101 protein-coding genes and 6 pseudogenes (1 of these 107 running past the window's edge) are annotated in these 114482 nt (G+C 67.8%); 55 read left to right on the plus strand and 52 right to left on the minus strand.

Annotation, left to right across the window (positions count from 1 at the left end):
• A pseudogene (locus tag ACZ54P_RS13440) lies at positions 1–243 on the plus strand (hypothetical protein); the annotation flags it as partial.
• A gap of 311 nt (positions 244–554) precedes the next feature.
• Here ACZ54P_RS13440 and ACZ54P_RS13445 read toward each other — a convergent pair.
• The gene (locus tag ACZ54P_RS13445; protein WP_465461803.1) at positions 555–1571 is read right to left on the minus strand and encodes an endo-1,4-beta-xylanase; all 1017 of its coding nucleotides are present in this window, start codon (positions 1569–1571) and stop codon (positions 555–557) included.
• A 38-nt stretch (positions 1572–1609) separates the two neighbouring features.
• Here ACZ54P_RS13445 and ACZ54P_RS13450 point away from each other — a divergent pair, with 38 nt between their 5' ends.
• Entirely contained in the window at positions 1610–2659 is a 1050-nt protein-coding gene (locus tag ACZ54P_RS13450) for a LacI family DNA-binding transcriptional regulator (RefSeq protein ID WP_465461804.1), read from the plus strand.
• Here ACZ54P_RS13450 and ACZ54P_RS13455 read toward each other — a convergent pair.
• From ACZ54P_RS13455 to ACZ54P_RS13470, 4 genes are read right to left on the minus strand one after another with little or no spacing between them, the layout of a single operon-like run.
• Complete coding sequence (locus ACZ54P_RS13455) at positions 2620–5637, minus strand: glycosyl hydrolase 115 family protein (protein WP_465461805.1); 3018 nt, start codon at positions 5635–5637, stop codon at positions 2620–2622. The two genes, ACZ54P_RS13450 and ACZ54P_RS13455, sit on opposite strands and share 40 nt — an antisense overlap.
• A gap of 17 nt (positions 5638–5654) precedes the next feature.
• On the minus strand, positions 5655–6473 hold the full coding sequence (locus ACZ54P_RS13460; RefSeq protein ID WP_465461806.1) for a carbohydrate ABC transporter permease: 819 nt from the start codon (positions 6471–6473) through the stop codon (positions 5655–5657).
• A complete protein-coding gene (locus ACZ54P_RS13465; protein WP_465461807.1) occupies positions 6473–7438 on the minus strand; it encodes a carbohydrate ABC transporter permease in 966 nt (321 codons plus the stop codon). Before ACZ54P_RS13465 ends, ACZ54P_RS13460 begins: the two co-directional genes overlap by 1 nt.
• On the minus strand, positions 7435–8727 hold the full coding sequence (locus ACZ54P_RS13470) for an ABC transporter substrate-binding protein (protein WP_465461808.1): 1293 nt from the start codon (positions 8725–8727) through the stop codon (positions 7435–7437). Before ACZ54P_RS13470 ends, ACZ54P_RS13465 begins: the two co-directional genes overlap by 4 nt.
• Before the next feature lie 133 nt (positions 8728–8860).
• Here ACZ54P_RS13470 and ACZ54P_RS13475 point away from each other — a divergent pair, with 133 nt between their 5' ends.
• The 3 genes from ACZ54P_RS13475 to ACZ54P_RS13485 are packed head-to-tail and all read left to right on the plus strand — an operon-like array spanning position 8861 to position 13427.
• On the plus strand, positions 8861–9895 hold the full coding sequence (locus tag ACZ54P_RS13475) for a LacI family DNA-binding transcriptional regulator (protein ID WP_465461809.1): 1035 nt from the start codon (positions 8861–8863) through the stop codon (positions 9893–9895).
• Entirely contained in the window at positions 9892–12186 is a 2295-nt protein-coding gene (locus ACZ54P_RS13480; protein WP_465461810.1) for a beta-xylosidase/alpha-l-arabinosidase, read from the plus strand. Before ACZ54P_RS13475 ends, ACZ54P_RS13480 begins: the two co-directional genes overlap by 4 nt.
• Positions 12183–13427 (plus strand): SGNH/GDSL hydrolase family protein, encoded by a 1245-nt coding sequence (locus ACZ54P_RS13485; RefSeq protein ID WP_465461811.1) that lies wholly within the window; start codon positions 12183–12185, stop codon positions 13425–13427. The genes ACZ54P_RS13480 and ACZ54P_RS13485 overlap by 4 nt, the downstream gene beginning before the upstream one ends.
• Here ACZ54P_RS13485 and rraA read toward each other — a convergent pair.
• Entirely contained in the window at positions 13417–13902 is a 486-nt protein-coding gene (gene rraA, locus ACZ54P_RS13490) for a ribonuclease E activity regulator RraA (protein ID WP_465461812.1), read from the minus strand. The genes ACZ54P_RS13485 and rraA overlap by 11 nt on opposite strands.
• Positions 13899–14504: a TetR/AcrR family transcriptional regulator gene (locus tag ACZ54P_RS13495; RefSeq protein ID WP_465461813.1), complete on the minus strand. Its 606-nt coding sequence runs from the start codon at positions 14502–14504 to the stop codon at positions 13899–13901. Before ACZ54P_RS13495 ends, rraA begins: the two co-directional genes overlap by 4 nt.
• 61 nt (positions 14505–14565) lie before the next feature.
• On the opposite strand from ACZ54P_RS13495, the gene ACZ54P_RS13500 reads away from it, so the two are divergent.
• A complete protein-coding gene (locus tag ACZ54P_RS13500) occupies positions 14566–14814 on the plus strand; it encodes a hypothetical protein (RefSeq protein ID WP_465461814.1) in 249 nt (82 codons plus the stop codon).
• Between the two features lies 1 nt (position 14815).
• Here ACZ54P_RS13500 and ACZ54P_RS13505 read toward each other — a convergent pair whose 3' ends face one another.
• Both ACZ54P_RS13505 and ACZ54P_RS13510 read right to left on the minus strand, forming a co-directional pair.
• Positions 14816–15352 (minus strand): hypothetical protein, encoded by a 537-nt coding sequence (locus tag ACZ54P_RS13505; protein ID WP_465461815.1) that lies wholly within the window; start codon positions 15350–15352, stop codon positions 14816–14818.
• Between the two features lie 129 nt (positions 15353–15481).
• Positions 15482–16384, minus strand: a complete 903-nt coding sequence (locus ACZ54P_RS13510; RefSeq protein WP_465461816.1) for an EamA family transporter — start codon at positions 16382–16384, stop codon at positions 15482–15484.
• A gap of 78 nt (positions 16385–16462) precedes the next feature.
• Between ACZ54P_RS13510 and ACZ54P_RS13515 the strand changes: the two genes are divergently transcribed.
• The gene (locus ACZ54P_RS13515) at positions 16463–17347 is read left to right on the plus strand and encodes a LysR family transcriptional regulator (RefSeq protein WP_465461817.1); all 885 of its coding nucleotides are present in this window, start codon (positions 16463–16465) and stop codon (positions 17345–17347) included.
• A 30-nt stretch (positions 17348–17377) separates the two neighbouring features.
• Here ACZ54P_RS13515 and ACZ54P_RS13520 read toward each other — a convergent pair whose 3' ends face one another.
• Together ACZ54P_RS13520 and ACZ54P_RS13525 are read right to left on the minus strand one after the other, a co-directional pair.
• A complete protein-coding gene (locus ACZ54P_RS13520) occupies positions 17378–18232 on the minus strand; it encodes an NAD(P)-dependent oxidoreductase (protein ID WP_465461818.1) in 855 nt (284 codons plus the stop codon).
• 11 nt (positions 18233–18243) lie between these two features.
• Positions 18244–19119: an NAD(P)-dependent oxidoreductase gene (locus ACZ54P_RS13525; protein ID WP_465461819.1), complete on the minus strand. Its 876-nt coding sequence runs from the start codon at positions 19117–19119 to the stop codon at positions 18244–18246.
• Positions 19120–19212: 93 nt separating this feature from the next.
• On the opposite strand from ACZ54P_RS13525, the gene ACZ54P_RS13530 reads away from it, so the two are divergent.
• The 4 genes from ACZ54P_RS13530 to ACZ54P_RS13545 all read left to right on the plus strand — a co-directional run bounded on the left by ACZ54P_RS13530 (position 19213) and on the right by ACZ54P_RS13545 (position 26469).
• Positions 19213–22461, plus strand: a complete 3249-nt coding sequence (locus ACZ54P_RS13530) for a BTAD domain-containing putative transcriptional regulator (protein WP_465461820.1) — start codon at positions 19213–19215, stop codon at positions 22459–22461.
• An 87-nt stretch (positions 22462–22548) separates the two neighbouring features.
• Positions 22549–25122, plus strand: a complete 2574-nt coding sequence (locus ACZ54P_RS13535) for an ABC transporter permease (RefSeq protein ID WP_465461821.1) — start codon at positions 22549–22551, stop codon at positions 25120–25122.
• Positions 25115–25807, plus strand: a complete 693-nt coding sequence (locus tag ACZ54P_RS13540; RefSeq protein WP_465461822.1) for an ABC transporter ATP-binding protein — start codon at positions 25115–25117, stop codon at positions 25805–25807. Before ACZ54P_RS13535 ends, ACZ54P_RS13540 begins: the two co-directional genes overlap by 8 nt.
• Positions 25804–26469, plus strand: a complete 666-nt coding sequence (locus ACZ54P_RS13545) for an ABC transporter ATP-binding protein (RefSeq protein ID WP_465461823.1) — start codon at positions 25804–25806, stop codon at positions 26467–26469. The genes ACZ54P_RS13540 and ACZ54P_RS13545 overlap by 4 nt, the downstream gene beginning before the upstream one ends.
• A gap of 80 nt (positions 26470–26549) precedes the next feature.
• On the opposite strand, the gene ACZ54P_RS13550 is transcribed toward ACZ54P_RS13545, so the two are convergent.
• A complete protein-coding gene (locus tag ACZ54P_RS13550) occupies positions 26550–28193 on the minus strand; it encodes a tannase/feruloyl esterase family alpha/beta hydrolase (protein ID WP_465461824.1) in 1644 nt (547 codons plus the stop codon).
• Between the two features lie 200 nt (positions 28194–28393).
• Here ACZ54P_RS13550 and ACZ54P_RS13555 point away from each other — a divergent pair, with 200 nt between their 5' ends.
• Positions 28394–32686 (plus strand): GH92 family glycosyl hydrolase, encoded by a 4293-nt coding sequence (locus ACZ54P_RS13555; protein WP_465461825.1) that lies wholly within the window; start codon positions 28394–28396, stop codon positions 32684–32686.
• 621 nt (positions 32687–33307) lie between these two features.
• Here the strand turns inward: ACZ54P_RS13555 and ACZ54P_RS13560 are convergent.
• The gene (locus ACZ54P_RS13560; RefSeq protein ID WP_465461826.1) at positions 33308–34747 is read right to left on the minus strand and encodes an MFS transporter; all 1440 of its coding nucleotides are present in this window, start codon (positions 34745–34747) and stop codon (positions 33308–33310) included.
• Between the two features lie 195 nt (positions 34748–34942).
• Between ACZ54P_RS13560 and ACZ54P_RS13565 the strand changes: the two genes are divergently transcribed.
• A complete protein-coding gene (locus ACZ54P_RS13565; RefSeq protein ID WP_465461827.1) occupies positions 34943–38038 on the plus strand; it encodes a GH92 family glycosyl hydrolase in 3096 nt (1031 codons plus the stop codon).
• Positions 38035–40122, plus strand: a complete 2088-nt coding sequence (locus tag ACZ54P_RS13570) for an FUSC family protein (RefSeq protein ID WP_465461828.1) — start codon at positions 38035–38037, stop codon at positions 40120–40122. The genes ACZ54P_RS13565 and ACZ54P_RS13570 overlap by 4 nt, the downstream gene beginning before the upstream one ends.
• A gap of 45 nt (positions 40123–40167) precedes the next feature.
• Here ACZ54P_RS13570 and ACZ54P_RS13575 read toward each other — a convergent pair whose 3' ends face one another.
• A complete protein-coding gene (locus ACZ54P_RS13575; RefSeq protein ID WP_465461829.1) occupies positions 40168–40812 on the minus strand; it encodes a DUF4360 domain-containing protein in 645 nt (214 codons plus the stop codon).
• Positions 40813–41084: 272 nt separating this feature from the next.
• Positions 41085–41725: pseudogene (locus tag ACZ54P_RS13580) on the minus strand (DUF4360 domain-containing protein).
• A 440-nt stretch (positions 41726–42165) separates the two neighbouring features.
• Here ACZ54P_RS13580 and ACZ54P_RS13585 point away from each other — a divergent pair.
• Both ACZ54P_RS13585 and ACZ54P_RS13590 read left to right on the plus strand, forming a co-directional pair.
• Positions 42166–42654: a MarR family winged helix-turn-helix transcriptional regulator gene (locus ACZ54P_RS13585; RefSeq protein ID WP_465461830.1), complete on the plus strand. Its 489-nt coding sequence runs from the start codon at positions 42166–42168 to the stop codon at positions 42652–42654.
• Positions 42655–42698: 44 nt separating this feature from the next.
• A complete protein-coding gene (locus ACZ54P_RS13590; RefSeq protein ID WP_465461831.1) occupies positions 42699–43688 on the plus strand; it encodes a malate dehydrogenase in 990 nt (329 codons plus the stop codon).
• A gap of 57 nt (positions 43689–43745) precedes the next feature.
• On the opposite strand, the gene ACZ54P_RS13595 is transcribed toward ACZ54P_RS13590, so the two are convergent.
• Positions 43746–44093: a MerR family transcriptional regulator gene (locus ACZ54P_RS13595; protein WP_465461832.1), complete on the minus strand. Its 348-nt coding sequence runs from the start codon at positions 44091–44093 to the stop codon at positions 43746–43748.
• Between the two features lie 52 nt (positions 44094–44145).
• Between ACZ54P_RS13595 and ACZ54P_RS13600 the strand changes: the two genes are divergently transcribed.
• Positions 44146–44982 carry an NAD(P)-dependent oxidoreductase gene (locus ACZ54P_RS13600; RefSeq protein ID WP_465461833.1) on the plus strand — a complete coding sequence of 279 codons (837 nt, stop codon included), beginning with the start codon at positions 44146–44148 and terminating at the stop codon, positions 44980–44982.
• Positions 44983–45090: 108 nt separating this feature from the next.
• On the plus strand, positions 45091–45903 hold the full coding sequence (locus tag ACZ54P_RS13605; RefSeq protein ID WP_465461834.1) for a hypothetical protein: 813 nt from the start codon (positions 45091–45093) through the stop codon (positions 45901–45903).
• Between the two features lie 97 nt (positions 45904–46000).
• On the opposite strand, the gene ACZ54P_RS13610 is transcribed toward ACZ54P_RS13605, so the two are convergent.
• Complete coding sequence (locus ACZ54P_RS13610; protein WP_465461835.1) at positions 46001–46891, minus strand: TetR/AcrR family transcriptional regulator; 891 nt, start codon at positions 46889–46891, stop codon at positions 46001–46003.
• Positions 46892–46957: 66 nt separating this feature from the next.
• On the opposite strand from ACZ54P_RS13610, the gene ACZ54P_RS13615 reads away from it, so the two are divergent.
• Positions 46958–48757: a right-handed parallel beta-helix repeat-containing protein gene (locus ACZ54P_RS13615; RefSeq protein WP_465461836.1), complete on the plus strand. Its 1800-nt coding sequence runs from the start codon at positions 46958–46960 to the stop codon at positions 48755–48757.
• 354 nt (positions 48758–49111) lie between these two features.
• Here ACZ54P_RS13615 and ACZ54P_RS13620 read toward each other — a convergent pair whose 3' ends face one another.
• From ACZ54P_RS13620 to ACZ54P_RS13635, 4 genes are all read right to left on the minus strand, one after another.
• Positions 49112–51154, minus strand: a complete 2043-nt coding sequence (locus tag ACZ54P_RS13620) for a M3 family metallopeptidase (RefSeq protein WP_465461837.1) — start codon at positions 51152–51154, stop codon at positions 49112–49114.
• 103 nt (positions 51155–51257) lie between these two features.
• A complete protein-coding gene (locus ACZ54P_RS13625) occupies positions 51258–51968 on the minus strand; it encodes a histidine phosphatase family protein (protein WP_465461838.1) in 711 nt (236 codons plus the stop codon).
• A 105-nt stretch (positions 51969–52073) separates the two neighbouring features.
• Positions 52074–52913 carry an undecaprenyl-diphosphate phosphatase gene (locus tag ACZ54P_RS13630; RefSeq protein ID WP_465461839.1) on the minus strand — a complete coding sequence of 280 codons (840 nt, stop codon included), beginning with the start codon at positions 52911–52913 and terminating at the stop codon, positions 52074–52076.
• Positions 52913–53959 carry an LLM class F420-dependent oxidoreductase gene (locus ACZ54P_RS13635; protein WP_465461840.1) on the minus strand — a complete coding sequence of 349 codons (1047 nt, stop codon included), beginning with the start codon at positions 53957–53959 and terminating at the stop codon, positions 52913–52915. Before ACZ54P_RS13635 ends, ACZ54P_RS13630 begins: the two co-directional genes overlap by 1 nt.
• Positions 53960–54096: 137 nt before the next feature.
• On the opposite strand from ACZ54P_RS13635, the gene ACZ54P_RS13640 reads away from it, so the two are divergent.
• The 3 genes from ACZ54P_RS13640 (at position 54097) to ACZ54P_RS13650 (ending at position 56407) form a co-directional block, all read left to right on the plus strand.
• Positions 54097–55062, plus strand: a complete 966-nt coding sequence (locus ACZ54P_RS13640) for an aldo/keto reductase (protein ID WP_465461841.1) — start codon at positions 54097–54099, stop codon at positions 55060–55062.
• 113 nt (positions 55063–55175) lie between these two features.
• Positions 55176–56189 carry a YncE family protein gene (locus ACZ54P_RS13645; RefSeq protein WP_465461842.1) on the plus strand — a complete coding sequence of 338 codons (1014 nt, stop codon included), beginning with the start codon at positions 55176–55178 and terminating at the stop codon, positions 56187–56189.
• Entirely contained in the window at positions 56186–56407 is a 222-nt protein-coding gene (locus tag ACZ54P_RS13650) for a DUF5703 family protein (RefSeq protein ID WP_037311913.1), read from the plus strand. Before ACZ54P_RS13645 ends, ACZ54P_RS13650 begins: the two co-directional genes overlap by 4 nt.
• Here the strand turns inward: ACZ54P_RS13650 and ACZ54P_RS13655 are convergent.
• Genes ACZ54P_RS13655 through ACZ54P_RS13670 form a run of 4 tightly spaced genes read right to left on the minus strand, consistent with a single transcriptional unit; the run spans position 56400 to position 59981 of the window.
• Positions 56400–57143: an SRPBCC family protein gene (locus ACZ54P_RS13655; protein ID WP_465461843.1), complete on the minus strand. Its 744-nt coding sequence runs from the start codon at positions 57141–57143 to the stop codon at positions 56400–56402. The two genes, ACZ54P_RS13650 and ACZ54P_RS13655, sit on opposite strands and share 8 nt — an antisense overlap.
• On the minus strand, positions 57144–57740 hold the full coding sequence (locus tag ACZ54P_RS13660; RefSeq protein ID WP_465461844.1) for a winged helix-turn-helix domain-containing protein: 597 nt from the start codon (positions 57738–57740) through the stop codon (positions 57144–57146). It lies immediately after the preceding gene.
• A 40-nt stretch (positions 57741–57780) separates the two neighbouring features.
• On the minus strand, positions 57781–58659 hold the full coding sequence (locus tag ACZ54P_RS13665) for an alpha/beta fold hydrolase (protein WP_465461845.1): 879 nt from the start codon (positions 58657–58659) through the stop codon (positions 57781–57783).
• Entirely contained in the window at positions 58659–59981 is a 1323-nt protein-coding gene (locus ACZ54P_RS13670) for a M20/M25/M40 family metallo-hydrolase (RefSeq protein WP_465461846.1), read from the minus strand. Before ACZ54P_RS13670 ends, ACZ54P_RS13665 begins: the two co-directional genes overlap by 1 nt.
• 49 nt (positions 59982–60030) lie before the next feature.
• Here ACZ54P_RS13670 and ACZ54P_RS13675 point away from each other — a divergent pair, with 49 nt between their 5' ends.
• Positions 60031–60459 (plus strand): hypothetical protein, encoded by a 429-nt coding sequence (locus ACZ54P_RS13675; protein WP_465461847.1) that lies wholly within the window; start codon positions 60031–60033, stop codon positions 60457–60459.
• A gap of 486 nt (positions 60460–60945) precedes the next feature.
• On the opposite strand, the pseudogene ligD reads toward ACZ54P_RS13675, so the two are convergent.
• The 3 genes and pseudogenes from ligD to ACZ54P_RS13690 all read right to left on the minus strand — a co-directional run.
• Positions 60946–61818 (minus strand): annotated as a pseudogene (gene ligD / locus ACZ54P_RS13680) (non-homologous end-joining DNA ligase); the annotation flags it as partial.
• A gap of 167 nt (positions 61819–61985) precedes the next feature.
• Positions 61986–62246: pseudogene (locus ACZ54P_RS13685) on the minus strand (IS5-like element ISMt1 family transposase); the annotation flags it as partial.
• Between the two features lie 123 nt (positions 62247–62369).
• A complete protein-coding gene (locus ACZ54P_RS13690; protein ID WP_465461848.1) occupies positions 62370–62903 on the minus strand; it encodes a hypothetical protein in 534 nt (177 codons plus the stop codon).
• Between the two features lie 476 nt (positions 62904–63379).
• Here ACZ54P_RS13690 and ACZ54P_RS13695 point away from each other — a divergent pair, with 476 nt between their 5' ends.
• A complete protein-coding gene (locus ACZ54P_RS13695; RefSeq protein WP_465461849.1) occupies positions 63380–63646 on the plus strand; it encodes a hypothetical protein in 267 nt (88 codons plus the stop codon).
• A gap of 518 nt (positions 63647–64164) precedes the next feature.
• Here ACZ54P_RS13695 and ACZ54P_RS13700 read toward each other — a convergent pair.
• From ACZ54P_RS13700 to ACZ54P_RS13710, 3 genes and pseudogenes are all read right to left on the minus strand, one after another.
• Positions 64165–64347 (minus strand): annotated as a pseudogene (locus tag ACZ54P_RS13700) (IS256 family transposase); the annotation flags it as partial.
• Positions 64348–64567: 220 nt separating this feature from the next.
• Positions 64568–66700 (minus strand): RNA polymerase sigma factor, encoded by a 2133-nt coding sequence (locus ACZ54P_RS13705; protein WP_465461850.1) that lies wholly within the window; start codon positions 66698–66700, stop codon positions 64568–64570.
• A gap of 77 nt (positions 66701–66777) precedes the next feature.
• On the minus strand, positions 66778–67728 hold the full coding sequence (locus tag ACZ54P_RS13710; RefSeq protein WP_465461851.1) for an RICIN domain-containing protein: 951 nt from the start codon (positions 67726–67728) through the stop codon (positions 66778–66780).
• Positions 67729–67848: 120 nt separating this feature from the next.
• Between ACZ54P_RS13710 and ACZ54P_RS13715 the strand changes: the two genes are divergently transcribed.
• Entirely contained in the window at positions 67849–68124 is a 276-nt protein-coding gene (locus tag ACZ54P_RS13715) for a hypothetical protein (RefSeq protein WP_465461852.1), read from the plus strand.
• 268 nt (positions 68125–68392) lie between these two features.
• Here the strand turns inward: ACZ54P_RS13715 and ACZ54P_RS13720 are convergent, their stop codons facing one another.
• Positions 68393–68704, minus strand: coding sequence for a DUF6355 family natural product biosynthesis protein (locus tag ACZ54P_RS13720; protein WP_465461853.1), 312 nt, complete (start codon positions 68702–68704; stop codon positions 68393–68395).
• A gap of 473 nt (positions 68705–69177) precedes the next feature.
• Here ACZ54P_RS13720 and ACZ54P_RS13725 point away from each other — a divergent pair, with 473 nt between their 5' ends.
• Together ACZ54P_RS13725 and ACZ54P_RS13730 are read left to right on the plus strand one after the other, a co-directional pair.
• A complete protein-coding gene (locus tag ACZ54P_RS13725; RefSeq protein WP_465461854.1) occupies positions 69178–70077 on the plus strand; it encodes an AraC family transcriptional regulator in 900 nt (299 codons plus the stop codon).
• 139 nt (positions 70078–70216) lie between these two features.
• Positions 70217–70699: a transcriptional regulator, IclR family protein gene (locus ACZ54P_RS13730; RefSeq protein WP_465461855.1), complete on the plus strand. Its 483-nt coding sequence runs from the start codon at positions 70217–70219 to the stop codon at positions 70697–70699.
• 412 nt (positions 70700–71111) lie between these two features.
• On the opposite strand, the gene ACZ54P_RS13735 is transcribed toward ACZ54P_RS13730, so the two are convergent.
• Positions 71112–72056, minus strand: coding sequence for an EamA family transporter (locus ACZ54P_RS13735; RefSeq protein WP_465461856.1), 945 nt, complete (start codon positions 72054–72056; stop codon positions 71112–71114).
• Between the two features lie 68 nt (positions 72057–72124).
• Between ACZ54P_RS13735 and ACZ54P_RS13740 the strand changes: the two genes are divergently transcribed.
• From ACZ54P_RS13740 to ACZ54P_RS13755, 4 genes are all read left to right on the plus strand, one after another.
• The gene (locus ACZ54P_RS13740; protein WP_465461857.1) at positions 72125–72985 is read left to right on the plus strand and encodes a LysR family transcriptional regulator; all 861 of its coding nucleotides are present in this window, start codon (positions 72125–72127) and stop codon (positions 72983–72985) included.
• Positions 72986–73461: 476 nt separating this feature from the next.
• Entirely contained in the window at positions 73462–74085 is a 624-nt protein-coding gene (locus tag ACZ54P_RS13745) for an EF-hand domain-containing protein (RefSeq protein WP_465461858.1), read from the plus strand.
• 352 nt (positions 74086–74437) lie between these two features.
• Positions 74438–75238 (plus strand): molybdopterin dinucleotide binding domain-containing protein, encoded by an 801-nt coding sequence (locus ACZ54P_RS13750; RefSeq protein ID WP_465461859.1) that lies wholly within the window; start codon positions 74438–74440, stop codon positions 75236–75238.
• Positions 75239–75262: 24 nt separating this feature from the next.
• Entirely contained in the window at positions 75263–75637 is a 375-nt protein-coding gene (locus tag ACZ54P_RS13755) for a hypothetical protein (RefSeq protein ID WP_465461860.1), read from the plus strand.
• A 170-nt stretch (positions 75638–75807) separates the two neighbouring features.
• Here ACZ54P_RS13755 and ACZ54P_RS13760 read toward each other — a convergent pair whose 3' ends face one another.
• Positions 75808–76848: a GNAT family N-acetyltransferase gene (locus tag ACZ54P_RS13760; RefSeq protein ID WP_465461861.1), complete on the minus strand. Its 1041-nt coding sequence runs from the start codon at positions 76846–76848 to the stop codon at positions 75808–75810.
• Between the two features lie 362 nt (positions 76849–77210).
• Here ACZ54P_RS13760 and ACZ54P_RS13765 point away from each other — a divergent pair, with 362 nt between their 5' ends.
• The 6 genes from ACZ54P_RS13765 to ACZ54P_RS13790 all read left to right on the plus strand — a co-directional run bounded on the left by ACZ54P_RS13765 (position 77211) and on the right by ACZ54P_RS13790 (position 80427).
• Positions 77211–77606, plus strand: a complete 396-nt coding sequence (locus ACZ54P_RS13765; protein WP_465461862.1) for a hypothetical protein — start codon at positions 77211–77213, stop codon at positions 77604–77606.
• Positions 77607–77650: 44 nt separating this feature from the next.
• Entirely contained in the window at positions 77651–77851 is a 201-nt protein-coding gene (locus ACZ54P_RS13770; RefSeq protein ID WP_465461863.1) for a hypothetical protein, read from the plus strand.
• 239 nt (positions 77852–78090) lie between these two features.
• Positions 78091–78807: a transglycosylase SLT domain-containing protein gene (locus ACZ54P_RS13775; protein ID WP_465461864.1), complete on the plus strand. Its 717-nt coding sequence runs from the start codon at positions 78091–78093 to the stop codon at positions 78805–78807.
• Positions 78808–78824: 17 nt separating this feature from the next.
• The gene (locus ACZ54P_RS13780) at positions 78825–79862 is read left to right on the plus strand and encodes a CHAP domain-containing protein (protein WP_465461865.1); all 1038 of its coding nucleotides are present in this window, start codon (positions 78825–78827) and stop codon (positions 79860–79862) included.
• Positions 79859–80125: a YbaB/EbfC family DNA-binding protein gene (locus ACZ54P_RS13785; RefSeq protein WP_465461866.1), complete on the plus strand. Its 267-nt coding sequence runs from the start codon at positions 79859–79861 to the stop codon at positions 80123–80125. Before ACZ54P_RS13780 ends, ACZ54P_RS13785 begins: the two co-directional genes overlap by 4 nt.
• Entirely contained in the window at positions 80122–80427 is a 306-nt protein-coding gene (locus ACZ54P_RS13790) for a hypothetical protein (RefSeq protein ID WP_465461867.1), read from the plus strand. Before ACZ54P_RS13785 ends, ACZ54P_RS13790 begins: the two co-directional genes overlap by 4 nt.
• On the opposite strand, the gene ACZ54P_RS13795 is transcribed toward ACZ54P_RS13790, so the two are convergent.
• Positions 80422–81192 carry an ESX secretion-associated protein EspG gene (locus ACZ54P_RS13795; protein WP_465461868.1) on the minus strand — a complete coding sequence of 257 codons (771 nt, stop codon included), beginning with the start codon at positions 81190–81192 and terminating at the stop codon, positions 80422–80424. The genes ACZ54P_RS13790 and ACZ54P_RS13795 overlap by 6 nt on opposite strands.
• 95 nt (positions 81193–81287) lie before the next feature.
• On the opposite strand from ACZ54P_RS13795, the gene ACZ54P_RS13800 reads away from it, so the two are divergent.
• A complete protein-coding gene (locus ACZ54P_RS13800; RefSeq protein ID WP_465461869.1) occupies positions 81288–82097 on the plus strand; it encodes a helix-turn-helix transcriptional regulator in 810 nt (269 codons plus the stop codon).
• Here ACZ54P_RS13800 and ACZ54P_RS13805 read toward each other — a convergent pair.
• From ACZ54P_RS13805 to ACZ54P_RS13830, 6 genes are read right to left on the minus strand one after another with little or no spacing between them, the layout of a single operon-like run.
• Positions 82072–82623 (minus strand): hypothetical protein, encoded by a 552-nt coding sequence (locus ACZ54P_RS13805; protein WP_465461870.1) that lies wholly within the window; start codon positions 82621–82623, stop codon positions 82072–82074. The two genes, ACZ54P_RS13800 and ACZ54P_RS13805, sit on opposite strands and share 26 nt — an antisense overlap.
• Positions 82620–83354, minus strand: coding sequence for a hypothetical protein (locus ACZ54P_RS13810; RefSeq protein ID WP_465461871.1), 735 nt, complete (start codon positions 83352–83354; stop codon positions 82620–82622). Before ACZ54P_RS13810 ends, ACZ54P_RS13805 begins: the two co-directional genes overlap by 4 nt.
• Positions 83354–83653 carry a hypothetical protein gene (locus ACZ54P_RS13815; protein WP_465461872.1) on the minus strand — a complete coding sequence of 100 codons (300 nt, stop codon included), beginning with the start codon at positions 83651–83653 and terminating at the stop codon, positions 83354–83356. Before ACZ54P_RS13815 ends, ACZ54P_RS13810 begins: the two co-directional genes overlap by 1 nt.
• Positions 83650–84846 (minus strand): WXG100 family type VII secretion target, encoded by a 1197-nt coding sequence (locus ACZ54P_RS13820; RefSeq protein ID WP_465461873.1) that lies wholly within the window; start codon positions 84844–84846, stop codon positions 83650–83652. The genes ACZ54P_RS13815 and ACZ54P_RS13820 overlap by 4 nt, the downstream gene beginning before the upstream one ends.
• Positions 84836–85315 (minus strand): hypothetical protein, encoded by a 480-nt coding sequence (locus ACZ54P_RS13825; protein ID WP_465461874.1) that lies wholly within the window; start codon positions 85313–85315, stop codon positions 84836–84838. Before ACZ54P_RS13825 ends, ACZ54P_RS13820 begins: the two co-directional genes overlap by 11 nt.
• A gap of 30 nt (positions 85316–85345) precedes the next feature.
• The gene (locus ACZ54P_RS13830; RefSeq protein ID WP_465461875.1) at positions 85346–85762 is read right to left on the minus strand and encodes a hypothetical protein; all 417 of its coding nucleotides are present in this window, start codon (positions 85760–85762) and stop codon (positions 85346–85348) included.
• Between the two features lie 108 nt (positions 85763–85870).
• Here ACZ54P_RS13830 and ACZ54P_RS13835 point away from each other — a divergent pair, with 108 nt between their 5' ends.
• On the plus strand, positions 85871–86068 hold the full coding sequence (locus tag ACZ54P_RS13835) for a hypothetical protein (protein WP_465461876.1): 198 nt from the start codon (positions 85871–85873) through the stop codon (positions 86066–86068).
• Between the two features lie 767 nt (positions 86069–86835).
• Here the strand turns inward: ACZ54P_RS13835 and ACZ54P_RS13840 are convergent.
• The gene (locus ACZ54P_RS13840) at positions 86836–87279 is read right to left on the minus strand and encodes a histone-like nucleoid-structuring protein Lsr2 (RefSeq protein ID WP_465461877.1); all 444 of its coding nucleotides are present in this window, start codon (positions 87277–87279) and stop codon (positions 86836–86838) included.
• Positions 87280–87457: 178 nt separating this feature from the next.
• Here ACZ54P_RS13840 and cutA point away from each other — a divergent pair.
• The 3 genes and pseudogenes from cutA to ACZ54P_RS13855 form a co-directional block, all read left to right on the plus strand.
• Positions 87458–87718: pseudogene (cutA, locus tag ACZ54P_RS13845) on the plus strand (divalent-cation tolerance protein CutA); the annotation flags it as partial.
• Positions 87719–88523: 805 nt separating this feature from the next.
• On the plus strand, positions 88524–89168 hold the full coding sequence (locus ACZ54P_RS13850; RefSeq protein WP_465461878.1) for a hypothetical protein: 645 nt from the start codon (positions 88524–88526) through the stop codon (positions 89166–89168).
• A gap of 4 nt (positions 89169–89172) precedes the next feature.
• Positions 89173–89514 carry a hypothetical protein gene (locus ACZ54P_RS13855; protein ID WP_465461879.1) on the plus strand — a complete coding sequence of 114 codons (342 nt, stop codon included), beginning with the start codon at positions 89173–89175 and terminating at the stop codon, positions 89512–89514.
• 512 nt (positions 89515–90026) lie between these two features.
• Here ACZ54P_RS13855 and ACZ54P_RS13860 read toward each other — a convergent pair.
• Both ACZ54P_RS13860 and ACZ54P_RS13865 read right to left on the minus strand, forming a co-directional pair.
• The gene (locus tag ACZ54P_RS13860; protein ID WP_465461880.1) at positions 90027–90974 is read right to left on the minus strand and encodes a cold-shock protein; all 948 of its coding nucleotides are present in this window, start codon (positions 90972–90974) and stop codon (positions 90027–90029) included.
• A gap of 343 nt (positions 90975–91317) precedes the next feature.
• Positions 91318–91524, minus strand: a complete 207-nt coding sequence (locus ACZ54P_RS13865) for a hypothetical protein (RefSeq protein WP_465461881.1) — start codon at positions 91522–91524, stop codon at positions 91318–91320.
• Positions 91525–91637: 113 nt separating this feature from the next.
• Between ACZ54P_RS13865 and ACZ54P_RS13870 the strand changes: the two genes are divergently transcribed.
• Both ACZ54P_RS13870 and ACZ54P_RS13875 read left to right on the plus strand, forming a co-directional pair.
• A complete protein-coding gene (locus ACZ54P_RS13870) occupies positions 91638–91766 on the plus strand; it encodes a hypothetical protein (protein ID WP_465461882.1) in 129 nt (42 codons plus the stop codon).
• A 72-nt stretch (positions 91767–91838) separates the two neighbouring features.
• Complete coding sequence (locus tag ACZ54P_RS13875) at positions 91839–92075, plus strand: hypothetical protein (protein WP_465461883.1); 237 nt, start codon at positions 91839–91841, stop codon at positions 92073–92075.
• A 179-nt stretch (positions 92076–92254) separates the two neighbouring features.
• Here the strand turns inward: ACZ54P_RS13875 and ACZ54P_RS13880 are convergent, their stop codons facing one another.
• The 3 genes from ACZ54P_RS13880 to ACZ54P_RS13890 all read right to left on the minus strand — a co-directional run bounded on the left by ACZ54P_RS13880 (position 92255) and on the right by ACZ54P_RS13890 (position 96988).
• Positions 92255–93580 (minus strand): hypothetical protein, encoded by a 1326-nt coding sequence (locus ACZ54P_RS13880; protein ID WP_465461884.1) that lies wholly within the window; start codon positions 93578–93580, stop codon positions 92255–92257.
• Positions 93581–94850: 1270 nt separating this feature from the next.
• The gene (locus tag ACZ54P_RS13885) at positions 94851–96074 is read right to left on the minus strand and encodes a NucA/NucB deoxyribonuclease domain-containing protein (protein ID WP_465461885.1); all 1224 of its coding nucleotides are present in this window, start codon (positions 96072–96074) and stop codon (positions 94851–94853) included.
• Positions 96071–96988: a hypothetical protein gene (locus ACZ54P_RS13890; protein ID WP_465461886.1), complete on the minus strand. Its 918-nt coding sequence runs from the start codon at positions 96986–96988 to the stop codon at positions 96071–96073. Before ACZ54P_RS13890 ends, ACZ54P_RS13885 begins: the two co-directional genes overlap by 4 nt.
• A gap of 509 nt (positions 96989–97497) precedes the next feature.
• On the opposite strand from ACZ54P_RS13890, the gene ACZ54P_RS13895 reads away from it, so the two are divergent.
• Entirely contained in the window at positions 97498–98481 is a 984-nt protein-coding gene (locus ACZ54P_RS13895; protein ID WP_465461887.1) for a helix-turn-helix domain-containing protein, read from the plus strand.
• A 290-nt stretch (positions 98482–98771) separates the two neighbouring features.
• Here ACZ54P_RS13895 and ACZ54P_RS13900 read toward each other — a convergent pair whose 3' ends face one another.
• Positions 98772–99548 carry a hypothetical protein gene (locus ACZ54P_RS13900; RefSeq protein ID WP_465461888.1) on the minus strand — a complete coding sequence of 259 codons (777 nt, stop codon included), beginning with the start codon at positions 99546–99548 and terminating at the stop codon, positions 98772–98774.
• Between the two features lie 273 nt (positions 99549–99821).
• Complete coding sequence (locus tag ACZ54P_RS13905; protein WP_465461889.1) at positions 99822–100946, minus strand: sugar ABC transporter substrate-binding protein; 1125 nt, start codon at positions 100944–100946, stop codon at positions 99822–99824.
• Positions 100947–101662: 716 nt separating this feature from the next.
• Here ACZ54P_RS13905 and ACZ54P_RS13910 point away from each other — a divergent pair.
• Both ACZ54P_RS13910 and ACZ54P_RS13915 read left to right on the plus strand, forming a co-directional pair.
• Entirely contained in the window at positions 101663–102010 is a 348-nt protein-coding gene (locus ACZ54P_RS13910) for a hypothetical protein (RefSeq protein ID WP_465461890.1), read from the plus strand.
• Positions 102011–102389: 379 nt separating this feature from the next.
• Positions 102390–102764, plus strand: coding sequence for a peptidase inhibitor family I36 protein (locus ACZ54P_RS13915; RefSeq protein WP_465461891.1), 375 nt, complete (start codon positions 102390–102392; stop codon positions 102762–102764).
• Between the two features lie 459 nt (positions 102765–103223).
• Here ACZ54P_RS13915 and ACZ54P_RS13920 read toward each other — a convergent pair whose 3' ends face one another.
• Positions 103224–104042, minus strand: a complete 819-nt coding sequence (locus ACZ54P_RS13920; protein WP_465461892.1) for an NAD(P)H-binding protein — start codon at positions 104040–104042, stop codon at positions 103224–103226.
• 81 nt (positions 104043–104123) lie between these two features.
• On the opposite strand from ACZ54P_RS13920, the gene ACZ54P_RS13925 reads away from it, so the two are divergent.
• Both ACZ54P_RS13925 and ACZ54P_RS13930 read left to right on the plus strand, forming a co-directional pair.
• Positions 104124–105044, plus strand: coding sequence for an AraC family transcriptional regulator (locus ACZ54P_RS13925; RefSeq protein WP_465461893.1), 921 nt, complete (start codon positions 104124–104126; stop codon positions 105042–105044).
• 713 nt (positions 105045–105757) lie between these two features.
• Positions 105758–108616 (plus strand): NACHT and WD repeat domain-containing protein, encoded by a 2859-nt coding sequence (locus tag ACZ54P_RS13930; protein ID WP_465461894.1) that lies wholly within the window; start codon positions 105758–105760, stop codon positions 108614–108616.
• Between the two features lie 52 nt (positions 108617–108668).
• On the opposite strand, the gene ACZ54P_RS13935 is transcribed toward ACZ54P_RS13930, so the two are convergent.
• Complete coding sequence (locus tag ACZ54P_RS13935; RefSeq protein WP_465461895.1) at positions 108669–108905, minus strand: hypothetical protein; 237 nt, start codon at positions 108903–108905, stop codon at positions 108669–108671.
• Between the two features lie 514 nt (positions 108906–109419).
• On the opposite strand from ACZ54P_RS13935, the gene ACZ54P_RS13940 reads away from it, so the two are divergent.
• Complete coding sequence (locus ACZ54P_RS13940; protein ID WP_465461896.1) at positions 109420–110049, plus strand: QsdR family transcriptional regulator; 630 nt, start codon at positions 109420–109422, stop codon at positions 110047–110049.
• A 94-nt stretch (positions 110050–110143) separates the two neighbouring features.
• Positions 110144–112699, plus strand: coding sequence for an alpha/beta hydrolase domain-containing protein (locus tag ACZ54P_RS13945; RefSeq protein WP_465461897.1), 2556 nt, complete (start codon positions 110144–110146; stop codon positions 112697–112699).
• A gap of 81 nt (positions 112700–112780) precedes the next feature.
• Here ACZ54P_RS13945 and ACZ54P_RS13950 read toward each other — a convergent pair whose 3' ends face one another.
• Positions 112781–113206, minus strand: a complete 426-nt coding sequence (locus ACZ54P_RS13950; RefSeq protein ID WP_465461898.1) for a VOC family protein — start codon at positions 113204–113206, stop codon at positions 112781–112783.
• A gap of 315 nt (positions 113207–113521) precedes the next feature.
• On the opposite strand from ACZ54P_RS13950, the gene ACZ54P_RS13955 reads away from it, so the two are divergent.
• The 4 genes from ACZ54P_RS13955 to ACZ54P_RS13970 form a co-directional block, all read left to right on the plus strand.
• Positions 113522–113761 (plus strand): glutaredoxin family protein, encoded by a 240-nt coding sequence (locus ACZ54P_RS13955; RefSeq protein WP_465461899.1) that lies wholly within the window; start codon positions 113522–113524, stop codon positions 113759–113761.
• Positions 113758–113961 (plus strand): putative acetyltransferase, encoded by a 204-nt coding sequence (locus tag ACZ54P_RS13960; protein WP_465461900.1) that lies wholly within the window; start codon positions 113758–113760, stop codon positions 113959–113961. Before ACZ54P_RS13955 ends, ACZ54P_RS13960 begins: the two co-directional genes overlap by 4 nt.
• A 92-nt stretch (positions 113962–114053) precedes the next feature.
• Positions 114054–114275 (plus strand): hypothetical protein, encoded by a 222-nt coding sequence (locus ACZ54P_RS13965; RefSeq protein ID WP_465461901.1) that lies wholly within the window; start codon positions 114054–114056, stop codon positions 114273–114275.
• Positions 114276–114334: 59 nt separating this feature from the next.
• On the plus strand, positions 114335–114482 hold the 5' end (the start) of the coding sequence (locus tag ACZ54P_RS13970) for a YihY/virulence factor BrkB family protein (protein WP_465461902.1). 842 nt of this gene lie beyond the right edge of the window; the window shows 148 of its 990 coding nt (coding positions 1–148); the start codon lies at positions 114335–114337; its stop codon lies off the right edge, out of view.

Here is a 114482-nt window from a genome sequence, read left to right on the forward strand (position 1 = left end):
TGGTTCTTGGTCGTTCCACGCATCTACCAGGAGCTTCGCCATACCCAGCTCACCAACACACCCCTACCAACCCAAAACAGGTTGGAAAAGGCTCAATGGCTCACCGAGAAGATCACCGTGCCGATGGCGGGCGAGCACTTCCTTCGCCGTCCGGCTGAGATGATCGGCGCACTGGGCCTGACCATCGAGAACCGGGAACGGTTCAAACTCGGGCTGGTGGAACGCCTCGTCGCCCGCAAGTGAACGGCTGTCATCGGAAGTTCATCCGCACCGCCGATCCTGGTGAGGTGACTTACCCCCAGCAGTCGCCCATCTGGCAGCAGTACCCCGTCACGCCGCCGAAGAAATCGCCGAACACGGCTTTGCTCTTCGGCATCGCGGCCGCCACGCCCCGTTCTCCGCGCAAGCCGGAGACTGCATCTCGGCGGACGAAGATGCCGGGAGCAACGGGAAGTTCAGCGCGAGCGTGCCGGTGAGAGGTGGGCTGGGTTGGTCGTGAGTGGCGATTCGGGTTCTAACCCGAATCGCCACTCACGACCGCCACGTGGGCACGCTCAGGGGTTGATGCGGGTGTAGGCCGGTTTCGGCCGCAGGTTCGTGTCGAACAGGCACGCCGCGCCCTGGCCGGGGAACGTGTCCGGCACCCACGAGTGGCGGTCGGTGAAGCCCCAGGTCGTGAACTCCACGCACCGCGCCACGGCGTGGCAGCCGTCCCACAGTTGCTTGAAGTAGCTCGCCTGCGTGTTCAGCTTGGTGCTGTCGGCGGGCATCGGGATGCGGACGTCCGCCTCGGTGATGGCGACGTCGACACCCAGCGCGGCGAACCGGGCGAGGTTCGCCTGGTAGCCGCCCGGGAAGCCGTACTGAGTGGCCAGATGCGCCTGGAAGCCGACGCCGTCGATCGGCACGCCTTGCTGCTTCAACGTCCGTACCAGGTTGTACAGGGCGTCGCTCTTCGCGTTGAGCCCTTCGGTGTTGTAGTCGTTGATGTACAGCTTGGCCGACGGATCCGCCGCGCGGGCCCAGCGGAACGCGTCGGCGACGTAGCCGTCACCGAGTTTCTGCTGGAACACCGACGTCCGGCGGGTGCCGTCGTCGTTGAACATCTCGTTGACCACGTCCCAGGCGCGGATTTTTCCCTTGTACCGGCCCATTTCCGTGGTGATGTGCCGCTGCACCACCGACCGCAGCTCACCGGCGCCGAGGTTGTTCACCCAGCCGGGCAGCTGACTGTGCCAGACGAGGGTGTGCCCGCGGACCGATTTGCCGTTCCGCTGGGCGTAGTCGACGATCGCGTCGGCGCCGGACCAGTTGTACTGGCCCCGGTTCGCCTCGACGACACCCCATTTCATCTCGTTTTCGGGGGTGACGTTGTCGAATTCGCGGGTGAGCACGGACCGGTAATCGGCTTCATTGGCGAGGTGATTCGCCGCGACGGCGCTGCCGACGTAGCGATTCGTGATGTCCTTCAACGGACCGGCGGCCGAAGCCGGGGCCGAGTTGCACACCGAAATACCCGCGACGGCGACCAAAAGAGCGACCGCTCGTCTTGCCGATATCGTGTTCTTCATGGGTCTCCTTTTCGTTGATCGGACGTAGAATCACTGACATGTCAACGGAACCTCGGATCACCATCAGCCGGATAGCCGCCGAAGCCGGGGTGTCCGCGCCGACCGTTTCCAAGGTCGTCAACGGCCACTCCGACGTCGCCGACGAAACCAGGGCGAGGGTGGAGGAATTGATCCGGAAATACGGCTATCAGCGACGTGCCGACCAAAGATCGCAGCGGTCACGTCTGCTGGAACTGATGTTCCACGAAATCGAAAGCACGTGGGCACTGGAAATCATCCGGGGAGTGGAGAACGTCGCCCGCGAGAACGGGATGTCGGTCGTCCTCGCGGAATCTTCCGGTCGCCACACGCCCGCGCACGACTGGCTGGAAAGCGTGCTCACCCGCCGCCCGGTCGGCATCGTCTCGGTCTGTTCCGACCTCACCGCCGGTCAGCTGGCGAAACTGCGCTCCCGTGACATCCCGCTGGTGGTGATCGACCCCGCCGGGGAACCCGGGCCGGAGACGCCGTCGGTCGGCACGACCAACCGGCAGGGTGGGCTGGCCGCCACCCGGCATCTGCTCGACCTCGGACATCGGCGGATCGCGGTGATCGGTGGTCCGGACGGCGTGCTGTGCGGTCGCGCCAGGATCGACGGTTACCGTGCCGCGCTGGAGGCCGCCGGGCAGTCCTTTGATCCGGCTCTGGTGCGCCGCGGCGACTTCCATCCGCGTTCCGGTTACCGGCAGCTGACCTCATTGCTCGCCCTGCCCGACCGGCCGACGGCGGTGTTCGCCGGCAGCGACCTGCAGGCGCTCGGCGTCTACGAGGCCGCGCGTGACGCCGGCCTGCGCATCCCGCACGACCTGAGCGTCATCGGCTTCGACGACCTGCCGCTCGCCTGCTGGCTGACCCCGGAACTGACCACGATCCGCCAGCCGTTGCGGCAGATGGCGGCCGCCGGAGCACGGCTCGCCATCTCGCTGGCCAGGGGCCGGGTACCGGAGAGCCACCGCATCGAACTCGCCACCAGCCTCGTCGTCCGCGACAGCACCGCGCCTCCGGCCGGTCATGTGCCCAGCCGGAGGCTTTCGGGCGGCCCGAGGTAACTGTGCCGTAGCCCGCCGGTGTCGACCACCAGCTTCTGCACCACGACCGTCGGGTCCACCATCCAGAACTTCAGCACATGCGGCCCCGGCGAGCCGATCACGTGCCGCGTCGAGGTCAGGTTCACGTTGTCCGAAGTGGTCCATTCCCACTGCCGGTTCATGGTCATGTCGTCGGCGCCGGTCGCCTTGGTGATGTTCACGACCTGCGGTTCCGCGGCGTCGAACGATACCGCGTACCGAAGTCCGTCCCCGGAGAGCACGTTGCTTCGCGGCGACAGGAAGGCCCAGACGGTGACGGTCCCGGGGGTGAACAGGGTCATCCGGTAATCAAGACGTGGACCCGCGCCAGGCGTTCGGCTCGGTGCCGTCACCGGGAACGGGGTCATCCCGCCGCCGGTACGGCCGATGTCCGGGACGTGCCGCCACGACACTCCGGCCGTCCCGATGTTCGCCGTGTGGTGCTCGGCTTCCATCGACACGTATCCCCCGGCCTCGATGAACCCGCGTCGCCACGAGCCGGGCAGTTCCGGTTTACGGACGACCGCTTCGACACGCACCTGCCGTCCCGCACCGGACACGGTGAGCGGCACCGTGGTGGTCCCTCGGGGCGCACGGGTCCAGTCGACGCTCACGGCGATCCGGAGTTCCTTGTCCACGCGGCCTCCGTGCGGTTCGGTCCGCACCCAGGGGACGTCGCTGCTCACCGTGCAGCGGAACGGCGTCCGCCCACGGTTGAACACGTCGATGTATTGGCCCGGCGCGCTCTGGAATGGGCTGAACTCAGGCAGCCGCGGGGTGCCGGACGCGGCTGGCCACCACTGTTCGGAGCCGTCGACGGCGACACCGAGTTCGGCGGCCTCCGGCAGGTCGATCCGCCGCACGGCGGGGAAGATCTCGTCCGGCAGGGCGACGTTGTTCTTTTCGGGCTGCTGCCAGGGCGCGTTCGGGCCGTAGCGGGCGATGTCGCCGTAACCGATATGCGGCTGGGTCTGGAAGCCGCGCCATTTTCCGCCCGCGATGCCGGTGTTGAACCTCTCCGCCAGCGCCAGGTCGTCGGCGAACCGGGCTTCGGTGACCGCCGCGAGGTCATTGGCCGATGCTCTCCCCTGTGCCGCGTACAGCAGATTGGTGAACTCGGCCCGCCGCAGCGCATAGAGGTTGGCCGACGCCTTTACCGCGTAAAGCACGAGTTCGTAGTAGGCGTCTCGGTAGGCGGCGGGCAGCCGGGTCGAGACCTTCTCGGCCTTCGCGCTGAGCTTCTGCCATTCGTCGGTGACGATGTCCAGCTCGCGGTAGTTCACCAGGCTGAACGGCGTGGCTTGGTCGTCGTACACGATCGGCGTTCCCGGCGTGATCCGGCGGTTGAGCAATTCGGGTTTGCGCCGGGACTGCAGCCGCCCGTAGGTGTGCAGGACCTCGGCGATCGCCGCCGCCGTGCCCTTGCCGAAGTTCGCCTCGGCGAACCCGTGCTCCCAAATGGACAGTCGTGCCAAGGGCAAGGCCTGAGGATCCCAGGCGTAGTCGAGGAAGAACTGCAGTGGCAGCTCGTTGCCCTTCAAGTCCCCGGCGTTGACCACCCACAACCGGTCGGTCCCGTACGCGACGGCCTGGTTCAGTTGCTCCCAGACGTTCGGCAAGAGGTTCGTGTCAACCCATTTGTAGTTGCGGCCGCCGCCGACGTAGTCGAAATGGTAGTAGAGCCCGTATCCGCCGGGATGCCGTGGCAGCGCCTGGTCGGGGTGTTTGCGGATGTTGCCCCAGTTGTCGTCGGTGAACACGACGATGACGTCGTCCGGCGGCCGCAGGCCCTTCTCCCAGTACCGCTGGACCTCCTTGTAAAGCGTCCACACCTGCGGCACCGTCGTCAGGTCCCGGCCGGTTTCGCGGGCGAGGATCTCTCGTTCGGTGGCCAGGATCTCTTGCATCAGCTCCATCCCGTCGCCGTCGGGGAGGCTGACATCGCCGTTGCCGCGCATCCCGAGCGTGACCACGCCTTCGAAGTCCTCGCGGACCATGCGCCGGATCCCGTCGGCCCAGTAGGCCTTGACCGCCTCGGCGTTACGACGGAAGCTCCACTCCCCCGTGCCGCCGTACGGGTCATGACCCGGGGACGCGTGCCGGTTCCATTCCTCGATCCCGCGCATCATCGGCGCCTCGTGCGAGGTGCCCATGACCACGCCGTACTCCTTGGCCGTGGCGTGGTTGAGCGGATCGTCCTCGGCGAAGGCGCGTCCCCATACCGCCGGCCACAGGTAGTTCCCCTTGAGCCGTAGCAAGGTCTCGAACACCTTCGCATAGAAGGCGCTGTTGAACCCGTTGGGGAAGCCGGGCGCATGACCCGGCCCGAAGTAAGACGGCGCCCACGTGCCGAGGGCGGGGTTCTCGTCGTTGATGAAGAACCCGCGGTACTTCACGTGCGGCGTCCCGAGGCTGAACCGCGCCCCGGACACGAACAGCTCGTCGGACTGTGCCACCGGCACGTCGTCCCACCAGTACCAGGGCGAGACACCGATTCGCCGGGACACCTCGTAGACGCCGTAGATGACGCCGCGCTGGTCGCTGCCGGTGAGGACGAGCCTGCCGTCGACGACCTGGCTGAGCGACGTCTCCCACTTGCCCGTGATCCCGGCGACGTCCAGCTTCCGCGCGGCTACGAGGTCGTCGATCAGCGGACTGTGCCCGAGCGTGCCGATCAGTACGACCGGCCCGGAATCCGGTGGCCGGTCGAACTCCAGCGTCGGGCGGATCCCGGTGACCCGCTCGATGTCGTCCCGCAGGTCACCGGCCACGCGGCGAACTCCCGGTCTGTCGCGGGAGCTCACCACCAGTGTCGCGGCCTTGCCCCGCGCGACCAGCGGGAATCCGCCCTTAGCGGGTGCCGCCTCGGCGACTCCCGGCGTGAACGCGGTACCTGCGCCCAGCACGGCGAGCAGCCGCAGGAAATCCCTGCGGCGCACGGCTTGCTCGTCGGACGTCATCTTCGACCTCCTGGAAACTAGCCCTTCACGGATCCGGTCAGTCCGCCGACGATGCGGCGTTCGGCGAGCACGAAGAACGCGAGTGCGGGGATCATCGACAGCGCGGTGAACGCGAGCACGCGTGCGGTGTCTTGCGAGTACTGGGATTGGAACGTCGCCACGCCGAGCGGCAGGGTGAAGTTCGCGGAGTCGTTGAACACCAGCAACGGCAGCAGGTAGAAATTCCAGCTGGTCACGAACGCGAGGACGGCGACGGTGGTCAGCGCGGGCGCGGACAACGGCAGCAGGATCCGCCAGAAGAAGCCGAGTCTGCTCGCTCCGTCGAGCACAGCGGCGTCCTCGATCTCCCCGGGGATCGCCCGCATGAACGGCCGCAGGATCACGATGGTGACCGGCAGCGAGAACGCCGCTTCGGGGATCGCCACGCCCCAGAAACTCTCCAGCATCCCCAGCTGACGCAGCCACAGGTACAGCGGCAGGGTCGCCACTCCGAGCGGGAACAGCAGGCCGAGGGTGAACAACGTGTAGAAACTCTCGCGGCCCTTGAAGTCGTACCGCGACAACGCGTACCCGGCCATCGAGCCGAACACGACCGTCAACGTCGTCGCGATCACCGCGATCAGCGCACTGTTGCCCAGGAACGTCCAGAACGCCGACGAACCGAGGATCGCCGCGTAGTTGTCCCACACCCACGGCCCTGGCAAGCCCGCGGGCGAGGCGTTGATCTGCGCGGTGGTGCGGAATCCGCCGAGCACCACGAACAGCAGCGGCACCACGGTGATCCCGAGGACGGCGATCGCGGCGACGTAGCCGATCGGCGTCCCGGCGCGGCGCATCAGCCCACCATCCTGGTCAGCGCGCCGTCGGTGTCGCGGCGCAGGGCGAAACGCTGATACAGCAACGCGAAGAGGAAGCAGACCACGAACAGGATCACCGCGACGGCGCTGCCGAACCCGAACTCGTACCGTTTGAACCCGTGATCGACCAGATAGGTCGCCATCGTCGCCGACGAGTTCGCCGGACCGCCGAGGGTCATGATCCACACCAGGTCGAACAGCTGCAGCGAACCGATCACCGACAGGAACACCCAGATCCGGATGGTCGGCCCGAGCAGCGGCAGCACCACGTGCCGGGTGGTCTGCCAGGCCGACGCGCCGTCGAGCGCGGCCGCTTCCCGCAGTTCGGCCGGCACTCCCTGGAGGCCTGCCAGCAGCAGGATGATGCCGAAGCCGATGTACTTCCAGGTGATCACCGCGAACAGGGTGTAGAGGACGATCTTCGGGTCGGCGAGCCAGTGCTGGACCAGCCCGCCGAGGCCCACTCCGCGCAACATCTGGTCCACGAAGCCGTCCGGCTGCAGCATCAGCAACCAGATGACCGCGGTGATCGCCTCCGACAGCACGTACGGCGCGAACACGAGAGCGCGGAGGACGGCGCGGCCGCGCAGTTTGCGGTTGAGCAGCAGCGCGAGCGCGATGGACAAGGGCAGCTGGACCACAAGGGACAGTCCCGCGATGATCAGGTTGTGCCCGATGGCGCCCTGGAACACCGAGCCGGACAGGGCGTCGGTGTAGTTGTCGAGCCCGACGAAGTCGTCGAGCGGACCGAAACCGTTCCACTCGTAGAGGCTGTAGAACGCCGCGATCCCGATCGGGACCAGCACGAATCCGACGAACAGGACCAGCGCGGGCCCGAGCAGGAACGCCAGTTCCAGCTTCTTGCGCAGCCCCGGTCTCCGGACCCGGACCGCGGGTGCGGAGGGCCGCGCCGCCGCCCGCACCCGCGTGTCCGTCGCCGTCACTTGTCGCCCGCCGCGGCCTTGTTCACCGCGTCGACGATGCCTTCCGGGGTGCCCTGTCCGGCGAAGAAGTTCGCGACGGCGTCGTTGAGCGCGGCACCCACCGCGGTCGGGAACGCCTTGTCGAAGTACATCTGCAGATACGGCGCCTTCTGTCCGTAGTCGAAGACGGTCTTCAGTGACTCGGTCTTGAGCGACTTCGCCGCCGACGCGGTCATCGGCAGTCCGGCGCCCTTCGCCGCGAGCTGGTTCTGCACCGGTTCGCTGCCGAGGTACTGCAGGAAGTCCGCGCACGCCTTGGCCGCGCGGGTGGTACAGGAGAAGCCGTCGCCGCCGCCGAGCACCGCGGCGGGATCGCCGGCTCCGCCCGGTACCGAGGGGAACGGGAACCAGCCCACCTTGGAGTCGAGGTCCTTGTCCTCGGTGAGCGAGGACATCGTGCCGGGCTCCCAGTCGCCCTGCAGTTCCATCGCCGCCTTGCCGTTGGCCACCAGTCCCGCCGAACTGCCGGCGCCCTGCTGGGCGGGCGTGCCGGTGAACCCGGGCTGGAACGGCTGGGTGGCCAGGAACGCCTGGAGGTCGCGTCCGGCCTTGGTCCAGCACGGATCCTCGAGTTTCACCGCCTTGACCGACTGCTTCAGCGTGTCGGCAGAGCAGGCCCGCAGCGCGAAGTAGTTCCAGTAGAAGGCGTCCGGCCAGCGATCCTTGCCGCCGACCGCGATCGGCGTGATGCCCGCTTGCTTGAGCTTGGCGACGGCGGTGTTGAGTTCGTCCATGGTGGACGGCGGGGCGGTGACCCCGGCTTGGGCGAAAAGGTCCTTGCGATACCAGAATCCGACGAAGTGCTGCTCCCACGGGATGCCGTACTGCTTGCCGTCGACCTGCCAGCTCTCGGCGAGTTTGCCCACCGAGCCGAGCCAGCCTTTCGCCGCGTCGGTCAGATCCGCGACCTTGCCCGAGGTGGCCTGTGAGGCCAGTTCGCCGCCGCCCCAGGACTGGTAGACATCGGGCGGCTCGTTCGACTGCAGGGCGAGCGGGACCTTGGTGGTGAACTCCTCGTTCTGCAGCGGCTGCCCCTTGATCGTCACCTCGGGATGCGCCTTCTGATAGTCGGCGACGACCTGGGCCCAGATCGATTTGATCGGGTCGGTGGTGCCGTTGTGCCACCAGGTGAGGGTGACCGGTCCGCTGGGTTCGGCCGCGGTGTCGGTGCCCCCAGAGCAGCCGGCGAGCGCGAGCGGAACGGCCGCCGCGAGCGCGGCGGCGGCGGGAATTCGGCGGTTCGAAAACATGGTGAGTCCACTCCTGACGACTTCGGCCGAGTAGGACGGGGCGTGACTGCGCCCGGACTGGCGATGAGTTTGCGCGCCTGAAATTCCTATGTCAATCGTTGTCGATAACGTTTTACATGGCTAGTCTGAGCGCATGCAGCCCAGTTCGAGGGTCACGATCCGTGACGTCGCGGCCCGCGCCGGCGTCTCCGTGGCCACGGTGTCCAAAGTGATCAACGACCGCTACGGCGTCGCCGCCGCGACCCTGGCCAAGGTCCGCGCGGTGATCGACGAACTCGGCTACGAGGCGAGCCTGGTCGCCCAAAGCCTGCGCAACCACAAGACGAACGTGATCGGGATCCTGGTCGCCGACCTCGAACCCTTCTCCACCGAATTGCTCAAGGGCGCGGCGGACGCCATCCGGGGCACCGGCTACGAACTCGTCGTGTACTCGGCCGGCGGCCGCACCGGTGATCTGTCGGGCTGGGAAAAGCGTTATCTGTCAAGGCTTTCCGGTACGCTGGTCGACGGCGCGGTGCTGGTCACGCCGGTGGCCTCACTGGAGGCGGTACCCGGTACCCCGGTAGTCGCCGTCGATCCGCACACGGGCCCGTCGACGGTGCCCACCATCGATTCGGACAACCTGCGCGGTGCGCAACTGGCGACCCGGCATCTGCTGGAGCTCGGCCACCGCCGGATCGGTTTTCTCGCCGGACGCCCGGATCTCGAATCGGCGGAACTGCGCAAGACCGGGTATCTGCGGGCGCTCACCGCGGCGGGCGTCCCGATCGACGAGGACCTGATCCGGCTTGGCGCCTACGATCCGGAGATCTCCGCTCGGTCCGCCCATGAGCTGCTGACCAGTGAAAATCGGCCGACGGCGGTGTTCGCCGCCAACGATATCTCGGCGATCGCGACCGTCGGGGCCGCGGCGGAACTCGGCTTGTCCGTACCGGAGGACCTGTCGGTGGTCGGCTTCGACAACGTCCCCGAGTCCGCGCTGTGCAGCCCGCCACTGACCACAGTGGACCAGCCCATCCGCGAGATGGGCCACCGCGCCATCACTCTGCTGATCTCGCTGATCAGCGGGGAGCCCGAAGAACAAACCCACATCACCCTCTCCACCGGTCTCGTGGTGCGCCGCTCGACGCGCGCCCTCGACTTTCAGACGAAGGGCGGACGGCCTTGACCACGCAGCCCAGCGCGTCACCCCGGCCATGGCACGACACGGCCGCGGATCCCGCGGACCGGGTCCGTGCGCTGCTGGACCGGATGACCTTGCGGGAGAAGCTCGCGCAGCTCTACGGCGTCTGGGTCGGCATCGACTCCGGCGGCGAGATGGCCCCGCACCAGCACGATTTCGCGGAGGCGGCACTGGACTGGGACGGGCTCGTTCAGCACGGCATCGGCCAGCTGACCAGGGTGTACGGCACCCGACCGGTCGATCCGGTGATCGGCGCGCGCAGCCTGGCCCGCACCCAGCGGGAGATCGTCGCGAGCAGCCGGTTCGGCATCCCGGCGCTGGTCCACGAGGAGACGCTCACCGGTCTCGCCGCCTGGCAGGCCACGGTCTACCCGTCACCGTTGTGCTGGGGAGCGAGTTTCGACCCGGATCTCGTATTCCGCATGGGAGCGCGGATCGGCGGCACGATGCGCCGTCTCGGTGTCCACCAAGGGCTCGCGCCGGTCCTCGACGTCGCACGTGACCTGCGGTGGGGGCGCGTCGAGGAGACCATCGGCGAGGACCCGCACCTGGTCGGCACGATCGGCGCCGCCTACGTGGCCGGGCTCGAATCCGCCGGGGTGATCGCGACGCTGAAGCATTTCGTCGGCTACTCGGCTTCACGCGCCGGTCGCAACCTCGCGCCGGTGTCGGTCGGGCCGAGGGAGCTCGCCGATGTTCTGCTGCCGCCGTTCGAGATGGCGTTGCGCGCGGGCGCGCGGTCGGTGATGAACGCCTACATCGACAACGACGGTGTCCCGGCCGCCGCCGACACCGCCTTGCTCACGGATCTGCTGCGCGACACCTACGGTTTCGAGGGAACCGTGGTCGCGGACTACTTCTCCGTGTCTTTCCTGTACAAACTGCACGGCGTCGCGACCGATCGGGGCGAGGCCGCCGGGCAGGCGCTGGCCGCCGGGATCGACGTGGAACTGCCCACTGTGGACTGCTACGGCGACCCTTTGCTGGCCGCGGTGGAACGGGGCGCGGTCGATACCGCCGTCGTCGACCGCGCCCTGGAGCGGGTGTTGCGGCAGAAGTGCGAACTCGGCCTGCTTGACGAGGACTGGGCACCGGAGGTCCCGGACGAGGTCGATCTCGACGACCCGGAATCCCGCGCGCTGGCACGGGAAATCGCCGAACGCTCGATCGTGCTGCTGAGCAACGACGGCATTCTTCCCCTCTCCCCCGGCCGCCGGATCGCGGTCGTCGGCCCGCGGGCGCACGAACCCGGCGCGATGCTGGGCTGCTACTCGTTCCCGATGCACGTCGGCGTGCACCATCCGGAGGTACCGTTCGGGGTATCGGTGCCGACCGTGCTGGACGCGCTCGGCGAGGATCACGAAGTCACCTACGCCCTCGGTTGCCCGGTACTCGGCGGCGAGGACGAGGGCATCGCCGACGCCGTCGCCGCGGCCAAGGGGGCGGACATCTGCGTCGCGGTGCTCGGCGATCGCGCCGGCCTGTTCGGCGGCGGCACCTCGGGCGAGGGATGCGACGCCTCGGACCTCAAGCTGCCGGGACGACAGGAAGAACTGCTGGAAGCCCTGCTCGCGACCGGGACCCCGGTGGTGTTGGTGCTCCTTTGCGGACGGCCCTACGAGCTTTCCCGGCAGGCCGACCGCCTCGCCGCGATCGTGTGCGGTTTCTATCCCGGCGAAGAGGGCGCGGTCGCGCTGGCGGGTGTCCTCAGTGGACGGATCAATCCGTCCGGCAGGCTCCCGGTCGGGTTCCCCGGCGCGGAGGCGTCCCAGCCGTCGACCTATCTCACGGCGCCACTCGGCCTGCGGAGTGAGGTCAGCACGGTCGACCCGACCCCGCTGTTCCCGTTCGGGCACGGGCTCTCCTACGCGGATGTCAGCTGGGACGACCCCACGGTGGCGGATCCGTCGTGGCCGACGGGCGGGCACTGCCGGGTCCGGGTGACGCTGAGCAACGAAACCGACCGGGCCACGACCGAAGTCGTCCAGATCTACCTGCACGACCCGGTGGCGGAAGTCGCCCGTCCGGTCCAGCAGCTGATCGCGGCGAAGCGGGTCGATCTGGCCCCCGGCGTGACCGAGGTCGTCGAGATCGGGCTGCACGCCGATCTCACGTCCTACACCGGACGGGCGGGCAAACGGATCGTCGAACCGGGTGACGTCGAGCTGCGGGTCGGGACGTCGAGTGCGCGGATCGTCGCGACTCTCCCCTGCACGCTGACCGGTCCACGCCGCGAGGTCGGCTTCGACCGCGTCCTCGCACCGGATTTCGCATGAGACGCCACTGGCTCGTCAGCATGCTTGCGGTACTGGCGGTGGTGACCGCCAGCACTCCCGCGTCCGGTCAGCAGTCCATCGGGACCGCGCGGCACTGGGTGCACACCTGGACAGCGATGCCGCAGCTGACCGAACCCGGCAACATGCCGCCCGCGGAGTTCGTCCGTGACGGAGTCGTACTGCCGGACACGACCCTTCGGCAGACCGTGCGTTTCTCGGTGGGCGGCGATCGGATCCGGTTGCGGTTCTCCAACGCCTTCGGTGGTGCGCCGCTGCCGATCACCACGGTGTCGGTCGCGGCTCCGCTCGACGGGAAGGCGGGCGCCGCCGGGATCGAACCGGGCAGTGCGCGGCCAGTGACTTTCCGAGGCAAACCCGGCGCCGTCGTCCCGGCCGGCGCCTTGGTCGTCTCCGATCCGCTGGACTTCCCCGTACGTGCTCACGAGAACGTAACGGTGACGGCCTACTTCGCGCGTGGACAGGCCTCGACGGCGATCACGTCGCATCCCGGTTCCCGCACGACGTCCCATCTGCTCGCGGGCGATCACGTGTCGGACGCGGTGCTGCCCGGTGCGACGCCGGTCGATCACTGGTACTTCCTCAGCGGCGCCGAGGTGTTCGGTCCGAAGAGGACGGAGGCGGCGGCCATCGTGGGCGACTCGCTGACCGACGGCCGAGGGTCGACCACCAACGGGAACGACCGGTGGCCGGATCGGCTGGGGTCGGCCGGGGTCGCCGTGCTGAACCAGGCCGCGGGTGGCAATCGGGTGCTCGCGGACGGTCTCGGTCCGAACCTGCTTTCCCGCTTGGACCGGGATGTCCTGGCGCAGAGCGCGGTTTCGTGGCTGGTGGTGTTTGAGGGGGTCAACGACATCGGCACCGCGGCCGCGACCACGGAAGCGCAACGGCAGGTCGCCGCCGATCTGATCGACGCCTACGACCAGATCGTGGTCCGGGCGCAAGCGCACGGGATCCGCGTCTACGGTGCGACGTTGACCCCGTTCGGCGGCAACACCGGCTATGACACCCCGGCTCGCGAAGCCACGCGGCAGACGGTCAACACCTGGATCCGCACGAGCGGCCGATTCGACGCCGTACTGGATTTCGACCGGGTGGCCCGAGATCCGCAGGTCCCGTCCCGGCTGCTGCCCGCCTACGACGCCGGCGACCATCTGCATCTGAGCCCGGCCGGATACCGGGCGCTGGCGGACAGCGTCCCGGCGAGCTTGTTCAGGCGGTGATCGCGGGGAGGACCACGACGCCGTCGTCGTCGGAGTAGAGCGTGTCGCCGGGGGTGAAGGTCACTCCGCCGAAGCCGACCGGCACGTCGACGGCGCCTGCGCCGGCCTTGGAGCTCTTGCGTGGGTTGGTCCCGAGCGCCTTCACCCCGAGCGGGAGTTCGGCCAGTTCGGCGCTGTCGCGGACCGCGCCGTTGACGACCATGCCCGCCCAGCCGTTCTCGACGGCGGATTTCGCGATCATGTCGCCGGTGAGCGCACTGTGCAGGGAGCCGCCCCCGTCGACCACCAGGACGCAGCCTTCGCCGGGGGTGGCCAGGAGCTTCTTGACCAGGCCGTTGTCCTCGTGGCAGGAGACCGTCCGGATCGGGCCGGAGAACCTGCGGTGCCCGCCGAACTGGCGGAACTGGGTGTCGCAGACGCGCAGCCGGTCGCCGTGCTCGTCGACGAGGTCGGCGGTGGTGAAGGAATCGATCACGGCGCCTGAGTGTAGGCGGGGAACACCGAGTCCAGCACGTGGGTGAGGATCGCCGCGGGATCGGCGGCCGGGGCCACCGTCTGGCGCAGGGCGAGGCCGATGCCCAAGGCGCCCAGCATGACAACAGCCTGGTGCAGCGGCATCGCGGGTGCGAGACGCAGCCGCTTCGCATGCTCCTCCAGCAAGGCGACGACCTCGTCGTCGTGACGCCGCTGGATGGCGGCGAGCATGGCGGCGTTCTCGGGTTGCTGCGCCGTCGCGGCGAGCACTTCCGCGGCCGTCGCGCTCCATTTGGCCGCGTCCTTGTCCGCTACGTCGACCGGCGCCAGCGCCGCGATCACGTCGTCACGGGTGGCGGCCTTGGCGAGGGCTTCCCGAAGTCCTCGGAGATGGGTGTGGGCGCTGGCTTCGATGATCGCCAGCCACAACCCTTCCTTGCCGCCGAAGTGTTTGTAGACGGCGCCGCGGGTGTAGCCCGCGTCGGCCGCTATCTCCTCGACCGTCGCCGCCAAAAATCCCCGTCGCAGGAACACCTGTCGTCCGGCGTCCAACAGGTGTTCGTGCGTGCGGCGCTGCTGCTCGGCCCGGGTCAGCCTGGTCATCGTCCACCACTTCGGTAACACTACGTTTCTGGAAACACGACGTTACTGTAGCGTGGAAGCCATGGAGCTCCTGGCCCCCTTGGCCGCGTTTCTCAGCCTGCCGCTCTTCCTGGCCGGGTTCGCGTGGTACGCCGCACGTGCCCGCCGGGCAGGGGTGAGTCAGTCCTTGCTGGCGCCGATCGAGGAGATCTGGGACCCGATCGCGCACAAGACCAACATCGAGATCCAGATCGAGGCCGAACGGAGTCCCGAGACGCCTTCACCCGGCGACCCACCTGTACTGCGCTGGCGAGACGGTCGCGGCGCCTGAGTCAGACGGTGATCAGCTGTGCCCTTGCGTCGACGATCAGATCGGTGACTCGCTGGGCGTCGGCGATCTGGTACATCTCCAGTGCCGGCGGCGCCCACGCACCCCGGAGTTCGTTCTCACGCACTCGCGCCCGGCTCCAGCGGCTTCCGAACACGATCGTGCCGACGCCCGCCTCGTCGGCACGCACTCGAGGTTCCGACGGGAGCCGGTTGAGCCAGACCCACCGGTACTCCGAGCCGCTCAGCCAGTTCGCGGCGAAGACGATCCGCTGATTCGTGACCAGGTACGTCGTGACCCCTGCCCGGGAACGCCGGTCGAGCAGTCGCTGGTACACGACGCAGAAGAACGCGATCAGCAGCCCGCCGAACATCGGCATCGCCGTGCTGTCGTCGAGGAAGATCGCCTGCAGGGCGACGATCACAGGGAAAACCACGACCAACAACACCAGCCCCGTGTGCTCCGGAAGCCACTTCTGCCGCCGCTGGGGCGAACCGCTCCAGAGCAGGACTTCGCCTTCTTGCAACGGATACTTCTGCATCGCATCTCCCCCAAGTCGTCATGGAGAGCACGCTCGATGCCGCGGTCAGGTTGCCTCAGTAGCCGACAGTGAATCGCTTGGTGCCGGCCGAGGCGATGGTCCGCCATTCCGACGGCACGATGGCGATCTTCATCGGACGGCGCCTTCCCGCTTGGTCTTCGGCGTGATCTGGCCGGCGACGATCGAGGCCAGTGCGAGGGCGAAGCCGACGAGCTGGATCGGGCCGAGCGACTGGCCGAGCAGCGCGGCACCGAGTACCGCGGCGACCATCGGCGAGAGCAGGCCGAGGACGGCGACCGAGGTGACCGGCAGCGACGTGATGCCCCGGAACCACAGGACGTAGGCGAGCAGGCCGCCGACCAGGCCGAGCCAGAGGTAACCGAGCCCCGCGTTCAAGTCGATGGCGGGCGGAGCGCCTTCGATCAGGAAGGTCACCGGTATCAGGAACATTCCGCCCGCGGTGAGCTGCCACGCGGCGAACGCCGTCGGCCCGACGTCCGCCGGGCGGCCCCACCGTTTGGTGAGGGTGACGCCGAGCGCCATGGTCGCGGCGCCACCGAGTCCGGCGAGGACCCCGACGATGTCGAAGTCCGCCGCGGGGCCGATCACGACCAGCCCGACGCCCACGATCCCGACGATCCCCCAGGCGAACCGCCATGCGGACGGGCTCTGCCGCAGGACGGCGACGGCGAGGGCGGCGACGAGGAGTGGCTGAGCCGCGCCGAGGGTCGCGGCGACTCCGCCGGGCAGCCGCTCGGCGGCGAGGAACAGCAAGGGGAAGAACATGCCGATGTTGAGGACGCCGAGTGCGGCGGCCTTCAGCCACCAGGTGCCGCGCGGGAGGGTGCGGGTGATGGCCAGTGCGATCAAGCCCGCGGGCAGGGCGCGCATGAGACCGGCGAACAGCGGATGCCCCGGGGGGAGGAGTTCGGTGGTGACCACGTAGGTCGTTCCCCAGACCACGGGAGCGAAGGCGGTCATCGCGGTGCCGGTGAGTACGGCGGGGAGCGGTGTGGTCGTCAGCGTCTTCACGCCTTCAGCTTCGCCGCCGAGTATCGATGAGTCCAACACATGTTTGTCACTGGATCCATCGTGATTCAAGATGGATCCATGGAGCTTCAGCAGATGCGCTACGTCGTGGCGGTGGCGGAGACCAACAGCTTCACGCGCGCCGCGGAACGGTGCCTCGTCGTGCAGTCGGCGCTGAGTCATCAGATCGCCCGGCTCGAACGAGAGCTGGGCGCGCGGTTGTTCGAGCGCACCAGTCGCCGGGTGCGGCTCACCGCCGCGGGCGAAGCGTTCCTGCCCGCCGCCCGCCAATGCCTCGACGCCGCCGAACGCGTGGGAGCGGAGGTCGCCGCGGCCGTCGGCGAAGTCCGGGGACGGCTGACCGTCGGCGTCATCCCGACCGTCGCGGCGGTCGACGTCCCGGCCGCGCTGCAGACGTTCCACCGGCGGTATCCGCAGGTCCGGATCGGCCTGCGGGTCGGCGCGAGCGGGCACCTGGTGGAGCAGGTCAAGGAGCACGCGATCGAGGTCGCGTTCCTCGGCCTCCCGGTGTCGGATCGGCCAGAAGGGGTCGCTACCCGCGAACTGGCCCGTGACGAACTGGTCGCCGTGGTGGCGCCCGGTCATCCTCTCGCCGAGGAGTCCGAAGTGGACTTGAACCGGCTTTCGTCGGAGGTGTTCGTGGACTTCCCGACCGGGTCGGCGGGGCGGGCGCAGACGGATCAGGCGTTCGCCGCGGCGGGGGTGGGCCGGGAGGTGGCCTTCGAGGTGACGGCCGCCGATTTCATGGCGCGGCTCATCCACCAGGAGCTCGGTGTCGCGCTGTTGCCGTCGAAGTACGTGCCGAACCTGACCGGCGTGGCGATCGTCCCGGTGACGGACGCGCCCGCGCGGATCGAGCATCTCGTCTGGAACCGGTTCACCGTCACTCCCGCGGCGAAGGCGTTTCTGGACGTGCTGGGTGTCGTGAGTGGCAATGAGGGTTAGAACCGTCATTACCACTCACGAGACGTAGCGTCAGCCTTCCTTGATGACCTCGTAAAGGCTGGTCCACGAGCTACGCCCATGCCCCGCGGCAATCGCCCGATCGTAGTGCGATTTGATCGCCTCCGGCAACGCGACGTCGATCCCGGCGTCGCGGCTCGCCTGGAGGATGTGGTCGGCGGTCGCGCCCATCATCGTCACGTCGGCCTCGTCGCCGGGGTGTTCGCCCTTCTCGACCTGTTCGGCGGCGTCGTCCAGGAAGAAACTCAGCGTCGAGAAGTTGTCCTTGGCGTACGGGAGGAACTTCTTGACCGGCACCCCGGCCGAGCGGATCAGCGCGGTCGCGTGCAGGAACACCGAAAGCGAGTTCAGGAAGATGTCCAGTTGAGCCTGGTAGAACAGCTGAGCCAGCCGGACGTCCTCGCCGAGGAAGTCCGCCCGCCCGATGAGCGCCAGGGTGTCGCGGTGCTTTTCGAACGCCTCGGACGGGCCGCTGTAGAAGACGTACGCCTCCTCCTTGCCCACCAGCTGGGCGGGCACCATCACGCCGCCCGCGATGAACTGCCCGCCGCGGGCCTTGACCCAGTCGGCGGCCTCGCGGGTCTTCTCCGGGGTGTCCGAGCTGAGGTTGACGATCACCTTGCCCGCCAACACTTCCTCGGCCTTGCCCAGGATGTCGTACATCGCCGCGTAGTCGGTGAGGCTCAACAGCACCAGCTCTGCCGCCGCCACGGCGTCGGCCGGTGTTTCGGCACGCACGGCACCGGCCGCGACGACACCGTCCGCGCGGGCCGCGGTGCGGTTCCAGACGGTCACGCCGTGCCCGTTCTCCAGGAGAACCCGGACCATGGCCTGTCCCATCGGGCCGAGCCCGATCAGTGTGATCATTGTATTTTTCCTTACTTCTTCAGGAGTTCGATGACGCCGACCAGGTCCTCGGCGCCGTGCCCGGCCGCGACCCGCTTGTCCATCAGTGGCTGGAGCGGTGCGAGCAACTCGGCGCTGATTCCTTGTTCTTCCGCGGCCTTCGCCAGGTTCGGGAAGGCCGCGGCTTGCATTCCGATGTTCGAGACGACGTCGGTGACGTAGTCGCCGTCGTCGATCTGTTCGGCCGCGCGCTCCAGGAAGCCGCTCATCGCGTCCATCCAGCCGCGAAGCAGTGGAGCGAACTCCCTCGCTTTCACTCCGGCGGAGCCGACCAGCGCGAAGGCCTGGATGACTCCGATGAAGTTGCCGTACATCCCGCTGAGGAGCGCGATGTCGTGCAGGGGCGCCAGTCCGGGATCCACCCCGAGGTAGTTGACGCCGCCGAAGGTGTCGAGCGCGGTGCGAGCCTGGCCGAAGACCGTGCCCGAGCCGCTGTAGAAGATGAACGCCGCGGGTGTGCCGATCATCGGTGGGATCGCCATGATCCCGCCGTCCAGGTACTCCGCGCCGAGTTCCCCGGCCCACGCACTCATCTCGCGGGCCTGGCCGGGGGTGCCGTTCGTCAGGTTGATCAGCTGCCGTCCCTCGAGCCCGGCCGCGACCGGGTCCAGGACCTCGTGCACCGAGTCGTAGTCGAGCAGGCAGGTGATCACGATCTCGTTCGCCGCGAGAGCCTCGGACACGCTCGAAGCGACCGAAGCTCCCTTCGCTGCGACGGCCTCAGTGCGGCTCGCGGTCCGGTTCCACACGGTCACCGGATGTCCCGCGGCCAGTAGTGCCTCGACGAGCGCGGTTCCCATCGCGCCCAGCCCCAATACCGTCACCGGGGTCTTGCCGTGTTCGTTCATGGGTCCACCGTGACGCCGCCCGCGCACGGATCGCTGCGGGTTCACGCACGGCCTCGCACGGACTTGTCGGTGGTCCGCGCTAACGTCGGTTTCGTGCGTTTCGGAGTGCTGGGACCACTCGCCGTGTGGACGACCGCGGGCGAGCCCGTCGTCGTGCCCGAGGCCAAGGTCCGCCTGCTGCTCGCCGCGCTGCTGAGCCGGGGCGGCCGGGCGGCGTCGGTGTCGTCGCTGACCGACGATCTGTGGGGCGAGCATCCGCCGGGCAACCCCGGGAACACCTTGCAGACCAAGGTCTCCCAGTTGCGCCGCACGCTCGACCGAGTCGAGCCGGGCGCGCGGGAACTCGTCACCCATGAACCCGCCGGCTACGTTCTCGCCGTCGAGGAGGGCGACCTGGACGTCCACCGGTTTCGCGCCCTCCTCGCCCGCGCCCGGGACACCGTCGATCCTCGCGCCCGTGCCGCGTTGCTGGCGGACGCGCTGGCCTTGTGGCGCGGGCCCGCGTACGGCGGGTTCGAGGACGAACCGTTCGCGGTGGCCTCGGCACAGCGGCTGGAGGAGGAACGGCTGCTCGCCGAAGAGGACAGAGCCGAAGCCAGGCTCGGGCTCGGCGAACACGGCGTCCTCACCGGTGAACTGACCGGTCTTGTCGCACGGCATCCGCTTCGCGAGCGTCTGCGCGGCCTGCTGATGCGCGCGCTGTACGCCGCCGGGAGGCACAGTGAGGCGCTCGGAACCTACGCCGAACTGCGCACTCGTCTACGCGATGAGTCCGGTCTGGAGCCGGGGCCGGAGCTGGCGGCTCTGCACCAGGCGATTCTCACCCGGAGCCCGGAGCTGGAAGGCGTCCGCGCCACCGAACCGGTGCGCGGGAACCTGCCGGAGCCGCTGACCGAGCTGATCGGCCGGACGACGGCGGTCAAGGAGGTCGGCGCGCTGGTCACCGACACCCGGCTGGTCACCCTCACCGGCCCTGGCGGGGTCGGGAAGACCCGGCTCGCCGTCGAGGCCGCGTCGACGCTCACGATGGCCGACGGCGTCTGGCTGGTCGAACTGGCCGGTCTGGACAACGTCGAGTGCCCGACGTGCCCGCCGGAAGACCTCGTCGCCGTCGTCCTGACGGCCGCGCTGGATCTCCACGAGGAGGCCACTTCGGCGAAAACCCTCACGCGGTCGCTGGCCGATGCTCTGCGCGAGAAGGAGATCCTGCTCGTCCTGGACAACTGCGAACAGGTCGTCGAGCCCGTCGCCGCGCTGGTGGAGCGACTGCTGGCGGCGGTGCCCCGGCTGCGTGTGCTCGCCACCAGTCAGGAACCACTGGGACTCCCGGCCGAAACCGTGTGGGCGGTTCCGCCGCTCGATCTGCCCGAGCAGGGCGATTTCGCCGCCGTTCGGGAATCGAGCGCCGTCCGGCTGTTCGCCGCCCGTGCCGCGGCGGCCGCTCCGGGGTTCGCGCTCGACGCGGAGAACGCCTCGGTGGTCGCCCGGATCTGCCGCACGCTGGACGGGATCCCGCTGGCACTCGAACTCGCCGCCACCCGGGTCCGGACACTCGGCGTGCAGGAACTCCTCGCCCGCCTCGACGACCGGTTCGGCCTGCTGTCCTCGGGCAGGCGGGGCGGCCCGCGTCGCCAGCAGACGTTGCGCGCGATGATCGACTGGAGCTGGAGCCTGCTGAGTGAGCCCGAGCAGACAGTGTTGCGCAGGCTCGCCGTGCACGCCGAAGGCTGTGGTCTCGACGCCGCCGAGTCGGTCTGCGCCGGTGGTGAGATCGCTTCCGGTGACGTGCTGGACCTGCTGTCCCGGCTCGTCGACCGATCGTTGGTGGTCAGCAGACCGGGCAGGCATGGCGAGCCGCGGTACCGGTTGCTGGAGTCGGTCTCGGCCTACGCTTCGGAACACGCCGGGCAAGCGGGCGAACTCGATGAGCTGTTCTTGCGGCACGCCCGTTTCCACGTCGAGCTGGCCGAGCGCGGCGACGCGGGATTGCGCGGCAAGGAACAGCGGCGCTGGCTCGACAGGCTCGACGCCGAGGGCGCCAACACCCGGCGGGCGCTGGAAACCCTGCTGCGGCAAGGCGAACATCGGCTCGCGTTGCGGCTGGTGAACGCGATGACGTGGTTCTGGTTCCTCCGGGGACGGCTCACCGAGGCCCGGCGGTCCCTGAACCTGGTGCTCGACACGGGCATCGAGACCGGTGACGAACGTGCGCAGGCACTGGGCTGGTGTGCCGGCATCGCGATTCTCGACGGCACCTGCACTGAGGACGCGGCGGAGGAAGCCGTGTGGGGCATCGTCGATCCCGTGGCGCGGGCCCGGACCCTGTGGTTCCTCGGCTACGCCTGGTCCACGGTCGGCGATCTGTGCCGGGCGGAGAAGCTCACTCTCGGCGCGCTGGAAACGGCCAGAGAGGTCGGTGACGACTGGAGTGCCGCGGCCGCGCTGAGCGACCGGGCGGGCCACCTGATCGCCGGAGGCGACCTCACCGGCGGGGGCCGGATGGCCGCACAGAGCGCCGGGATCTTCGACGACCTGGGCGAGCGCTGGGGCTGGCTGCAGGCGTCGTTCGTTCTCGGCATGCTCGCCGCGATCGCCGGGGACTACGAGCACGCCGCCCGTGTCCACCGGGAAAGCCTGCGCCGCGCGGAGGAATTGGAGTTGTGGCCGGAGGTCGCCTACAAACTGTCGTGGCTCGGCCGGACGGCGCTGCTCACCGGCGATTTCGAAGGCGGGAAGAAGTTCCACGAACGGGCCAGGGCCTTGGCCGTCGAACACGGCTTCAAGCCCGCGGAGGTCTATGCCGAGACAGGGCTCGCGCTCGGCGCGCGACGGCAGGGGCTGCTCGACGAGGCCGAGCAGCGGCTGCTGTCCATTCTGGACTGGCATCGCCGGGTGGAGTCCGAAGCGGGCAGCACCCTGGTACTGGCCGAACTCGGGTTCATCGCCGAACAGCGCGGTGACGCGGCGCGGGCGAAGCGGCTCCAATTGGACGGGCTGGCGATCGCCCGGCACAGCGAGGATCCCCGCGCGATCGCGCTCGGTCTGGAAGGGCTGGCCGGAGCGGAGGCCGCCGCGGGCGAGTACCACCGGGCGGCGCGGCTTCTGGGCGCCGCCGCGGCCTCCCGGGAATCGGTGGGGGCTCCCCTGGCGAAGGGCGAACGCGGAGACGTCGACCGGATCACCGGAGTCCTCGTCGCGGCTCTCGGAGAAAACGCATTCTCGGCGGAGGTGGCGAGCGGCGCGACGACACCGATCGACGACCTGGTGACAGAGGGTCAAGAGAAGTACACGCGTATCACCACATGGACCAGGGATTTACTTCACGTCGACAACAAAGGGTGATTTCTTTCTGTTGCCGAGCCGCCCTGACCGGTAGCGTGCCTAACCATGCGGGTGAGGTGGGGGGCTCCCGGCGGGCCCAGAGTGACGATGCCGTGGCGAGCGGCTCCACGGGCGGCACTGACGAGTCCCCTGACCTTGATCATCGCGGCGGTGACCGCCCTGCTCGCGTGTTTCCTGGGCACCGCAGCGGTGCTGCAGGCCTCCGCGGCGGGCGGCGCGGGCGTCGCGTACCAGACCGGGATCACCTGCCCGGACAGCTATGGCCCGGTCTTCAGCAAGGGGAACGTCCCCGTCGGCGACGCCCCCGAAGTCATCTCCGCGGTCCAGCGTCACGCGCCGGCTCATGGGTTCGACGCTCCGGTCACCTCGCGCTATACGCACGTCATCCGCGGTACCGAATTCAATGGTGACCCCAACTACAAGGTCGCGCTCGGCTACCGGGATCAAGCGGGTCTCGACAATCTCACCTTGTCCGAAGGGTCGCGCGACGCGGGTCTGTGGCTCGGCACCGTCGTCGCCGGTGCGGAAAAGATCGGCGTCGGCACCACGCCGAAGTACCAAGGCGCCGCACTGCCCCCGGTGACCGGCCTGTACCGCGACCTGCTCGACCCGGCGCCCCGCTGGTGGTGTTCACAGCAACGGAACGCCGTGGTGGACCGGCTGGCCAACGACCCGGTCGACTCGGTCATGTTCGCCACCGACGCCAAGACCTTCGACGACGCGGTCCGCACGGCGGGGCTGCCGGTGATCAAGACCCTGTACCTGTCATTCTACGAAACGCCGCCGAAGACGGTCAGCGAGGCCGAAGACCTGCTGGAGCGGTCCAAGGCGCTGATCGCGGACGTGCAGGCGGATCTGGGCGCCCGCGGCCTGGGGGACGCGATCGTCGGGTCGCTGCCGTTCGAGCGGTCGGTGATGATCAGCAACCAAGCCGAGTCGAACGTCCTCATCTCGATCCTGCCGCTCGCCGCGATCAGCGTCCTGGTCGGCTGCGCCGGGATCGGCACGGTAGCCCTGCAATGGCACCAGCGACGGCACGCGCAGCTCAGGCTCCTCGCGGCCCGTGGCAGCGGACCGGCGGCGCTGGGCCTGCTCGCGGTCGCCGAACTCGGGCTGCCGATCCTCGTCGGAGGTGTGGCGGGGGCGGTACTCGCGCGGCTGCTCCTCGGCGTTTACGGGCCACCGGGTGAACCGGACGGCGGCGCACAGTTCGTGGGCTTCCTTGTCGCGGCCGCGATCCTGCTCGCGTCGCTCGCGCTGCTGGCAGGCGTCATCGCCGTCCGCACGCACCGGGAGTTCGAACTGGGCCGGATCCGGTCCGGACGCCGCAAGGGCGTGAAGCTCCTGACGATCTTCCCGTGGGAACTGCTCACCGCCGGGGTGGCGCTGCTGGGCTGGAACCGGCTCGTCGACTACGGCAAGGGGTCCCGGGTCGGCAACCCTCTCCCCCAGGTCGACCCGCTCGCACTCACCTACCCGGTGTTCGTCGTGCTCACCGTCGGTCTGCTCGCCGCCCGGCTGGCCTGGCTCGCGCTGCACGCCTCGCATCGCGCGCGGCTGTGGTCGCGGCCGGCGCTGCAACTGGCGATCCGGCGGCTCGCCAGCGCCCGCGCGCCGGTCACCGGGGTGCTCGTGATCGGCACGCTGGCCATCGGCACGCTGGCGACCGGGATCGGGATCGCCCGCGGCCAGGAGGAGGCACTGCACACCAAGTCGGCGATCTTCGTCGGTGCCGAAACCCGGGTGGACACCGAAAGTGTCATCGGCACCGGCAAGACCCCGCTGCCGCCGGAGATCAGCGGCAGCAGCACGGTGGTCGGTGAACTGACCGGCACGGGCAGTGTCGTCCTGGTCGTGGATCCGCGGACCTTCCGGCGCGGCGCCGCGCTCGGCCCGCTCTCCGCCGACGAGGTCGACACGCTCCTGGGGCGGCTGTCGGCGCCGGGCGCCGGTGTCCCGGCGATCCGGATCGGCGACGCCGCCGCCCGGATACCGGGGTTGCCCGCCGGGCTCGGCGACGCCAGGACGGTCGGCGAGCTGCCGATGTTCCCGATCATCGGCACGAAGGCCGGATACGTGATCTCACGGGAATCGCTCAGCCCGGCGCAACTGACCGCGGTGCCGAAGTGGAGCCTGTTGTCCGCCTCGCCGGTGGCGCAGCTGACCGAGTCGCTGACCGCGGCCGGGATCACGCAGCCCAACCGCATCACCCGCGAATCGGCACTCGACGCGCTCCCGTTCTACGTCGTGTCCTGGACGTTCTCGTTCATGGCCTTGCTCGGCGCCGTGCTCGGGGTGGTCGCGGTGCTGTCGCTGCTGGTCGCGGTCGAGGTCCGCAGACGCCAGAACGCCCTCGCCGGGGCGCTGGTCCTGCGGATGGGGATGCGGCCGCGCGCCCTGCTGGCGAGTCATCTGATGGAACTGGGCGCGCTGAGCGGGCTCGCCGTGGTCATCGGTGTCGCCTGCGGGATCTCGGTCGCGGGTCTTTCGGTGCCACGCTTCGATCCGGCGACGTTCCTCGCGCCGAGGTCGGCGCTGCCGAACCCGACCCCATTCGCACTGACCGTACTCGCCGTCGGTGTGCTCGTCGTGGCGCTGGCAGGCTGGATAGCGATGCGCTCGGTGCGCACCGCCCGGACCGCGGAGTTGATCCGTGCCTGAGAAACCGATCTTCCGGCTGAGCGGGATCGGCGTCGACTACCAGACGCCGGCAGGCACCGTCACCGGCGTCGACGACGTCACCATCGACATCCCCGCGCGCGGGATCACCGTGCTGGCCGGGCCGTCCGGTTCCGGCAAGTCCACCCTGCTGCGGACGCTCGGCCTGTTCGAACAGCCCGCGCGGGGCACGATCTCCTTCCAGGGAACCGAAACCGGCAAGCTGCGGCACCGCGACCGGCGCGCCCTGCGGAGAAACCATCTCGGCCTGGTGTTCCAGAACCCGACCGACAACCTGCTCGCGTATCTGAGCGTCGCCGACAATCTCCGCGCGGCGGCGGAGTCGGCCGGAACGGAATGCCTGCCGGACGACATCCTCGAACAGCTGGGACTGGGTGGTACCGGCGGCTGGCGGGTCTCGGCGCTGTCGGGCGGGCAGCAGCAGCGGCTCGCGTTCGGCTGCACACTGGCCAGGCGCTCGACCGTCGTCCTCGCCGACGAACCGACCTCACAGCTGGACGAGGGATCGGCGGACCTGGTGCTCGACACGCTGAAATATCTGGCGGATCAGGATTTCGCCGTCATCGTCGCCTCGCACGACGATCGGCTCGTCGCGCTTGGCAGCCGCGTCGCGCGGATGCACAAGGGCACGCTTCAGGGCGTCGAAGAACGGGAGGTCATGCCGTGACGGTGGAACCCGCCCTCGAGGCCGTCGGGTTGCGCCGCCGGTTCCCCCATCCCAGCGGGGACGTCGAGGTCTTGCGCGGGCTCGAATTGAGTGTGGCCGCGGGCGAGCTGGTCACCGTGTCCGGCCGGTCCGGTTCGGGCAAGAGCGCGCTGCTGGCCCTGCTGTGCGGTTTCGACTCGCCCGATTCCGGCAGCGTCTCGCTGGACGGCGTCCCGATAGCGGGCGCGCCGCCATGGCACACCTGCGCCGTTCTGCCCCAGGCACTCGGCCTCGCGAACGAACTGACGATCGCGGAGAACGTGGCGCTGCCCTTGCGGCTCCGGTCCGACATCCCCAAACCCAGCGCGAAGGACATCCACGCGCGGGTTTCGGAACTGCTCGAGGAACTCGGGATCGGCGAACTCGGCGACCGTTATCCGCTGGAAGTGTCGTTCGGGCAACAGCAGCGCGTCGCGCTCGCCAGGGCGGTCAGCGGGCGGCCGCGGGTGCTGCTGACCGACGAGCCGACGGCGCACCTGGACGCCGGGAGCACGCCGCGGGTGCTGCGGCTGCTGCGACGCTGTGCCGAGGAGGGCGCCGCGGTCATCGTGGCGACGCACGACGACGAAGTGCACCGGATCGCGGACCGGCGGGTGCGGCTGCTGGACGGCGTTCTTTCGTAGGGCTGGGTCCCGCGCAATGAAGGGGCCTTTCATCGCAAAATTCGCGATGAAAGGCCCCTTCATTGCAATCCAGAACTGCGTCAAGGAGCGACCGGACCCGCTTTCCCGTACAGGCTGTTCCCCGCCCAGTTCACGATGTCCTGCGAAGGCCGCGAAGGCGGGACCGGCACGAAGTTCGCGGCGTCGTCGACGCTTCCGGTGCCGTCGTACTTGGCCTGCAGCGGGTACGGGAACACCGGCCGCGTGCGGAAGACCTTGCCGTCGGCGTCGCGGCCGGTGGCGATCGTCCGGTGCGGTGCCGTGCCGCGTTCGACCCAGGAGACCAGTTCCTTCAGCGGGTCGTACTCGGTGAGCTTGTCGCCGGTAGCGCAGTGGTAGAGGCCGGGCACCATGAACAGCCGGGCCCAGTTCTGCGTCGCGGCGAGGCCGCCGTTGGCGCGCGCGAGGCGCTGGTAGTAGTCGATGCTCCCGGCCGCGGGGATCGCCTGGTCCGCCCAGCCGTGCCAGATCACGAGTTTCCCACCGGAGCGCCGGAACTCGCCGAGGTCGGTCGACATCGCGTTGGAGCGGACGCCTTCCGGGGTCAGCCGGTCGAATTCGCGGGCGGTGAAGGCGAACGTCTCGACCGACGAATGCGGTGTCCCGATCGGGTAGGCCATGTACTTCAGGTAGTTGTCGGCGAGTCCCTGGGCGAAGGGGACGCCGCCGGTTTCCGGCGACGGGATGATCCAGCCGTACCAGGAGAGTTCGGAGCCGACGGTCTGGCCGCCGGGATACAGTTTGCGGCCGCGTTCGTCGGTCGGCGGAGCGTAGATCTTCTTGGTGGCCTCGACCTGGGCGGGGGTGAGGCAGCCGGCGTTGTCGGTGCCCGGCGGGCAGGCGATCGTGGCCGGGTCGAAGCGACAGGTGCGCGGGTCGTCGATGGCGCCGTCGCCGAGTCCGTCGGACTTGTCGCAAGTGGACAGTGCGGCGGCGTGCAGTGCGGGGAGTTTCTCCTTGGTCAGGATGGGGCCGCCGTCGGCGCCGGTGTTCACCTTGGCCAGCCACGTTTGGTAGACGCCGAGGAGAGGGCCCCAGTATCCGGCCGGTGCGCCGGCGATGATGCCGTCGAAGTCGTGCGGGTAGCGCTGTGCCAGCAGGAGCGCTTCCCGGCCGCCGTCGGAACAGCCGCTGAAGTAGGACTTCTTAGGCGGGGCGCCGTAAAACGCCGCGATGAGTCGCTTGGACGCCTTCGACACCACGTGCGGTGCGCGGAAGGCGAAGTCGTCGCGGGCGGCCTGGTCGTTCTCGGCCCATTTGCCGTCGTCGACCACCGAGGGGGTCTTACCGACGTGCCCGTCGTCGGTGGCCGCGACCGCGACGTCGCCACCGTGCGGGAGGCCGCAGTCGGCGAACGGCGGGGTGCTGACCACGCCGCAGAATCCGCCGCAGCCGAACTGCAGATAGCGCCCCGCGTAGGTCTTGGTCGGCAGCCGGAGCTGGAACTGCACCGCCGGTTCGACGTAGCCGCGGACGTCGCAGTTCTCCGGTTCGGTCGCCGTCGCGGGCACCACGGTCGCGGTCTTGACGTGCGTGACCGCGCCGGGAACATCGTAGGTCCGCACGAGATCGGCGCAGGTGCGCACCGGGCGGAAAGTTGTTTCACCGGCGGTGGCCGCCGGAGCCGTGAGTATCGAGCCTGCCGTGATGAGCGCTGCCACGCCGAGCATGGACAACCGCCGCATTTCCCCACCCCAGTTTCCGGATCGGCTTCAGTTGGCTCATCCACCCTGGCCGCGCTCCCGTCCGTTGTCCACCGGGTTTGGGGACATCCGGGTTGTCCAGTTCGGGCCAGGTTTGTCCGGGTGTCTTGACATCGATGTCACCCCCGAGTTCTTCTCTCTTGGCGTCACCGGTCCCCCCGCGAGAAAGCATTGGTGCAACGATGCCCCGAAGCGTCAGACCTTGGGTCTGCAGCCTTCTGAGTGCCACGGTCGTGGCGTCCGGGCTGGTAGCCCTGCCCGCCACCGCCGCGGCCGAAGACCTCCCGCCGGACTTCTACTCCTCGTTCGAGCCGGGCGAACCTCAGCCGACGTGGAGCGACACCGTCGACACCGATCCGTCCGGCAGACCGAAGGCGTTCGGTGTCGACGGCGCGAACGCCACCACCATCCCCGGTGACGTCCGCGGCAAGGTCACCGAGACCTCCGCCAACAGCGAGAACACCCCGAACGAGGGGGTGTCGAACCTGGTGGACGGCTCGACCGACACCAAGTGGCTGGCCTGGACGCCGACCGGCTGGGCGCAGGTCACGCTGTCCGAGCCGACGTCGATCACGCGGTACGCGCTGTCCTCGGCCAACGACTTCGACAATCGCAACCCGCAGGACTGGACGCTTCAGGGTTCCGCAGACGGCCAGACCTGGACGGAGCTGGACAAGCAGACCGGGCAGAAGTTCGGCGAGCCGTTCCAGACGAAGGAGTACCGCCTCGCGGCCGCGAGTGCCGCGTACAAGTACTTCCGGCTCGACGTCACCAAGAACAACGGCGGCCCGATCATGCAACTCTCGGAGCTGCTGCTGGCCAACGACGATCCGGCGCCGCCCGCGCTGCCGAACATGCGCAGCTTCGCCGACAGCGGTCCCGGCAGCGGCTACACCAGCAAGAACCGGGTCGGGTTCACCGGCCTGCGCGCGTTCCGTTACTCCGGCAGCCACAAGGCGCAGGGGCACGGCTGGTCGTACAACAAGATCTTCGACGTCGACATCCCGGTGGCGGCGACCTCGGAGCTGTCGTACAAGGTGCAACCGGAGTTCATCCGCGGTGACCTGAAGTACCCGAGCACGAACGTCGCGGTGGACCTGGCGTTCACCGACGGCACCTACCTGAGCCAGCTCGGCGCGGTCGACCAGTACGGTTTCGGGCTCTCGCCGCAGGGTCAGGGCGCGAGCAAGGTGCTCTACACCAACCAGTGGAACCTGGTGCGCTCGCAGATCGGCGTGGTCGCGAAGGGCAAGACGGTCGACCGGATCCTGGTCGGCTACGACAACGCCGACGGGCCGGGTTCGCTGCAAGGCTGGCTGGACGACATCAAGGTCTCGGCGACCCCGACTCCGCCGGCGAGCCTTCGCCCGTCCGACAACGTGCTGACCACGCGCGGCTCGCTGTCGAACGGGTCGTTCTCGCGGGGCAACAACATGCCCGCGACCGCGGTGCCGCACGGGTTCAACTTCTGGATCCCGACGACCGACGCGGGCACGTTGAGCTGGATGTACTCCTACCATTCGCGCAACAACGAGCAGAACCTCCCGGCGCTGCAGGCGTTCTCCGCGAGCCACGCGCCGAGTCCGTGGATGGCGGACCGGCAGACGTTCCAGTTCCTGCCCTCGACCGCGGCGGGCGTGCCGAACCCGGACCGTGAGGCACGGAAACTGCCGTTCAAGCACTCGAACGAGACCGCGCGGGCGCACTACTACGGTGTCGACTTCGAGAACGGGATCAAGACGGAGGTCGCGCCGACCGATCACGCGGCGCTGTACCGGTTCAAGTTCCCGGGAGCGGACTCGAACCTGATCTTCGACAACGTCGACAACAACGGCGGGCTCACCCTCGACCCGGCAGGACGGGCGATCACCGGGTTCAGCGACGTGAAGAGCGGGCTGTCCGCCGGTGCGACGCGGATGTTCGTCTACGCCACCTTCGACAAGCCGGTGACCGCCGGTTCGAAGCTGTCGACCGGTTCGGGCGACCAGAAGCGGGACAACGTCCTCGGCTACCTGAAGTTCGACGCGGGCGCCGACAAGACGGTGAACATGCGGATCGCGACGTCGTTGATCAGCGTCGATCAGGCGAAGAAGAACATGGAGCAGGAGCTCGCCCCGAACGCGACGCTCGAATCGGTCGCCGACACCGCGCAGAAGGCGTGGGACGAGAAGCTCAAGGTCGTCGAGGTCGAGGGTGCGTCGAAGGACCAGCTGATCACGCTGTACTCCAACCTGTACCGGCTGTTCCTGTACCCGAACTCGGGCTTCGAGAACGTCGGCACGGTCGAGAAGCCGGTGAAGAAGTACGCGAGCCCGGTGTCACCGAAGACCGGCCAGGACACCCCGACCCAGACCGGCGCGAAACTGGTCGACGGCGAGTTCTTCGTCAACAACGGGTTCTGGGACACCTACCGCACGGTGTGGTCGGCGTACTCGCTGCTCAGCCCGGACACCACCGGGAAGCTGGTCGACGGTTTCGTGCAGCAGTACCGCGACGGCGGCTGGATCTCACGCTGGTCCTCCCCCGGCTACGCGGATCTGATGACCGGTACCAGTTCGGACGCCGCGTTCGCCGACGCCTATCTCAAGGGGATCAAGGGTTTCGACGTCCAGTCGGCCTACGACTCGGCGATCAAGAACGCCACGGTGACCCCGCCCAACGGCGCGGTCGGCCGGAAGGGCATCGACGAGGGCACCTTCCTCGGGTACGCGCCGAACACCGCCGACCACGGGTTCTCCTGGGCGATCGAGGGCTACGTCAACGACAACGCCATCGCGAACATGTCGAAGAAGCTCTACGACGAGGCCCCGGCGAACGATCCTCGCAAGCAGGAGTACCTGGACAACTACGGGTACTTCACCGAGCGGGCCACGCAGTACGTGAACGTGTTCGACCCGAGTGTCGGCTTCTTCCAGGGCCGGGACGCGGCGGGCAAGTTCACCCGGAGCAAGGAGCAGTTCGACCCGGAGGTCTGGGGTATCGACTACACCGAGACCAACGCGTACGGCATGCGGTTCTCCGTTCCGCAGGACGGTCAGGGCCTGGCGAACCTCTACGGCGGCAAGGCGGGGCTGGCGTCCAAATTGGACGAATTCTTCGCAACGCCCGAGACAGGGCTGAAGTTCGGCAGCTACGGCGGGATTATCCACGAGATGACCGAGGCGCGGGACGTCCGGATGGGCATGTACGCGCATTCCAACCAGGCCGCGCACCACACGCTCTACATGTACGACTACGCGGGTCAGCCGTCGAAGACGCAGGCGAAGGTACGCGAGGCACTGTCCCGGCTGTATGTCGGCAGTGAGCTGGGCCAGGGCTACGGCGGAGACGAGGACAACGGTGAGCAGTCGGCGTGGTGGCTGTTCGGCATGCTGGGCTTCTACCCGTTGCAGGTCGGCAGTGCGGACTACGCGATCGGTTCGCCGCTGTTCACCAAGGCGACCGTGAACCTGCCGGGAGGCAAGAAGATCGTGGTCAACGCGCCGAAGAACAGCGCCAAGAACGTCTACGTACAGAGCCTGAAGGTGAACGGCAAGGCGCAGACCTCGACGTCGCTGGCGCATGCGGCGATCGCAGGAGGCGGGACGCTCGACTTCGACATGGGCCCGAACCCGTCGTCGTGGGGTACTGGCCCGGACGACGCGCCGAAGTCGATCACCAAGGGTGACGCGGTGCCGACGCCGGTGCACGACCTGACCAAGCCGGTCGCCGGCGCGGACGCGGCGTTCTTCGACAACACGTCGCGGACCGAGGCGAAGGTCACGGCGCCGATCCAGTACCAGGTGCCTTCGGCGAAGGAGGCGGGTTCGTACTACACGCTGACTTCCGGGAAGGGTGCCGGCGACGCGAAGAGCTGGGTGCTGAAGGGTTCCTACGACGGGAAGACGTGGGCGGTCGCGGATCAGCGCACCGACCAGAAGTTCGCGTGGCGGCAGCAGACGAAGGCGTTCAAGATCGCGAATCCGGCGCATTTCGCCTACTACCGGCTCGAGGTCACCGCGACCACGGGCGGGGAGGCGTCGCTGTCGGAGTTCGAGGTGCTGGGCAAGCCGGACGCGGCGTGCACGCAGACGATCACGGGTGAGCGCAAGGGCCCGCTGACCGTGCGGAACGGGGTGACCTGTCTGGACGGCGCGACGATGTCAGGTCCGGTGTCAGTGGCGCCGGGTGCGAGCCTGATCGTCCGCGGCGGGACGATCTCCGGGCCGCTGACCGCGAACGGCGCGGCGCAGATCGTGCTCGACCGGACGAAGGTGAACGGTCCGGTGGCGATCACCGGGGCGACCGGACCGGTGTCGATCGAAGTGACCGAGATCGGCGGGCCGGTGGCGTTGACGGGCAACAAGGGGCCGGTGCTGACCTCGAGCACGATCGGCGGCCCTCTGGCGTGCGCGGCCAACTCCCCCGCTCCAACGGACTACGACCTACGCAACACCGTCCGCGGCCCGGCCGCCGGGCAGTGCGCGAAGCTGTAGTCCTCCGGTAGGTACGTGAAGGCGAAGTCGGGTCACTGACCTGTGGTTCGCCGTTGCCGGAATCGACGACGGAGGATCGGGGACATTGAGTGTCCCCGATCCTCCGTTGATCAAGGTCAGGTCGGCCACGACCTCCGGCAGGCCCTGAGCGCCACACCCCGGTCAGGAGGTTCGCGAGGGGGTCGTGAGTGATTTGGGTCGTTCTATTGAGGGTTGAGGCAGACGTGGCGTGTTGGGGCGGGGTGGTGGCTTGGGTGACGTGGCGCCGTACTCGCGTGCTTGGAGCCGGATCTCGCGTGCTTGGAGGCGTAACACCCGAGTGCGGGGTCCAGGCACGCGAGTTACGTCTCTGAGCACGCGCGTTACGCCTTCGCGCTCCCCTCACCTCGGCGAACCTGCCCGCCCGCAACCACGACACGGTTGTCTTTCTTCTCAAATAACCCTGATCGGCACTCGCGACCCGACCCAAACCGCACAAGCAGGGCCTGAATCAGACACAGAGTTGTCTGACAGCGTCCCTTGTGGACAATCAAGGACGCGCCGAGCCTCAGCGGGGAGTACTGGACTGCAGCGTAAGCAAGGAAACCTTCACGGCAACGAGCCGATCACGCCATATTTGCCCTACTCCTCAATATCACTCACGACAGGATGTGTGCTTTGTAAAGGACGGCCGCGCAAGATGCCGAAGCCGACGAGGGCCGCGGCCAGCACCGTCAGGGCGAAACCCGCGTAGGTGGTCGCCCTCAGGAAAGCTGCCGGCTCCCGGGCGGCGGTCAGCTCGCCGGGGAAGGCCAGCGCCAGGATGGTGCCGCTCAGCGCGATGCCGATTCCGGTCGTGACCTCGCCGGCGGTGTCGACGAGCGCGGCGCCGATGGTGGTCCGGTTCGACGGCAGGCCGCGCATCACGTTGGTGCCCGCCACGACACCGACCACGCGCATACCTGCCGCGACCAAGGCGAGCGCGAGGGCGATCCACACGTAGCCGAGCCCGCCGAACGCGGTGTAGACGGCGAGCCCGCACACGATCGAGGCGGCGCTGAGCCAGGCGGCCTTGGTGAGGCCGACGCGGATGATCAGGTGGCCGATGAGCGCGCCGCCGGCGATCAGGACGACAACCTGCGGCAGCATCCCGATGGCCGCTTGCGCGGGTGCCCAGCCCAGTCCGAGTTGGAGGTGCAGTGTCACGAGGTAGCCGAGGCCCGCGGTCGCCAGTCCAGACGCGGCTTTGAATGCCAGTCCGCTCGATACCAGGGGCCGGGCGAGGAGTTTCAGCTCGAGCAGCGGATGCCGGGCGGTCTTCTCGCGGAGGACGAAGCAGGTTCCGGCGACGAACGCGGCCGCGGTGGCGATCCAGGGCAGGGCCGAGGCGGCGCCCGCTTCGACGAAGAGTGTGGGGGCGACGAGCGTGAGGACGAGCGTCGCGGTTCCCAGGACGGCGCCCGCGACGTCGATCGGATCGCGGTGCAGGTCGGCCGGATCGTCGGCGGGGATGCCGGCGCGGATGCCGAGGAACGCGAGCGCGGCGACCGGCACGTTCACCAGCAGCAACGCCTGCCACGGGGCCACGGCGAGCACGAGGCCGCCGACGATGGGGCCGACGGCGAGGCCGATCAGGCCCACCGTCGAGATCAGCGTGGTCGCGCGGACGCGCAGCACGTCTTCGTCGAACAGGCGGAACGCGAGGGCGAGCGAGCCGGGTGTCGTCATCGCCGCGGCGATGCCCATGACGGCCCGTACGGCGATGAGCTGCCACGCGGCGGTGACGATCATCGTCGCCAGGCTGGCCACGCCGAGCAGTACGAGACCGATGAGCATGACCTCGCGCCTGCCCACCCGCTCGGCCAGTGCGCCGAACGCCAACATCAGTCCGCCGAACACGACGGAATACGCCCCGGTCACCCATAGCAGGGTGGTCGCGGAGGCGGAGAACTCGCGGCCGATGGTCGGCAACGCGAGAGTGAGGATCGAGTTGTCGAGCATCTCGAACAGGAACACGGCCGAGAGCCCGGAGAGAGCCGGCCACACTTCGACCAGGGACCGGCCTTGAACATGGGGACGCACAGCACACTCCTTCGCAAGGAAGGAGTGACGGTTCAGTCGATACCGCGTGTGCGCGTGCTCCACGGAGAGCACGTTTCTACCCCGATAGCGCGATCCTACGGCAGTCGTGAGGAGTTCGTCGCCTCACGCGTTTGGTCCTCTGGATGCGGTGCCGCCCGGCAGGCCGTGCCGACGTGTGCGAGTTACGGTGGGCTGGTGACGATCACCGGGTTCTTCTCCTCCTTCGAAACGGGTGATCCGCAGCCGGTGGATCCGGTGTTGCGTGTCGGCACCGGGCCGCGGTCGTCGCCGACGGCGAAGCCGGGCGTGGGGTTCACCGGCGCGCACGCCCTCCGCTTCGAGGGCACGCTCCGCGTGACGCTGTTCGAAGTGGACGTCGAGGTCACCGGCCACACTGAACTGTCCTATGTGGTCTTCCCCGAGGCCGAGGCCGAGGCCGACGCGGTCCCCAGTTACCGCAGCACGTTCGTGGCGCTCGACGTCGAGTTCACCGACGGCACGGCCGCCGGGTTCAGTGCCACCGGGCAGGGCCTGGACAAGACGCTGTACGTCGATCAGTGGAATCGGGTACGCCGACGGCTCGGCGAGTTCGCCGGACGGCGGATCGCCAGGATCGTCCTGGTCTGCGAACCGCCGCCCGGTGACGGCGTGCCCGGCGGCTGGGTGGACGACGTCCGGATCGCCGAGCGCGTGGTCGAGATCCGGGAGCCGGTCGAGCACGTCCGCACCACCCGCGGCACGCATTCCAGCGACAAGTTCTCACGCGGCAACAACTTCCCCGCCACGGCCGTCCCGCACGGCTTCAACTTCTGGACCCCGGTCACCGACGCGGGCGTCACCAACTGGCTCTACAGCTACCACCGGCACAACACCGCCGCGAACCGTCCGGCGCTGCAGGCGCTCGCGCTGTCGCATCAGCCCAGCCCGTGGATGGGTGACCGGCACACCTTCCAGGTGATGCCGGGGATCGGGCCGGTCGAGCCGGACCGATCCCGCCGCGCGCTCACCTTCTCCCATGACGACGAAATCGACCGGCCGCATCACTACGGTGTCCGGTTCGACAACGGCATCACCGCCGACATCGCCCCGGCAGAGCACGCCGCACTGATGCGGTTCACTTTCCCGGGTGATCGCGGCTGGCTGCTGTTCGACAACGCCCGCAACCGTGGCGGGCTGCGACTGAACGCGGCGAACGGCGTGGTCACCGGGCACACCTGGGTACGCAGCAGGCTGTCGACCGGCGCGCGGCGGATGTTCGTCCACGCCGAGTTCGACGTCACCGCCGTACGAGGCGGGAAGATCCGGCGTCCGATGTGGCGCACGGTCACCGGGTTCCTGGAGTTCGCGGCGAGCGAGGTGACGATGCGGATCGCGACGTCGCTGATCAGTCTCACGCAGGCGAAACGGAACCTCGACCTGGAGATCCCCACCGGGACGACCTTCGAACAGGTCCGGGACCAGGCCCGTGACGCGTGGTCGGAGATACTGGGCCGGGTCGAGATCGAGGGCGCGACCGAAGACCAGCGCGACACCTTCTACTCCAACCTCTACCGCCTGTTCCTGTACCCGAACTCCGCGCACGAGGACACGCCGAAGGGCGTCCGCCACGCGAGCCCCGTCGTCCGCCGGTTCCTGCCGAGCACCCGCACACGGACCGGCGCGAAGGTCGTCGACGGCGAGATGTACGTCAACAACGGCTTCTGGGACACCTACCGCACCACCTGGCCCGCGTACGCCCTGCTCACTCCCGGCCGGTGCGGGCGGATGATCGACGGGTTCGTCCAGCAGTACCGCGAAGGCGGCTGGATCTCGCGCTGGTCCTCCCCCGGCTACGCCAACCTGATGACCGGCACCAGCTCCGACGTCGCCTTCGCCGACGCGTACCTCAAGGGCGTCCGGGACTTCGACGTCGAGGCGGCCTACGAAGCGGCACTGAAGAACGCGACGGTGACTCCGCGCGGGCAAAGCGTCGGCCGGAAGGGCCTGCACGAGTCGATCTTCCTCGGGTTCACGCCCACCTCGGTCCACGAGGGCCTGTCGTGGGCGCTCGAAGGCTGCGTGAACGACTTCGGCCTGGCCAATCTCGCCGAAGCGCTCGGCCGCCACGACGACGCCGCGTACTTCCGGCAGCGCTCGCGGCAGTACGCGAACCACTTCGACCACCGGATCGGGTTCTTCCAGGGCCGCAACCGCGACGGCAACCGCCACTTCGCCGCCGAGGGCTACGACCCGGAGGCGTGGGGCGGCGACTTCACCGAGACGAACTCCTGGAACACCGCCTTCTCCGTGCCCCACGACGGTGCCGGGCTCGCCGCGCTGCACGGCGGCACCGAAGCGCTGGAGTCCAAACTGGACACCTTCTTCGCGACGCCGGAGACCGGCCGCAAACCGGGTTCCTACGGTGGCCTGATCCACGAGATGACCGAAGCCCGCGACGTCCGGATGGGACAGTACGGGCATTCCAACCAGCCCTCGCACCACATTCCCTGGATCTACCACTACGCGGGCGCGCCGTCGAAGACGCAGCGGATCGTGCGCGAGGTCCTGCGCCGACTCTACGTCGGCGGTGACCTGGGCCAAGGCTATCCGGGCGACGAGGACAACGGCGAAATGTCCGCCTGGTACGTCTTCGCCGCCCTCGGGTTCTACCCACTGGCCATGGGCAGCCCCGAATACGCGATCGGCTCGCCGCTGTTCACGAAGGCGACCGTCCATCTGGAGAACGGGAAGGACCTGGTCATCACCGCGCCCGGCAACACCGAACGCACCGTGTACGTCCACGGGCTGACGATCGACGGACGCCCACACGAAACCAGCACCCTCCCGCATTCAGTGCTGGCCGAGGGCGCGGCGCTGGAGTTCACAATGGGCGAGCAGCCGTCGGACTGGGGCCGCTCCCCCGTCGAACCGGCCGCCCCGGACCCGCTCACGGACATCACGGTGGGCGACGGCGCCCTGTTCGACGACACCACCAAGACCGAGGTCACCTTCCCCGGCGGCAAACCCGTCGTCGAGTTCCCCGTCGAAGACAGCCACCGTGACGTCGTGATGTACACGCTGACCTCGGGAAGCCGCCGCGGCGATCCGCGTTCGTGGGTGCTGGAGGGATCCGACGACGGAGAGCACTGGATACCACTGGACCGGCGTGAAGGCGAGAAGTTCCGCTGGCGCCGTCAGACCCGGCCCTTCGCCCTCTCCGAGCCCGCGAGGCACGCCAGATACCGTCTCCGCATCACCTCGTCCACCACCCGGCGGGTCACCCTCGCCCAAGGAGAGCTGCTCGCCCGATGATCTCCCGCATTACCCAGGCCACGACCGATCGTCTGGTCGCCTCCGACCCCGGCCTGGTCCGGCTCCGGCTCGGCTTCTCGGCCGTGCTCAGCATCGTCGTCGCCGTGCTGGCCATCCTGCCGTTCCACCAGCCGCTCACGGTCACCCTCGTCGCCGCGATCGCCGCGATGACCTCCGCCTTCACCGTCAACGACGCCACCTCCGGCCAGCAGGCGGTGACGTTGATCTCGGCGCTCGTGCTCGGGGCCGCGTCGCTCACCGCGGCGAGTGCGGGTTCCGCGTTCCCACCGCTGGACAGCGTCGTATTCGTACTGCTGATCTTCGTCGCGGTCTACGCGCAGCGGTTCGGATCTCGCGGGATCGCGCTGGGATCGATCTCGTTCTTCCTGTTCTTCTTCGCGATGTTCCTGCAGACACACCTGAAACAGGTCCCGGTCCTGCTACTGGCGCTGACCATCGGGATCGCGGCGAACGCGGTCGTCCGGTTCGTCCTGCTCCGCAGGCACACCGACGCGGAATTCCTCCGGATCCGGCGGGCGTTCCGCGCGAGGCTCGCGGCGGTCATCCGCGCGGCCGAGGACTACCTCCTGGTCGGCGGCAGCGAGCGCACCCGCAAACGGCTCCGCACCACCAACGCCCGTCTGCACGAGACCGTGCTGCTCATCGAGGACACCGCGCCCGAGGTGACCGGCGCGGATTCGGCGAACCGGCTGCGCCGCCGCGCGATCGAGGTCGAACTGGCCGTGCAGTGGCTGACGATCACCGTGCAGCGCACCTGCGCCGAGGAACTCGGCGAGGACGTCCGAGACGACCTGGTCGCACGCCTGCGGCGGTTCCGGTCGCTCATCGAACGCGACCCGCGGGAACTGCCCCTGATCAGCGAGACCGAAGAATTCAGCAGGATGCTGGTGGAAGGCAGCCGCATCGACGAGCACGCCGCGACAGGCGACGGGGTCCGACGGGCCATCGCCGAACTCGCGCTGGCCGACGTACGGGCTCAGCGGGTCGCCGAACACGACGTCTCCGATACCGCCGACGACCCCGAGGATCCGGAAGAGGAGAAGTCGTCGGCGTTCGCCTACGACAACCAGACACGCAGCGCCATCCAGGCCGTCGTCGGCGGCGGGCTCGCCGTCCTCGGCGGGGAACTGGTGTCGAGCCAGCGGTGGTACTGGGCCGTCCTGACCGTGTTCGTGGTGTTCATCGGCTCGTCCACGGCGGGGGCGACGTTCGTCAAGGGCGTCCGCCGGCTCGGCGGCACGCTGATCGGCATCGTGGGCGGCCTGGTGCTGACCCTCCTGGTCTCCGGCAGCGTGCCGGCGACGCTGGCACTGATCCTGGTGTGCGTCTTCGGCATGGTCTACATGGCGCGCGTGTCGCAGGTGATCATGGCCTTCTTCATCACCAGCATGCTCGGGCTGCTCTACAGCCTGCTGGGAACCTTCAGCCTCGAGGTGCTGTGGATCCGCGTCGCGGAGACCGCGGTCGGCGCGGCGGCCGGCGTGCTGGCGGCCGTGGTGATCGTGCCGGTCCGCACCCGTGCGGTGATGCTCGACGACGTCTCGTCGTTGCTGGACGAGCTGGACGAGTTCGTCGAGAAAGCCGCGGGCTTGCTGTCCGGCGCGGAGAACGTGAGCGTCATCGAGAAGTCGCGCGATCTGGACCGGGCGGTGGACAAGGTCCGTACGACGATCGAACCGCTCACCCATCCGGTGAATCTCAGCAGCCGCCGCGACTACGGCTGGCACGTGCTGACGACGGTGGAGACGATCGCCTTCCGCGCCCGGCATGTCGCGGCGCGGTCGCAGGCCGGGTTGCTGGTGAACGAGGCGGATCGGCTGATGCTGTACACCGGGCGGATCCGGGACAACATCGCCGTGTTGAGGAAGGCGACGAGTGCTCCCGGCGGTTCCGGACACGGGACGCTGGTCCGCGACGACGGAACGCCGGTGGCGGACCGGATCGACGATCCGCAGGCGCGTTCGGTGCTCACCAGCCTCGGGCATCTCGACGAGACGGTGATCGCGCTGGGCCGGGCGTTCGGTGTGGAGGCCACCGATCCCGCACCTTCCGCGAAAGGGTGACGGCCTCCTTCGCCGGAGCTCGAAGAAGGCCGCCACCTCACCGGATCAGTTCTTCGGCTTGGGACAGGGTTTCCAGGAGAAGTGGTAGGTGGTCTTGATCGCGCCGTCAGTCGAGTCCATGGTGACGAAACTGGTGGTCTTCTTCGGATCGGAAGTGCCGACCGCGGCCCGCAATTCCGTGTTGATGTTGAAGTTCCGGTCCTCACCGCAGGGCTTGTAGACGATGGCGCCGACTTCGATCTCGTCGGTGAACTGCCAGTTGTCCTCGAACGGACCCTTCAGGTTGTGATTCACATAGGAGGTCGGCGAATTGCCCTGGAAGTAATAGTTCGCCCGCTCCAGTCCGGTCGCTCCCGCCGCCAAGGACGCGAATCCGCGGTAATCCGCGCTCGCGATACCGTAGGTGAATCCCTGCGGCACGTGAACGTAGAGATTGAGCTGGCAGTTCTTCCGGATGTCGGTCGGTTTCGCGCCGACACCGACCTGGGCGGTGTATTCGCTGTAGGTGACCGTGAACGCGGTATTGTCCGGCGAGACGGAAACGGCCGCGGTACCCGGTCTGCAACCGGTCCCGTTGACGGTCACCACATCGATGATTATCTTGTCGGCAGGCGCGGCAGGCGGCACCCAGCCATTCGGTGCGACGACCGACGAGAAAAGCGTTACGGCAGCGACCAGCGCATTGAGCATGGGGTTCCTTCCCAAAACTTCCACACGGCGGGGAACTGGGCGGATCCGATGTCAGCGGGACGATCCTTTCCCGACCGCCCGCCGATCGGACGAAACGGTTTCGGCCACCGGAAAACGCGGCGACCGGCAAAACGGGTCGCCGGGAACACTCGTCACCGCCGGAGGAGCGATGACGAGCGGCGACGTCCTGACGCGAGGCGGACGAGACCTGGTCAGGGCATGGGTGGGACGGCCTTCTTCCAGACGGGAAGCAGGCCGTCACCCTGGCGTTGTCAGGAGGTCGGGCAGGTCTTCCAGGAGAAGTGGTAGGTGGTCTTGACCGCTCCGTCGGTCGAATCCATCGTGAGGAAACTGGTGGTCTTCTTCGGGTCCGAGGAACCCGCAGCGACCCGCAGTTCGGTGTTCACGTTGAGATTCCGGTCTTCACCGCACGGCTTGTAGACGATGACGCCACCTTCGGCCTCGTCGCGGAATTGCCAGTTGTCCGACAAGGGCCCGTTGAGCGGATGACTCACATGCGCGGTCGGTGAATTACCCTGGAAGTAGTAATTCGCCCGCTGCAGCCCCTTGGCGCCGGATTCGAGCGAGGCGAATCCGCGGTAATCAGCACTGGCGATACCGTAGGTGAATCCCTGCGGCACGTGAACGTAGAGATTGAGCTGGCAGTTCTTCCGGATGTCGGTCGGTTTCGCGCCGACACCGACCTGCGCGGTGTATTCGCTGTAGGTGACCGTGAAGGCGCTGTTGTCCTTGGCGACGGCCACGGCCGAGGAACCGGCGGACAGCCGGAGCCATTGACGGTGACCACGTCGATGACGACCCGGTCCGGCGGCGGTACCGGCGGCGGCGACCAGCTATTGGGTGTTATTATCGACGAGAAAAGTGACACGGCGGCGACCACTGTAGTGAGCATGGGGTCCTTCCCAAAACTTCCACACGGGGGGCGGGGAACTGGGCGGACTCAGGTTAGCGAAACGATCTTCACGCTGCCGCCCGCCGATCGGACGAAAACACCCCGGCAATCGGTTCATGAAATAGATTTATGGGCTGTAACCGTTTTCCGGGGCCGACCGGAACAACAAAAGTCCCGAAAAACACCACTTCGTTCGCACGATATGAAAACACCTCCGCGTCCAGGGTGTTGACGATTCCGGAGAGACAACCGCGAGCACGCGGCACTGACCATCCCGCAAGGTGTCCAGCACTCTCGGCGCCGGCCCACCGGGCCCCGAAGTCGCGGCTCTCGTTCTCCGTACTGCGCAGAAGATTTCCTCTGTGCCGTTCGAGCCCGCAACATGAGCCGACGAACGATTCGACATCGAACCCTTCGATGGGCCCGCTATGCTGTCGGACGTGCAGAAACCGACCGCGGCCCCCATCGGCGTCGTCCTCGCCAAGACCGCCAAGACCGTCGGGCGCTCCTTCGACCAAGCCCTCGCCACCGAAGGCGGCTCACAGCCCGTATGGCAGATCTTGATCACACTGAAAACCCGGCGCGTCGCCAACCAGCGCGAACTCGCGACCGCGGTCGGCATCCAGGGCGCCACCCTCACCCATCACCTCAATGCCATGGAGAGCACCGGACTGATCACCCGGCAGCGCGATCCGAACAACCGGCGGGTACATGTCGTCGAACTCACCGACGAGGCCGAAACGGTCTTCCGCCGGCTCGCCAAAGCCGCGATCGCACACGACAAGCGGCTCCGCGCCGGATTCACCGCCGAAGAGATCACCACCCTGGCCGGACTGCTGTCACGACTCGCCGCGAACGTGACCAGCGGTGGTATCGATCAAGAAAACAGTGACTGGACGCACCCGAACGACAACTCGGGACAGGACTAGCATCGCGGTACAAAGTCGATGTCGCCTCAAGCTGGAGAACCGCAATGACCCAAGCCCCTGTCAACGTCACCGTCACCGGTGCGGCCGGCCAGATCGGCTACGCGCTGCTCTTCCGCATCGCGTCCGGTCAGCTGCTCGGCCAAGACACCCCGGTGAAGCTGCGGCTCCTGGAGATCCCGCAGGCGGTCAAGGCGGCCGAGGGCACCGCGATGGAACTCGAAGACGGCGCGTTCCCGCTGCTCGCGGGCATCGACATCTTCGACGACCCGAAGCAGGCCTTCTCGGGCGCGAACGTCGCACTCCTCGTCGGCGCCCGCCCCCGCGCCAAGGGCATGGAGCGCGGCGACCTGCTCGAGGCCAACGGCGGCATCTTCAAGCCGCAGGGCGAGGCCATCAACGCCGGCGCGGCCGACGACATCAAGGTCCTCGTGGTCGGCAACCCGGCCAACACCAACGCCCTCATCGCGCAGGCGCACGCCCCCGACGTCCCGGCCGAGCGCTTCACCGCCATGACCCGCCTCGACCACAACCGCGCCCTCGCGCAGCTGTCGAAGAAGCTCGGCGTACCGGTGACCGAGCTGAAGAAGGTCGCGATCTGGGGCAACCACTCCGCGACCCAGTACCCGTCGATCGCGCACGCCGAGGTGTCCGGCAAGCCCGCGACCGAGGTCTTGACCGACCAGCAGTGGCTCGCCGACGACTTCATCCCGACCGTCGCCAAGCGCGGCGCGGCGATCATCGAAGCCCGCGGCCTGTCCTCCGCCGCTTCGGCCGCCTCCGCCGCCATCGACCACGTCCACACCTGGGTCAACGGCACCCCCGAAGGCGACTGGACCTCGGCGGCGGTCGTCTCCGACGGCTCCTACGGTGTCCCGGAAGGCCTGATCTCCTCGTTCCCGGTCACCGCCGCGAACGGCGAGTACAAGATCGTCCAGGGCCTGGAGATCGACGACTTCTCGCGCGCACGCATCGACGCTTCGGTCAACGAACTGGCCGAAGAGCGTGACGCCGTGAAGAAGCTCGGCCTCATCTGAGCCTGAACCACTCCGCGAAGGCGGCCGCGCCCCTAGGGACGCGGCCGCCTTTCCGTGTCAGCCCGCCTTGATGATCATGTCGAGGTTCGCGCGGGTGGTCTCCAGCTCGCCGATCGCCTCGTCGATCCGGTCACGCTGCTGCCGCAAGGCATCGACCAGCTCGGGACAATCCGGCGTCAGCCAGCCGTCCTCATCGACGATGCACGGCAAAATCTCCAGGATCTGGGCGGTGTTCAACCCGGCCCCCAGCAGAATCCTGATCCGCCGCACCGCCGCCACATCGGCGTCGCCGTACACGCGATAACCACTCGGCCGCCGCTCCGGCGTCAGCAGCCCCTGCTCCTCGTAATACCGCAACGCGCGCTCGCTGACCCCCGTCCGCCGCGCGAGTTCCCCGATCCGCATCCGCTCTCCCGACTTGACTCTCACGTCAATGTCAAGGTTTAGCTTAGCCGCCATGACCACCGTGACCGTCCTCGGACTCGGCCCCATGGGCCACGCCCTCGCCGCCGCGTTCACCACCGCCCACCACCCCACCACCGTGTGGAATCGCACTCCTGGCAAGGAAAACGGCCTCCACGCCACCATCGCCACGACCGCGGCGGAGGCGATCGCGGCCAGCCCGCTCGTCGTCGTCTGCGTGCGGGACTACCGCGCGGCGCGGTCCATCCTCGACACCGACGCACTCAAAGGCCGCACCCTCGTCAACGTCACCGGCGGCTCACCACGGCAGGCCCGCGAACTCGCCGCTTGGGCGGCGGACCACGGCATCGACTACCTCGACGGCGTCATCGTGGCGACCACCGACGCGATCGGCGGCCCGGACGCCGCCTTCTTCTACAGCGGCCCCGCCGAGGTCTACGAGAAGCACAGGGGCACCCTCGCCGCCCTCGGCGAGAACGCGCAGTACGTCGGCGACGACCCCGGCCGGGCCGCCGCCTTCGACGCGTCCCTGCAGGACATGCTCTGGACCTCCATGAGCGGCGTGATCCACATGCTCGCCCTCGCCAAAGCCGAGAACATCGACGCCAATGACATCGCCACGCACGCGAAGGCACTACTCGGGTTCTTCCCGGACATGATCGACCTCCTCGCCGGCCAGGTCTCCTCGGACCGATACCCCGGCGACCACGGCACACTCACCTCCACAGCGGCGACGATGGACCACATCCTCGACACCATCCGGGCCCGCGACCTCGACAACGGCGTCCTCACCGCGGCCCGCGCCCAAGTGCAACGAGCGATCGACACCGGCCACGGATCCGACGGCTTCGGCAGACTCGCCGCGCTCTGACCCCACCAACCTTGTGAGCGGCTGTGTAGAGGTACATGAAGGCCCCCTTCCTTGCGTCTAACGCAAGGAAGGGGGCCTTCATGTACCTCTACACGACACAATGGACCCGTGCCCCTGAACGCGCTCCTCACCGGCCAGCCGTCGGAAGTCCTCACCCGGGCCCTCGCGCTCCCCCTCGCCGAGCGGAAAGCCCTGATCCCCCACCTCCTGGCCGTGTTCAAGGACAGCAGCGAGTTCACCGAGGTCAAGCCCAACACTTACGGCGCTCGGGACCCGCTCAAGGGCCAGCAAGCCGCGACCGCGCTCTGGACCGCCCTCCCCGCCTCCGACCCACTCCTCGGCAAACTCTGGATCGCCTCACCCACGATCCTCGAACGCGTCCTACAGGACCGGCCGCTCGCCGAACGCAAGACGATGGCCCTGCGCCTGATCCGGAACCAGACCGCCTGGGAAGCCATCCGCCGCATGGTCCTCGACGGCGACCTCGAACCCCTCCGGACACCCGACTACTACGCGGGCTGGTTTCGCTGGGCCGGCCGCTTCGGCGGCAAACCCCTCGCCGAACGCCTCCGGATCGAACCCGAAGCCCTCACCGAACTCTGGGAACTGCTCACGGTCGAAGGCACCGGTGACACCAGCTTCGCGGCCTTCGACAAGTACGTCCGCAACGAGGACAAATGGTCCACCGCGCTGCTCGAACTGACCGCGACCGGGTCCGCGGTGAACACCGGATCGGATTCGGCGATGAGCCGGTTCACCATGGACGGTGGTATCCAGAACCGCGTGCGGGCGACCTTCCCCAGCACGAGAAGTGCCTGGGCCGCCTGCGCTCCCGGTTCGAGAAAACCCTCGAAGAGCACCGGTGTCCGAACGCTCTCGGCCTGTTCCAGCAAGACCTCGGTGATCACAGGTCAACTCTAGCCAGACCCCTCTGATGATCTTTGCGGATCTTTTCTTTTCTGACTTGGATCAATTTTGTTTATTGTCAGCCTGTATAGGTCGTTATACACTTAACATCTCAGGGCTGGGTGGCCCGACGTCGGCGGTAGGCGCGCTGCTGGCACGCCCTTGAGCAGTAGTCGCGCGGCCTGCCCCGGCCTCCCCCGTCCAGGACTTTGCCGCACATGACGCACTCCCCTCCCCCAGTTTTATCACGCATTACCTCACTCCCCTGGCTGTCGACGAGCATCTGCACGCCGTCCAGCGTGCGTTGCAGCCCGAACTCGAAGGGGTCGAGCGGCGCGTCCATTCCTCCGCTCCGCCACAACTTTTCCAAGGCAGGGTAGGCGTCGAGACGCTCGAACAGGGACTCGCGTTCGCTCCACCAGCGTTCGTGGGAGATACCCGTGCTCCGCTGGAGTTCCGCGGTCTCCCCCGCCTGCCGCGCGACGGACTCGACGAAGCCGCCCACCAGATTCACCACGGCGATCACCTGCGCGGGCGCCAAATCGCTGCGCGACGCGACGTCGAGGGCGTGGTCGTAGCCGGCCATGATGTTCGGCCCAGGAAGGCGGCGGGTCCCGGCGCTGTGGACCAGCCAGGGATGCCGTCGGTGCAGTTCCCACGCCCGCCGCGCCCAGCGTTCGAGACCGGCTCGCCAGCCGAGTCCGGCCGCGGACTCCAGTGGGAGTTCGCCGTACACGGCGTCGCGCATGAGTTCCACCAGTTCGGCCTTGCCGGGAACGTACCGGTAGAGCGACATCGTGGTGGTGCCGAACCGTTCCGCGACCTTGCGCATCGACAGCGCGTTGAGCCCTTCCTCGTCGGCGACCTCGATCGCCGCGGCGACGATCCTGCCGAGACTCAATCCTGGCCGATCCGGCCCAGGTGCACCCCAGAGCAGCTCGATCGCGCGCTCCGGGTCCGCCTGCGCGTCCTCTTCCGCCACCCTGTTCCCCTTGACGCTCATCGCTCTTGCGTGTTTAGCTGATAAACCTCAGTATATCCCATAAACAACACCTCGGAGCACTTCAACATGCCTGAAATCAGGTTCCACGTGTCCCCCGACGGCCGGGACGACTGGCCCGGTACCGCCGACCGACCTTTCGCCACACCGAAAGGAGTACAAGGCGCCGTCCGCTCCGTCACCGCCGAGATGACGGGGGACATCATCGTCACCTTCTCAGCAGGTGTCTACCACCTCGAAGAACCCCTTGCCTTCGACGACGCGCGATCCGACTCCGGCAAGAACGGCTTCCGCGTGCTCTACCAGGCCCACGGCTACGGAACGCCGGAGCAGGCAAAGGTCGAATTGAACGGCGGCCGGGTGATCACCGGCTGGTCAGCACGCGACGACGGCGTCTGGACCGCGCCGATCGAAGACCTCGAACCACGACGTCTTTCCGTCGACGGCCTCCCGGCGACGCGCGCGGCACGGGCCGGACTCCCCGGAAGTGTGACGAAAACTGGCGCTGGTTACGTCACGGACAGTCTGGAGCCGCAGTCCTGGCCGGATGCCTCTGGAGTGGAGTTCGTCTACCCCGGCGTCTACCCGTGGTCCGAGGCCCGCCTCGCGGTCGCTTCGATCACCGGCGACGACACCTCGACCACCATCACCATGGCTCAGCCCGCCTTCGGCCATGCCGGGTCCCTCTACGACTCGAAGTGGTACGGCGCCGGTGGAGACGGCACCTGGGACGGCCTCGCCGCGCCTTCCGTCCTCGAGAACAACGTGGCCTTCCTGACCGAGCCAGGTACCTTCGCCGTCGACCACACCGAGCCGGGCGCCCATGTCCTGCACTATCGCCCACGAACCGGGGAAGAGATCGGCAAGACGAGTGTCGTCGCCCCCGTACTCGAAACGCTCGTCAGCGGACAGGGTGTGCACGACATCGTGCTACGCGGCTTCACCTTCGCCGACGCGGGCTGGTCAGGACCCACTCGCACCGGTGGCTACCTGCACTATCACGGGAATGCCCGCTACGAACACGGCGAGTTCCAGAAGATCGATCTCGGCGCGGATGTCGGCTACGTCCACGTCCCGGCCACCCCGGTTCAGTTGCCCGCCAACGTCAGCTTCGCCTCGGCCAACCGGATCGTATTGGAGAACAACCACTTCACCCGCCTCGGTGCGGGCGGTCTGCTGATCGACGACTGTGCCGACGTCGAGGTCCACCGGAACGTCTTCGACGAGATCTCCGGAAGCGGGATCGCCGTCCACTCGAGCACCCGGGTGTCGATCGAGGACAACCTCGCCCACCGCACCGGCACCGAGTACCGCGGCTCGCCCGCCGTCCTCGTGGTCGAATCCGAGGAGACGACCGTGGCGCACAACGAGATCCGCGACGTCCCGCACAACGGCATCGTGGTCACCGGCGGCGAACGGGCCAGGGACACGCGGGTGATCGGAAACCTCGTCGAACGCAGCATGGGGAAGCTCATGGACGGCGGCGGGATCTACCTGTCCGCGCCACAGGGCTCTTCGTTCGCCAGTGGCGCGGTGGTCCGCGGCAACGTCATCCGGGACGTGCTCACCTCGTACAACTTCGGGCTCTACGCCGACTACGGCGCCGCGTGGATCACCGTGATCGGGAACATCGTCCACGGCGCCGACACCCCGATCGTGCTTCACGTGGGACCGCCGATGGAGAACGTCGCTTTCATCGGCAACTTCTGGGACGCCCTGCCCGACGGTTACGACAACGCACCCAAGACGGTGACCCTCGCCGGGAACACCGTGCTACCCAAGGAAACTTTCGAGGACGCACTCAACGCCGACCCGGCAGGCGCCGACATCCTCGAGCGAGTGGGACAACGCCACTGGCCCGCCGTATAGGTCGTTATACACTTCTTCTTGATTTCGCCGAGCCGGCGGATGCCTTCGTCGAGATCGACCAGATCGGCGGTGGCCGCGAAGCCCAGTCGCAGGATAGGGCCCGCCGGTTCCGTGGCGAAGAACCGCTCCCCTGCCCCGGCCACCGCCCTACCGCACTCTCGACGGCCGGGCAGCGGCGCGCACTCCGAATAGGCGGCTCGTGAGTGGCAATTCGGGTTCCAGCGAACCCTGTCTTAGGTACCTACTCGTGCCTGCGCCTTGCTGTCGTGAAGTACGTGATGGCCCCCTTCCTTGCGCTAGGCGCAAGGAAGGGGGCCATCACGCGCCGACCCGCTCGCGAACAGCAAGTGGTCGTCAGGCACCGGCGAGGCCGCGGCGCTTGAGCAGCGGCTCGATCTCCGGGTCACGGCCACGGAACGCGCGGAACGCTGCCATCGGGTCGACGCTGCCACCCCGCCCGAGCAGTTCACGGCGGAAGTGGTCGCCGTTCTCCCTGGTGAGCCCGCCGTTCTCGCGGAACCACTGGACGGTGTCCGCGTCGAGGACCTCGCTCCAGATGTAGGAGTAGTACCCGGCGCTGTAGCCACCGCTGAAGACGTGCGCGAAGTAGGTGGTGCGGTAGCGCGGCGGCACGGCCTCCAGCGCGACCCCGGCCTTGGTCAGCGCCTCGGCCTCGAACCGCTGGACGTCGTCGATGGTGTCGTCGGTGCCGAGCGCGTGCCACGCCTGGTCCAACAGGGACGCAGCGAGGTATTCGGTCGTGGAGAACCCTTCGCCGTATTGCTGCGAGGCCAGGAGCTTGTCGATCTGCTCCTGCGGCAGCGGTTCACCGGTCACGTGGTGCTTGGCGTAGTTGGCCAGCACCTCGGGCCACAGCATCCACATTTCGTTGACCTGCGAGGGGTACTCGACGAAGTCACGCGGGACGTTGGTGCCGGAGAACGTCGGGTACTCGACGTCGGAAAGCAGCGAGTGCAGGGCGTGCCCGAACTCGTGGAAGGCGGTGACGACCTCGTCGAAGGTCAGCAGGGTCGGCTCCCCCGCCGGCGGCTTGGCGACGTTGAGGACGTTCACCACGACCGTCTTGGTGCCCAACAGCTTCGTCTGGTCGACGAAGTTGTTCATCCAGGCGCCGCCGCGCTTGGAGTCGCGGGCGTAGTAATCCATCAGGAACAGGCCGAGTTCGGCGCCGTCGGCGTCGAAGACCTCGAAGATCCGGACCTCGGGGTGGTACTTCGGCAGGTCTTCGCGCTCGGTGAAGCTCAGGCCGTAGAGCTTGGACGCGGCGAAGAAGACGCCGTCGGTCAGTACTCGGTTCAGCTCGAAGTACGGGCGCAGCGCGGCGGTGTCGACATCGAACCGGTCCTTGCGGACGCGTTCGGCGTAGAACGCCCAGTCCCAAGGCCGCAGGATCGCGCCGGGGATGTCGGCTTCGAGGTAGCGCTGCAGCTCTTCGGCCTCCGCCTTGGCGTTGGCGACCGCGACCGGTGCGAGGCGTTCCAGCAGACCGACAGCGGCCTCGGCGGTCTTCGCCGTCTCGTCTTCGATGACGTACGAGGCGTGGTCGGGGAAACCGAGCACGGCGGCGCGTTCGGCGCGCAGCCGGGCCAGTTCGGCCACGAGCCGGTTGTTGTCGAACTCGTTGCCCCGATTGCCGCGCGACACCGACGCGGTGAAGATCCGCTCACGCAGCGCGCGGTCCTCCAGCGACGCCAGCGCCGCCTGTGCGGTCGGCAGGGTCAGCTTCAGGACGTATTTGCCCTCCTCGCCCGCGGTCTCGGCGGCGGTGGCGATGGCGTCGTCGGTGAGCCCGGCGAGTTCCTTGACGTCGTCGACGACCACGGCGAGTTCGTTGGTGTCCTTGAGCAGGTTTTGCTGGAACCGGGTCGACAGCGTCGAGAGCTGTTCGTTCAGCGCGCGCAGCCGCTTCTGGTCGGCTTCGGGAAGACCGGCCCCGGCGCGGCGGACGTCGGTGTGGTGCCGTTCCAGCAGGCGCAGCGACTCGGGGTCGAGACCGAGTTCAGCCCGACGCTCGAACAGGGTGTTGATCCGGGCGAACAGCGCCGGGTTCAGGTTGATGGCGTCGGCGTGCGCGGCCAGCCGCGGCGCCATCTCGGCCTGCACGCGCTGGATCTCGTCGTTCGCGTTGGACCCCGCGAGGTTGAAGAACACGCTGGAGACGCGGGACAACAGCCTGCCGGACTCCTCCAGCGCGACGATGGTGTTCTCGAAGGTCGGCGGCTCGGGCGAACCGGCGATTTCGTCGATCTCCGCGGTGTGCTCGGCGAGTCCGGCTTCGAAGGCGGGCAGGAAGTGCTCGTCGGCGATCCGGTCGAACGGAGGAAGGGCGTAGGGCAGCTCACTCGGCGCGGCGAACGGGTTGTCCTGCGAAATCATCGGTGTTGCTCCCGGGTCGTCGAATCTGCTGGTCTGGCCACCTTACGGGCAGCGAGGGGCCGGTGGATGCCGTCCGTGGCGGTGACGCCGACGTCGGCGATGGTCACGCTCCGGTGGTACCGCCCACCACCGCGTCGGAGCTCTGCTTTCCCTTGCGGCGCTTGGCTTTGGCCGGGGGTTCCGGTGGGGCGATCCCGGTGAGGTCGCCGCCGTTGTCGTTGACGCGCAACACGAACGGACGAGTCTCGGTGTAGCGGACGACCGAAACCGAACCGGGGTCGACCACGATCCGCTGGAAGGAATCGAGGTGCTGGCCGAGCGCGTCGGCGAGGATCGCCTTGATCACATCGCCATGGCTGCATAAGAGCCACACCGCGTTGTCCCCGTGTTTCGCGGTGATCCGGGCGTCGTGCGCGCGGACGGCCGCGACCGAGCGGGCCTGCATCTCGGCCAGTCCTTCGCCACCGGGGAAGACCGCGGCCGAGGGATGCGCCTGCACGACCTTCCACAGAGGTTCGGAAAACAGGTCCTTGAGCGCGCGGCCCGTCCATTCGCCGTAGTCCACTTCGGACAAACCGGGCTCTTTGACCTTGTCCAGGCCCCGTGCCTCGGCCAGCTTCGCGACCGTCTGACGGCAGCGGAGCATCGGCGACACCACCAGTTCGGCCAGCGGCACCGGCGCCAGCCGGTCGACCAGCGCGGCCGCCTGCGCCCGGCCGGTGTCGTCCAGGCCGACCTTGGGCGTGCGCCCGGCGAGGACGCCCGAACCGTTCGCCGTGGACTTGCCGTGGCGCAGAAGGATCACAGTACTCACGTGGCCCACCCTACGTGTCGCGCTTTGCCGGACCTTGCGTTTCGTCCTCTGAATGCGGTGGTTGCACGCGCAAGGACCGCATCCAGAGGACGAAACGCGTGGGGTTTACAGATGCGGACCGGCCCCCGGGTCGAGGACGCCGGTGAAGATCAGCACGAACAGCAGGACACCGAGCACGAGCCGGTAGATCACGAACGGCACGAAGCTCTTGGTCTTGATATAGGACATCAGCCACGCGATGACGGCGTAGCCGACGCCGAACGCGACCAGCGTCGCCAGGATCGTCGGACCCCATTGCGCCGGGGCGCCGTCCTTGCCGATGTCGGTGAGCTTGTACAGCCCCGAGCCGAACACCGCCGGCAGCGCCAGCAGGAACGAGTACTCCGCGGCTTCCGCGCGGGTGTAGCCGAGCAGCAGCCCGGCGCTGGTGGTGCCACCGGAGCGGGAGACACCCGGGATCAGCGCCAGCGCCTGCGCGAAGCCGAACCCGAGACCGTGCGGAACGGTCAGGTGGTCGAGGGTCCGCTCCTGCTTTCCGATGCGGTCGGCCACCAGGAGGATCAGGCCGAACACGATCAGCGTGGTCGCGGTGATCCGCAGGTCACGGAAGGTTTCGTCGATCGCGTCCTGCAGCAGCAGGCCCAGCACGACGATCGGCAGCGAGCCGACGATGATCAGCCAGCCCAGCTTGGCGTCGGGGTCCTGCCGCCAGTCTTTCTTGTAGATCGAGAAGAACCAGGCTCGGAGGATCTTCCCGATCTTGGCCGAGAAGTACAGGATGACCGCGAGTTCGGTGCCGATCTGGGTCACCGCGGTGAACGCCGCGCCCGGATCGTCCCAGCCCGCGAGCGCCGCGGTGATCCGCAGGTGCGCGCTCGAAGAGATCGGCAGGAACTCGGTCAGGCCCTGGACGAGGCCGAGGACCAGTGCTTCGAACCATCCCATCAGGCGACACCGGCCAGTTCGATCGCCTCGGCCGCGGTCTCGAGAGCACGTGCGGAGCTCTCCGGGTCCGGCATGGAGGGCGCGACGGTCAACGTCGTGACCCCCGCCCCGGCGAAGGCCTGCATCCGGTCCGCGATCCGTTCCTTCGGCCCCAGCAGCGACGTCGCGTCGATGAACTCGAGCGGGACGGCGGCCATGGCGCCCGCGTAGTCCTTGCCGAGGTACTTCTGCTGAACGTCGGCCGCTTCGCGCTCGAAGCCCATTCGGCAGGCGAGCTGGTTGTAGAAGTTCTTCTCCCGGCTGCCCATCCCGCCGATGTACAGCGCCGCGTACCCGCGGACCGCGTCGGCGCAGGCCTTCCAGTCGTCACCGACCACGAGCGGGACGGTGGGGACGACGTCGAAGCCGTCGAGGGAACGCCCGGCCTTGTCCGCACCCGCCTGGATCAGCTTGAGCTGCTCGCCGGCGTGCTCGGGCGAGAAGAACACCGGCAGCCAGCCGTTGGCGATCTCACCGGTCAGTTCGAGGTTCTTCGGCCCGATGGCGGCCAGGTACAGGGGAATTTCTTCACGCACCGGGTGCACGGTCAGCGTCAGCGCCTTGCCGGGCCCGCCGGGCAGCGGCAGCTGGAAGTGGTCGCCGTCGTACTTGACCCGCTCCCGGCCCAGCGCCTTGCGGACGATCTCGACGTATTCGCGTGTGCGGCCGAGTGGCGACGCGAACTTCACGCCGTGCCAGCCTTCGGAGACCTGCGGGCCGGAAACACCGAGGCCGAGGCGGAACCGGCCACCCGAAAGCGTGTCCAGGGTCGCGGCGGTCATCGCGGTCATCGCCGGCGTCCGCGCCGGGATCTGCAGCACCGCACTGCCGACGTCGATCCGTGAGGTCTGCGCCGCCACCCACGCCAGCACCGTCGGCGCGTCCGAACCGTAGGCCTCCGCGGCCCACACGACCGCGTAGTCCAGTTCGTCCGCCTTCTTCGCCAATGCCAGGTTGGCCGCGTCGTTGCCCGCGCCCCAATAGCCCAAATTCAGTCCGAGTCGCACGGCGTGAATGTATCCAGCCGGGTGCCACTCCTCCGTTCAGGGTGTTGACACCGCGGTGACCCGGCCGGTGGTACTCGATCACGACACGCTCACCTGCTCCGTGTCCCGCACTTGCCTTCCGGCTAGGCTCGCCCGTCGTGGAAAAGCGACAGCTCGGCCGGTCGGGACTGCGGGTCTCGCGGATGGCCCTCGGGACCATGACGTGGGGTGGCGACACCGACTCCGAGGAGGCGGCCAGCCAGCTGGTCGCGTTCGTCGACGCCGGGGGCACCCTGGTGGACACCGCCGACATCTACACCGAGGGCGAGAGCGAACGCGTTCTCGGCGCGCTGCTCGGCGATCTCGTGCCGCGGGACGACATCGTGCTCGCCACCAAGGCCGTCGCCCGCCGCACCGACGGCCCGTTCGGCGGCGGCGCGTCGCGCGGCGCACTGCTGAGCGCGCTCGAAGGCTCGCTGCGCCGCCTCGGCACCGACCACATCGATCTCTGGCAGCTGCACGCCTGGGACACCACAGTGCCGGTCGACGAGACCCTCGCCGCTCTCGAGTACGCCGTTTCCAGCGGCAAGGTCCGCTACGTCGGCGTCTCCAACTACTGCGGCTGGCAGCTGGCGACGGCCGCGGCGCGCAGTTCCGCCGTCGCCCCGCTGGTCTCGACACAGGTCGAGTACTCCCTGCTGGAGCGCGGGGTCGACCGCGAGGTGGTCCCGGCGGCCGAACACCACGGCATCGGGATCCTGCCCTGGGCGCCGCTCGGCCGGGGTGTGCTCACCGGCAAATACCGCACCGGCACACCCGCCGATTCGCGCGGCGCTTCGAGTGTTTACGCCGGCTATGTCGAACATCACCGGACCGACCGCGCGGCCAGGATCGTGCAGGCGGTCGCGACTGCCGCCGACGGCCTCGGCACCTCACCGCTGGCCGTCGCGCTGGCCTGGGTCCGTGACCGGCCGGGAGTGGTCGCACCCGTGGTCGGGGCCCGTGACACCGGTCAGCTGACCGGGTCGCTCACGGCCGAGGAGATCACGCTCCCGCCCGCCATCCGATCGGCGCTCGACGACGTCAGCGCGATCGACGTCGGATATCCGGAACGCGGCCTGTGAGCCGTCTCAGTGAGTGGTTTAGGTGACTGTTGAGTGACGCAGACGTGACGCGGTCGGGTTCCTGGGGGATGCTGGACAGGTCCGTTCGACAAGTAGCAGGTGGAGGCACCAACGTGGGTCGGCTGTCCGCCGTTTCCCGGATCGCGATCCCGCTCGTCGGCGCCCTGGTGCTCTCGTCGTGCGGTACGGACGACACTCCGAACGACACCCTGCAGATCGTGCAGAACCCGGTCGCGGCGACCGCGGCCGTCTCCCCCGCCGTGACGACCAAGCCGGCGGGCTCGGTGTTCGCCGCACCCGGGGTGAAGGCGCTGGTCACCGACGAGGCGAGCAAGACGCTGGTCGTGGCCGTCTCGGATCCGCCGTCGCTGCGCGTCTACGACCTCGCGGCCCTGGACGCCCCGAGGACGACCGTGGCCCTGCCCGGTCCGGCCGAGCGGCTCACCGTCTCGGCTTCGCAAGTGATCGCCAGCGTCCCGGACAAGAGCGTGCTGGCGAAGGTCTCCCTTCCCGGCGGCGCGCTCGAGACGATCCCCGTCACGGGGCAGCCGTCGGCCGGTCTCGCCGACGGCGACGCGACGCTGGTCGCGGTCCGTGACCGCAAGGTCCTCGAAGTGCTGTCCAAGAACGCGGGCCCCAAGACCATCACGGGCCAGATCTACAGCGCCGACGACGTGCTGAACACCGGTGACGGTGTGGTCGTGCTGGACAAGCTGCGCACCGCGCTGTTCTCCGTGGATCTCACCGAGGGCAAGATCGGCGAGGGCCTGCGCGCGGGCGACGGCGCGGCCAACGCGGTCACCGACGACTTCGGGCGCGTCTTCGTCACCGACGCGCGAGCGGGCGCGTTGCTGGCGTTCTCCACGACGCCGTTGCTGCTGCGCCAGCGTTTCCCCGTCCCCGGCGGGGCGTACGGCATCGCCTACGACCGCGCCCGAGGCCTCGTCTGGGTCACCCTCACCGGACGCAACGAGGTCGTCGGCTTCGACGTCCGCGGCGGCGAACCGATCGAGAAGCACCGGTTCCCCACCTTGCGGCAGCCAGATTCGGTCACCGTCGACGAGCAGAGCGGCCGCGTGGTCGTCGGCTCGGCCATCGGAGAAGGGATCCAGGTGATCACGCCATGACAGTTGTGGACGAGGCGGTGGTCGAAGGGGATTGGGAGTACCGGCGGCTGCAGTTGCCGCCCGGTGTTTCCCGGCGGGCGGCGGCGACGCAGCTGTCGATCCACGCCGAGTTCGCCGGCTGGGAGCTCTCGACCGTCCGGCTCTACTCCGATGGGACGCGAAGGGTGTGGTTGCGCCGCAAGCGCACCGCCAATCCCCTGCCCGGCCTGATCACCTGAACACGCGGGCGAGCCAGTCCGCCCAGATCTTGTCCGGCTTCGCGGGGTCGACATCGCCGAACAGGTGATGCATCGCGACCATCGCCCCTCCGAAGCCGCGTACGAACCGCAAGAACGCGTCCGCGGTCCGGATCCCGACGGTCTGCGCGTTCGCCAGGTAGACCTCGCCGTCCACAGTGGACATCGACCCGGTCGAAAGCCGGATCCGGTCCCCCGTCTCCGGCCGGCCTGCCAGGCCGAGTTCCCGGCCGAGGGTCAGCCACGCGCTGTCCCAGTCCTGGATCATCGGCCCGAACACCGTCACCGGCACGGCCTTCCGCCCGGCGAAGTTGGTGAGGTATTCGACCAGGGTGCGGAAGAAGAGCTCGCCACCGGCGGTCATCGCCTCGAACTCGTCTTCCCAGTCGTCGCCGGGAAGGAAGCCGCTGGTGACGGCCCTCAACACCGTACTGCCACCGGCGCGGCCTTCGATCAGGAACTCGTAGGCCACGAATCGTCCGTCAGGCGTCGGCTCCGTGCCATAGACGAGCCGCTCCAGCGGATCCCACGAGGTGATCGCGGAAGCGGGTTCGTAGTCGCCGAACGCGGTCTTCACGGTGCCGCCGACCCCGCCGTCGACCTCATTGCGCCCCATGAACCACGACGTGATCCCGGGTCCGGTCGCGATGGCGTCCCAGACCTGTTCCGGTGTCGCGTCGACTTCGGCGCGTTCGGTGATCTCGAATTCGTGCCCCACTCAGCGCTCCTCGGGCTCGGTTTTGACGCTCGGGTGGACGGCGACCACGATCCGGTGGTCGCGGCCCTGCTCGGCGCCTTCGTCGTGGTATTTGCTCACCAGGTTCGAGATCGCGACGGTCAACTCTTCGGCGAACGCGGCCCGGTCGGCCGCGGAGGAGAACCGCACCTCGCCGTCGATCGCGAAGGTCGCGACCCGTTTGCGCGCCTTGACCGAACCGGTGATCAGCAGGCCGACGTCGCGCACCAGCCTGCCCGCGACCGCGAGCAGCCAGCGTGCGGACAACCGGTCCGGCGACCGGGCCGGGTCGGGCTGCACCGCGGACAACGCGATCGGCGAGATCACATAGGACGACGCCGTCGCGCGCATCATGCGTTCGGTGACGTTGCCCTTGCGCCGCTCCTCGACGAGCTCGACCAGTCCGTGCCTCTCCAGCGCGCGCAGGTGGTAGTTCACCTTCTGTCTCGGCAGGTCGATCCGGCCGGCCAGCATCGTGGCCGAAGCCGGTTCGGCGAGTTCGGCGAGCAGCCGGGCCCGGACGGGATCCAGCGACACTTCGGCCGCTTCCGCGTCCTCGATCACCGCAACGGAGTACATGACAAGAAGGTGCCACCGAAAAGAGAATTTGTCAAGGAAGCTATGCTTGTCGGCGCGCCTGGTTCGCGAGTGCCACCAGACGCGGCACCACCTGCGGGGCCGCCTCCAGCGGGACCACGTGCCCGACACCGGGCAGCACCACCGCCGTCCCGTTCTCCACCGCGCCTGCCAGTTCCTCGACGTCGGCCGTGGGCACCAGTTTGTCGCGCTCGCCGACGATCGCGGTCACCGGCACCGAGCCGACCTGCGACAAGGCCGTTTCCCGCGTGTAGGCGTCCAGTGCCGGACGGAAGGCCGACACCGTCTGCGGCCAGTTGCCGCGGATCATCCGCACGGTCAGTTCGACATCGCCGGGCACCGGGTCGTCGCCGAAAAGCCACCAGCGCAGCCCGGCGGTCACCGCCTTGCTCGTACGGTCCCGCACCAGCCCGATCAGCTTCGTCCCGAAGACCATTTCCAGGTCACGGCCGAGTTTCCCGAGCGCGTTCGGCCAGATCGCGTCCGGGGTGACGCCGCCCGCCGACATGGCGAGCAGGCCGATACCCGCCACTCTGGCCGTGAAGACCTCCGGGTGACGTTGGGCGAGCGACAGGATCGCGAGACCGCCCATGTCATGACCGACGAGAACGACCCGGCCTTCGGGGAGCACCTTGTCCAGGATCTCCGCCAGATCGTCGGCCAGGTGCCCCATGGTCGCCGACGCGGGCCGGACGTCCCCGGATTCGCCGTGTCCGCGCTGGTCGTAGGCCAGCACCGCGATCGGCTCCTCCCCTGCTTCGGCGAGTACCGGCGCGATGGCGCGCCAGCTTCGCCTGTCGAGGGCGTACCCGTGAAGGAGCACTACGGTCACCGGCGCCGACGAAGCACCCCAGCGCTCGAAGTGCAGGGGTGTTCCGTCGGCGACCAGCAGACCGGGCATCAGGACGAGCGCAGGAAGCGGTCGAGCACGCGCACCCCGAACTTCAGCGCGTCGACCGGGACGCGCTCGTCGACCCCGTGGAACAGGGCCGAGAAGTCGAGGTCGGCGGGCAGCTGCAGCGGGGCGAACCCGAAGTTGCGGATCCCGAGCGACTGGAACGACTTCGCGTCCGTGCCGCCGGAGAGCATGTACGGGAGCGTGCGGGCGCCCGGATCCTCGGCGAGGACCGCGGCGGTCATCGCGTCGACGAGTGCGCCGTCGAAGGTCGTCTCGACCGGCGGCAGCTCCATCCACTCCTTCTCGATGTCCGGGCCGAGGATCTCCTCAAGCTCGGCGTTGAACGCTTCGAGACGGCCGGGAAGGATCCGGCAGTCGACCGAGGCCTCCGCGACCGACGGGATGACGTTCGACTTGTACCCGGCGGTCAGCATCGTCGGATTCGCCGTGTCACGCAGGGTCGCGCCGATCATCCGGGAGATGTTCCCCAGCTTGGCGACGGACCCCTCGATGTCGTCCTCGGGGAAGTCCCAGCCGGTGATCTCGGTGACGCCGTCCAGGAACTCGCGGACGGAGTCGGTCATGACCAGCGGGAAACGGTGGTTGCCGAGCCGGGCGACGGCCTCGGACAGCTTGGTGACGGCGTTGTCGCGGTGGATCATCGAACCGTGACCGGCGGTGCCGCGCACTCGCAGCTTCATCCAGCGGATGCCCTTTTCGGCCGTCTCGATGAGGTACGCGCGGACGTTGTCCTTCAGCGTGATCGAGAAGCCGCCGACCTCGCTGATCGCCTCGGTGACGCCCTCGAACAGCTCAGGGCGGTTCTCGACCAGCCACTGCGCCCCGTACTTGCCGCCCGCCTCTTCGTCGGCGAGGAAGGCGAAGACGAGGTCGCGCGGCGGCACGATGCCGTTGATCTTGTAGTGGCGGGCCAGCGCGAGCGCCATTCCGCACATGTCCTTCATGTCCACCGCGCCACGACCCCAGACGTAGTCGTCCTGGATCGCGCCGGAGAACGGGTGCACCGACCACTCCGAAGCGTCGGCGGGGACGGCGTCGAGATGACCGTGGATCAGGAGCGCGCCGCGGGAGGGGTCCGCGCCCGGCAGCCGCACGATGACGTTGTGCCGGTCCTTGCCGCCGGACTCCACATAGGTGATCTCGTAGCCCGCGTCGGTCAGCTTCTCGGCGACGTACTCCGCGGCGGCGCGTTCGCCGACCAGCGTGTCGGGATCACCCGTGTTGGTGGTGTCGATGCGGATCAGTTCGCTGGTGAGCGTGACTGCCTCTTCGGCGGCTGCTTCGATCAGATTCGGTTCGGTCACCAGGCATTCCTACCATTGGTGGAGCCGGCCGACCCGGTGCCACCGCCGCGTGGACACGTGTGAAGACCCACTGCCCCTGCGCGCCGGGGCGCCGAGCGGACGCAGAACCGAACCCCGCGCGCGCCTCGCGCACTACCAGCACTGGTGCCACCTTCGCGGCTACCAGACCGGCACGAACGCGATCACGACCGCCAAGCTCCTCGAGTACGTCGACGATCAGATTGCCCGCTGGGACGACACCTACGACCGGGACACCGAGGACTACCCCAAGTACCGGCCCGACACCATCCGGCAGACCATCAACGCGCTGGTCTTCTGGGCCGAACGCAGCACGGGCCAGGCGCCCGACGACCGCGCCGCCAAACAAGCCCTCCGCGCTGGTCACGGCGATCACTGTGTCCCGAAGGGGCCAGGTCGAGGACGTCGGCCAGCAGCAGTCGTCGACCAGGCTCGTGGCTATGCGGCGACTCAGCGCTGATCGACAGTTCCATTCGCGGGACCCCACCCCAGAAGCTTGGAGGCATCAGACCGTGTCCCTCGGCTTCGATCAGCTCGGGCAACATCTCGGCCGCAGTGACCCAGGCCGCCGTTCGGGACATCGCGCGCTACGCCACCCGTGCGTGTGGTTTCCAGCCCCCGGAATTACGGGTAGATCTCCAGGAGTCCCGGGATGGGATTACCCGGCCGCGGCGCGATTCTCCCCTTAGGTCGCGCCGCCTGGCCACTGTGGCCGGTTCTCGGTAGGACTTACTCCGGGAACCGGCCACTTCCACGCCACCGCCTCAGGCCACCACCCACTTCGATGGTCCTGTATGGACAGCACTGCTCGGCGAGGCCGGGGCATGCGCAAACTTTAGAGTGCGCCCCCACCTCCCTGAGACTGCGGCGGAAACCAGCGACGCAGAAGGCACGCGCTCCGGCTAGCCCTAAAGGCGACGCGTGTTCGATCCGAGCGGTCGCGCGCTCAAGGCAAGTCCGCTCGTGTGGCGTCAAGGTCGGCGAGGAGGTCTCCGTGCTCGTCGACGCGGTCGAGTACGTCGTCCGCGGTGAAGACCAGTTGCGTCGCGCGACGGCAGGCGCGGACTTCGTCCCAGGTGACCGGGGTGGAGACGGTCGGGTGATCGCGGCCGCGCAGCGAGTACGGGGCCACGGTGGTCTTGGCGGGGTTGTTCTGCGACCAGTCGATGAACACCCGCCCGGTCCGCTGCGCTTTGGCCATCACGGCGGTCACCTGGTCCGGGGTTTCCCGGGCCAGACGCTGGGCGAGTTTCTTGGCGTAGACCGAAGGGGCGGCGGGGTCGTCGGTGGTGATGGCGTCGGTGGTGATGGCACAGTAGAGCTGCATGCCTTTCGAGCCGGATGTCTTCGCCAGCGGGGTCAACCCGTCGTCGACAAGGGCATCGTGCAGCCGCTCGGCGACGCGGCAGCAGTGCACGATCGAGGTTCCCGGCCCGGGGTCAAGGTCGAACACCAACCGATCCGGCGCACACCGGACACCCTCGTCGTCGACGGTCCATTGTGGAACATGCAGTTCGAGGGCGGCCATGTTCGCCGACCACACCACCGCCGCGAGCTCGTCGAGCAACGCGTACGTGATCGGCTCGGTCGACCCCCGGGTGCCGCTGCGCGCGACCCGGACGGTGGACAGCCACGCGGGCGCGCCGTGCGGAACGTTCTTTTCGAAGAATTGCTCACCACCGACCCCGTCGGGGAACCGGATGAACGTGACCGGACGACCCGCCAAATGCGGCAACAACACCGGTGCGATACGGGAGTAGTAGCTGATGACCTCATCCTTGGTGAACCCGTCCGGAAACAGCGACTTGTCCAGACACGACCGGCCGCAGTCGACGTCGCACGATCAGCAGATACGCGAGGTGCCGAGGCAGTCACGGGTGTCAGGGTGGGGCCGGAGGTAGCCGAACCCGTCGGATCACTACTCCCCTTTCTGGCAGAGGCGACCGGCAACTGCGTAGCCGCACCTAGGGCGTGTCCTGGGGATCTTCATCGGAGGTGGAGGACGGTGCAGGCGAGGATGATCTCGGCGCGGTGGTAGGCGGCTCGTTTGTGGCGAACCGTGTTGCCAGGGCCGCAGAACTGTTTGAGTCGGTTGAAGCATCGTTCGACGACGTTGCGGAGCTTGCAGAGGCCGGGGTCGAAGGCCGGTGGCCTGCCACCGGCGCTGCCTTCGGCCTTGCGGCGGGCGATCTGGTCGGCGCGTTCGGGAATGGTGGCCTTGACCTTCCGCAGCGCTCTCCGGATGCTCGCGGGTCGGAGACATCGGGACAACTCCGTTGCCTGCCCTCGGTCCGAACTGCTACGGGGCGAGTTCGCCCCGTAGCGGCTCGGGCGGGATGTGGGCGTTGCACCCGCCATATTCCGGTTCGATCAGATCTTGGTGAACAGCAGATCGCTGGGACCGGCGGTGGCTTTGACTCCTTGTTCGGTATAGCAGGCCAGGACGTCAGTGTTCGTCAGGACGATCACTTGACGGAAGGCGTAGTCCTTGAACAGTCCACCGGTCACCGTGCCCTGCTGGATGACGACGTTGTTGCCGTTGGGCCGGGCGGTAACGGAGGTGATCTGTATGGTGCTGAACTGGCCGGTGTTCCAGTTGATCCGGAAGGTGCCTGACCCGGCCCCCGGCACCAGGCAGGAGAACAGGCCCCGGCCGCTGACTGTGGAGTCACCGGCAACTGGCAGGCGGGGGTCTGGCAGCACGCCGACACAGCCACCGAAGGTGCCGGTGCCGTCGAAGGCCACGTCGCGCAGTTCGATATTGAATCCTGGATCAAAGCGGGTGGCCTGAGTACCCACCGGGCACGCGAAGGTCAGCGGTTGCGGGTCGACGGCGGGGAGCGGCGCGGCGCCGGCCACCGCGGGCGTGATTCCGGTGATCGCGCCGACGGCGATGCAGGCCACGGCGAGCAATCTGGCAGTTGACATGGCGATGCCATGATCCTTTCGTCATCCGGTCGTCTCCGTAGAAGTACGGCACGTCGGTATACGGTGTATCGGCGGCTGCCGCTCCGGGCGGCATGGAAATAAATCCCACCCTCCACACCCGGAGGGTCATACGTCAATTCAACTCAATTCAGAATTTTGTCGGCTCAGTGGCGCCAATGATCTCGTAACTACTTATCGCCGGGGCGGGTGTTTCAGTTGAAACGATGCGTTCTGGCGAACGTGTCCCGCAAGTCGCCGTTGTAGCGACCACGCGAACGCCTGCGCCCCTCACCCGATCGGCCCCACTCAGTCGCTACCGAGCTGAACATGGTTCGGCGTTCATCACCTGATCGTGCCCAGTAAGGGCTCGTAACACCACTTGTATCCGCACATCAGAGTAACGAATTCATCACGCTAACCGCATTCCGCCGAAACCGCGCTATGCCAACTTCGTGGCCGGGAACGTGGTGACCGACCCCTTGCTATCGATCCTGCACCGCGCAGCGCGACTCCCCTACGTCCGGGAATTCTTCGACGGCGTCCGCCGCTGCAAGGACACCTGCGAGTTCTTCGCGTGGTGCCAGGGCGCCCATGCCGGCAACCGCTACTTCGAGCACGGCACCTTCACCGCGACCGAAACCAACCACTGCCAGACCACATACCAGGCGCCAGTCCTGGCGCTGCACGACCTGACCATCGGAAAGGACCTCCCGGCATGACGATCCTCGAACAACTCGCCACCGCCCCCGACCCCACGCTCCAGGAGATGATCAGAGCACGACGGGTGACCGTGAGAACGACGGCACCGCAAAGGCGCCAGCTGGGACAAGGAAGGCCCGTTTCACAAAAACCGATAGCCTCACCGACCCACCCGACGCAGAAGCTGAGCGACCCAGCCGATGGACGACGCAGACATCGATGCGGCGGTTGAGGAACGCCGCCGATGGTTGACCACCCAACTCGAGGCCGCGGCCGACAGATTCCACCTCGCCCCCTTCGGGAAGATCGTCAACACCTACGACATGCGTTCGGCCGGAAGCCCCGCCCGCACCACCGACCTCACCTCCGTGTGGCTACGGGTGCTGCTGGAAGACCCCGACTATCAGCCCCGCTGCCGGTGGGACGGCAACGTCACAGCCAACGCGATCAGCGGAGTACCCAAACCGGTCGTGCTGGACTGGGCCGACTGGAAGGGTCTGTCAAACGAAACGAACGGTGTAACTCGGGTTGAAGGAAACTACTTGCGTCTGGCGGCGAGGCGGCCGTCGAAGGCTTTCAAGGCGGCTTTCCAGCGCATGGTCCAGCGTTCGCAGCCGGTTCCGGCCGGGTCGAGGCCCATGCTCGCCATGTAGACGCTCTTGAGTGCGGCTTGCTCGTTGGGGAAATGACCCCGGGCTGTGACGGCACGGCGGATGCGGGATCGCCGAGCTGGACAATGGCCATAAGGCCTTGATCCTCGGCCTGTCCGAGACTCGCCGAACTCGGTCTGTTCCGGGCGGGGCGGGAACGCCGCGGTGCGGGCGAGATCAACACCAATGACGGCGGCCGGGGCGTGTACTTCGCCGCCCCGACGGTCAGGTTGCTGGAGATTCTCACCCGCCCGTACGGATTCGGTGTCTCGTAGTGGGAAGCCGGACAACCTACTTCACGTACACCGACGTCGTCGTGTAGCTCAGGTGGAAGCCGCCGTCGGCCACAGCGCCCGCCGGAGTGAAGCAGGCGACGGCGAGGACCGTGTTGTTCTCACCGATGTCGTTGCGGGACACCAGAGTGCAGTATCCAGGACCGATCGCGGACACGTGGGTGTAGCTCGGCAGCCAGCCCACGGGGATACGCACCGTGTAGCGACCGGTGCCGGTGCGCTCAACGATGGCGTTGCCTGACCGGGACAACCACTGGTGTTCGACAGCCGTGGTGAACCGCAAGTCGGCACCATGTGGATGTCCTGGGACGAGCGTGGTGGTGCTCGCCCCGGTGGCCACCACTTCGGTGTCCGCCGGTATGCCCGCCGAATCGGTACACCGCACCACCTGTCCCGCTCCGGCGCAGTGCCGGAGTGCGGAACCGACCGGGGTTAGCTGATGCACCGCCGCCTGCGCGACCTGATAGGTGCCGACGCCGGTTCTGATCACCGGAACACGATGTGTGCCCACGGCGAACAGGCCGGTGAACGGGCTGTCGGCGGGTGCGCCGGATCGGGTGAAGCAGCCGACCTCGACGGCCTCGTCCGCGCCCTGCTGCCACCACCGCGCCGGCTGGCAGGTCGAGCCGGTCGCGCTCAGGTCGTTCGCGGTAATGTGCACGAATCCTCCTGGACTGCCGACCTCCGGCAGCACGACGGTGTAGCGGCCGGTGCCGGTGCGGGTCACTGTGGCCTTGCGGCCTGGGGTCCAGTCACCGGCGGTCCAGTTGGATTCCTCGTTCCCGGGGTGCTGTGGTGACGGTCCAAGCTGGCGCGTGCCGGGATCGCTCGCCCAGCGGACCTGCCAATGTGCCCATGTCGGTCCGGCATGGGGTCCGGGCACGCCGGGACCGGGTGTGGCCGCCGTTGGGCGACCACCGGTGGGTCCCCCGGTCACTTCACCGGTCGGAGCGCCCGGCGAGGTGGCCCTGGGAACTCCCGTCGTGGACGTGCTCGGTGGCGGGATCCGCAGTGTGCTCGCCGCCGCTGAATCCGATGGGCCGGGTGGCGTCGGCGGCAGTGTCTGCAGAACGCCCGGCGGTGTGACCGGACGTGGTGGCAGCACGACACCCGGAGTGAGCAGCAGCAACCCGGTGATCACGGCGACACCGGTGGTCCCCGCGACCGCGAGCTTCTTACCGATCGCCGGTGCCAGATCGACGGGTGCTGGCGGTGGGATGGTTTCCGTAGGTACGACAGGCGGTTCCAAGATGATGGTCGCCGGGTCGTCGAACGCGGGCAGATCGATCGCTTCCGCGGGCGCGAGCGGCGTGAGGGCGGCCGCGGAACGGGCCTCCGGATCCGGGCGGGCGGCCTCGGCCGCCGCGATGACCGCCGCCGCGATCGTGGGCAGCATCCGGTCGGCGCGGAACAACCGTTCGCCCTTCGGCCCGCACTCGGCGCAGGACCGCACGTGCGTCACCAGTTTCCGCCAGTCCGACGGAGGCTGCTCTGTGTCGGGCACGAGTGCCCGGAAGCCGCCACACGAGCGATCTCCGTGATGGACCAACGAGATCGCCGTCCCGGCGTATTTGAGGCTCTTGCGCAGGCGATGCACACGCGTCGCGGTGGCCCCGACGGTCCAGCCAAGCTCGGCGGCCACCTCCTCTCGCGTCATCCGACCGGTGGTTTCCAGCACCCACAAAGGAAAAAGCCTGCGCTCCTCATCGACGGCGAGCAGATTCGCCAATGCCCAGAACAACGCCAGCCCGTGCTCCTGTGACACGACGCCGTCGGACACCAGGTCGGTGGTTGCGACGTCCGGCACCTCCGCGGTGTAACTGACGCTGACGTTCTTGCTCCTGCGCCGCACGGCTTCGATGGCCCGCCTGGTCGCGATGGTGCGCAGAAACGGCAGTAGCGGCCGGCTTTCGTCGAACTTGCGCAACCCGCCGGCCACCACACTGGCGAAGACCTCGGCGGCGGCGTCGCCCGCGGCGTCACGGTCGTGGTGCAGGACGCTCAACGCGGTGACGTAAACCGGCGTCCAGTAGAGCTGCCAGATCTCTTCGAACGCTCCGGAGTCGCCCGCCTTTGCGCGGCGTACCAGGTCCCGGTCCTGTGTTTCCCGGTCGTCTCGCTGGGTAGTCACTCGTCCTCCCCCTGCTCGTAAGAATGCGTCGCCGGTGCGGGCGGCGCCGTTTCGCCGCCCGCACGATGAGGACCCGATCAGGCGAATCGCCACTGCTGATTCCAGTCGCGGTGACACTCCCACTGCACCAATCTCGCGCCGAGCGCCTGGTCGTGGATCCATCGGTCGAGGCACTTGCCCGACCCGACATTGCGGTACCGATGCACCGGCTGCCCGAACCGGTCGGTCGCCATAGGCTCCGGCATCCACTCCTGGAAGTGGTCAGCCAAGTCGCAACGCACCTGCACCACAGCGGTCCCGTTGGCCGCCCCGCGCTGCGCCAACCCGAGGCAGAGCCCGGAATGCAGGAACCAGAACCTCGTGGCCCACGAGTTGGCCACGGGCCGCGCGTTCATCGCCTGGTTAGCGCCGCCGTGGAAGGCCCACATCCACGTCGGTGCGCCGACATGGATGGTCCAGTCCCGCGCGTCTATCACGTGCGAACCGACCGGCTGGCTCAGGAAGCTACCCTGCCGCCATTCCTGGTTCGCGCCGCCGTGGCAGTCCCAGATGCCAAGCCCGGCCCCGTGCGGCTGCAGTCCCCCAGGGATTTCCAGGCACTTGCCGCTGCCCTTGTTGACCAAGCGGAAGGTGCTGTAGCCGTACCGGTCGACGGCGTGCACCTCGGCCTTCCACAGCTGCGCATCGCCGCCGTAGCAGGGCCACTGCTGCACGCGGGTGCCGTTGGCCGGGTAGCCGTTGATAACGTCGAGGCACATGCCGCTATGCCGCGCACTGATCGTGTAGTACTCGCCAAACCGCTTGATCTCCCATTGCTGGTTCCGCTCGCCGTGGAACGACCACGTGCGGATGGGCGCCGCCCTCTCGGTGCTCGCGTCGGGGACGTCGAACACCAGGCTGGTCTGCGGGTTGCTGAGATAGGCGCGGGTGAGGTCGTAGATGAACGGCGGCACGGCGGCTTGTGCGGGTGCCACCGGTATCAGGCCGATGGCGGCCACGATCGGCAGAAGTCGTGCAAGCAGACGCATGTCCTGCTCCCTCCGGGTCGAGGTTGGTCGACCCGATTCGGGTGGCAGGACGGCGAGATGTCACGACGCCGGTGAGTTCACTCCAACGGCCCACCGCGGGGGCCTGATGAGAGGGCTCACGTGCTGATCGATCACCTGGGTCATGCTCTCCACCGCGCCACCTGTGACCGCCGGGCCGAGGCCGTCAACCTGGCCGTCCTCGGCACCACGCTCGCCGAGGCGGGCCATCCCGTCATCGCCCGCTCAATCCGGCGAATCGCGTTCGTCATGCTGACCGAGTTCGGGACCAGCGCCCAGAACCTCTACGTCGCGCTCACCCATCTCGATGCGGCCGAACCGCCTTCCGACGGCACCACCGAACGACGCCACGGTGTCAGCCTGTGTCCGGCGACTTAAGCAAGTGGCCGGGCGGTGAATCCACCTGGGAGCAACAGCCCGACAATCGTTCACTTCTTCGTCAAGCCGACGGACTCCTCCCCCGCATCCAAATGCGAGTAAGGAGTCCGTCGTGGTGTCACTTCTTGCTGTTGGGGCGGGTAGTGGACCGGCTCGACATCGACGACTCGGCCGTCGCATCGTCGGCCGTGACGGGCCGCCTCTCAGCGCGCGATGTCACCGAATGGCCGGGAGTGGCCCAGCGAATCGCCGGGCCACTCCTGTCCACTCAGCAGACGTGGTCGTACCAGGCGTTGTTCACGTCGCCCGCGCCACCGATGTCGGTGATTCCGCGATTGAGGATTTGCTTCCACCCGTCGGTGGTCCTCGCGTAGTCGATCCAGATCCAGATGCAACTGTCCGCGCAGTGGTTGTAGTAGGCGGTGACGGCGGTCTCGTAGAACCCGCACACTTCCATGGACGTGGGTTTCGCGGCGTAGGCCGTCGTAGTCTCCGCCGGCGCGGCGACGGCGGCCGCTCCGGCAAGGGTCATTCCCGCGACCACTGACGCGGCGATGGTGGAAGCTTTAAGCAAGCGCATTTTTCTATCCGATCTTCTGGCGATGAATGATTCCTGACTACAACGCACGACAGCTCCCTGCCCGAATGAAACGGAATTTAGTATTCCCATTTCTGCAGATCTCTGACGCGTTCTCAGAGTAGAAGCGACGCGGTGTCCGCGGATTGGAAGAATGTCATGTTTCATCAGAGTTGGAGTGCGCGTCCATCGATCGGATGAAGGTTCGACCCATTGGGTGATGTGCGACCATTTCTGCTCTGAAGTGGAGCTGAGCGTTCGAATTTCGTAGCCGAAAGGTCAAAGGTCCCGAGAACATTCTCTGGCGGTGGATCTGCCGACGACCCGGTTACGAAGTGCATCGCACACGGAGAGTCAGGTCCGGCGTCTTTTCGGGTCATGGCCGGTCCGAAACCTCGTCCGGTAGCCGACGGCGTGCCATGCTGCGATCCGGTGAAAACGATCTTCGGCATCGACCGCGACAGGGGGACACCGTGGTGCGGGACAGCGAAGAGTTCGAGTCCGGCGGTCAGTTATGGCGAACACGGCAGCCTGAACGGCGGCTGGCCCGCTGGGTCAATTTCTATCTCGCCTATCGGCGAACCGCCGGTGTCGCGATGGTTCGTACGGTGGCCGCGCTGAATTCGATAGTGGTGATCATCGACTTGGCGCCCGCGATCCAGCGTTCACTGCTGGGCTCGCCGTTGGCGATGGTCTCACCAGTCGCGGGAATGACCGGCGAGCCGATCGCCTACGAGAGATTGGGAAGAGAAGAAGGGGTCATCCTGGAGCTGACACCTCTGGGTGCGCGGGCGTTGTTCGGCATGCCGCTGCGTGACCTCGGAACCGCGAGAGCGGGAATGGTGGATCTCCTCGGCGCCGGTGCACGTCGACTCACTGAGCAACTGTGGGAAGAGGAGAACCTCGACCATCGATTCCGGATTCTCGACCGTTGGCTTGCCGAGCGACTCTTGGACGGACCGAGTCTTCCCAAGGCACTCGAGGGAAGCTGGCGGAGCCTGACCGGATCGGGAGGCAACGTCAGAATCACCGAACTGGCCGATCGGGCGGGGGTGAGCCGGCAACACCTGAGCACCACCTTCCACCGTGAGATCGGGCTGCCGCCGAAGACAGTCGCGCGGGTGGCGCGCTGCCACTGGGCGATCAGGCTCATCACTGGCAGGAACCCGCCTCCGCTGTCCACCGTGGCGGAACTGTGCGGGTACACCGATCAGGCACACCTGAACCGGGACTTCCGCCTCCTGGTCGGCTCCACCCCGACCGGCCTCCTTCGCTCCGGTGCCTCACATACCGACCTCTTCCTGGGCAGTGAGATCGCGCTGCGTCCCCGACAGCGCACCGGAACGCCGTTGGAATCGGGTTGGCCGCTCTCCTGAACACCTTCCGACCATCGGGTGGTGGCCTGCGAGGCACGCCAAAACCAGAAATCGCCCGCTGGGCTCAACTCCCACCCCGCGGATCACGACCGCCCGATGGCCGTTCGGACGTCTGACGACGTCAAACAGCATCGAGGACTTGGCACACCGATTGCTCGAGCAATTGACCGCTCTGGAGGTTATCCAGCGTAGCGAAAACCGCTACCGCGTCGGCGCACAGGCATTCCGGCTCGGCCAATCGTGGCAACCCTATCCACGATTGCCGGAACTCGCCCGCGACCGGCTCCGGTGGCTGTCCGCGGCCACGCGAGCCAGTTCGGTGTTCGCCGTGCCCTGTGACGGCGGCCTCCTGATCGCCGCCGGCCTCACGCTGCCGGAGGACGACCTTCTCCTCCGACCAGGTGCGACCGTGCCACAGCACACCGACCGCTTTTCGCCCGACTGGCAAGCCAGACACGGTCTCTTGGTCACCGAAGCACCGGTCAGGCTGGCAACCGGCGAGCGGCTCGGTTCGATCGCGGTCGCGGTCGCGGTCGCGGTCGACGTACGGCAGCCATCCGGAGCGGTGCCCGAAGCAGTCTCCCGCGCCGCCCGCACCCTGAGCATGACTCTGGTGCACTGACACTCGCTTCACTCGCCGCAAAGAAAGAGGCGAATGTAAGCGCGACGAAGAACGACTGACCGATAGGTGCCGATCCAAGATTTGCGAAAATACGGTTCTCAGCAGGCGCCACGGCGGAACGCCGCACGATAGTCCCTCGGGCGCCGTCCGATGTGCTTGGCGAAGAGAGCGGCGAAGGTGCCGGGTCCCGGTAACCGACCGTGGAACAGTTTTTGGCGGCAGTGCGCTCCGTCTTTGCGAGGAGGCGGCGGGCTCGCCAGACGATTCGAGCGGAGCTCCAAACGGTGCTTCGTCCCCGTCTGGAGGATCCGGGCGCACAGCGGCACGGAGTTCCTTTCGAGATCAGCTTCTGCTTCCGGTGCTATGGCGCGCCGCTATGCGCGCCCACCGTTCCTACACACGCCGACTCCGATCAGTGCGCCTCGACTCGCCCACGGTTCCCGGCCGAGCTGAATCCTCGTGCGGAGATCACCACGTTGCTGAGTACGATCAGCGCGATACCGATCCACTCGTTGACATCGAGAGTTTGGTGAAGCAGGACCCAGCCCGCCAGCGCCGCCCACACGGGGTTGATGCTGGTGAAGGTCCCGAACATGTGGGCGGGCACGCGGCGCAGGGCGAGCAGGTCGGCGACGTAGGGAACGATCGAGGACATCAGTCCACACACGACAGCGAGGGCCACGATGGCGACGGTAGGGACGTGGAAGGCAAACCAGGCCACGGCGATCGGGGCCCAGACGGCGGCCGTGAGGAGACTGGCCACCGCGGTTCCCTGCAAGCCGGGAAGACGCTGGCCGACGGAGCGGTTGAGCAGGATGTAGGAACCCCAGGCCGCGGCGGCGAACAGCGCCAAGGCGATACCGACGAGGTCAGTGGTGGGACCGGGGTCGGTCAGCACCACCACGCCGGCCCCGGCCAGGACGGCGCAAGCGAGGTCGAGCACTCGCCGTGAGCCTGCGATGGCGACGGTGAGCGGGCCGAGGAACTCGAGGGTGACGGCCAGGCCGAGCCCGATGCGGTCGATCGCGGTATACAGGCTGAGGTTCATCACGCTAAACACAGCGACCAAGCCGAGGATCGGTGACCACTGGTCCCTGCGCAGCCCGCGCAACCTCGGGCGGACGAGTGTCGCCAAGACGATCGCGGTCACGAATTGACGGACGGCGACCACACCGACCGGGCCGATGACCGGGAACGCCATCGCGCCCAGTGCGGCACCAGTCTGATTCGATGCCGAACTGGCGATCATCATCGCGACGCCGGCACCACGGTGTCGCGGGGTCGCCGTCGCGGCGGAGAGCCGAGTTCCGACGGCGGGCGCGTTGCGTATGCGTTCTCCGGTGCCGAGGATTCCCATGCGGCGACCGTAAGTTTCCTCAGGCATATAACCTAGTGCGGGTCTTGACGTTGCCATACGCTTCAGTTATGGAGTGGAGTCTTCGGCAGCTGCGGTTCTTCGTCACCGCCGCTGAAACGGGATCGTTCACCGATGCCGCCGCACGGTTGTTCGTCTCGCAGGCGGCGGTCTCCCGCACGATCGCGGGACTGGAGAAGACCGTCGGGGACAGGCTTTTGTGGCGGGTTCCGCGAGGCTGCGAACTCACCAGTACCGGACAACAGGTTCTGCCCCATGCACGGCGCGTGCTGGCCGAGGCGGACAGGTTCACCGAATTCCTGGCCTCTCGCCACGGTTTTCTGCGGTTGGGATACGCGTGGGCCGCGCTGGGCAGGCACACCGCGCGGCTACAACGGAACTGGGCTCAGCGCCGCGACGGGATCGAGCTGGAACTGGTCCGCCACAACTCGCCGACAGCGGGCCTGGCCGAGGGTCTGTGCGATGTGGCGATCGTGCGAATACCCGTCGACGAGAAGCGATTCGACTCCGTTGTCGTGGGGTTGGAACGCCGGTTGGTCCTCTTCGCCTCCGACGACCCCCAATGGTCGCGCCGACGCCAGCTGAGCATGGCCGAGATCGCGGACCGCACGGTGATCATCGATCCCCGGTCCGGGACCACCAACAGCCAGCTGTGGAAAGGCGCCGACTCACTACCCCGGTTCATCGAATCCACCGACGTCGACAGCCTGCTCGACGCCATCGTCGCCGGGCGGGGAGTGGGAACCACCGCCGAGGCCACCGCGCATCACCACCCGCGCCCAGGTGTGACCTACCGCCCCATCAAGGACGGCCCCCGCATACCCGTCAGGCTCGCCTGGTGGCGTGACAACCGTCCCAATGGACTGAGTGATCTGGTCGATGCCGTCACCCAGCTGTACGCGGCTGGCTAGATGTGCCGGAAGTGGTTGCTCAGGATGGCGAAGCCCGAGGTGGTACGCCGTGAAGAATCGATGAGAGCGCGCATCTCCTGCTAGCCTCGACCGGCTCGGACATCGGCGACAGCTCGCCGAGATGAACGCGCACGACGTCCGCCATCGGGTCAGCGAGTGTGTCGAGCACCGGAAGGGCTTCCCTCCCACGCGTCCCGGCCAGCTCCGGATCATTCTCGGCCCTGCGGGCGTACCTCATGTCGACGAGCTGACGACGCGGTTCTCGCCCATATCGGCTGCTCGGGCGATCCCCACACGGTGCAGCGGCGTTCACAGCGTCGTTGCTCGGCGATCTTCAGTGTCAGTCCCGAACCGGGGAAGCGGTCACGACCGGAGCAAATGGAGCGACGTCCTCTAAACGGCGTTACTCCTGGTCTCCCGATCGAACTCGGCGGCGCGCGGCGGACAGATCCGGTTGGCGTGAGGCCGTCATCCGGATGGATGATCCGACCTGCTCGGCGGCCGCATCACTGGACAGTTGCGTAATGGGTTGCCTACGTTACGTGGCCATGACTGGAGTTCGTGATCTCAAGTATCGCCAGTGGTTCAGGAGCGCCGACGTCGACGGCGATGGAGTCATCACCTGTCAGGACGTCCGGCTGATGGGTGAGCGTTACGTCGCGGCCCGTGATGCCGCGCGGCAGCCGGCGACCGCCCGCCAGCTCGTCGACGGGTTGGAGGCGTTCTGGACCAATGTGATCGCACCGATGGATCAGGATGGAGATGGGAAGGTCGATCTTCGGGAGATGACCGAGGGGTTCCAGCGGGCGCTGGCCGATCCCGCCCTGTACCCACAGCAGGTCGGGCCCGTGGCCGACTGCTACTTCGACCTGATCGACCTCGACGGGGACGACAAAGTCGACCTGAAGGAATTCACGGAGATCTTCGGCCTGACGGGCAACGTCTCCCCGCAGGACTGTGCCGCGGTCTTCAACGCATTGGACCTGGACGGCTCGGGCGGACTGGATCGCGCCGAGTACCACCGGGCAGTCGCGGAATTCTTCTTCGGCGACGACCCGGACGCACCCGCGGTCCACCTGTTCGGCAGGATCACCGCGTAACCGGCCGCACGGTGTCGTCCGGCCCGCCGCACCCGAGGCCGGGGCAGCGGACCGGACACCGAGTCACGCGGCGAAGGCGCGCGAGTGATCGTCGCGGACGAGGAGGGCGGTCGCTGCCGGATCTGCCTCGCCCGACGACGCTGCGACGTGCTCTTCGCAATGCTCCGCAACCGAGCCCACTACCAACACCCCGAACCCCAGCAAGCTTGACAACAACCATAGGGACACCCCCGCGTGGAGGCCGTCCCCGCTCGCGCAGATCGGCACCGACTCTTTCCCGCGAGCCGGACGGCGTGGCCGACAGGCCTCTTTTGCACTACATCACCCCCCGGCCGTATGAGCAACCACCGCCTTGGCCTCCCAGCTCGGCTACGAGGAGGAGTTCACCGAGTCGCGCTGCGAGATCGAATGGGTCCGCCACCTTTACGAGCAGACCAGGGCCCAACTCGGCGACACCGCCGCCTTGCCGGACTTCGACGACTTCTGGCGAAGCTCCACCGCCACGCTGCCGGCCTCGACTGGACCGTTTCCCGGCAGCTTCGAGGCCCTCCGCTCGGATCCGCAGCGTTTCCCTCTGCCGACGCCGTCGGGCCGAATCGAGATCTTCTCCGAGGAGATCGACTCGTTCGGCTACGACGACTGCGCCGGGCACCCGAAGTGGTTCGAACCGGTGGAGTGGCTTCGTGCCGATCTGTCGGACCGGTTCCCCCTGCACCTGATCTCGAACCAGCCCGCCTCACGCCTGCACAGCCAGTACGACAACGGCGGCCACAGCCTCGCTTCGAAGATCCGCGGTCGTGAGCCCGTGACGATCAACCCCTCGGACGCCGCGGCGCGCGGCATCGAGAGCGGCATGATCGTGCGCGTCCACAACGACCGGGGCAGCTGTCTCGCCGGCGCGGTCCTGTCGGACGACGTCATGCCAGGCGTCGTGCAACTGTCCACGGGAGCGTGGTGGGACCCGGTCCAGCCGGGCCTGAGCGGAACGCTGGACCGCCACGGCAACCCGAACGCCCTCACCGCGGATCGACCGTGCTCGCGCCTGTCCCAAGGACCAAGCGCCAACAGCGCGCTGGTCGACGTCGAACCCTACGACGGCGCCCTTCCCGATGTGCTCGCCTTCACACCACCAAACCTCGCACCGCCCGGTTGACGTCCACCACGGCCGACTTGCCCGATGAGGTCGGCGAACCCGGCCACCTATCCGCCGACCTGGAACAAACCGGTCTCGTCACAGTATCCGGGAAAATCGGGCGCATTTGCGCTCACGCTCGCCCGCGACATCAAGACCGCCGCACCGGACCAGCCGGTCATCCTCACCGTGCACGAGGTGAAACGGATCGCCCGCAACGCCGCCGAACTGGTAACGCTCTTCGCCCGCGCCTTACGCGACAAAGGCACCCCGATGTCCGACATCGTCAAGAAGTTGACCATCGAGACCGGCAAGAACGCCGGCCAATACCCCTCAGTCCCCGGCCAAGTGGTGCGTCCCTGCCCGCACTCCGCCCCGTCGTCCGTCATCAGTGACGAGGAGTGGCCCGGTAATCGCTGAGGCTGTGAAGGCCGAGAGATAGCCTGGCGCGTTCTGCCGTTTGCTACGAATGCGGCGCGAACGAACCTCGTTGCCGGCGCTACCGCGTCCAAATCGACGAGTGCCGCACCGACCCCGGACAGCGCCGCGAACAGGAGAACCAGCGTGGTGCGGCGCTCCGCCTTGATCAGCTACACCATGGCTATTGGTAGGTGATCGTAGTCGCGGGAGCCTTGGGCGGGGACGTGTCGCAAGGAAGGTGCGACAGAGGTGGCGGTGAGAGTATCGGACCAGCGTGCCAGGTACTGGGACTTGTACCCGGTCTGCCCAGCAGAATCCACGGTGCGGCCGAGGTCGAACTCGGTGAACCCGGATCCGGTGAGGTCGTCGGTCAGCCAGCGCAGCAGGGCATGGCCTGGGGACAGTCGGCGGTAGTCCGGGTGCATGGCCGGCCTCAACGAGAAGCACCGTCCGTCTCGGTACAAGCACAACTGGGCCGCCACCGCCGTGCCGTCCAGTTCCATGGTGGCGACGAAAGCGAGTTCCGGGCCACATCGATCGAGGACGTTTTCCCAGACGCCGGTGGTGTACTGGAGGTCGATATCGGGCAGCACGAGGTCTGCGGTCCACTGCCGGCGATGCAAATCCACGAGCACGCGGTAGCCCTCGCGCAGTTCCTCGGTCGATCGGGAGCGCCGGAAAACCAGGCGGCGGCCGCCCGCGGCCAACTCGTCGACAGCGCGCTGCCGGCGATTGTGGGTTTTTCGGGTCGACCGCGACATCGCCGCCCAGTCCACCGGCAGCGGCACCACCGCGCACCGGGTGCTGGTGTGCGTCCACGGCGGGGTCGCGGTAAGCCGTTCGCCGAGGGCGCTGGTCACCGGCAGGTCCGGCAGCACCACTCGCTCGCCGTAGTCGGCCAGATCGTCCAGAGCCTCAGCCAGCGCCGCAGTGACCTCGGGCTGCTCGGAGTGAGAGCCGGTCACCCTGATGTATTCGGCGTGCGGTGCCGACAGCGGACGAACCAGTCCACCTTCGCGGCCCTGCGCGTGAACCATTAGCAACGCCGCAACCGGTCCCGAACAGTCGGCCACCGTGAGTGCGACTAACGAGGCAGTGGTCGGTAACGCAGCACACCAGCCAAGCAACCAGGCTGGCGCTTGATACGGCGTAGCGGCGGTGTCGTTCCGGTACAGCTCATCCCAGTGGTTCTCCAGGAAATCTTGGGCCATCTGTCTCCACAATACTTGTGTCTGCACGCCGAAATCCTCCGCCGGTGATTAGCTTTTCTGGTTATGCGCAGGCGAATTCGAGCACGACATGATCATGTTGCGAGCCTCGGCCACCAGAGATCACCTATTCAGCGACGCGATCCAACTCGGATGGGTGCGGTATGGAAGTACACGGACCGGGTGCGCTGCAGCGGGCGCGATCGGCCGCCAGATCGCTGTTGCGGACACTCGCGCCGATCGACTGGCGGTGAAGCGCCGGCGTCCTGCCCCTCCATGACGACCACGGTGTGACAAATCAGCGAAAGACGTCACTTTCAGCGGCCGATTGGGCTGACCTCCGCTAAAGGAATTAGGGAGGAACCATGCGGGGATCGGGGATGCGGTACTCGACGGCTGCCTTGACGTTGCTGCTCACGGCTTGCGGTGACGGCGGAAGCGGTGGCGGCGCTCAGCAGGCCTCCAGTGCTCGGACCGGCTCGGAACAGTACGTGACCGACCGGATGTACGCGGTCGTCCGCAACAACGAGCACCGGGTGGTCAGCGTCCGCTTGCGGTTCACCGCGACTGACGCCGCCGGGACGGATATCCCGCTGCTCGCGGCGGACGGCCTCAAGGTCCTGCCGCCCAAGGCCGACCTGTTCATCGCCAGCGATGCCCCGGCAAACCCATCGCGAAGGTCGGCGCGACGCCGGAACCGGCGAACCAGCGGCCCTCGGACGAGGCGCCTTCCGGTGGCTTCACCACCACGACCGAGCTGACCGGTGACAACACCGTAAAGGGCACGATCGCCAATGACTACCCGATGCGCGTAGAGGACGGCGCGGTCGCCGCCGCCTGCCATGACAGCGCGGGCCGGATAATGGCGGCCCCGACCACCGGCCTCTCCGTCGACGCGGGGCAGACCATCACCGAGGATTCCGACCGGAAGAACGAGCCGCTCGACGGAAAGGCGATCGCCCGCTGTCAGCTCCATCCCCGGCTCACCCCAGGAAGCGGGTTCTAGAACTTGGCAGCTGATCAGGGGTCGCCCGGTTCGACGGTGCCGGGAACAAGACGACGACGCCCGCGTGACCGTGGTCCACAACGACGTGGAGATCGACGGCGGCACGGGTGACCGCGCCCCGGAGAACGCCGGACCGGGATCGAACTCGTCGCCTGACCGGGCTGACCGCCTGTGCAACGCACGTGTCCACGCGTGCAACGCCGGTTCCCCCGGCGCGCACAGGCGGTCAAGCTCAGTCCATGACCAAGTTGACCCCGGAGCAGATCGCCCGGCACGCCTACGAAGCCGGCTTTCGCGGCGACGGGCTCACCACAGCGGTGGCGGTCGCGCTCGCCGAATCCGGTGGGGACACCCGCGCACACAACGCCACCCCGCCCGACAACTCCTACGGGCTCTGGCAGATCAACATGCTCGGCGCGATGGGACCGGAGCGGCGCAGGCAGTTCGGACTGGACTCGAACTCGGAACTGTTCGACGCCACCACGAACGCCAAGGCCGCCAACAAGATCTCGAATGACGGGCGATCATGGACCCCGTGGTCGACCTACACGAACGGTGCCTACAAGCGTCATCTGCCCGCCGCGCGCAAGGCGGCCGAGGCGGTGCGGAAGCACCCCGGCGGACGCCCCACCGGCACGGGCATGGGACGGATCCGGGTCGACCGGCAGACCCTGAACGACTTCGTGCGGCGCACCCGGCGAGCCGGCGACGCGCTCACCTCGGCTTCGGCGAACCAGGTCAAGGACGTCCGGTCGATCGCCGACGACAGCTTCGGCAAGATCGGCAAGGAGTCCGGGTTCGCCGACGCGCTCGGTGACTTCGGCGCCGCCCTGCAGACCCAGGTCCGGGCTGTCGGAATTTCCGCCGACCGGCTCGCGGACGCCGCCGCCAAGGCCGGCAAGGCCTACCAAAACCGTGATTCCTCGGCCGCCGCGCGCCTGGACCGGCTCGCCTGAAAGCGCTGGAGACTCAGATGGACACCCTTTCCACCGCCCGGCATTTCGCCGCGGACCTCCTGGCACACCGGAACAAGCTGGCGGGCAAGGCCGAGGACGCGGCCCGCGTCCAGTTCGCCCTGCACCAGGTCTCGAAAACCCTGCACGACCAGCACGACGCGCACAAGAAGGAGACCGACGTCGTCCTGAGTCATTGGGACGGCAAGGCGTCGGAGGAGTTCGAGCGCACCACCATGCGGCTGCGCAAGGACATCCGCACCACCGCCGACACGAGCACCGAAGCCGAAAGAATCGTCGCTCGCGTCACGACCACTGTGGACGGTGGGCACACCGCGGTCCAGCGGCTCGCCGACGAGTACATCGCCAAGGCCAAGAAGCTCCTCGACGACGCCGCCGGAGTGGGCTCGCGGGCCGCGCTGGCCGCCGCGATCGCCGCGGCCGCCGATCTTGCCCCGCGCTACACCAAGCAGTCGGCCGCGATCCTGCGGAAGGTGAACGGTGAACTCACCGACGCCGCGAAACGGCTGCGCGCGCTGCGCAAGGAACTCCGGCACGACGGCGTCGCCGACCGCGAGGTCACGGACCACTCCCCCGGCCACGGGAAACCCGGCCGGACCGAGCCCGCCAAGGCGTCCTCTCGCGGGCAGAAGGTCGTTTCCGCCGCGCGCAAGGAACTCGGGACGAGGGAGAACCCGCCTGGCAGCAACCGGAACCCGTACGGCCCGACGGCGCCGTGGTGTGCCTCGTTCGCCACCGCGATGTGGCGCAAGGCCGGGGTGAACATCCCGATCCTGCCCTTCACCGGCGACGTCTACCGCTGGGGCCGACAGCATGACAAGGCGTACGGCAAGAACTCGTTGAAGCAGGCCAAACCGGGTGACGTGCTGCTGTTCGGGACCGGGCCGCAGAGCCCGTCGACGAGCACCCACATCGGGATCGTGGAGAAGGTGGAAGGCGACAAGGTGACGATGATCGAGGGCAACTCGGGTGATTCCGTGCGCCGGAACACGCACACGCTGTCCGGTTCGACCTTCTACGGCGGGGTGCGCCCATGACCACCGGAAGCGCGCGGGAACGCGTGATCGCGGTCGAGGTCGAAGTCGGTGGGGCGCTGCGGGATCTGCGGATCGAGGAAGCCGCGCTGCGGCTCAGCCCGCAGGAGCTTTCCCGGCGGATTCTCGGCCTGGTCGACCGGGCGGCAGCTCAGGTGAGCCGTCGGCTCGATCTGGACGAAGCGGACTCCCTGGGGCTCGGGACGAGCGCGGAGCTGGCCGAAGCGGCTGAAGAGACGACTCCGGAAACGTGGAGGGTGCAGTGACCGACGAACGCAGTGTCGAGCGGCTACTCGAAGACGCCGAGGCCCCGGACACCGACTACCGTGGCAGGCTGGCCGCGGTGGTCGGTGAGGCGAGCAGCGACGGCGTGACCGTGACCGTCGATCTGTACGGGAAGTTGGTCGGACTGCAGTTCGACCGGCTCGCGCTCACCTCGCGGGCGAGCGACCTTTCCGCGCTCGTCCTCCGGCTCGCCGCGACGGCCACCGTCATGGCGATGGACGCCGCGGCATCCGTTGTGGACGGTCTCTGCGACGATTTCGCCTTGCTCTCGTGGCGTTCATGACATGTCCTCGATCATCGACGCCAGCCGGGCGGTGAGCCAGGACGCGTCGGCAGGCGTGACCATCACCCACGGCTCGCCGCCGACGTCTTCGTGGGTGACGGCGTAGCGGCCGGCCTCGGTGTCGAACCAGCTGAGCACCGGGCTCCGGCCGCGGGCACCGTTGACCCCGAGTTGGCCGGCGCCGTAGCGGACCGAGGTCACCATCGTCGCGAGGGGGCGCACGCTCCGCCCGGTGATCCTGGCGCCCGCCAGTGCCCGCTCGAAACCGTCGTAACCCCCTCGCGCGAAGCCGTCCATGGCGGCCGAGAAAGCGGCTCGCGGCAAGCGGATCTGGTCTCCCGGGCCGGGCGCGGCGTCACCGAGCATCCGGCCGACGATGGCGACCAGTTCGGCGGTCCTCAGCGGTTCGAGGACCAGGTCCTTCTCGTCCTGCACCGCCAGCACCCCGTGGGCGCCGCGGCCCGCCGCGAGCAGGCGCCACGGTTGTTCGCCGAGTACCAGGGCGTCCACCGACACCGCTGGTGAACCCAGCAGGACGAACAGGTCCTCGATCGCCGGGTCGACGTCCTCGCCGCTGGTGAAACCCGCTTCGGCGAGCCCGGCGAAGACACGTACGCCCAGCTCGTCCCGTTCGTCCATGGTTTCGCCGTGCGAGGGCACCTCGAGCGGGTAAGGCAACTCACCGTTTCCGAGATCGCCCCACAGCAGGTCGAATTCCAAATGTGACAGGACGATGCCCGCCGAACTACCCGAACGCCGCGCCATCGCGCTCCTCCCCTTCGCCACCCGGCGGGCACGATACCGATCGAACGGTGAAGATGAATGCGCCATCCCGACGAATCCGCGAACGGCGGGTGCCCATGACCGAACCAGAAGTCGCGACCGGACAACTGATCGTCCGTGCCTCGGGCGCCGCGGCGGCGCGTGCGGCCATCCTCGGCGATCGCAAGGCGGGTCCGGACGGGATCCAGCTTCTCCTGCGGTGCACGGTTCCGCGGGCCGTCGCCGAGGACGGCGCGAAACTCGGCTTCGCGGGCTGTGTCCTGCACGTGTTGCCGATCGGGGGGCACGACGGCGAAGCACCGGGCAGGCACGGGGTCGTCATGCTGACCATCCCGACAGCGGAACTCTCGTTGTCGTTCAGCGAGCTGCGACCGCTGATGTTCCGCCCCGTCGACGTCGACGCCCCGCTGCGCGCGTTGTTCTCCAGCGCGATCGCGCACGTCCTCGCCGTCAGCCCCGCGCTCGATCCGCACGGCCTAGCCCATCACCTGCAGGGACTCGCGGAACTGGTGCTGCGCAGCGTGCTGCGGGCGGAACTCGATCGCGCCGACGCGCTCGCCACCCGTCGTCGCGATGCCGTGCGGTACATCCGCGATCATCTCGCCGATCCCTCACTGGGCGCGGACCAGGTGGCCGAGGCCCTCTACATCTCGCGCCGACGGTTGTATCAGCTGTTCGACGACGGCCAGGGAATCGCCGAGCGGATCAAAGGACTGCGGGTCGAGCGGGCGAAGGCCCTGCTGGCGGATCCGGCGAAGGCCGCGCGGGGAATCGCCGAGATCGCCAAAGACTGCGGATTCACCAGTGCCGCGCACTTCTCGCGCACCTTTCGGAAGGCGGTCGGAAAGACACCTCGTGAATTCAGGGAACGCGCGTTGGCTCACTGAGATCCACCCCCGCGACGAGCGCGCCCGCGAGCGCGGCGACGTCCAGCCAGCCACGGCCTCCGGGCGAGTGCAAGGTGAACACCGCGACCCGCGGGCGCCCCGGATCGAGCACGACGGCCTGGAGCTGTGCACCGGCGGCGGGCCCGTCGACGGCGATCCGCTCGACGATCACCACCGGATAACCGCGGGCGGTCGTCGCCGTGCTGACCTCGCGGATCCCCGGTGTGGTGTCGGCGGCGAACCAGCTCAGCCCGGCGGCGGCCTCGACACTCATCGGCCGCTCGACCGGGACCGACCCGGCGATCAACAAGGCCGGGTCGGCGTCACGATGCTCGGCGACCGCCAGCAAGCCCGCACGATGCTCGTGGGCGCGTTCGGCCGCCTGGATCGCGGCGGCCTCCAGCCCGAAATCGCGTTCGGCGTCGGCGCCACGGAGCCGGATCAGCAGTGTGCGCAGTTCGGCGATGGTCCGATCGACCGACGCGAGGGAGACCGAGGTGATCCCCGGGACGGCGGTGAGTTTCACCGGCCACCCAGTGCCACGGCCGAGGCGAAGACACCCACGGCTCCGGCGGGTGGGGTGACGGCGGGACCGGGGGCACGGGCCAGCGATGCCGCCAGTTCCCTGCCCAGCGCGGAAAACCGGGCCATGCCGCCGGTGATCTCGACGAACAGCGACGCGCCGTCCGGCGCCTCGCCCAAGGCCGTGCCTGGCTCGCCGAGCGCCCTCAGCCGTTCTTCGATCCGGGCCGCCTCGGCGCGATGAACCGCTTCAAGGGCACGGGCCTGCTCCAAAATTCGGTCGAGCTCGCGCTGCAGTGTTTCGTGGCGCGCCTTCGCCGCGGTGAGATCGGCTTGTGCCGTGGCCGCTGCCGCGCCGCTGGCGAACTGGACGGCCGTCTCCGTGCCCTCGACGGCGTCCGCGGCGTCAGTGAGCGCGCGCCGCAGGACCACCGCGCGCCGGTCGAGCTGCTCGGCTCGCCGTACTCCGGCCGCGACGGTGCCGGCCCACTCGGTGAGGATGCCGGCCGATGCGCGCAACACGGCGGGCGCGGGTTCGAGCGCCGTCCTCGCCGCGGCGGCACGGGCGGCGACGCTTCCGGCGGCGTCTCCTTCCCACTCGCGCGGCACGTCGATCCGCGCCGCGGCCACCGCGTCGAGGTGCGCGGCCGCGTCCGTGCACTTGCGGGCGGCGTCCGCCACGGCGTCCGCGTCGCCCGGAACCGGATCGAAACCGAGGCCTCCGAACTCGGGCATCACGAGCCTCCGTCCGCGCGCCGCAGTGTCCGGACGGCGTCGTCATCCGTGTCCTCGTAGGCCTTCGCCGCCGTCCGGACCCCGGACGCGGCGCGGGCGACCTCAGCGTGCGCGGCGCCGATCGAGTCCATCCACGGCCCGATCAGCCCGTCGAGCGCCGACGCGATCCCGGCGGGTCCCAGCTCTCCCGCGGCCAGACCGTCGGTCAGCCGGACGACGGCGCCCAGCTCCTCCGCCACGTCCTCCAGCTGACGCGCGAGGTCGCGCATCAGCTCCGGTTCGGCGCGGTAACCGTTCATTCGCCGAACACCGGCGGATAGGCGGGCGGAAGATCATCGAGGAGGTCATAACCACTGCCGTAGCGGTCGCGGTGCTCCTTGTCCTCTTCCCGCTGCGTACCGGTCATCGGCGGGTACATGCCGAAACCGGCGCCCCCGGCGCCACCTCGGGCGGCCGTGGTGCCCTGCCCGGAGCCGCCGGCCGGGCCCGCCATGCCGCCGAACCCGCTCCCGGCTCCGCCGGCGAGGCCGTGCTTGGCGGCGTTCTCGGCGGAGAAACCGGGCAGCGCCGTGCCAGGTCCGTGCCCCGCGCCCTGCCCAGGCCCGGCGACACCGGTCGTACCGCCTCCCGGCAGGTCCCCGACGCCTGCCGAAGCCGCATAGGTGCCTTCTTCGACGGGACCCACGGTTTCCGGACCTTGGACGACCGGTGGCGGCACCACCGGAGAGGTCGGCCGAGACGGTGGCGGTTCGGCTGGCGGGCGGTCTCGTGGCGGTGGTCCGGCGGGCGGCGTGACCGGAAGCGGCAGCGGCACCGGGTGGTACGGGAGATCGGCCGACTTCGGCGCGGTCTCGAATCCCCGCGGCAGTTGATGCCGGACGCCGTGGCTGGCCTCTTCGTACTGGCTCATGACCCGCACGGCTTCCGCCTTGGCCCGGTCGGCCTCCCGCTTGGACGGGAGCTTGTCGTCGAGCAGGTCGTCCAGCATGTAGGCGCCATTGGGACCGTCGAGCGCCTTCACGGCGTAATCGTCACGGAACCAGCGCTCGGCGTAGTAGTGCACCGGCTCCGGCATTTTGCGGCGGGCTTCGGCGATGGCCGCGGTGTAGGCGTCCAGCCCGTCGCCGATGTGCCGGGAGGTCCGGGCGGCCTCAGTGGCCCAGGTGGTGAGACGGTGCGCGGACTCCGCGGCCTGCGCCGCCGACGGGCCGCGCCAGGACAGCAGCAGCTTCTGCACGCTTGTGCGGACCGCGGCGGTTTCCGCGTCGACGTTCTTGGCCAGCTGGGCCCACCGGTGCGCCTGCTCACCCAGCTTCGGCGGCTCCGCCGATTTGATCATGTCCCACAGCTGGCGGTGTTCGTAGCACTCCCAGTTGATCTTACTGAACGCTCCTTCCCGCAGGTTCGCTTTGCGCTTCTGGACCAGCTTTCGTCGTCTGGCCAGTGCCCGGCGGCTCGGCGGATGTTTCTCGGAGTAGTACTCACCGGTCATCGGTCCCCCTCGCCACGGCATCGACGGCGGACGCGGCGGCTTCGTCGGTGCGAGCATGCCGCTCGGCGACCATGCCGATCGCCGTGCGCAACGCGTCGAGTTCGGCCAGATACGACTGGAGCGCGAGCTGCACGCCGCCTTCCTCCGCACCCCCGCGGCGGGCGAACGAACGCCGCATCGGCACCGACACCGGCCCCTTGCCGTCGGCCAGCGGTAAGCCCAGTTCCCGGGCTTCGGTCAGGCAGTTCTGCAGCTCGGCATAGTGCTCGCCCAGCAACCTCCGCGTTTCCGCGATCTCCCGGTAGTCCAGTTCGATGCGGTCTCCGCCGTCGGCCACGATCGCCGCCGCGCCCTCACCGGACGGCTTCTCGACCTCCGCGGCCTTGTCGACGCGCCGGGGTGGCCGCCGCTGCTCACGCAGCTCCTCGCGGAGCCGCTCGGCCTCCGCCTTGCCGTGGACCTTGACCATGTCGTGCGCTCCCTCTCGTCACGGACCTGGTCATCCTCGCGGGTCCGGCGCGGCAAGACCAGCCCCGAATGCACACCGGGACACGAACCCTGCACGGCCGGTCAAGCAGTCAGGCGCCACACTGTCCTCTATGGACACCAGCGCAGCCGCCGGCCGGATGGCGCGACGGAAGTTCTGTACCAGCTGGGTACGCAGGTAAGTCGACTCACGAGACCGGTGAGCCCAGCGGTGGCGGGCCAGCACCGCGCCCGTGGTCAGGACTGCATCGCGAGCAGTCCGCCACATCGCGGCCTGGGTCACCCGGCCCAGCTCGACCCCGGAGATCTCGTCGACCCGGTCCAGCGCGCGGGCCATCGCCGTTCCCGTCGACCGGGTCGGCGGGCCCCAGGCCCGATCGTCGTACTTGTGGTAGCCGAAGGTCTGCTCGATCTCCCCACGCGTGCTCACGAGGTTCGTCAGTATTCAGAACAGCCACGGACGCGACATTGATTGCCGAGCACAACCACACCGGCGACTACCCCATGTAGCGAACGTACCCGGTGATCGCCTGCGGGATTGGGCGCTCGCGTCGACCTCGGTGGTGCCGCCGCGTTGGTCAACGGCTGGGGCCTGCGCCTCCTCGGACACGCCGTCCGGCCTGGCGGATCGCACGTGGAACACGTGCTGCAACGACCGATGCACGCCAGCGAGCAGGGTCTGCAGGACAGGGTCAGCGAACGCGAAGCTGACGACGCGGGCTCCCGAGCAGCATGATGGCGTGGGCGGGACAGGTGCCGGCCCCGGATCCTCCGGGACCAGCACCTGGTGCACCCTGGCGTCCGACGGTCGTGGGACCACAACACTTCGTCCGGCGATCCCTTCGGACTACGACCCGCACAGGCGGGGGGCTTACTGCCGGACCGGTGCGCAGAGTGCACCTCACAGGGTCGGCGGTATCGCCCCCTTCGTTACGGAAGCCCCGCACTGCCTCGCGCACGAGGAGCGCTAGGGAACCCACAAGCTCGGTTTCTTCGTAGAACGAGGCGACGTGGTGGGAAGAAATCAGATGGACGGCAACACGGAAGAAATGGGAGCACCGGCTCTCACTCCCACGCACGCCGAACGATGTGATCCCGATGGCTACACGATCGATGTCAACGAAGGACGGGCCGCCGGCCGGTCGATCGATCAGGTGCACATTCACATGCCCCCGAATACATCGACGACGTGGCCGATCCCGAGGCGGCCTCCGGGATATCTTTCCCGTCCCCGATCCCGACGAGTGAACCACACCGAAGGAGACTCATCGACCCAGCGTGGGTCTGGTCGTCGCGCGCTCGCGCCCTGCGATCGGCTGAACGGGCGGGGTTTGCGAACCTCGGAAGCCGGATCCGCCTTGCCCGGGTTCAGATCAGCGTGGCGGAGCGGGCCGCTCTGATTGCCCCGTAACCACGTTGACTACGCCGGCGTGGATCGAACAGCCAACAGCAGAACACCCGCGACCTCGCCGGAATCGGTTTCGAAGCGGCCGGAGGACACTGTTAGCTGTCTGTCTTCTTCTTCCGCGGCGCGCGCTTGCGGACCGGTTTCACCGGGGCTTCTTCCACCGGTTCCGGTTCCACGTCATCGACCGGCCCGGCGTTGTCGAACGCTTCATAGATCTCGTGCGGAATCCGCCCACGCTCGGCGATCGCGTACCCGTTCGCCGACGCCCACGCTCGCACCTGCTGGTTACGTTCACGATCCGTGGACGTCACAGCACGGCTGTGTCCGACAGTGGATTGACCGGCCGCGACACGAAGTTTGCGCCCACCCGTGCGGGTGCCCGCTTCGACGTAACGCTCCAGCTCGTCACGCAGCGCCTGAGCGTTCTCGTCGGAGAGGTCGATCTCGTACTGCACACCGTCGAGCGCGAAGGGCACCGTCTGCGTGGCCTCACCGCCATCGAGGTCGTCGATAATTTGAACGCTAACCTTCTGAGCCATCCACACTGCCTTTCACCCATATCAGCGACGCCCCTACGCGCCACCGAACTGCCAGAAGCTTAACCACATATCTAGCCAGCGTGACGACCGGACATATTCTTGTCGCACAAACACCGCCACGCGGTTCAGTCGCCTGAGTACCCCTCGGGCGACATGACGGACGTATGCTGTCGAGACCCGTCTGGCCGCCGGAGCCCAGGTGGTCGGCCCAGTGACAGGCGTCTTCTGGCACCAGGGCGAGTTCGGCACCAGCGAAGAATGGCAAGTCCTGTTGAAAACCACGCCGGACGTGTACGACGACCTGGAACGGCACCTTGTCGAGCATCACGAGTGGAAGAACCCTGAGATCACAGCGGTTCCGCTAGCCGCGGGCCTACAGTCCTACTTGGACTGGGTCCGCCGAACCACACGCGAGAAGACCACAGGCCATAGCAACTGACACGCGGCTAACCGCACCGAGGTGCGTCCCAGCTGCCTGGCCCGACAACCCGACGCACAGGGGGACCAAAGGAGCCATCTGCCAACGCTTGTTCATGTTGGAACACGCGCACCTACGTGGGAAACTTCCGTACGCCGCACAGGATCATCTGGCAGCCCACTTCTGAAAGTACGAATCGAAACGCTCGGGCCAATCTGGCTTCTGCTCGAACACGTGCAGGTGGTGCTTTGCCACGTCCAGCGGCTCCCATTCCGGCAGGCACCTCATTAGGCAGAGCGGGCTCGTATGCTGGCGGCACCGCTGCCCGGCGGTTGCGGTGGACACCGCGGTGACGGCATCGGCATCACCGAAGTCGAACCATTCGCCCTCGCGGTGCTGACGCTCGAACCACTAGTGCAGGGCTCGCTCGAGCCGCAGACCTCCCCGTGTCGCCACAGCACCCGCATACGGTACGAAAACCCGGTCTTGAACTCAGCCAAGCGATGTTCAGGCGATTTCGAATGGCCGATCTTTACCCGAGGGCACTCGCCGCCGCCGATCAAGTACACGAAGTCCGCCGACATGGTTCAGTGCTCCCCGCCAGGCTGGCTGCAGCCGGTGACGACCATAGCGAGGACCACTGACAGAACCCGGCCGGCCGGCGGCGAAACCGGTGGCCGCCGCACCGGCGGTCTGCGTGTTGTCCTGCGACACGCTCGATCCGTCCCGCGCCCAGCAGGCACCTTTCCGGTTCCCGACAAGCTGATCAACGGGCGCCAAATCCGCCTGCACGTGTCCGATGCGGACGGGATGGCCTGGAGCCTTGATGTACAACGTGACCAATTCCGGGAGGCACCGACGCGGCTTGCTCCGCGCGTGCGGGGACGCCGCCGGAGTCGGCTGTACGGAATGGATCCACCCGAAGGTCTGCGATGTCGTCTGCGACGGTACGACCCAGGCCAACGGTGACCTCCAGCCGGTTCCGCCGGCGACGTTGTCCGGGCGCGTCATCCGCCTGCACGTCGACCGGAACGCGATGGCTTGGGGCACGGTCGAAGCCGGCGCGCCGGGCGACGAGATCTGGCTGGACCGCTCGTGGGACGGGGGCGCGAGCTGGGCGGGCGGTTCGTCACTCGGCCGAACCTCGGTCGCCGCGGGTGGGAGTACCGGCAGGACAGTGCTCTTCGCGACCCGCGATCCCCGCAGGCGTCACTACGGCGGCGCCGTTCGTGCGTGTGGACGGGAAGCCGGGCACCAGGAAGGGTCCTGTACGGCGTGGGCCCGCCCGGCGCCGGCGCGCGTGCAGGCGGCCGCCGACGCCCTGCTGTACTCCTACGATCCGTATCCGGGCTGGTGGCCGAGCAGCTGCGGCAGCGGTGTCTGGTGGGACCGGGAGCGGACCTACAAGAACGCCGCCACCAGTGGTCTGTACCTACGGCTCGCGGCTTCCCCACCTTCGTACCCCCGGTGATTCCGTGTGGCTGCAGCGGGCCCGGACCGCCGCGGACTGGTACCTGGCCAGTGGGATGATCAACTCCGCCGGACTCGTGAACGACGGTCTGACCCGCGACTGCCGTAACAACGGCCAGACGGTGTGGACTTACAACCAAGGGCTGGCGTCGGGGTTTCGTCGAACTCTGGCGAGCCACCGACGAACCGCGCTGGCTCGACGCCGCCAGGAGGCTGGCCGACGCGGCGGTGACCGGGCCGCTGTCGCCAGTGACCAGGTCCAATGGGTACTCATGGATATGTCCGAGCACACGGCGACGCGGCTCGCGAACCGGGACGTCGATGCCGTGGTGCTGCGGGACTCGTAGCTCACCGACGCCATCTGCGCACACGGCTTCATCGCACTCGCTGACCTCGGCGACACCAGCATCATCCACCCCACCTCGGTCTACGTCGCCACCACCACCTGGACCGAGAACCATCCTGATGCCGTCGCCGCCTTCCAGCGCGCCCTGCACCGAGCCGCGAGAGACTTCAGACAGGACCGGGCCGCACTCGGCGACCTCGCCGTCCGCCACCTGCGCCTCACCCCGGACACCGCCGCCCGAATGGGCATCGCTGTCGACCCGACCAGCGGACCCTCGGTGCCCCAGCTACAACGCACTCCGAACTTGATGCAGCGCTACGGCATCCTCGCCGAGCCGTACCGGGTCGCGCTTCCGAGCGCGGAGCAGGTCCTCGGGTCGGTACGGGGCCCCCGTCGCCATGAGGGAGATCGATCTCCTGGAGGAGGCTGCGGCCGTGTTGCTGACGGCACCATCGACGGGGATGAACGAGCACTCTCGTCGGGAGGTGATCAGCCGTCGGTGGGGCCGCCTCTTCAGAGGCGTTCGATGCGGTCGGCCTGCGGGCCCCGGTCGCTCTGACGCACCGTGTACCGGACCCGGTCACCCTTCTGCAGCGGCTCCGACCCCATGATCACGGACACGTGGGCGAAGAGATCGTCGCCGCCTGCGTCCGGGGTGATGAAGCCGAAGCCGCGGTCGTCGTCGTAGCGCGCGACGACGCCCTCGCCGCCTCGTACGGGCATGTCCCGCGCCGCCGGCCCTGCGGCCGCGGCAGGTGCCGACCGCTGCGGCGCCGTCTGGGGCTCGGTGCCCCGGACCAGGTGCACGTCGCGGGCCTGCGGGCCCTTGTCTCCACTAGCCACCTCGTAGGCGACGCGGTCGCCCTCCGCGAGCCACGTCAGCCCCTCGGCCAGGGCCCGAGCGTGAACGAAGACGTCCCCGGCGCCGGAGTCGGGGTTGATGAAGCCGAAGCCCTTGTCCTCGTCGTACCAGGCCACCGTGCCGTCGGCACCGTCCGCGATACCAGCCGCAGCGGGCGAGCCGGCCCCTGCTCCCAGCGGGATCACGTGCTCGGCCTGCGGGCCGCGCTCGCCTTCGACGATCAGGAAGGCCACCCGCTGTCCCTCGGTGACCACGCCGCCGGTCACGATGGCGGAGCTGTGCACGAAGATGTCGGCGCCGCCGCCGTCCGGCGACGCAAAGCCGTACCCCTTGCCCGGCTCGTACCAGTTGACGGTGCCGAGCAGGCCCACGGCGCTGCCGGCGGCCGCATCAGCGGTGACGCGAACGCGCAGCGCCTGGGGCCCGCGGTCGTTCTCGCCGACCTCGAACACGACGGCCTGACCCTCGCGGAGCACTTTCGCGCCGCCGTCCCCGACGATCTCGGAGGCGTGCACGAACACGTCCGGCGAGCCGTCCTCGGGCGCGAGGAAGCCGAAACCCCGTTCGGCGTCGAACCAACGGACAGTCCCTTGCGGCATCAAAAGCTCCAGGTCGAGAGGGCGGGCACTGGCCCCCAGTCTCCCTGACAGACCTCCGGTCCGTCGGGCCGGGCCCACAGACGGGCGGTGCGGAGCCAGGGGCGGGCCGTTGGTTCACCTAGCGACACGCCGAGTTTTGAGACCAGGTCTAAAGCCGCACTAGGCACACCGCACCGTCTGCGGCATGAGCGGACAGTCACGTCCGCAGGAACGTATCCGTTAGGTCGAGAGTCGGTTGAGTCCGCACCAATGTCTGGCCACGGCAACCTTCCGCGTAGTACTCCACCACGACGGCCTGGCCGGTCTTGCGGTCGTCGACCGTGAGAAGGGTCGCTTGTTCACGTTAGACATCGACAATCAGGGCTGCCGCCCGTGTGTACCGAACGCGGACGCTGTGCTGAAGCACGTCCCAGGAGACATGGAGCTCCTCGGTCACGGATACGGGCAGCCGCACCTCTCGCACCCATTCGTCGCCTGATGCCTCTTCGGTCTGCGGGAGAACGCCGAACGCGGAGAGCCACACGTCATCATCGGCAACCACGAATTCCACCCGGGAAGGCTACTCACTTTCCGACTATCACTCTGATCGCGGCATGAGAGTGCGTTCCCGTTGGCCACGGAACGTCGTTGCAGATGTTGGCCTGGCTAGGTCATGATCGCGCCGTGGAACTCGATTGGGGCTCTTTTCGTCAGCTGTACGAAGGGTTGCTTGATCACGATGACGGCGTCGCCGGGCGTCGGGCGTACCTGAGCGGTCAGCGGCTGACCGCAGCCGAGCATCTGGCCGAGTAGGAGCCGCTGCGGAAACGTGAGCGGATACCTGCCGGCGGCTACTCTGGAGACGACGAGCAGTTGTGGCGGATCATGAAGCTGTACGGGCTCAGCCGCGTCAGCGACTACCTGATCGAACGGTTCTGCACGCAGGGAGAACCGCCCACCGAGTTCGGCGCCACCGGAGAACGTGCCATCACCAAGCGCAGCGTCACCAGTGGGTTGAACTCCGACGGGCTCCGACAGGCGACAAATACCGGCATCTTCGAAGATCGGACACACCTGACTGCAGTGAGGGACCAGCACCGGCTCGACCGCGGCCGCCCCTAAAACTGACTCCGGATACCGGACCCGACCACCAGCCGGGCCCACTCGCCGAGGATTTTCGTTACACGAAGCGTCATAAGTTGGGCGGGAGGAGGGATCGTGTGGGAACAACAGCGGGGCAGGTTCGTCGGCGGCGACATCACCGGTGTTGCCGGTGATGTCGCCGCCGTTGAGCTCACTGGTCAGCAGGTGCAGACGCCGCCGTTGTTGATTCCGGCGACGCCGTTGCCGCCCGCGAGACCACTCGCGCCGGACGGGGTGGCGATGGTGTCCGCCCCGTCGTTGATGGTTCCAGAGTTCCCGAGACCGCCGGCGCCCGCGGCACCGCCGAGGCCACCAGGACCGCCGGGGCCACTACAACCGGTACCGCCGTTACCGCCGCCGGCACCGTTGCCACCCTTGCCGCCTGCCGCGGTGATGTTGTCGATACCGGTTCCGCCGGTGAGCGTGCCGGAGTTCCCGATCCCACCGGCACCACCCGCGCCGCCGACACCGCCCGCTCCGCCCGGCTGGACGGAAGCGGAGCCGTTGCCGCCCTTGCCACCGACGCCACCGTTACCGCCGAGCCCTCCGTTGGCCTTCAGCGTGTCGACACCGGCACCACCGTTGACAGTCCCGGAGTTTCCGACGCCACCGGCACCACCGGCACCGCCGACGCCACCGGCTCCGCCACCATGGCCGCAGCCAGCGACGCCACCGGCCGCGCCGGTACCTCCGGCACCACCGTTGACAGTCACGTTGTCGAGCCCGACATCGACGAGATCATCGTTATAGGCTCCCGAATTCCCGACACCACCGGCCGCACCCGCGCCACCGATACCCCCGGCACCCGCACCACCGGCGACACCACCGCCGTTGCCACCGAGGCCACCAAGACCGCCGTTGCCGCCCCTGCCCGCGGTGAGGACAACAGTGTCGCTACCGGCACCACCGGTGACGTTCCCGGCATTACCGGCGCCTCCGATCCCGCCGACCCCGCCACTACCTCCGGCGCCACCGGCGCCGCTGGCGAAGCCGATCCCGCCCTGGCCGCCGTTCCCGCCGTTGCCTCCCGCACCACCGAGGACGGTGACGCTGTCCGTGCCGTCACCGGCGTTGATGACCCCGGTCGTCCCCACACCGGCACCGCCGACGGTTCCCGCTCCGCCGTCGCCACCCGCGGTGCCCGCGGGCGTACCCGCGTTACCGGCCGCTCCCGGAGGGCCATTGGCTCCCAGTAAACCGGTGACGCCGGTCACCCTGATCGTGTCGTTCCCGGCAAGACCGTTCACGGTGCCGTTCACCGCGCCGCCGGTGATGGTGATGATGTTGTTCCCCGTGGTGCCGTCCAGCACCTGGCCGGCGGGAATCCCCGCGGTGCAAGTGAAGTTGGCGCCACTCTGGGTGCACCCTGGCGGGAGCGCCCACGCCTGCGAGGGAACCGCGAGAGCGAAGCCCGCGGCGGTGCCCACACCGATCAGAACCCGGCCGACCCGGCCTGCCGTACTGACACGTGCTGTCGATCTCATGATCAACCTTCCAAGGGATAAAAGGGATCCGGGACTGATGCCACGGACCTGCGAGGTGTGCGATGACCGAAAGTCCGGGGTCACTGCCCGATGCCGTGTTCGAAAGAGGATCGGGCCAAACCGGCACCCTCGACGTGCCAGACCCTTCGCTCCTTCACCGGAATTTGCAAGCGCAACCGTGGCCAGTCACCCATACGCGATCAAGACCACGAATGCCAGCGACCGCAGCCGACCGCAGCCGCCGACCATATCCGCCGTGAGACGCCCTCCCATCCGCCGCATACAACACTTTCGCCGCACGCCAGCCTCGGATCGAAGACAAACCGACGGAACTCGTTCGGCCCTCTCGCCAATCCGGCACATCCACCGGCCTCCCTCGGAGGTGAGGTCGGGGTCGCAGTGTGCGGATCCGTTGCGCCGAACTCGGCCGAGCGTGGACGACACGGTCTCGTGTCGGCCCCGGATGGTGCACGACCATTCGAGGTACAGCCATATCGGTTTCTGCGACCGCCGGAGTAAATTGCCTGTCGTACCCCTAGACCTCGGTTAATGACATAGCCATGAAGATCGCGGTTCAAGATCACGAACCGAGGTTTTCGTGCGAACGAGGCGAACGTCGACAGTTCGGTCCCGCAGCGGCGCACTGTTCGCACAGATCCTTATTCCGCCGGGGAGTCGTCGCCATCCTCACCGGCACCCTTGCGGTCCCAACTTTGTGGGCAGCTGTCCCGCTGACGGCCCACGCCGCCGTCAACTGTCGTCAGCCCCGGCGTGACCCAGACCGGTACGGTCGTGACCGGAAGCCCCGGCAACGACACCATCAGACCTGAACCACCCGCCTGGATGAGCACGTCAGCAGCCGAGAGGCCCTAGTCTGGCTAATCGCGCGCCCTGGACCGCGGCAGAGCTGTGATGGTGAAGCCGACTCGAGCGGAGTCACCAGGTGCCGACGGAAGACCCTCGACACGACCCTGTGAGGCCGAGGCGACGCCCGGCCGACCAGACTCCGATCGCCAGCCGGACCGCTGCAGGCACGCCTCAGCAGGGCGACGTCGTACTGGACAAGACACGCGCCAGCTTCTTCGGCTACACCGAACTTGATCCGCTGCTTCACGACCTCGGCGTCCAGCGACTCGTTGTCGCCAGGCCAGCCGGTTTACCTCTTGCACTCCGCGACGAGGCGCTCATGATTGATTACGCCGACGTGCCACATCTACATCGCGCGAAATCTGGTGCGGGGTGGCGAGACCACCCCGCACCAGAAGGTTCACTACCGGACGACGACGTAAAACGGGTCGCCGTCGAGCATGTGCTCGCGGCCGTACCAGTCACCGATCAGGTTGCCGCCCGCGATGTTGTGGCTGGCCGTGATACGGCGCACCCCAAAGGTGAACGGCTTCTCCTTCGCCAGCGCGGCGTTCTGATAAGTACTCGCGAAAGGGTACTCGTCACACTGCATCTTCACACCGTCCTTGACGGTGTACTTCGCCCCCCACGCGTCCACACAGGCCCGCCGTACCTTGCGTCTCGATCCGTCCTTCTTTCTCTCGACGTCGTACCCGGAGTAGAGGTACGACAGCGTTGATTCCTTGAACTTCCCGGGAACTTTCAGCGTGGGGTCTTTTCCAGGTGCGGTCTTCGTGATGTCCTCCTGCGCATCCTTGATCAACTGCGACGACTCGCCGTAGGTAGGACTATTGAGCTCGAACACCATCGTGGGCACTACCCCGGTGAACACGCATCGGCTGCCGCGGGTCGCGTACGTCGCGGAGTCGCAACGGAACCTCCCCTTGGGAGTGCGGGATGTGCCCGGAGGCGGGATCGGGCTGCTGAGCGATCTGTAGAAGTCAAACCAGAAGAAGCCGCGGAGTTCGTTCTGCCACTTCTTGTCATCGTCCGTGTTGCTCGGCACTGTCGTGGTCGCCGTGGTGGCGGTCCACCAGATCGGCTCACCGCCCGCCGCGCGCCACGCGCCAACGGACCGGTCCACCGGTACCGGGAAATAGTCGCACGTGCTCGTACGCTCCTGGTCATCGTTGCCGCACTCAAGTACGACCGAGAACGGGTTGTCGAAGAGCTCCTCACGCTCGCCCCGGATGTACTTCAGGCTGTAACCGAACTTGATCTCACTCCTCTTGTCCTGGGCAACGCCGATGACCGTCTCACGGAAGAAACTGCTCCCTACATGCACCACCGACCCGTTTACTAGCTTCTGGTATTTGAGTTCAAGCAGCTGGGTTCGGCAAATGTTGAATCTGTTCTTGAACCAGAAAGTCTCGGTCGCCTGGTGGTTCGCGATGCATTCGTCGAAGGTGACGTCGTCGACCGGCTTCAGCGCGTCATCGACGCGGGATTCCACAGTGGTTGTCGCCTCGGCCTGTTGGACCGGCTGAGGCTGGGGTTCGGCGGCTGTGACGGCCTGTGGGGTGACGAGGAGGGTGGCGACCAGGATGAGCACACCGGTCAGTTTCAGTGTCTTCATCGTCGCCCTCACGTGATCAGATCCATGCTGTTCCAGCCGCGGCCGACCTGGACCGGGTCCGCCAACATGGGATTGCTGTTCCAGCCGTTGAACCGGTAGAGGAGAAGATCCCCGTCCGGTTCGCGTTTGAGCACGTCTTCGTTGCCGTCACCGTCAGCGTCGATCAACGAGATCCAGTTGGTCGTCGGCTGTGCGAAGGTGTTGACAGGGGCGACTGTCTTGCAGTTCCCGTTGTAGGTGGCCTCGCCGTCGAAGGTGTTGGTGTGCGGACAGGCGTACAAGTCGCCGGTGGCCACGGATGCGGCCGCCGAGTCTGGGTTCTCCCGGCTCCAGCTCGGTCTCAGCTCCCACAACGACCTGCCCACACCGAGCTTGACCCGAGTCTTGAGGGTGCTTTGGCCGTCGAACGTGCCCTTGTGCGGGTAGACCCACCTGATGTCCTGGCCGTCGATGGTGACCACGTCGTCGAAGCCATCGGCCGTCACGTCCGCGAGCGTGATCCACCCTTGACTGTTCCAGCCCCTACCGATCTGCACCGGGTCACCGAAGGTGCTCAGACCGTTGAGCTTGCCGCTGTGCGGGAACACGAACAACGCGCCGTCCGTGGTCCGGCGGGCCACGAGGTCAGCCAGTGGCGCGGAGACGGTCTCGTACTCCTCGGTCTCACCGGTCATCTCGGCGACCCCGACCCAGTTGTAGCCGTTGAAGTCTCTCCTCACCTCTGTTCTGGCCGTGAAGGTGGTCATCCCCTGCAGCTTTCCGGAGCCCGGGTACACCCACAACGAGCCACCGTTCACGCCTGGTTGCCGGGAAAGCAGGTCGGGGATCCCGTCACCGGTCAGGTCGTGGGAATGGGTGCTCGCTCTCTGATCCCCGATGGCCGCCGTGCTCACGTCGGTGACCGGCGTGGCTGAAGACGTCGACACGGACAGCAGGCCGGCCCCCAACACAATCGCGGATGCAACCGCCCAGCGCGCTTTCATGAGCGTGTCCAGCGAGCGTGTTCGCCTCGGTGTACACCGGGCACGGCACCGCGTGCCGCGATTCGCGCAGAATTCACTCGATTTCCCTTCGGAAAAATAAGGCGGGGCCGGTTCAGCCATATGGTCGGCAAGCCGGCTTGGTCACTGGGTTGCACCGTTTCCGCCCAGTTAACTCGAATAGCACAGAACTCGGCTCCGCCTGACGAGCAAGTCGCATTTGCCCCCGGCACGCCGACATCGCCCAAACGGCCCCGTTTGGTACGCATGCCCGCTTGGCGACGAGTCCTGCACACATTAGGTCCCGATTTGACTCGGCGGGACTATCGAAAAGGCTTTCAAGCCGCACCTGAACGCCTCTTTTGTGTCGTGAGCATTTAATCAGGCGTGAACCTGTAAGTGAAAAGCATTTGAGCCAGTTCAAATCCACTGCGGGGACTGCTATCGTCGACCGGGTGTTCACGCTGCGGGTCGATCTCGAGACGGTGTCCAGGATGCGTTGGTCGCCATCACCGGCATCGGAGTCCATGGCATGGCTGAAACTCACCGTCGCCTCGGGCAGGCATCCAGTGTTCGGGGATCCTGGGACACTTGCTCGCGCGTCACTCGCCCATCGAGACGTCGCCCTGCTCGTCGACCTGCTTCCCCAAGACGGTGACACTTACCTGCCTGACCTGCTTACTCCGCAACCTGGAGCGGATACCCGGCGCGGTGACTTGATCGAGGAGCAAATCGCGCGGATCGAGGCAACCACACAGGAGGATCTCGAAAGCCAGGTGTTCACCTACACCCAAGCCCACTGGAGCAGGCCGCTGTCGACCGCGAGCCGTCGGCTGGCGGAGTCCGGGCGGATGCAACGGCGCTTGGCCAACGGCCTGGCCCAGTTCTGGCGAGTCGCGTTGTCCGACGGCTGGCCCGAAGTCAGCTCGATCGTCGACCAGGACATCTCGCATCGTGCGAAGTCCGTTGTGGGCCATGGTGTCGGCCGGGCGTTGGGAGAACTTCATCCCGATATCGGTTGGACCGGTGACGCGGTCACCCTTGTCAAGCCGTGGAACGGTGAGCTTGACATCGCGGGCCGGGAGCTGGTCCTCGTGCCCGGTGTGCTCAGCTGGCCTGACGTCATCGTTCAAGTCGATGTTCCCGGCGAGGTGGTCGTCTACTATCCCGCTCGCCGCATCGGCACGGGCCGCGACCACAAGCCGGGCGCAATCGCGCAGGTGGTCGGTTCCGCACGTGCGGCCTTGCTCGCGGACCTCGAAACCGCCCGATCGACCGCGGAACTCGCACGCCGGACCGGATACACCGCGGGCACCGTCTCCTACCACCTCAAAGCACTACATCGCGCAGGGCTCGTCAGTAAAGTCAGAGACGGACGCTACGTGCTCTACCAACGGACGCCCCAAGCGGTACTCCTCGTAGAAGGCAACCGCAACTAGCCTCCGCAAACACCGTCGTGGTCATGGCAGCGGTGTGCTTCGCTGGGGCGCGGCGGATGGCTCGGTTCGTCATGATCATGACGGGACTGGCCCGATGGTCTCCTGTTCTCTTTGATCAAGAGTCTGGACGGTGCCCGCTTCGCGCGCTCGATTCACGCCCACGCCCACATGGTCGCTTTGTCGGCAACGGCCGGCTCCGGGCTAACGACCGCGGGGACGGCGGTCGCCGTGCCCCAGTTCACCAACCGCCACGGCGGTATGGCCTGCTCGGAGTCTCCCCTGCGGGACGGTCAACGTGGCGAGATCCGCCGGGTTTCGACGACCTTGGAATTGTAGTGGGCGCCGTTGACGACCGTAGTCTCGACGAGTACCTCGAAGTGCTTCATCTTCTTCATCCTGCGGAGAAACTTTCGGTCTCCGAGCTTCTCCGCCGCAGCCGCGGTGCCGTGTTCCCAGCACCCCGCCACGACGACGATCTCCGATGTATCGGGAGCCAGCGGGTTCGGACTCCGGATGATCAAGGCATAGTCACTGACCGGATAACCCGACTCGTCGTACTGCGGAGTCAACACGTGGCCGGTGCTCAGGTCGCGCACGACAGCCGCCTCATGATCCAGGTCTTCAGCGAAAGCGTAGGAGGTCACTCCGTGCAGCTTCGCGAGCATCGTGCTCGTCACAGCATTGGCCACCGGCCCACCGATCAGGACCAGGTCCGAACTCAGCTCACGCGGCGACAACTGCTTCGACTCCGCGATCCTGCCAGCGAAGCCCAGCCCGCGAAGCTGGGCCTCGATTTCCACCAGCGCCCCGATATCACCCATGCCCACCACCCCCGCCCGGGCCCACCGCCGCTGGTGGCCGAAGTCATGAGCCCCCAAGACGATGAACGGGTGACGACCACCCAACGCCCGCCAGAATCTCCGCGCGCGAATCAGCTTGAGGCGCCGTCTCATAGTCGTCGCCAACCAGACCAGCACACCCCCGATGGCCGCCGCGATCAGATTGCTCGAGATATCGGGCAACGCTTGGACCAGCCAACCGCCGACACTTCCGACAGTCGACCCCATCCACAGCCACCCCTCATCGACGCGGTCCCATTCCCCCAGTCGGTTTCGGCCCGCATCCTGTTACCGCACCGCCGGTTTCGCTGTCGGGTCAAAGCGCTGTCGCCTGTGGCCGGCATCGAAATCGAAGCAGAGGAGGAAGCGCTCCGGAGTGGGGCGCGCGGATACGACACGCCGGTACCCCAGTTCCACACACGGGCGAGTCGGACCGTCGGCGATTTGTGCCGTGCCTTCGCACCGCCGCGACCTTCACAATCGGCTATGACAACCTTGTCGTCACTGGTTGGCCGACGTATTGAGCGACTCCGCTGACCGTGACGGCTGTTCTGCTTCGTAGACCTCCGGGTCCAGGATGGTGCGTTTCGTTGTCTTGCGGCGCTTGTGCAGCTTCTGCAGGACATCGACGACACTCTCGGCAAGGCGGTGGGAGTCTTGGACCACGGTGGCTCGCAGCGGGCTCGTGCCAGCGTCGATCAGGGTCCGTGCCTCGATGGTTCCATCCACGCCGATAACCACGGTGTCCGTCGTGGCAAGGGAAGTAGTCGCTCGGAGGGCGTCGACAACGCCCAGTGCCATCTCGTCGTTGGTGCAGAACACGGCATCCAGGCGACCGTGCCGCGAGTCGAGCGAGCGAAGGTGCGACAGCACGGCATCGTAGGCACGTGCGCGATTGAAGGCGCAGGTATCTACGACGGCGATCGAAACTCCGGGCAACTCGGACTGCAAGACTGCCGCACACCGGCTTTGCCGGGCCTGATGTTGCCCGCTGGCCACGATCAGCACGTGTGGCCGCTGTCTGTCGCCCTTGCGCAGGTGTGCCACCAGCCAACGGCCCGCGAGAGTTCCGAGGTCTGAACTGAGGTAGCCGACGAAGGCGGCGTTGCTCGGGTATTGATCCTCGTCGTCGAACGGTTCGATGTCGGTGAAGACCACCGGCAAGGTCAGTTCGGAGCAGAAGTCGATCAGATCCGGCCGGAGACGGTCTACTTCGGTCGCGACGATGACCCCACCGATGTAGCCGTGGCGCGCGGCCAGGATCCTGCGCAGGTGATGCGCCTGCGCGGCAGAGTCGTAGTCCCGATCGGGCACCTTCAGCACCAGGTCGATGTGGTCGCGGTCCAGCGTGCGGTGCAGGCGTTGCACGAAGCCCGCCAGCCAGTACTTCTGCCTGAAGGCCGACGTCACGAGGAATGCCCGACGTCCGCGACTGGCCCAGGGCACCCGCCACAGCAGTGGGGCCGTGGCCAGAACTCCCGCGACCAGAAGAGTCCACGCGGGCACCTTCGCGATCAACACATCGCCACGGATCATCGCGAGAATCCCGGCGAGGGCGAGACCACCGGTGACCGTGGTCAGGACGCCGAACCGTAGCGGAGTGCGATCGCGGTCCAACATCTTCATCAGGTTCCTCCCGGCCGGATGCCACCGCAAGGAGCCGACATGCCCCCACTTACCGCAATTATGGCTTGATGACTGGGTAGCCGGTCAGGAAAAGGTTTGTGCATCGCCGCGCGGTTCAGAACAAGAGGTTGAGACTTTGCGCGGGAATTCGGCCTGCTTGCCCAGCCGGGCGTAGCGGCGGACCTCGCGGTCCTCGTCTACGCATCCGACGTCGGCGCGGACGGACCGAGGGTGAGGCGGGAGTTCCTCCCTACACTGCAGGGCTTATGGCTGGATGCTGTACTACCCGTTCATCCAGGCGCCGCGGCCGGTCCTGGTGCGAGCTCTTCTTTACAGTGATTCGTTGTCCACGATCGTTCCCGAGACTGCCTCCGAGGAGGCGATCGACGCGGTTCCGGCCATGGTGCGGGAACGGATGCCCAGCTTCTACCGCCCCGTCCCGTTTTTGAGCAGCGGTGACCTGCACGATCCGTGGAGTTCCCCGCTGCCGGGGAATGAGGCGGAAACCGTGCTGGACGTCCTAGAGCAAACGTTGCCCAACCTCCCACCGGACGACCTGCTGATCCCTTCTGACGCCCCGATGGCGGTGACGATGCTGCTCACCTCGAAGATCAGCACCGGTCTCGCGGTAACGTTGGCAAACCGCGGCGTGGCCGAGCTCATCGACAGCACAGCGGTGCGGGTACCCCACAGTTCAGCACCTCGTCCTGTCGGTGATGGCCCGCTACATCTCGGGTCTGCGCCCGGACCTCCGGCCCCACACCGACAGATTCAGCGCGCACCGACTGGCCACCGCTCCCCGCTTCGACGCCGGTCTCCAGTGGTGTGGGGTGGTCGACCTCGGCGATCTGCTCCCGGTCCCTGACCCGGGCACCAGCCTGGAATCGATCGTGGCGTTCCGACAGCGGTACGACGACGAGCGGCGGGCGAGGGAGAGCAGTTCGGCGCCGTCCGCGGCCCGTTCACGCATTCCGCGCACTCCGTTGCCCGCGAGCCGGACTTCGGCCCGGTTCGCCGATGCGTGCCGCGCCACGTTGCTCAGCGACTCCTCGATGATCCGGTAAGCGGCGACCTGGACGGGCGACGGTGGCTCGGCCCGGCACGCTGACTACCTCTGCGAGCGCACAGACGGCATGCCCACCGAGGCGAACGCACGCCTTCGCCCCCTCACCGACGCCCGCCTTTGATGGCGCCGTATTCGAGAGCCCGGCGTACTTCGAGGGAACCCACTTCGTAGAGCTGCGATCGCCTGACCTCGTTGACCACGATGTGTCCAGTCTCGACCGGGACGACGTCATGACAGGCAGGTGCAGGGTGAAAGGAGCTCGGGGGCACCCGTTGATCGACGTTTGTTGATCGGCTTCCCGGTCCCGGCAGTGGACAACTCTTCTGCGGTAGATCTCGATGCCGATGCGGTGATCCGCACCGCCCGAAGGGAGACAAATGGCATCGAAGATCCGCAAAGTGACCTCGCTCGCCGCCGCGGCGGCCGCGGCCGTGGGAACGATGGTGGCCGGCGCCGGGTCGGCACAGGCCGCGGAGGAAGCCTATGAGTGCCCACAGCACTACATGTGCGCGTATGCCTGGCCCGGCGGCGACGGCCCCAGAATCGTTCTCATCAACGCGATCGCCGACTTGAGCAAATTCGGGGACGGCAGCATGAACGACCAGATCAGCTCCGGGTTCAACAACAACCCCGCGAACTCGTTCTGCTTCTACACCGAGGCCTACTACAAGGGTGCGATGTACGTGTCCAACCCGGGAACGAGGGGATGGTTCCCGCACAACGACGCGTACAGCTCGATCCGGATCTGCTGACCCCCGGTACCGGAAACGGCCCTCGCACATCGTCGCCGCAGTGCGAGGGCCGCTACGCGCCCTGGCTATCGACCCGAACTCCGCCCTGCCGCAAGCGGGTCAGCGGTGGTGACGCGAGCAGCCGTGCCGACTACTGCATCGGAAGACCGGTTATTGAGGGTAGGTCTGGTTTGAGGCTTCCGACGTGGGGTGGGCTGGGCTGGTCGTGAGTGGCGATTCGGGTTCTAACCCGAATCGCCACTCACGAGGCCCGCGCCGTCGTTGTCACTGGTGGTGCCGGGCCCCTGAGTCCTTTACGCCCTGGCCGCTACCCACTCCCGCCAACTCCACGGGACACATTCGCCTTACCCTCGAAGTACCGATCAGCGCCGGACGCGCCTGGGCGCTACACACCCGATGAACCCGAGCCGCACACGCACTGTGCCTCCTGCTCTACGACTCACCACACCCCGGCTGGTGTCACCTGGCCGCGCTACGGCCCCAGGTGGCCGTGGCGTAGTCGGCGAAGTCCATCGGGTCGCGGCCTAGCACGGTAGCGACGTCCGGGCTCACCGGCTCGTGCTCGCCGCGCCGGATCCTGCCGAACACCATCGCCAGCAGTTTCGCCCAGCTCTCCGGGACCCCGGCGGCTTCCTGCTCTTTGAGGAACTCGTCGTCGGTGATGTCGGTGAACGTCACCTTCCGCCCGGAGGCTCTGGCGATCTCCGCCGCCGCGTCACCGAAGCTCAACGACCGTGGGCCGGTGAGCTCGTAGGTCTGCCCGGTGTGGCGGGGATCGGTGAGCGCCGCCACGGCGACCGCGGCGATGTCGGTGGCGTCGATGAACGGCTCTCGCCCGCCGCCGGTCGGCACGCGCAGGTCGCCGGTGAGCACGTAGTCGCGGAACTGGCCGAGGTCGAAGTTCTGGTTGAACCAGCTCGGCCGCAGGATGGTCCAGTCCACACCGGACTCACGGACCGCGTGCTCCACGTCCAGCAGCTCCGGCAGCCCGTACTCCTCGATGCCCCGTCCGGACAGCGCGACCAGACGGCGTACACCGTGCTCGGCGGCGAATCGGATGAACGGCCGGGCCCCGGTGACGTCGTCGTCCGGCAACACCAGGTAGACCGCGTCGGCGCCGGTCACCGCGGCATTCCAGGTGGATTCGTCGGTCCAGTCGAAGCGCACCTCACCGGAGCGGGACGCGGATCGTACCCGGTGCCCCGCGGCACGCAGGCCGGAAACCACATGGCGGCCGGTCTTGCCGGTGCCGCCGAGAACCAAGGTCGTTGTTGTCATGAAATCCAGTCAACCGGTGAGGCGCGAGACAAAACATCATCGATCTGCTCAATTGCATGTCCATTCGTCTACGCTGCCATCATGGATCCTTTCGCCGACCTGGTTCGCGGCGTCCGTGCCGACGGCGCCCTACTGGGTCACTCGGTACTCACGCCGCCCTGGTCAGTGCGATATGTGCACGAGGCCGAGCTGACCCTCTGCGCGGCGGTGGAGGGCTCCGGCTGGGTGCTGCCCGCCGACGGCGAGCCGGTGCGGCTCATCCCCAACGCCATGGCCGTGGTCCGCGGGCCGGAGCCGTTCGTGGTCGCCGACGAACCAGGCCGTCACCCCATCGCGACCGTGCGCCGGGGTGAGCTGTGCACAGCCGCTCCGTCCGGCAAATTCGTGGTGGACAGCGCTGCCCCCGGCCCCCTGGTCACCGGTGGTGGCGCCACGCTCGTGGTCGGCGCGTATCGGGCGCCGGGCGAGGTGGGCAAGCGGCTGCTGGACGCGCTTCCCCCGGCGCTGGTGGTATCGGGCGAGTCCGTGCCGTTCCTGGAACTGAAGCTGTTCGTCAGCGAGGTGTGCTCGCTCGAACCCGGGCAGCAGGTCGTCTTGGACCGGCTGCTGGATCTTCTTCTCGTGTGCACGCTCCGGGCTTGGTTCGCACACGAGGACACCAAGCCGCCTGCGTGGTTCTCCGCGCTCGGCGACCCGATGATCGGACCGGTGCTGCGGGCCATGCACGCCGAGCCGGGCCGTCCGTGGACGGTGGACACCCTGGCCAAGGTCGCCAGCGCGTCCAGAGCGGCGTTCGCCCGGCGATTTACCGCGCTGGTCGGTGAGCCGCCCCTGGCTTACTTGACCGGCTGGCGGATGACGCTGGCCGCCGACCTGCTGCGCAGGCAGGGTACGTCGGTGGCGTCGGTGGCGAGTCAGGTCGGCTACGCGGACGGCTTCGCCTTCAGTTCGGCATTCAAACGAGTCCGCGGCGTGAGCCCGAGCGTCTACCGCGCGGGCTGAGCCGCAATGCCGTAACGGCGCACTGCCGGGGTCGGGGTGATCCGGCTCAGCCGCGCCGCGAACTCGAACAACAAGAAAAGCTCCGAACGCCCAGACCACGTCCGCGAGCATTCCGTAATGCCGGCGGGCAATGCGCTGTACCGCACCCAGGACAACGACGTCCTGGCCGTTCACGGCGAGTTTTGCCGAAAAGTATGCGGAAAACGCGCGCCTCATCGAGGGGTAAGGCAAACGTGGCGTTTTTGACCAGCCCTGTCGGGCCGTGTCCCTTACTGTGTGGATTTCGGGACGTTAGATGACCCGAAATCCCCACAGTCACGCACGATAGTCCCGGTGACCACGAAATCCCGGGAAGGTGCGTGGAAAAAGGGACACTCATCGCCCCTATTCCCACACACCCCCGCCAAGCGACGCCAACTTTGACCTATCCCCCAATAGATTACCGCCGCTCGGGAGGTGCGGGGGTTGCTCGATGCCGCTTCCCCGCTTCGTCGACCTCGAAACGGCCCGGAGCCGGGTGGCCGCCAGCGTCTCTCCTGATCGTCCTCTTTGCAGTGCGCGTTTTACCAGTCACGTCCCGTAGTCATGTCGCGGCTCCTTTCGATCGAGTCGGGTAAGACCCAACGAGGTTTACGGCAAACGGGTTGTTCAGTGCCGATCCGTGGACGCTGATCAACAGGGTCTGAACAATGCAGCCCGGGGGAAGGGGGACCATGCCGAGGCCAGAACGTCCACTCGACGGTGAGGACCCGGCTTTGACGCGGTTCGCCGCGGATCTGCGGAACCTGCGGGAGGCCGCTGGTAAGCCGACATATCGTGAACTGAGCGCCCGCGCCCACTACTCGGCAGCGTCGCTATCGGAGGCCGCCGCGGGCCGGAAGCTGCCCAGCCTGGCGGTGACGCTGGCGTTCGTCGGCGCGTGCGGTGGTGACCGCGGAGAGTGGGAGACTCGGTGGCACGCGCTCGCGACGGCGTCGTCCGCATCGGCGTCCACGGAGGACGAAACTCACGCCCCGTACGTCGGCCTCGCACCTTTCGACATCAAGGACGCGGACCGATTCTTCGGTCGCGAGACCGAGGTCGCGGATCTGGTCAAACGCCTCCGGGAACACCGGTTCATGGGTGTCTTCGGGGCTTCCGGTGTCGGCAAGTCCTCGGTGCTCCGCGCCGGACTCGCGGCCTGGATCCGGGAAGAGACCCCGGACAGGCCAGTCGTGGTGCTCACGCCAGGGCCGCATCCGATCGAGGAGTGTGCGGTGCGGTTGGCGGCGTTCACCCGCACGCCGGTGCCGGCGCTGCGGCAAGAATTGGCCGAGCATTCGTGGAACCTGCATCTGCGGATCCGGCAAGCCATGGCCGGTCTCGACGACGAGGCGGAACTGCTGCTGATCGTCGACCAATTCGAAGAGGTCTTCTCGCTGTGTGTCGACCCGACCGAGCGCGAGTGGTTCGTCGACGCACTGGTGACCGCGGCCGGTATCGAAACCAGCCGGACCCGGGTGGTGCTCGGGGTCCGCGCCGACTTCTTCGGCCATTGTGGACAGTATCCGCGGCTGATAGCCGCGCTACGTGACGCCCAGGTCCTGATCGGCGCGATGAGCGCCGACGAACTACGGGCTGCCATCACCCGCCCGGCCACGGCGGCGAACTGCACGGTCGAGACGGCCCTGGTGACCAGGCTGGTCGCTGAAGCCTCGGGACACGCGGGCGTCCTACCGCTGCTGTCGCACGCACTACTCGAGACGTGGCGGCACCGCAGCGGGATGACATTGACCCTGGCAGGTTACGACCGCACGGGCGGCATCCGACAGGCGGTTTCCCGTACCGCCGAAGAGGTCTATACCGGTCTGGCCCCGGATCAGCGCACGTCGGCGCGGAACCTGTTCCTGCGCCTGACCGCTCCGGGCGAAGGCACCGCGGACACCCGGCGGCGGGTGTCACCGCGCGAGCTGGGCGACGACCACGACACCGCCGTCGTCATTGACCGGCTTGCCCGGGCCCGGCTGTTGACCGTCGATCAGAACAGCGTCGAAGTGGCGCACGAAGCACTCATCCTGCACTGGCCACGGCTGCGCGACTGGCTCGCCGAAGACCGCGACGGCTTGAGGGTGCACCGCCAGCTGACAAACGCCACGGACGCATGGGAAGCGCTCGAGAAGGACACGAGCGCGTTGTACCGGGGCACGCGGCTGGCCCTCACTCTGGAGTGGGCGGACCGGAACGAGACCGCGCTGTCACCACGCGAGTGGCGATTCCTGGAAGCCAGCCGTTTCATCGAGATCAAGCACGGACGGCGGCTCCGGCAGCTGGTCGTCCTGCTCAGCGTCCTGTCGCTGCTGGCCGTCGCCGCCACGGCCCTCGCCGTCCAGGCACAGAAGACCGCCACCACACAACGCAACGCGGCTCAAGCCCAGGTTGTCGCGAACGAGGCGATCATGCTTTACCCGTCCGATCCGGACCTGGCCGTCCAGCTCAGTCTGGCCGCCCACCGACTGGCCCCCACCCCCCATACCCGCGAGAGCCTGCTCAGCACCCTGCCACTCGCGGTGATCACCCACGCCACCGAAATCCTTTCGGTGGCGTTCAGCCCGGATGGCCGCACCCTGGTCACCGCGAATCACGACGGCACCCTGCGGCTGTGGAGTCTCACCGACGCCCGGAACCCCACCGTGGTGAGTACGTTGACCGGTCACAGTTCGGAGGTCAACTCCGCCGCCTTCAGCCCCGACGGCCGCACTCTGGCTTCCGCGTCGTTCGACCGCACAGTACGGCTGTGGAACGTCACCGACGTCCAGCGACCGAAGGCGATCGCGACCCTCACCGGTCACACCGAGGCGGTCAAGTCGGTGTCCTTCCGCCCCGACGGCCGCGTCCTGGCATCATCGAGCATGGACCATCAAGTTCGGCTGTGGGACGTCGCGGAGCCGGCCCGGCCGTTGGCTTTGAGCGCTGTGGACAGTGACACGGAGGCCCTGTACAGCGCGAAGTTCAGCGTCGATGGACACACACTCATCGCTGGTGGTGATGACAACGGCGTACGGTTGTGGGACGTCGCCGACCCGCGGAGACCCGAGCCGCTGGTCACCCTCACCGGCCACAGCCAAATGGTGTTGGCGATCGCCGTCAGCCCGGATGGCCGGACCGTGGCCTGCGCCGGCGACGACCAGACCGTACGGCTCTGGGACATCGCCGACCCTCGCCGCCCGACGCAGGTGGCCATGCTGACCGGTCACGTCGACGGCATCTACGCGGTGGCTTTCGGCCCCGACGGCCTCACCCTGGCCTCCGCCGGCGACGACCGCGCCGTCCGGCTGTGGAACGTCGCCGATCGCCACCACCCTGCCGAACTGGTGACCCTCACCAGCCACACCGACGCGGTCGAAGCGGTCGCCTTCAGCCCCGACGGCCGCACGCTCGCCACCGCCAGCTGGGACAACACGACCCGGCTGCTCGACACGGACTTCGAACGGGCCGGCGCCCGCGCCTGCGAACACGTGAACACACCGATCACCGAAACCGAATGGAACCGCTACTTCCCGGACGTCGACTACACACCACCATGCACGCCATAGACGGCAACACACCCGCGGACGAGCGGCGAGCGCTCCGAGTCCGCGCGGAAAGCTAACCCCTGTGCTTGAGGACCTGGGCGGCGATGACGCACACCATGCTGCCCGCCACGAGGGCGATCCCCATCGCGTTGGGACCGCACACATCGCCCGGCTGCATGGCGTGCCCTCCGCAATCGACCTCGTGGCCGCTGAAGAGCACCGAAGATCCGGCCAGGAACAACAGTATGCCGACCAAGAACACCGGGTACGCGAACAACCTCAGGCGGAGGTATCCAGGAGCAGCCGCCATGGTGGCCAGTATCCCGGCTCTTCGGACGCGGACGGTGGACATATGACTGGATCGCGTCTGAAGGACACGTGCTGCTGCCCTCGCTCTTTGCGACAGCCAAGGCGAGAACTGTGCGAGGCCGCCGTCGAAGTTGTCCTCGCCGGGGCAGCACTGGCCACCGGCACGGTGCTGACTCCGTCGGCTTCGGCCGCGCAGGCGGGCGACCCGTACAGGTGCCAGGCCGGCAATACGCAACGGCGTGAACGTCAACGACACGGCCAGCTCGATCCACAACCGCAGCAGCCACCCGACCAACTTCTACTGGAACTCCGGCGGTGTCGTGCACGACCGGCCCGTCGGGCCGGCGATCGGGATGGCCCAGCCAGTGGCCGCGCTCGACGATCGGTACTGCTCGCGACAATCCCCGAGGACGGCCCGACCGGCGTCTTCCGCGGCCCGGACTCACTCGAGGATGTCATCCCCTGGTGAATCCGCACAGCGTCGATGCCAGAGGACGGCGGCCAACGGTGACATGATGCGCGAACATGGCCTCACCAGAGACGTCGTGCGCGATGCGTGGGGCGGCGGAATCGGGAGGGCGGCGGTGATGACGGGCCGGGTGGTCAGCCACGAGCAGGTGGTGCGCGGTGGGTGCCGGTTCTTCCTGGAGCACGGCGGGGTCGACATGGACCGGCTGGCGGCGAGCCTGGCGGTCAGCCGCGCCACGCTCTACCGGGTGGCGCACAGCCGGGACGGTCTGCTGGGCGAGGTCCTGTGGCGGTTCACCGACCGCCTGCTGGACCGGGCCAGACGACGGCGCAGACACGCGGGCGACGAAGGCGTCCTGGAGGTCACGCGGTGGTTCGTCGGCCAACTGCACGCCGCCGTGCCGTTTCGGGCTTTCCTTCGCAGTGAACCGGAAACCGCCGCACGAGTGCTGTTCACCACCTCCGGTGTGGTGCACCGGAGGGTGGTTTCGGTGCAGCGGGAGATCCTGCGCGAGGCGCACGACGGCCGGCCGTGGTCGGTGACCGCGCTCGACCAGGCGGCCTATCTCTACGTGCGCATCATCGAATCCGCCGTGTACGCGGAGCTGCTCGGCGCTTCGGCCCCCGATCCCGAACTGGTGGAACGGGCGGCGCGGGCGGTCCTGCACCCCGGCTGAGACAGCGGTCTCACGCTTGCGCCGCGTGCTGGCACCCGGTGCCGCGGCCCCGTTACGTTCGCTGGGTCCTGCTCATCGCCGTGTAGGAGCCCTCATGTCGATCTCCGTATGGGGTCGTGCCGGATCGCTCGCAGTGGCAGCTCTTCTGCTGCTCCCGACTTCCCTTCCCGCCACCGCCGCGCCCGCCCCGGGGACGCCGCACGTCACCGGCCCGCTGCCCGGCGATGTGCCCGGCGACCCGAAGGCCGAGCGCATCGAAGACACCTACCCGTTCTTCTCCACCCCGGACGATCTGGGCTCGCGGGGTTACGTGGAGCAGGAGTTCCACCTCTCCGGTCTGGCCGACGGCTGGGCGGCCGACGGCACACGGGTGGGCACCGACGTCCCGTACACCACGCGCGTGGTGGTGCGGCGGCCCGCGCAGGCCAGGAATTTCAGCGGGACGGCACTGGTCGAATGGCAGAACGTCACCGCCGGATACGACCTCGACGCGTTGTGGAACGCGGACTCGGTCCTGCGCGCGGGGCACGCGTGGATCGGGGTGTCGGCCCAGCGGGTCGGCGTCGACCAGCTCCGCACGTGGAGCCCGGCTCGCTACGGCGGCCTCGACGTGACCGGTGCGGGCAGCCACCTCGCCGACGAGCTGTCCTACGAGATCTTCACGCAGGCCGGTCGAGCCGTGGAAACCGGCGCTGTCATGGGCGGGTTGAAGCCGCGCACACTGCTGGCCATCGGCGCTTCCCAGTCGGCCGGCCGGATGACCGTGCTCTACGACAAGATCCTCCCGCGGCAGACACCGGTCTTCGACGGCTACGCCTTCGTGGTCGGCACCGCGCCGACCCGCGTCGGCAAGGAGCCCGTGTTCCAGATTCTGTCCGAGACCGACGTGCGGAATTCGAGCCGTGCGCCCGACACCGCGCGATTTCGCCGGTGGGAAGTCGCGGGTGGAGCGCATTCGGGGCATCAGGGGCAGGTGTACCGCGCCCCGATCTCCGAACGCGATCTCGGTGCGGCACCCCAGTACACCTGTGACGAACCACCGTTCAGCCGCGTGCCGATGCACCACCTCACCGCCGCCGCGTACGAGCACTTGCGCCGCTGGGCCGAGCGCGGCACGCCGCCGCCGACAGCGCCGCCGCTGGAGTTCGAGGCGGACGGCGTGACCAAGAAGCGTGACGACCTCGGTCTGGCCGTCGGCGGTATCCGCCTTTCGCAGGTCGCGGCGCCGACCGCGCGGAACACCGGGGACAACAGCGGCGAGACCTTCTGCCGTCTCTTCGGCACCCACGTTCCGTTCGACCAGCGAACGCTGGCGAAGCTCTACCCCAGCGTCGACCACTACACCGGCCGCGTCGCCATCGCGGACGCGCGGAACGTCCGCGCCGGCTACCTGCTGGCCGCCGACGCGAAACAGAACCACGAAGACGCCGTCGGCGGCAGTACGCCGGTGATCTTCGTCCACGGCCACCAGGGCTCGGCTCATCAGTGGCAGTCCAACGCGAAACGCTTTTCCGCCAACGGTTACGCGGACAAGCTGCTCCACTCCTACGAGTACGACACGAACATTCTCACCAACGACCACGCCATCGCCGGCCTCGACGCGTTCATCAAGGACGTCCGGGCGCGCACCGGTTCGTCCACGGTGGACGTGGTCGCGCATTCCCGCGGCACCACGGTGATGCACGCGTTCCTCGCCGTCCCGGAACGGGCGGCGCTGGTACGGAGATACGTCAATGTCGACGGCCGGTCCAGCGCAGGCCTGCCCGGCGGTGTACCCACGCTCGCGCTCTGGGGCGGCTTGCAGCCCGCAGGCGATATCGGTGGCGCGGTCAACGTCCGTCTGCCGCACCTCGGGCACACCGAGACCACCACGGCGGCCGAGAGCTTCGTGCACATGCACCGGTTCCTGCGGGACCGGCCGCCGATCACCGCCGACGTGACGCCCGAACCGCCCGGCCGGGTCGAGATCGCGGGCCGCGCGGTGTACTTCCCACAGAACACCGGGATCGCCGGGCGCCTGCAGGTGTGGGAGGTCGACGACCGGACCGGCCTGCGCCGCGGTGTACCCCTCCACGACCTGCGCACCGCGTCGGACGGCTCGTTCGGGCCGCTGAAGGTCAACGGGCACAAGCACTACGAAGCGGTTCTTTTGCGCGAAGGCGAGCAGACCTATCACTACTATTTCGAACCGTTCGAGCGTAGCGACCGGTTCCTCCGGTTGCAGGTTTCCCAGCCGGGCGGTATCGGCGACCACGTCGACAGATGCCCCACCCACACCGCCGTCACCGTGCTGCGCGGCCGCGAGTGGTGGGCCGACCAAGCCGACAGTGACCGCCTGGAGTTCGACGGGGTCGACGTACTGGCCCCGGCGATCGCACCCCGCGCACGCCAGATCATCGCCGCGTTCGCCTTCGACGACAGCTGCGACCTGACCTCCACACCGGGCAAGGCGCTGCCTCCGTTCAACGCACTGCCGTTCCTGACCGGGGTCGACGCCTACCTCGCCACTCGACCGGCAGGGACCATCCGCGTCACCGAGGTGGTCCGGGGCACGGGCGGGCAGAAGCGCACGGTGCCCATCGCCAACTGGCCGTCGAACGGGCACACCGTCACCGTGCAGTTCAAGGACTACGTGGACCGGACCCACTGACATCCGGATCCTCTTGTCCCGCCGCCTCGTCGGAGGGCATCAAGGGCGTTCCCCGGCCCGGCCGATCCTGGCAGAACGCCGTCACGGACGCGCCGGTTCCGGTGCCCCGACAGGCTGGCCGAGCGAGATCATGTTGCCCTCGCTGTCGCGGAAGAACGCCCCGCGTTCCCCTGTCCCGCGACTCGGATAGTTGTTGTCGATGTCGACGATCCCGTTCACCGTGCGGAAACCCGGAAAGTCGTAGGCCTCGAATACGACACCCCGAGCGCGCAGGTCGGCGACCTCGGCTTCGATGTCGTCGACCACGAAGGTCACCTGGGTGAAGGAGCCATCGGAGGCGCCGCCGGAAGCGAACAGGCAGAACACCGTTGGTCCGCATCGATAACGCAGACCGCCGGGGCGTTCGTCGACGGGGTCGAGACCGAGCTTCTCCGCATACCAGCGCCGTGCCCGGTCGAGGTCTTTCGCCGGCAACCGCGTTTCCACCACCGCGTCAGTCAGAGCCATCCACTCTCCTTGGCCGGTTCTCCCGCCGTCCTCACAACGTACTGCCCACCGCGAGTCGTCACTCTCAGGGCATCTTCGTGTGTGCGCTGAATGTGGGGGTTCCGCCCCCATGGGCGTATCCGGCCCGGCTGACAGCATGAACGACGTGACGCCCCAGCTAAGTCGGCCATGCGGGCTTGTCCGTTTCCGTTCGCGCGGGGTCTGGCCGTGCACCCACCACCGGAGCGGCAGGGACGTCGCCGGTAGACCGGGCTCGCCGACCGTTCCGCCCTCGCCGAACAAGCCGCCGGACGGCGACCTGGCATGCTGTGAGCCATGAGCGACCTCACCGTGTACGGCGCCGGCTGGTGCCCCGACGTGAAACGCAGCCGTGCCCTGCTGGATGCCAAGGGTGTCGAGTACGACTACATCGACGTCGAAGCGGACGCCGGTGCCGAGGAGACCGTGCGGGCACTGCAGAACGGTGAACGGCGGATCCCGACCATCGTCTGGCCGGACGGAACCCATCTGGTCGAGCCGAGCGACGACGAGCTCACCGCGCATCTGAACCGATGACCCTCCCGGACGTCCCGGTCGGCACGAGGGTCGTCGTGCGGTACCGGATCGAAGGCGGCTTCACCGACGCGCTCGGCTATCTGCGGTCCCGTGACGACACGGAATGCGCCGTGGAGACCAAACGCGGTCTCGCGACGATCCGGCTGGCGGACATCGTCCTGGCGAAGACCGTCCCGCCACCGCCGACGCGGTCTCGCTGAACGGAGCGCGGGTTCCCGGCCATCGGAGAATACCTTTCGGTCATCGCGGCCGGCTCGTAGTGTCGGTCGGAGCAAACTGGAGGGATCATTCGATGAAGACCTTTGCCGTCGGGCTCGCGGCCGCCGTGTCCGGGCTGCTCGCCGCCGTACCCGCGCAAGCGACCGTTCTGGACTCCTGGCAGAAGTACGCCGTCTACCCGACCGAAGCGATCTGCGAAGCCGAAGCGCCGCAGCACCGGCCTTGGGACGCCGACGGTTACGAATGCTGGGCGGAGAACGGCGCCTGGACGTTGTACTACATCTACGCCACCTGAGTTCGTTTCCACCCCGGCGAACCGGGGTATGCCAAAGGATCCCCACCAGGAGGTTTCCCTTGGCCAGCAAGAAGAAAACCGGGCCGGAAGGCCCCACCGATCTGCCGAAGCGATCGTGGTGGGGCGTGCTCAAACGGACGGTCGTCCAGTTCAACCGCGATGAGCTCTTGGACCACGCGGCCGCGCTCACCTACTACGGTGTGCTCT

This window comes from Amycolatopsis sp. NPDC034160 (assembly GCF_055575355.1).

Bases quoted from the DNA above. Each gene is read 5' to 3' on its own strand.
- ACZ54P_RS13445 (WP_465461803.1), bottom strand. From the start codon at position 1,571: ATGAAGAACACGATATCGGCAAGACGAGCGGTCGCTCTTTTGGTCGCC.
- ACZ54P_RS13450 (WP_465461804.1), top strand. From the start codon at position 1,610: ATGTCAACGGAACCTCGGATCACCATCAGCCGGATAGCCGCCGAAGCC.
- ACZ54P_RS13455 (WP_465461805.1), bottom strand. From the start codon at position 5,637: ATGACGTCCGACGAGCAAGCCGTGCGCCGCAGGGATTTCCTGCGGCTG.
- ACZ54P_RS13460 (WP_465461806.1), bottom strand. From the start codon at position 6,473: ATGCGCCGCGCCGGGACGCCGATCGGCTACGTCGCCGCGATCGCCGTC.
- ACZ54P_RS13470 (WP_465461808.1), bottom strand. From the start codon at position 8,727: ATGTTTTCGAACCGCCGAATTCCCGCCGCCGCCGCGCTCGCGGCGGCC.
- ACZ54P_RS13475 (WP_465461809.1), top strand. From the start codon at position 8,861: ATGCAGCCCAGTTCGAGGGTCACGATCCGTGACGTCGCGGCCCGCGCC.
- ACZ54P_RS13485 (WP_465461811.1), top strand. From the start codon at position 12,183: ATGAGACGCCACTGGCTCGTCAGCATGCTTGCGGTACTGGCGGTGGTG.
- ACZ54P_RS13495 (WP_465461813.1), bottom strand. From the start codon at position 14,504: ATGACCAGGCTGACCCGGGCCGAGCAGCAGCGCCGCACGCACGAACAC.
- ACZ54P_RS13500 (WP_465461814.1), top strand. From the start codon at position 14,566: ATGGAGCTCCTGGCCCCCTTGGCCGCGTTTCTCAGCCTGCCGCTCTTC.
- ACZ54P_RS13505 (WP_465461815.1), bottom strand. From the start codon at position 15,352: ATGCAGAAGTATCCGTTGCAAGAAGGCGAAGTCCTGCTCTGGAGCGGT.
- ACZ54P_RS13515 (WP_465461817.1), top strand. From the start codon at position 16,463: ATGGAGCTTCAGCAGATGCGCTACGTCGTGGCGGTGGCGGAGACCAAC.
- ACZ54P_RS13520 (WP_465461818.1), bottom strand. From the start codon at position 18,232: ATGATCACACTGATCGGGCTCGGCCCGATGGGACAGGCCATGGTCCGG.
- ACZ54P_RS13525 (WP_465461819.1), bottom strand. From the start codon at position 19,119: ATGAACGAACACGGCAAGACCCCGGTGACGGTATTGGGGCTGGGCGCG.
- ACZ54P_RS13535 (WP_465461821.1), top strand. From the start codon at position 22,549: ATGCCGTGGCGAGCGGCTCCACGGGCGGCACTGACGAGTCCCCTGACC.
- ACZ54P_RS13550 (WP_465461824.1), bottom strand. From the start codon at position 28,193: ATGCGGCGGTTGTCCATGCTCGGCGTGGCAGCGCTCATCACGGCAGGC.
- ACZ54P_RS13555 (WP_465461825.1), top strand. From the start codon at position 28,394: ATGCCCCGAAGCGTCAGACCTTGGGTCTGCAGCCTTCTGAGTGCCACG.
- ACZ54P_RS13570 (WP_465461828.1), top strand. From the start codon at position 38,035: ATGATCTCCCGCATTACCCAGGCCACGACCGATCGTCTGGTCGCCTCC.
- ACZ54P_RS13575 (WP_465461829.1), bottom strand. From the start codon at position 40,812: ATGCTCAATGCGCTGGTCGCTGCCGTAACGCTTTTCTCGTCGGTCGTC.
- ACZ54P_RS13590 (WP_465461831.1), top strand. From the start codon at position 42,699: ATGACCCAAGCCCCTGTCAACGTCACCGTCACCGGTGCGGCCGGCCAG.
- ACZ54P_RS13595 (WP_465461832.1), bottom strand. From the start codon at position 44,093: ATGCGGATCGGGGAACTCGCGCGGCGGACGGGGGTCAGCGAGCGCGCG.
- ACZ54P_RS13600 (WP_465461833.1), top strand. From the start codon at position 44,146: ATGACCACCGTGACCGTCCTCGGACTCGGCCCCATGGGCCACGCCCTC.
- ACZ54P_RS13610 (WP_465461835.1), bottom strand. From the start codon at position 46,891: ATGAGCGTCAAGGGGAACAGGGTGGCGGAAGAGGACGCGCAGGCGGAC.
- ACZ54P_RS13615 (WP_465461836.1), top strand. From the start codon at position 46,958: ATGCCTGAAATCAGGTTCCACGTGTCCCCCGACGGCCGGGACGACTGG.
- ACZ54P_RS13620 (WP_465461837.1), bottom strand. From the start codon at position 51,154: ATGATTTCGCAGGACAACCCGTTCGCCGCGCCGAGTGAGCTGCCCTAC.
- ACZ54P_RS13630 (WP_465461839.1), bottom strand. From the start codon at position 52,913: ATGGGATGGTTCGAAGCACTGGTCCTCGGCCTCGTCCAGGGCCTGACC.
- ACZ54P_RS13650 (WP_037311913.1), top strand. From the start codon at position 56,186: ATGACAGTTGTGGACGAGGCGGTGGTCGAAGGGGATTGGGAGTACCGG.
- ACZ54P_RS13660 (WP_465461844.1), bottom strand. From the start codon at position 57,740: ATGTACTCCGTTGCGGTGATCGAGGACGCGGAAGCGGCCGAAGTGTCG.
- ACZ54P_RS13665 (WP_465461845.1), bottom strand. From the start codon at position 58,659: ATGCCCGGTCTGCTGGTCGCCGACGGAACACCCCTGCACTTCGAGCGC.
- ACZ54P_RS13710 (WP_465461851.1), bottom strand. From the start codon at position 67,728: ATGCGTCTGCTTGCACGACTTCTGCCGATCGTGGCCGCCATCGGCCTG.
- ACZ54P_RS13720 (WP_465461853.1), bottom strand. From the start codon at position 68,704: ATGCGCTTGCTTAAAGCTTCCACCATCGCCGCGTCAGTGGTCGCGGGA.
- ACZ54P_RS13735 (WP_465461856.1), bottom strand. From the start codon at position 72,056: ATGGGAATCCTCGGCACCGGAGAACGCATACGCAACGCGCCCGCCGTC.
- ACZ54P_RS13740 (WP_465461857.1), top strand. From the start codon at position 72,125: ATGGAGTGGAGTCTTCGGCAGCTGCGGTTCTTCGTCACCGCCGCTGAA.
- ACZ54P_RS13745 (WP_465461858.1), top strand. From the start codon at position 73,462: ATGGATGATCCGACCTGCTCGGCGGCCGCATCACTGGACAGTTGCGTA.
- ACZ54P_RS13755 (WP_465461860.1), top strand. From the start codon at position 75,263: ATGAGGTCGGCGAACCCGGCCACCTATCCGCCGACCTGGAACAAACCG.
- ACZ54P_RS13760 (WP_465461861.1), bottom strand. From the start codon at position 76,848: ATGGCCCAAGATTTCCTGGAGAACCACTGGGATGAGCTGTACCGGAAC.
- ACZ54P_RS13765 (WP_465461862.1), top strand. From the start codon at position 77,211: ATGCGGGGATCGGGGATGCGGTACTCGACGGCTGCCTTGACGTTGCTG.
- ACZ54P_RS13770 (WP_465461863.1), top strand. From the start codon at position 77,651: ATGCGCGTAGAGGACGGCGCGGTCGCCGCCGCCTGCCATGACAGCGCG.
- ACZ54P_RS13775 (WP_465461864.1), top strand. From the start codon at position 78,091: ATGACCAAGTTGACCCCGGAGCAGATCGCCCGGCACGCCTACGAAGCC.
- ACZ54P_RS13780 (WP_465461865.1), top strand. From the start codon at position 78,825: ATGGACACCCTTTCCACCGCCCGGCATTTCGCCGCGGACCTCCTGGCA.
- ACZ54P_RS13785 (WP_465461866.1), top strand. From the start codon at position 79,859: ATGACCACCGGAAGCGCGCGGGAACGCGTGATCGCGGTCGAGGTCGAA.
- ACZ54P_RS13795 (WP_465461868.1), bottom strand. From the start codon at position 81,192: ATGGCGCGGCGTTCGGGTAGTTCGGCGGGCATCGTCCTGTCACATTTG.
- ACZ54P_RS13800 (WP_465461869.1), top strand. From the start codon at position 81,288: ATGACCGAACCAGAAGTCGCGACCGGACAACTGATCGTCCGTGCCTCG.
- ACZ54P_RS13810 (WP_465461871.1), bottom strand. From the start codon at position 83,354: ATGCCCGAGTTCGGAGGCCTCGGTTTCGATCCGGTTCCGGGCGACGCG.
- ACZ54P_RS13815 (WP_465461872.1), bottom strand. From the start codon at position 83,653: ATGAACGGTTACCGCGCCGAACCGGAGCTGATGCGCGACCTCGCGCGT.
- ACZ54P_RS13820 (WP_465461873.1), bottom strand. From the start codon at position 84,846: ATGACCGGTGAGTACTACTCCGAGAAACATCCGCCGAGCCGCCGGGCA.
- ACZ54P_RS13825 (WP_465461874.1), bottom strand. From the start codon at position 85,315: ATGGTCAAGGTCCACGGCAAGGCGGAGGCCGAGCGGCTCCGCGAGGAG.
- ACZ54P_RS13840 (WP_465461877.1), bottom strand. From the start codon at position 87,279: ATGGCTCAGAAGGTTAGCGTTCAAATTATCGACGACCTCGATGGCGGT.
- ACZ54P_RS13850 (WP_465461878.1), top strand. From the start codon at position 88,524: ATGTACAACGTGACCAATTCCGGGAGGCACCGACGCGGCTTGCTCCGC.
- ACZ54P_RS13860 (WP_465461880.1), bottom strand. From the start codon at position 90,974: ATGCCGCAAGGGACTGTCCGTTGGTTCGACGCCGAACGGGGTTTCGGC.
- ACZ54P_RS13875 (WP_465461883.1), top strand. From the start codon at position 91,839: ATGAAGCTGTACGGGCTCAGCCGCGTCAGCGACTACCTGATCGAACGG.
- ACZ54P_RS13880 (WP_465461884.1), bottom strand. From the start codon at position 93,580: ATGAGATCGACAGCACGTGTCAGTACGGCAGGCCGGGTCGGCCGGGTT.
- ACZ54P_RS13900 (WP_465461888.1), bottom strand. From the start codon at position 99,548: ATGGGGTCGACTGTCGGAAGTGTCGGCGGTTGGCTGGTCCAAGCGTTG.
- ACZ54P_RS13905 (WP_465461889.1), bottom strand. From the start codon at position 100,946: ATGAAGATGTTGGACCGCGATCGCACTCCGCTACGGTTCGGCGTCCTG.
- ACZ54P_RS13910 (WP_465461890.1), top strand. From the start codon at position 101,663: ATGGCCCGCTACATCTCGGGTCTGCGCCCGGACCTCCGGCCCCACACC.
- ACZ54P_RS13915 (WP_465461891.1), top strand. From the start codon at position 102,390: ATGGCATCGAAGATCCGCAAAGTGACCTCGCTCGCCGCCGCGGCGGCC.
- ACZ54P_RS13920 (WP_465461892.1), bottom strand. From the start codon at position 104,042: ATGACAACAACGACCTTGGTTCTCGGCGGCACCGGCAAGACCGGCCGC.
- ACZ54P_RS13925 (WP_465461893.1), top strand. From the start codon at position 104,124: ATGGATCCTTTCGCCGACCTGGTTCGCGGCGTCCGTGCCGACGGCGCC.
- ACZ54P_RS13930 (WP_465461894.1), top strand. From the start codon at position 105,758: ATGCCGAGGCCAGAACGTCCACTCGACGGTGAGGACCCGGCTTTGACG.
- ACZ54P_RS13935 (WP_465461895.1), bottom strand. From the start codon at position 108,905: ATGGCGGCTGCTCCTGGATACCTCCGCCTGAGGTTGTTCGCGTACCCG.
- ACZ54P_RS13940 (WP_465461896.1), top strand. From the start codon at position 109,420: ATGCGCGAACATGGCCTCACCAGAGACGTCGTGCGCGATGCGTGGGGC.
- ACZ54P_RS13945 (WP_465461897.1), top strand. From the start codon at position 110,144: ATGTCGATCTCCGTATGGGGTCGTGCCGGATCGCTCGCAGTGGCAGCT.
- ACZ54P_RS13950 (WP_465461898.1), bottom strand. From the start codon at position 113,206: ATGGCTCTGACTGACGCGGTGGTGGAAACGCGGTTGCCGGCGAAAGAC.
- ACZ54P_RS13955 (WP_465461899.1), top strand. From the start codon at position 113,522: ATGAGCGACCTCACCGTGTACGGCGCCGGCTGGTGCCCCGACGTGAAA.
- ACZ54P_RS13960 (WP_465461900.1), top strand. From the start codon at position 113,758: ATGACCCTCCCGGACGTCCCGGTCGGCACGAGGGTCGTCGTGCGGTAC.
- ACZ54P_RS13965 (WP_465461901.1), top strand. From the start codon at position 114,054: ATGAAGACCTTTGCCGTCGGGCTCGCGGCCGCCGTGTCCGGGCTGCTC.